Raw genomic sequence first — 114,698 nt, forward strand, 5'->3', positions numbered from 1 at the left:
AATCCGTCAGAGACCCTCGTGTGGTTGATGGCGTGCCTTTTGAAGAATGAGCCTGCGAGTCAGCGGCATGTCGCGAGGTTAACCCGTGTGGGGTAGTCGTAGCGAAAGCGAATACTAATAGTGTGTTTGAGTGGCATGTCCTGGACCCGAAGCGGGGTGATCTACCCATGGCCAGTGTGAAGCAGCTGTAAGAGGTTGTGGAGGCGCGAACCCACTTAGGTTGAAAACTGAGGGGATGAGTTGTGGGTAGGGGTGAAAGGCCAATCAAACTCCGTGATAGCTGGTTCTCCCCGAAATGCATTTAGGTGCAGCGTTGTGTTAGCTTGCCGGAGGTAGAGCTACTGGTTGGTTGAGCGGGACTATTATCTTAGCAATGTCAGCCAAACTCCGAATGCCGGTTAAGTGGTGCATGGCAGTGAGACTGTGGGGGATAAGCTTCATAGTCGAGAGGGAAACAGCCCAGATCGCCGGTTAAGGCCCCTAAGGGTGTACTAAGTGGAAAAGGATGTGGGGTCGCGAAGACAGCCAGGAGGTTGGCTTAGAAGCAGCCATCCTTGAAAGAGTGCGTAATAGCTCACTGGTCGAGTGATTCTGCGCCGACAATGTAGTGGGGCTCAAGTACACCGCCGAAGCCGCGGCAATGAACTTTTGTTTGTTGGGTAGGGGAGCGTCGTGCATGGGGTGAAGCAGTACTGTAAGGGGCTGTGGACTGTGTGCGAGTGAGAATGCAGGCATGAGTAACGAGTGATAAGTGAGAATCTTATCCGCCGAATGACTAAGGGTTCCTGGGTCAAGTTCGTCTTCCCAGGGTGAGTCGGGTCCTAAGGCGAGGCCGACAGGCGTAGTCGATGGTTAACGGGTTGATATTCCCGTACCCGTATATGTGCGACCAAGGGCGAGGCAGTGATACTAACCACCCGTGCACTGTGACTGATTGATCTTCGGATCATGTGTTGTTGTGTGTGCGTGGGGCCTGATCTGTAGTAGTTCAGTGATGGGGTGACGCAGTGAGGTAGCCGAGCCATTTATTGGATTGTGGTGTAAGCGTGTGGCACGAACCTTTGTGAAATGCGGGGTTCATTGTGTGTGAGGCGTGATGCGTAGCCCTTTTTGGGTGATGTTGGTGATCCTGTACTGTCGAGAAAAGCCTCTAGCGATGTGTGTATATGGCCCGTACCCGAAACCGACACAGGTGGTCAGGTAGAGAATACTAAGGCGGTCGGGTGAACTGTGGTTAAGGAACTCGGCAAAATGCCCCCGTAACTTCGGGAGAAGGGGGACCCTATATGGTGATCGTTTTTTCGACGTGAGCTGTGTGGGGTCGCAGAGAATAGAGGGAAGCGACTGTTTATCAAAAACACAGGTCCGTGCGAAGACGTTGAAGTTGATGTATACGGACTGACGCCTGCCCGGTGCTGGAAGGTTAAGAGGACCTGTTAGGCCACTTGTGGTCGAAGCGGAGAATTTAAGCCCCAGTAAACGGCGGTGGTAACTATAACCATCCTAAGGTAGCGAAATTCCTTGTCGGGTAAGTTCCGACCTGCACGAATGGCGTAACGACTTCCCTGCTGTCTCAACCACAGGCCCGGTGAAATTGCAGTACGAGTAAAGATGCTCGTTTCGCGCGGCAGGACGAAAAGACCCCGGGACCTTCACTATAGCTTGGTATTGGTGTTCGGTGCGGTTTGTGTAGGATAGGTGGGAGACTGTGATCATTCAACGCTAGTTGTGTGTGAGTCGTTGTTGAAATACCACTCTGACCGTAGTGGATACCTGAACCTTGGCCCATGATCTGGGTTGGGGACAGTGCCTGGTGGGTAGTTTAACTGGGGCGGTTGCCTCCTAAAGAGTAACGGAGGCGCCCAAAGGTTCCCTCAGCCTGGTTGGCAATCAGGTGGTGAGTGTAAGTGCACAAGGGAGCTTGACTGTGAGACTGACAGGTCGAGCAGGGACGAAAGTCGGGACTAGTGATCCGGCACCTACTTGTGGATGTGGTGTCGCTCAACGGATAAAAGGTACCCCGGGGATAACAGGCTGATCTTCCCCAAGAGTCCATATCGACGGGATGGTTTGGCACCTCGATGTCGGCTCGTCGCATCCTGGGGCTGGAGTAGGTCCCAAGGGTTGGGCTGTTCGCCCATTAAAGCGGCACGCGAGCTGGGTTCAGAACGTCGTGAGACAGTTCGGTCTCTATCCGCCGCGCGCGTTGAAACTTGAAGAAGGCTGTCCCTAGTACGAGAGGACCGGGACGGACGTACCTCTGGTGTGCCAGTTGTCCCGCCTGGGGCATGGCTGGTTGGCTACGTACGGGAGGGATAACCGCTGAAAGCATCTAAGCGGGAAGCCTGTTTTGAGATGAGGTTTCTTTTGAGGTTCCCTAGAGACTATGGGGTTGATAGGCCGGATCTGGAAGCACTGTGAGGTGTGGAGGTGACTGGTACTAATAGACCGACAAACACCCAACAAATTGCAACCTGTGTGGTTGTGGGTGAGCGTGTTTTGCGAAACGAAAAAATGATTATGCACCAAGGGTTTGGTGTTTGCGTCCACTGTGCAGTGTCTGACACAGCACACACGGCTACCACTATTGTGTGGTGGTGGGTGTGTCTTGTGTAAGTGAATATGTATCTTCATGTGTCTGCTAGTCGCCTAGTGACAGTGCTGGTACACCCCAAGGGTGTGTCGGTGGTTGATGGCGGCGGGGAAACGCCCGGTCCCATTCCGAACCCGGAAGCTAAGCCCGCCCGCGCTGATGGTACTGCATCCGGGAGGATGTGGGAGAGTAAGTTACCGCCGACCAAATAATTTGATAGTGGTTGAGGGAGTGTGGTTGTGAGTAGAGTCGTGTTTTGGACTCCTTGCAGTCACACTCCCTTTTCCCATTTCTATACTGGTGAAAAGAATCGCCAACAATCCAACATAGAAAGGTCTTTGAGATGAGCGACGATAGGAATCGTGGACAAGATCGACGAAGCAATAGGGGCGAGGACCGCCCAGATCGTCGTAACCCACGCTCTAATGACCGTCGCTCCAATGACCGTAACTCTTCGGGCAAGCGCTCCGACAGCCGAAGCTCCGAGCGTCGCCGCGAAGACGGTAAAATCCGCCATGATCGCTCGAATCCGCACCGCCACGGCTTCCGTGAAGACCGGATGGCCCAGAAGCTGTCTGAGCCGGATCTTCCGGGCGAGGTAGACATCCGGGACTTGGACCCGATGGTCCTTCAGGATCTGCGTCCACTGTCTAAGGACAACGCGGATCGCGTCGCGAAGCATATGATCATGGCTGCTTCCTTGATGGCAGATGATCCTCAGTTGGCACTTCGCCACGCACGCGCCGCAAAGAACCGTGCCGGCCGCGTCGGCGTGGTCCGCGAGGTCAACGGCATTGCCGCATACCATGCAGGCGAGTGGAAGGAAGCCCTCGCCGAGTTGCGTGCTGCTCGTCGTATGTCTGGTGGCCCAGGCCTATTAGCAGTGATGGCTGACTGCGAGCGCGGCCTTGGTCGCCCTGAGAAGGCCATTGAGCTCTCCAAGAGCCCGGACGCCCGTGAGCTGGATGCAGAATCGAAGATCGAGCTTGCCATTGTCGCTGCTGGTGCCCGTCGTGATCTGGGTCAAAATGAAGCTGCCGTAGCAACTCTGCAAAAGATGAATCCTTCTATGGATTCCACTGGAATCAGCCAGGTTCGCTTGTCCTATGCCTACGCCGATGCCCTGCTTGCGGCCGGCCGCAAGGATGAGGCTAAGCAGTGGTTTGAGCACGTCGTTGAGATAGATACGGACGAATCGACAGACGCTGCATTGCGTGTCGAAGAGCTAGGCTAAAGTCTTATTTATGACGCTTTCCGAACAGTATGATTCGCTGCTCCTCGACCTTGACGGAACAATCTGGGCGGGAGGTGCTGCAATTGACGGGGCCGTGGATTCTATTAAGAATTCAGGTCTGCCAGCTGTCTATGTCACCAACAACGCCTCTCGGGGTCCGCGTGAGGTGGCTGAGAAGCTCAATGGGATTGGCCTCGATGCCACTGCATCCGATGTGCTGACGTCAGCTCAAGCAGTGATCACTTTGGCAGAAAGCGTGCTTGAACCGGGTGATCCGGTCTACGTCGTGGGCGCACCGTCCTTCAAGGAACTTGTCACCGAGTCCGGCTACCGCGTTGTGGAGTCCGCAGACGAGAACCCCAAGGTCGTACTGCATGGCCACTACACCGAAACGGGTTGGCACCAGCTCTCCGAGGCAGCACTGGCAATCCAGCGCGGCGCAACCTACCTCGCCTCTAACCTGGACACCACCTTGCCCATGGAGCGCGGCCTGCACATTGGTAACGGCTCTATGGTCGCAGCAGTCACCTCGGCTACAGGCGTGAAGCCTGCATCCGCAGGAAAGCCTGGTCCCGCCATGTTCCATCAGGCAGCCGCAGCCTTGAACTCGCAGCGCCCGCTGGTTGTAGGCGATCGCCTCAATACCGATATTGCAGGTGGCGTAGCTGCAAAGATGGACGTCCTGCACGTTCTCACCGGCGTGTCCGGCCCGCTTGAGCTCGTGGAAGCACCCGAAGAACACCGTCCGACCTACATCGGCGAGGACATGCGCGCTTTGAATGAGTACGGTGCGAATCTTGTTCCTGGTCCTCAAGGTGGCTTCACTGCCCGCGTGGACGGCAATGATCTCTTGCTGCTCGCAGGCAACGAGGGAGCCACCAGCATCCAGGCGCTGCGCACAGTTCTCCACGTGGCCTGGGCCATGAATGAGCCCCCAGAGTTCATCCGCCCGATGTCCGCCCAGGCAGAGGCGGCTACCTCCGAGTGGTGGTGACAATGTCGGCACCCAAACCACAGGACCCACGCGCCACAGGCATATCACCTGAAGAGTTGACGGCAGAGTTCGAGGAGATCCTGGCGCAGTCAACGCATTCGCTTGCCGACGAGGCCCAGGTCCTTGGCCAAGCCCACGCCCTGCTCAACGATGCGTTGCAGGAGAGCTAATCACCCACTGTACAAACCGCTTAAAGGAAAGGACTCCGCTGTGGCTCCAGGACGTCGTCGCTTAGATGCCGAGCTCGTTCGTCGTAAAATAGCTCGATCACGCGAGCAAGCCGTTGACTGGATTAAAGCAGGCAAGGTTTCGGTAGGCGGATTCGTCGCAACGAAGCCCGCAACCGTAGTCGAAGCCGACGTCTCCATTAAGGTGACCGCGACCGAGGACGACGAATGGGCATCTCGGGGTGCGCACAAGCTTATTGGGGCCTTGGACGCCTTTGAACCCCTTGGTTTGAAAATTGCTGGTCGGCGAGCACTCGACGCGGGTGCATCGACGGGTGGCTTCACCGATGTGTTGCTGACCCGCGGTGTCAGTGAGGTTGTTGCCGTTGATGTGGGCTATGGCCAGCTGATTTGGCGCCTGCAAAACGATCCGCGAGTGCTGGTTTTAGATAGGACGAATATCCGTAATCTGACCCCCGAGATGATGAATGGGCCAGCTGATCTGATGGTCGGGGATCTCTCGTTTATTTCGCTGAAGCTTGTTCTGCCAGCCATTGCAGCGTGTATGACCGACGGTGCTGACCTGCTGCCCATGGTGAAGCCACAGTTCGAGGTGGGCAAGGATCGCCTCGGCCATGGCGGGGTGGTGCGCTCCAATGAACTCCGCGCCGAAGTGACTCACGATATCGCAGCGTTTGCGCTGACTTTGGGTCTCAGCTGCAAGGCCGTGGTCGCCTCTCCGCTCCCGGGTCCGAGTGGCAACGTAGAATACTTCTTATGGCTTGTGAAAGACGGTGGTCAAACGGCACCGTCTGATGAAGAACTCGTGCACATGATCGCCACCGCAGTGGAGGAAGGGCCGTAATCTATGACTCAACATCGAGGTGCTGGCGCGCAGCGTGAAATTCTTCTTGTTCCGCACACGACGCGCTCTGGAAATATTTCCGCGGCAGCGCGTGCAGCAGAATTGATCACTGGCGCGGGGATCAAGTTGCGGATCTTGGAGCAAAACGACATGCGTCCCGTCAATGCTCACCCCTCTTTGGCAAGTTTGGCCACCGTCCCACATTCGCCAACAGCAGCCGAGGGCTGCGAGCTCGTGCTTGTCCTTGGCGGAGACGGCACATTCTTGCGCGCAGCCGACCTTGCGCATGCACAAGACATTCCGGTTCTGGGCATCAACCTGGGCCATGTTGGCTTCTTGGCCGAAGGTGAGGCGGAAAGCCTCGAACTTGCCATTGGCCGCGTGATTGATAAGTCCTACCGCGTCGAGGAGCGCATGACCATCGACAGCACGGTCTTTGATGGTGACGGCAATATCATTGACACGGGTTGGGCCCTCAACGAGGTCAGCGTGGAAAACTTGAACCGTCGCGGTGTCCTTGACGCGATCCTTGAAGTCGATGAGCGTCCCGTCTCTTCCTTCGGTTGCGATGGTGTACTCATTTCTACGCCGACCGGCTCCACCGCCTACGCTTTTTCTGCCGGCGGCCCCGTGATGTGGCCGTCGTTGGACGCTATCCTTGTGGTGCCCAACAACGCCCACACCCTCTTCGCAAAACCACTGGTAGTCTCGCCAAACTCGATGGTGGCAGTGGAATCGCGCCCGACCACGTCGCCGGCAATGGTGATCATGGACGGCTTCCGCCCGATCGCCATGCCTCCAGGCTCTCGGACGGAAGTGGTGCGGGGCAAGCGCGCTGTGAAGTGGGTGCGTCTCGACGATTCAACCTTTACCGACCGCCTCGTACAAAAGTTCCGCCTTCCCGTTTCGGGCTGGCGCGGACCTGCCACGCAGAAGTAGGCTCGTAGCGTGCTTGTAGATATTTCCATTGAGAACCTCGGCGTGATTCCCAAGGCCTCTGCGGAACTCCACGAAGGCCTCACCGTCCTCACTGGTGAAACCGGCGCCGGTAAAACGATGGTAGTTACGGGTCTGCGCTTGCTCACCGGCGGGCGAGCGGATGCCTCTCGGGTGCGTACCGGCGCGGACCAAGCCGTCGTCGATGGCTCTTTTAGTACTGCACAGCTGCCGGAAGCGGACCAGGCTGAGGTCCGCAGGATCGTCGACGAGGCCGGGGGCAGCCCAGACGAGAACGGCGAGTACTTGGCCTCACGCTCGGTGAAGTCCTCGGGTCGCTCGCGGGCGCACCTGGCCGGGCGCAGCGTTCCCGCATCCACCTTGGCTGATTTTTCCTCTCGTCTGCTTACTATCCACGGCCAAAACGATCAGCTGCGTTTGCTGGCCCCCGAAGAACAGTTGGCCGCCTTGGATCGGTTCGAGCCTTCCCTCGGGGATCTGAAAGCCACCTACCGTGAGGCCTATCTGCGCTGGCGTGAGCTTGCACGGGATTTGAAGGAGCGCACGGAAAAGCGCAGAGAATTGGCCCAAGAGGTGGACCGCTTACAATTCGCTATCGACGAGATCGATGCCGTCAAACCCGAACCAGGAGAAGACGAACAGCTGCTGGCCGATATCAGGCGGCTGCAAGATGTCGATGCACTGCGCGAAGCAGCGCAAACGGCCCTCGGATCCATCGACGGCAATGACGATTACGGCGACGAACAATCGGCATCCTCGCTGGTGGGTGCAGCCGAAAGCGCGCTGACTCACTCCAGCGACAAGGAGCTCCAGGACCTAGGAACCCGCGTTTCTGAGGCATCGAGCATTCTCGCGGAAGTCGCCGGCGATCTGGGTAGTTACCTCTCGGATCTGCCGAGCGATCCGGCTGGCCTTGAGGCACTTTTGCAGCGCCAGCAGGATCTAAAGTCCCTGACGAAGAAATACGCATCGGATGCTGCGGGTGTGGTGGACTTTCGGGATAAGGCGCAGCAGCGCTTGTCCAAGATTGACACCTCGTCCGAGGCTCTTGAGGAGCTAAAGAAGCAGGCCTCGGCTGCCGAAAAAGACATGGTGGCCAAGGCTGCAACGCTGACCAAGGCGAGGAAGAAAGCGGCGAAGGCTTTGGCTGCAGCCGTGACGAAAGAGCTGCACGGTCTGGCTATGCCGAAGGCAAGGTTAGAGGTGGTCGTCGATAAGCAAAAATACGGCCGTGACGGTGCTGACGCCGTCGAGCTGCGCCTTGCCCCCAACGACGCGATGGAGGCGAAGCCGCTCGCGTCGAGTGCGTCCGGTGGTGAGCTTTCGCGCGTGATGTTGGCGCTGGAGGTGATCTTGTCGTCGACGTCGACGGGCACGACGCTGGTGTTTGATGAGGTCGATGCAGGTGTGGGCGGGCGTGCCGCGGTAGAGATTGGGCGTAGGTTGGCCAGGCTGGCCACACACAATCAGGTCATTGTGGTGACACACTTAGCACAGGTGGCGGCGTATGCCGATACACATTTGCACGTATCGAAGAATGTGGGGGACACCTCGGTGACCTCGGGGGTGTCCACGCTCGAAGGCGAAGAGCGCGTCGAAGAACTCGCGCGGATGATGGCTGGCCTCGACGATACTGATACTGGCCGTGCCCATGCGCAGGAGTTGCTCAGTCGTGCGCAGGCTGAAGTCTCAAATATGAGGCAATAATTCTCCGCGTGCCTTCGCCACTTGAGGCGAGTTACCGGCAACAATAGCGGGCATGAGTAGCATCTTCTCCCGCACTGACGACCAACCAGGTCTGCAAGGTACGTTGCGCGATTGCACGGCGGAAGCCAAAGGAAAGGGCTTCAAGCGCCTCAATGTCGGCGATATTGCCGTGATTAATTCGCCTGACCTGTCGCGCAGGGAAGCACAATTGCTTGTCGACGCACAGCCGGCCGCGGTAATTAACCTCTCGCAATTTTCCACGGGCTCGGTGCCCAATTTTGGCCCGCACATGCTGCTTGATGCGGGTATTTTGCTTATTGAGGACGTCGACGCGGAGGCGCGCGACGCCATCCGCGGTGGCAAGAAGTGCACTGTTACCGAAGACGGTGAGATCTACGTTAGCAACAAGCCTGCTGGCCGGGGCACCGTGGTTGATCGCGAGGCCGCCGACAATAATTTCGCCGAGGCGCAGACCCACCTCGTGGACCACATGGAGGCCTACTTCGGAAACACCATCGAGTTCATTCACTCCGAGGCCCCGCTGCTCATTGATGGGGTAGGCGTTCCCGATCTGGGCAACGAGATGGCGGACAAGAAAGTGCTGGTTGTCTCGCCTGCAGACGGTCATCGGGAGAGCGTGGGCAACCTGCGCAACTTCATCCGCGAGTATGACCCGATTATCATCGGTGTCTCTCAGGCGACCGATACCTTGGTGGAGATGGGGTATAAGCCGAACTATATTGTTAGCGATCCCAACGATGTCTCCAGCGACAGCCTGCGCAGCGGCGCCCGGGTGATTTTGCCAGCGGACCCTGACGGGCATGCGGTTGGCCTTGAGCGCATCCAGGACTTGGGCGTGGGCGCAATGACTTTCCCGTCGGCACTGGATTCGCCGATGGACTTGGCAGTGCTGCTGGCAGTTTTCCATGACGCGCAGATGATTGTCACCGTTGGCAACAGCGTCGACCTGGATGCGATCTTCGCCGGCCACGAGTCAGCGGGCCCAGCCTCTATGCTTACTCGCTTGAAGGGTGGTGCAAGCCTTGTCGATTCCAAGATCATCGAGGACCTCTACCACGTAAGTTCGGGCCGGGGTGTCGCGTGGGCATGGGCTCTCTTCGCCGTGCTTGTGGCAGTTGCTGCGATCATCCTCATTGTTGGTCTAGGCGGCGACGCCGCGTTCTTAGACAACCTGATTCACACGTGGAACAACATCGCCCTGGCGTTTCAGGGCTTGTTCAAATAGTTAATCGGGTTTTTCAGGAGGGAGGACAACACAATGGCTAAACGACGAGGCGCAGCCGGTAAGGGCGGCTGGGTAGTCACAGGTCTTGGATTTGGTGTGGCGGTAGGCGTAGCACTGGGCACTATGGTCATTGCCCCGGCAATGAATATTGGTGGCACACCTGCAGCTCAGCAACCCCAAGCAGTGGATCAAAGCCAAGCGCAAGCCGCGGAGGCACAAGCTAATGCAGCCGACGAGCTCGTTGCCGGTTCCAGCAACGAGATGGTCGCGAACACCCTGACCGACCGTCCGATAGTGCTAATTGCGTCCTCTTCCGCGACCCCGGGAAGCGTGGATGCTCTGACTGGCCTGCTGGATCAGGCAGGCGCGCTGAGCTCAGGGCAGATTACGTTGACCGAGAAGTTCTTTGACCAGAACTCAACCGACGAACTCATGTCGCTGATCTCGAATACGCTGCCGGCAGGCGCGCAGCTTTCGGAAAACAACCTGAACCCGGGCATTCACGCCGGCGAGTCGCTGGGCTCTGCGCTGATGTATGACCCTGCCACAGGTGAACCGCTCGCTAGCGTTGAAGATCGTGCGCTCGTGCTGCAGACCCTGCGGGAGCAGGGCTTTATTGACTATCAAGACGGCACGATCCTCCCAGCTCAGGGCGCTGTTGTGCTCACCGGCGAAGGCGAGTCGGATCATGCGGCTTCCGTCCTGGCCGATTTTGCTACCGCCTTGAGCACCCGCGGCGATGCGGTTGTGGCAGCGGGCGGGGAGTCCGCGGCAGCAGGCGAGGGCACGATTGCACGGCTGCGCGAAGCCGGCACCACAGATGTCTCCACGGTTGACTCGGTGGAGCGCACCTGGGCGCAGGTTGCCACCGTACTTGCCATGCAGGAACGATTTGATGGTGGCGTTGGTGCCTATGGTGTAGCTGAGAGTGCAACGGCAGTGATGCCCGCCCGCAATGAGTGAGCTGCATCACATCGTATGTTTTTAACTGTCAATTGATAGGCTAGTGGTTGTAGACTGAGGGTCCGTAAGTTTTTCACATACCTACTTACGGGAGGCACCTGATGGAAACCACATCAGAAACCAAATTTATCGTGGTCACCGGTGGCGTTGTGTCGTCGCTAGGCAAGGGCCTCACCGCAGCATCCTTGGGCCGATTGCTCATTTTGCGCGGGATCACCGTCACCATGCAGAAGCTGGATCCGTATCTCAACGTCGATCCGGGCACCATGAATCCTTATGAACACGGGGAAGTGTTCGTCACCGACGATGGGGCAGAGACAGATCTGGATCTCGGCCACTACGAGCGATTTCTGGATCGCAGCCTGACCCAGAACGCAAACGTCACCACCGGCCGCGTCTACTCCAGCGTGATTGCTAAGGAGCGCCACGGTGGCTTCTTGGGCAAGACAGTGCAGGTCATTCCGCACATCACCGACGAAATCAAGGCGCGCGTGCTTGCGATGGCCGACGACAAAGCCGATGTAGCTCTCATCGAGATCGGTGGCACGGTCGGCGACATCGAATCGCAGCCTTTCCTCGAGGCCGTGCGCCAGCTGCGCCGCGACATTGGCCGCGATCGCATCATGTTCCTGCACTGCTCCTTGGTTCCCTATATCGCTCCCTCCGGCGAGCTGAAGACGAAGCCAACCCAGCACTCGGTTGCCGAGCTGCGGTCCATCGGTATCCAGCCAGACGTCATCGTGTTACGCAGCGACCATCCCATTACCGCAGGTATTAAGGACAAGATCGCGAATTTCTGCGACGTTGACCTCGACGGCGTTGTTTCTTGTCCCGATGCGTCCTCGATTTACCAGATCCCTGATGTCCTCCACGCCGAGGGCCTGGATGACTTCGTCGTGAAGCGTCTTAATCTTGGTGGCGGCGAGGCCGACCTTTCGGCGTGGCACGACCTCACCGACCGCGTCGATCACCCTGAGGGCGAGCTCACCGTCGGCATTTTGGGCAAGTACGTCGAGCTGCACGACGCTTACTTGTCCGTCGCGGAGGCAATTCGTGCGGCAGGGTTCGCTTATCGACGAAACACTGTCATCGAATGGATCGCCACCGAGGAAGTGACTTCTGACAACGCCGCCGAGATGCTCGGCCACCTCGACGCGATTGTTGTTCCCGGTGGTTTCGGTGGCCGTGGCATCCACGGCAAGCTGGCCACCATCGCATACGCGCGCGAGAATCAGGTGCCTTTCTTAGGCATCTGCCTGGGCCTGCAGTGCGTGGTAATTGAGGCGGCTAAGCGCTCTGGGCTGCCGGAGGCCACCTCCACCGAATTCGACCCAGAGACCTCCACGCCCGTGATCTCCACGATGGCAGAGCAGCGCGAGGCCGTGGCCGGCACCGGAGACCTTGGTGGCACGATGCGCCTGGGCGCCTACCCGGCAGTGCTCCAGGAAGGTTCGGTTGTGGCCTCGGTCTACGGCACCACGGAAGTTTCCGAGCGCCATCGCCACCGTTTCGAGGTCAACCCTGCCTACCTTGAGCAGATCGCAGCAGGCTCGGGTCTGGTGTTCTCGGGTACCAGCCCAGATGGCTCGCTCGTGGAATTTGTTGAATACCCACGCGAGGTGCACCCGTACTTCGTGGCCACCCAGGCGCACCCCGAATATAAGTCCCGTCCTACGCGCGCGCATCCGCTTTTCGATGGCCTTGTTGGTGCAGCAGTGGCGCGTGGCCGGGAGTAGATTGTAGGGCATGACTCGCCACAACTTTGAAGTGACCAATTCCGAAATGCTCGTTGACGCACCAATTATTGCGGTGCGCGAAGACACCGTCACCATGCCAGGTGGTGGCACGGCGAAGCGCCAGATCGTCGAGCATTTCGGTGCGGTGGCTGTCATTGCTTTGGACGAGCAAAACCGCATTGCCATGGTCAAGCAGTACCGCCACAGCGTGGGCCAGCGTCTGTGGGAGCTGCCCGCCGGAATTTTGGATATCGCCGGCGAGGACCCCGTCGATTGCGCGCGCCGCGAGCTCGAGGAAGAAGCCGGCCTAGCCGCTGATTCCTGGTCGCTGCTCACCGACATTGTCTCTTCTCCGGGTTTCTGCGAGGAAACCGTGCGGATTTTCCTTGCCCAAGATCTCCGCGAAGTCCCACGCCCCGAGGCAACCGAGGAGGAGGCCGACATGGAATTTTCCTGGGTTCCCCTCCACGAAGCCGTCGACGCCGTGATGGTGGGCAAGGTCGCCAATTCGATCGCGCTGGCCGGGATTATGACTGCCTCCGAGGTTGTCGCGGGACGCCACGAAACCCGAAACGCCGACACCCCGTTCGAGCTCCGCCCGAGCTCGATGGCGGATCGTCGTCAAGCACAGGGCATTGTCCCCGACATGAAGAAGGTCCGGTGAACGCCCGGGAGATTGCCCGGGAATGGCTCAACCACCTCGCCGTCGAGCGCGGGTTGTCGGATAATACGTTAAGCAATTATCGACGAGACGTGGAACGCTACCTCACCTGGCTGGATCGCGCGGGCAAGCACGATCTTGGCCAGGTCACTACCTCTGACGTCGAGGCGTATCTGCAAGACCTGCGCCGCGGTGTCGATGGGGCGAAACCGCTGGCGAGCTCGTCGGCAAGCCGTGCTCTTGTTGTCGCCCGCGGCCTGCACAAATTTGCTGTGTCTGAGGGGCATGTTGTGGCGGATGTGGCAGCGGATGTCTCGCCGCCCTCTCCCGGCATGCACCTGCCGGACACGTTGACGGTGGCTGAGGTGACCTCGCTTCTCGACGCGACCCCCACCACCGACCCCATCGGCCTGCGCGACAAGGCACTGTTGGAGGTTCTTTACGGCACGGGCGCGCGCGTGTCGGAGGCGCTAGCATTGCTTGTCGACGACGTGACCAACAACGACGGCATCATCACTATTACGGGCAAAGGAAATAAGCAGCGTATTGTCCCGATTGGTTCGCTGGCGCGTGAGGCCGTGGATGCTTATCTGGTGCGGGGTCGTCCGATGTTTTCTAAGGGCAAGTCTCACGCCTTGTTTCTGAATTCGCGCGGGGGCTCGCTTTCGCGGCAAAGCGCGTGGACGATCATCAAAAATGCTGCTGAGCGGGCGGGGATTAAGAAGGAAATTTCGCCACACACGCTGCGCCATTCCTATGCCACGCACCTGCGAGAGGGCGGCGCCGATGTTCGTACAATTCAGGAGCTGTTGGGACATTCTTCGGTGACAACGACGCAAATTTACACGCACATCACGGCAGATAACCTCCGCGAGGGGTGGAAAATGGCTCATCCGCGGGCTTAGGCGACTTGAGGTAGGTTTTAGCACTGTAGGATTCATGGCTGAAAGTTAATACCATTACCGAAAGGCGCTGAGAGTGCGAGTCCGTTCATTGATCGCTGGTGTTGCCACTGCTGCAGCGTTGCTGGGAATGTCTGTGCCGGTGGCGTCGGGGCTCTCGGGACTGGATCCCGCGATGGTGCAATCGATGATTCCATCGACCGTGCCGGTGCCCGCGGGAACGACCACGACGGTCGACCTCGGCGTTCCCGTCGATGCTGCCTATTCCGGCGCTGGCTGGAGCGTTTCTTCTTCCGGCACCAGCGTGACGGTGACTGCCCCGAACGAGCCGGGTTCCCAGATCAGTGTCCCGGCTTCGGCCGCTGGCTACTCGGCGACGATCACGTTGGTGGCGGAGGGCTCGGCGGCTTTTGCTCCTGCGGATCCGGCTCCCGCTCGGCAAACCGCCTCTGCGGTCGACTCAAGTCAAGCGAAGAAACTTTACCTTGACGGCGTTATCGAGGGTAATGTTCTTCGAGTCCGGCTACCTCTTAATCAGGTGTCCGATGTCATGCCGCTGGTCAACGCTTCGCGCGACGGCGTGAAACTGCGCTATCTAGACAGCAATGGCCAGATAATCAAAGGCGTCGAGCGTGACATCAAGGTCGCTGAACGCTCAATTACGTTGACTTATCCGGAAGGCCAGAACCCGGACGACCCGTTCATCATGGAGGTTGTGCGCGATGATTCTGTTGCCGAGTTCTATGCCATCATCACCGCAACTAGTACGTCGGTGGCGCAGGATTCTGAAAGTGCGGCTGCCAATCAGCAATCCTCATCGGTGTGGTGGACCGTCGGAGGGGCCATTGCGTTAGTGTTGGTGCTTGCGGGCCTTCTCGTATGGCGTGGGCGGCGTTAAACTTGCGCAGTTCAAGGCTGTGTCGTTGTTTCTCTAAGCAGCAGAGTCGCTAACATAGGAAATGACACGCATGTAAGCTAAGACTCGTGGACTTTACAGGCCCCGGAGTCAAGGAAGAAGGTATGACGGTGAGCAAAGACGGACTGTTCGACGCTACCGAGGCGAAGGAAGCTCCGGATGCGCCGGTTGGCCTGACTGGGCGCCCGGTTCGCGAGCTTCCACAACCCGCACCTTTGGAGAAGCATGGTCCAGCCCGCATCATCTCCATGGTGAATCAGAAGGGCGGAGTAGGAAAGACCACCTCGTCGATCAACCTTGGAGCAGCCCTGGCAGAGCAGGGGCGTAAAGTCCTGCTCGTTGACCTGGACCCACAAGGCGCGCTGTCCGCTGGCCTTGGGGTGAATCAAGAAGAAGACGCGATCACGGTCTATGACCTAATGCTGGACAATACTGCCAGCGTGCACGGGGCTATTCGCCACACCAATGTTTCCGGGCTCGATCTCGTGCCCGCCAACATTGATCTTTCTGCCGCTGAGATTCAGTTGGTCAATGAAGTTGGCCGCGAGCAAGTTCTGGGTCGTGCGCTGCGCCCTGTCCGCGGCGATTATGACTACATCATCATTGACTGCCAGCCCTCCCTTGGCCTTCTTACTGTGAACTCGCTTGCTTGCTCCGACGGCGTGATCATTCCGATGGAGTGCGAGTATTTCTCCCTGCGTGGCCTGGCACTGCTCACCGACACAGTGGAAAAGGTTAGGGACCGAATCAACTTCGATCTTGAAATCATCGGCATCCTAGTCACCATGTTTGACCGTCGTACGACCCACGCGCGCGAAGTCATGGACCGCGTAGTCGAAGTCTTTGGCGATCGAGTCTTCGACACCGTGATCACTCGCACCGTGCGCTTCCCCGAAACGTCCGTCGCCGGCGAGCCAATCCTTACCTGGGCTCCTAACTCCCAGGGTGCCCAGCAGTATCGCAACCTAGCCCTTGAGGTCATCGAACGGACGGTGTAAGTGACACAGCCTGAGATCACCGGTTTCAATCTTGTCCTAAATAACTTCGAGGGTCCGTTTGATCTGCTTTTACAGTTGATCAGTGCCAAGAAGCTCGACGTCACGGAAGTGGCTCTGGCTGAGGTGACCGACGAATTCATTGCGTACACCCGCATGCTCGGGGACCAGGCCAAACTCGACGAGGTAACGGAGTTTCTCGTCGTCGCCGCGACCCTGCTTGACTTGAAAGCCGCACGCCTCGTCCCTCGCGGCGACGTGGAAAGTGCTGAGGACCTCGAATTGCTGGAATCGAGGGACCTGCTTTTTGCCCGGCTGCTCCAATACAAGGCCTACCAACAAGTGGCGGACCTCTTCGTGGAATGGCAGCGCAAGGCTGCCCGGCGTTATCCGCGAGCCGTATCCATCGAGCCACGTTTCGCGGATCTCTTGCCCCCGGTGCGTCTCGGCCACACTCCTGAAACGTTTGCCCACCTAGCAGCGAGCGTGTTTCGTCCGAAGGCACCAGAGCGCGTTGGCATTGATCACATCCACCAGGTGGAGGTTTCGGTGCCCCAGCAGGCGGGAAAAATCTTGGACACGCTCAAGGTTGTCGGCCCAAACAAGTGGATGTCGTTTTCCTCTTTGACCCGCGACTGCACTCGTTCGATGGAAGTCGTCGGCAGGTTCCTTGCTTTGTTGGAGCTGTACAAGGCTAGAGCAGTGGAGACTGAGCAGGAAGAAGCGCTGGGCCCACTCGAAGTCTCATGGACGGGACTTGACGTGGACCCAGCGGTAGTAGCGGCTTCTAATTGGACTTAAGGGCGGGCTCGCAGCATCGAGATTGCTGGTTCTGGGAGCTCGCGATCAGCGTAGATACGCACGTCGGGTTCATCGGGGTTGTTTTCTGTGCCAACGCGTCGGCCTTCCCAGACGCTTCTTAGCCCGAGTTTTTCAACGACGTGGCCGCTGGCCGGGTGATTCGTCGTGATGCGAGCAGTAACCGGAAGCTCTGGATGCTTCTTCGCTGCCGCCTTGATTGCCGCCTCGGCGATTTCGGTGGCGTAGCCGTGGCCCCATTGGTCCGAGCGGAGACGGTATTTCACGTCCCACACTTGGCCGTCGACCACCTCGGCACCGCCGACGCCGATGAACTCTGATGGTCGTTCTCGCAGGTAGATGCCCCATGGCCCGAGATCGAATTCCTCCCAAGACTTCTGGGTGCGCTTGATTAGGTTACGAGTAGTTTCCTCATCGGTGTGGACAGCCCATGGCCGATGTGTCCAAATGCGTGCGTCTGCGTAGACGCGAAATGCCTCCGCGGCTTGGTCCTCTGACAAAGGAATGAGGATTAGGCGGTCGGTACGTGTGATCTGTGCCATAACGGCATGTTACTGCGATCACGTTCTTGGTGGTTAGAAATTCTTTACTTTTCTTCGCAATCACACCTGAGTAATTCATGTGAGGTGTTCTTACCTTGCGAAACTTCATTTAAGAAGAAATTTTGCGGGGGTAACAAATTCTCTCGCTACACTTAGAAACCATGGATAATTTGCTCACCATCGAGGACTTCAAGAGTTTAGAAAACCCAGTCGTTTTCCATGCCTCCATGGGCCCCAACGCACCTAGCCAGGTGATTCCGGGAGCCTTCGTCGCAGACCTTGAAAAGGACTTCTCGGATCCTTCCAACCCCTTGCCGCACACCGTTCCCGCCGGAATCCAACAGGTTTTCGAGTCCTATGGAGTCAGCGACGACACCCCCGTCGTGGTCTACGATTCCGACGGCGCCACCGCCCCGCGCGTCTGGTGGCTCGCACGCGTCGCGGGCCTCGACAAGGTCGCAATCCTTGACGGCGGGCTCCGCGCCTGGGTCGCCGCTGGGGGAGAGCTCGCCTCGCCCGCCACTCCAACTTCGACCGGCACCATCACCGCTGCACCACGCTGGGATTTGCTTATCGACGCGCCCCAGGTCGCAGATACCACACGGACAGTGGTGGACGCACGGTCGCACGGCCGTTTCACGGCCGCGGAGCAAGAGCCCCGTCCAGGGTTGCGGGCAGGCCACATTCCGGGCTCGCGTAACGTTCCGTTTACCTCGCTGTACAACGAGGACGGTACCTTCAAGAGTCCCGCCGAGCTCGCTGATATCTTCCCGGAGGATCACCTCGCATTTTCCTGTGGCTCGGGAGTCACTGCTTGTGTGACTGCTTTTGCCGCGAAACGCGCAGGACGCAACGACTTAGTTGTGTATGAAGGCTCATGGTCGGATTGGGGTCGGCCGGACTCGGGTTACCCAGTTGCTGTCGGAGAAGCCTAGATGATCTCGCAGTTGCGCAGCCAGATAGAGTCGATCCTGCTGGTCATCGACACTCCCACCACGGTGAGCACTCTGGCTGCGGCGTTGGATGCAGAAGAGGGCGTCGTCGATAAGCACTTGCGTGACATTGCCACCGAGCTGACATCGCGTGGCTCCGGCATCGACCTGCGCGAGACTGAGGAGGGCTGGCGGTTGTACACGCGGCCTGAGAATGCCGCGGCAGTGGAGAAGTTTTTGCTCGATGGCACTCAATCGCGTTTGTCCCGGGCAGCCATGGAGACTCTCGCGGTGGTGGCGTATCGCCAGCCAGTGACGCGCGCGCAGGTTGCTGGTGTGCGTGGTGTCAATGTTGATGGTGTGATGCGGACGTTGACTTTGCGTGGGCTGATCAGTGAGGTTGAGCCGGACGAATCCACGGGCGCGCACAAGTACGTGACCACGGAATTATTCCTCGAACTCTTGGGCATCGACTCGCTCGAGCGGCTGCCCGACCTCGCGCCGCTGCTTCCGGATATCGATTCTATCGACGAAGACTGGTAAGATTGCGCACGTTGAAAATCGCATACTAGATTAAGGACACGTAAAGTGACCCCTCCCGCTCGCCGAGAAGGCACACCGGACCCAGAGAAGAAGCTTCCAAAGAAGGAAGACGGAATCTTTCTCTCCAACGCGAAACCGGCGCGTCACCAGAACGTTGATATCAATCAGCGTCGAGAAAATGCCGAAAAGAACCCACTCGAAGACAACTGGTGGGACGACGACAAACCCCAAGGCGTTCGCCTCCAAAAAGTACTGGCACAAGCTGGCGTCGCTTCCAGGCGCCACGCCGAGATCATGATCGAAAAAGGTCAAGTCGAGGTCAACGGCCAGATCGTTCGCAAGCAAGGCGTGCGTGTAAACCCCAACGTAGACATCATCCGCGTCGATGGCGTGCGCATTAACGTCAACGAGGAACTTGAGTACTTCGTGTTCAACAAGCCTCGTGGCGTGCACACGACAATGAGCGACGAGATGGGACGTCCTTGCGTGGGCGACTACCTCTCCGAGAAGACCTTCTCCGGTCAGCGCCTTTTCCATGTTGGTCGCCTTGACGCCGACACGGAAGGCTTGCTGCTGCTCACCAACGACGGCGAGCTGTCTAACCGCCTCATGCACCCGAAGTACGAAGTCTCGAAGACCTACCTGGCAACCGTGCTCGGCGAGGCGAAGAACAACCTCGTGCGCGAGCTGAAGAACGGCATTGAGCTCGACGACGGTACCGCAAAGGTTGACTTCGCACAGATCATTGACGTGCACCAGGGCCAGTCCCTGATTCGCCTTGAGTTGCACGAAGGCCGCAAGCACATCGTTCGTCGCATGCTCAAGGAGGCTGGCTTCCCCGTCCAGCGCCTCGTGCGAACCAAGCTCCACACTGTGCAGCTCGGCGAGCAGAAACCAGGTACCATGCGTGCGCTGAATTCATCCGAGCTGACCTCGCTGTACAAGGTGGTGGGGATGTGAGTCTGTCCAATATGCCAAACGGCGGACTGATTCTTGCCGTGGACGGACCATCCGGTACTGGCAAATCCACCACGTGCCGCGAACTGGCGAAACGCCTCGATGCCAAATACGTCGACACTGGCGCCATGTACCGCGTAGCCACTCTCGCGGTACTGCGAGCTGGAATTGACCCCTCTGATACGGCTGCGGTAATCGAAGCAACCGATAGTCTGCCACTCGAAGTTTCAGACGATCCAGATTCCACCGAGGTGCTTCTTGCCGGCGAGGATGTCTCCGCTGAAATCCGGGGTGCCGAAGTGACCCGCAACGTCTCGGCCGTATCCGCTATTCCAGAGGTTCGCGAGAACATGGTTGCGCTACAGCGCAAGCTTGCCATTGATGCGCACCGCGCGATCGTCGAAGGCCGCGACATTGGCACGGTTGTCCTTAAAGACGCACCAGCCAAGGCTTTTCTCACCGCTAGCGCTGAAATCCGCGCACAGCGTCGCTTCGACCAGGACGTGGCAGCTGGGCGTGAAGCCGATTTTGACACTGTATTGGCAGATGTCCAACGCCGTGATGAACTCGATTCCTCCCGTGCGACCTCTCCATTGCGCCCTGCGGATGACGCAGAGGTGATTGATACTTCCACAATGCCGATCGACGAAGTACTGGAACGTCTGATCGCCTTGATTGAAAAGAGCGCGAAATGACCGATAAGCACAATCATTCTGATGAAGAAACTAGCTTCGTCTATGCATTCGGCGGTGGGGAAGAAGTTGACGCCGACAAGGCCTACACCGACGAAATCGTAGAAAACCCGGGCGGTGGCTGGGCAGCCGACGACTTCGACGAAGATCAGTTTGACTTCGAATTTGACGAAGACACAGACTTCGAGGATCTCACTGAAGAACAGTGGCAGGAAGTTGACGAGCAGCTCGGTATCCTTGATCCCGGCATGGTCGAGGAGGCTTTGCCCACCGTAGCTATTGTCGGGCGACCAAATGTGGGCAAGTCCACCCTGGTTAATCGCTTCTTGGGTCGTCGTGAAGCTGTTGTCGAGGACCACCCAGGCGTAACCCGTGACCGTGTCAGCTACCTCGCGGACTGGGGCGGGCGACGCTTCTGGGTCCAGGACACCGGCGGCTGGGACCCAGATGCGAAAGGTATCCACGCAGCTATCGCGCGCCAGTCCGAGGCTGCAATGCAGACCGCGGACGTGATCATTTTCGTGGTCGACTCGCATGTGGGCATTACTGAATCCGATGCAGCGATGGCGCACGAACTGCAGCGCTCGGAAGTACCGGTCATCTTGGTGGCGAACAAGTTTGAGTCGGATAACCAGTGGGCCGATGTGGCTGAGTTCTATGGACTCGGTCTCGGCGACCCTTGGCCAGTTTCCGCATTGCACGGCCGTGGTGGCGCGGACGTTCTTGATGAGGTCCTTCGCCAATTCCCTGAGGTCCCTCGCTCCGCAAATTCGATCACTGATGGTCCACGCCGCGTGGCGCTTGTTGGCAAGCCAAACGTTGGTAAGTCCAGCCTTTTGAACAAGTTGTCTAAGTCCGATCGTTCGGTTGTGGACAATGTTGCTGGTACTACGGTTGACCCAGTCGACGAAATGATCCAGCTTGACGAGCGCGTGTGGCAATTTATTGATACCGCAGGTCTGCGCCGTAAGGTTAAGACTGCTCAGGGCCACGAGTACTATGCATCGCTGCGTACCCGCAACGTCATCGAGGCCGCAGAGGTCTGCGTTGTTGTGATCGACGCTTCGCAGGAGATCACGGAGCAGGATCAGCGAGTGTTGTCCATGGTTCTCGAAGCCGGTAAGGCACTCGTCATCGCCTTTAACAAATGGGACCTGATGGACGAGGACCGCCGATACTTCTTCGACCGAGAACTCGAGGAGCAGATCGACCGCTTGCCATGGGTTTCGAAGATCAATATTTCCGCTGAGTCCGGCCGTGCTTTGCACAAGCTTGAGCCAGCTATGATTGAGGCACTGGACAACTGGGATCGTCGCATCTCCACAGGCCAGCTGAACAACTGGCTGCGTGAAGCGATCGCTGCAAACCCTCCGCCGATGAACAACAACCGTCTTCCTCGTTTGCTGTTTGCCACGATGGCTTCGACTCGACCTCCAACAATCGTGTTGTTCACCACGGGGTTCCTCGAGGCTGGGTACCGCCGCTATCTGGAGCGTAAGTTCCGTGAGCAGTTCGGCTACCATGGCACTCCAGTTCGCATTGCGGTGCGCGTACGTGAACGCCGAGGGCGGAAGCACTAACGCTTGAAAAGCTGAGTCTTTCGAATGTCGACTTTGTTCGAGGCCTAGAGTCATGCCGGGTCACCGGCAAATTCTAGGGCATCGTCGTCGAAAGAGTTTCCAGGGAACAGGAAGTTCATAGTCTTCTTCGGACCGGCGGTTGGAGTCGCCTCACGACGAATGCGCGCTGGTTGGCGCTTGTGTGATGTATACCAACTGTCGTCGGGGAAATAGAAGTGTATGTCAGCGCCATCCTTTTCAATCCTGATTAGTCCCATAGTCACCATCGTGTGGCAGGACGAACAGAGCGCGATGAGATTGTCCATGTCAGTGGCACCACCTTCGGACCATTCCGTGAGGTGGTGAATCTCTATGAAGTTGCAGTTGTTACAACCTGGCATACCGCACTGCCTTCGAGATTGTTCGAGGGCACTGTCGGCTTGATGATCAGTTGCTATGCGCCGAGTACGACCCCTATTGACGACAATCCCGTTTTCGTCTGTTAGATCAAGTTTGAAGAACCCATTTTCAATCATTCCTACGAGAAGACGGTTCGGTGCCCCAGGCTGGAAGGGTAGGAAAGCATGGCCGTCGGTTGTCATCGTGACATTGATTTGGGCACCAGGTGCGCGTTTACATTGAATCGGTTGTGATCTAGCAATGTTCAGCAAACCGCGAAGGCCAAGCAATTTATTAGCACTAGGGGTTAGGCCGAACCGTGATGGGTCAGGATGTTCAATATCATCGTAAGCTTGGTCAACGGCTTCGTCGTCGCTGAAATCATCGTCGGATAGTCCTCCGAAGTCTTCTTTAAACGAGAGCTCCCCAATTTTTATAGCGGCGAGAAAATTCGCCCCGTCGATCGGATTGAGATTGAATGATCCGACTACTCGACCATCATCGTCTACGTGATAGGTAAACCTATCTGATTGCGGCTCCGAGTCTTCTGCGGGGTCAAGCCCGCCAAGGGCAAGCCTTAATTCTGGGAGCGTTAAACCACGTGCGAGATCAAGCAAAGACGATTCATTTTCAAGCGTCATGTACTTCAAGATCAAGCGCAATGCAGAGTAACTAATTTCCCCCGAATGGAGACTCTCTGCGGCTTCATTGAATTCAAGTAGGCCCGTACCAACGTTTATGTATTCCGAGGCCGTCTGCTTGCTGATCCCATAAACCCGCATGAGCCACGCACTTGTAGATTTTGCGCCTTTTTCTTTAGCGAGGTCTCGTTTATGAAATTGGGCAATCGAAATAAGGAGTTCAGCCTTTGCATTGCGTGCTTGGATATTTGTTCGCTCAACTTCGCGAACTATTTCGTCATCCGATTGGGTATTAAGAAAATCAATGTAAGACATGGTTGTAACGCCCCCGGTGCGCCGTGCTTGACGACGAGTTGCAAGAATGTCGGTGTTTTCCGTCTATAAACAGCTTAGAACATTTGTTCCAAGAATGGAACAGTTGTGCGAAAGAATTTTTAAAATCATTTGCCTCCATACAATCCGGATCGCGGACTTTAGCCCCCTGGGCGATATTGGGCCCCTTTGTCGATGGTAGGGCTAGTCGGTCAACTGGCTAGCGGTATACCTGTCGCCTTATAGTCCGCAGTGCGGACTTTTTCAGCGCAGGCCGACCATGCAGCACAGAAATAGCTCGGTGAGGAAACAGTGAGTAACCGGCTCCTGAGGCAACATATCTATCGCCTTATAGTCCGCCGTGCGGACTTTTTTGGTACCGGTGGTTACCGCTCGTTGTGGAGATGTGACCTAGCGAGGAACTGTCGAAAGGTTGGATCCCGAGCCGGTATACCTGTCGCCTTATAGTCCGCAGTGCGGACTTTTTGTGGGAACACTGGCCGATGACGAGCCCCTAATAGGGCACGGCAGTAAACGACCGTCAGTAGGCGGGTGCCGGTGTATCTATCGCCTTATAGTCCGCAGTGCGGACTTTTTCTGCGCAAGCCCATGAAGCCCACCAGACCGAATCAAGCCGACCCACACAACCCCACACCCCAGAGACTAATCGCGCGTGTACACAAAGGCCTCGGTGCGATACGGGATAGGTAAAAGCTGCCCGGGCTGAAACTCGAGGCGATCGAAGAGGTACCACCGCAGGTTCTCCTTCATGCGGTCGCGGACCTCGGCAGAAGCTCGCAACCAGGAGGAGCGTGTCTGGGACAGTGCATACACCTGGTCGGTGGTGAGGTGCTGGATCCAGCGCATGCGGAACTCGTCGTGAAGCACCCAAGGGGGGCTGACTTCGGGATAGAAGCCCTCACGTTGGATGTCGCCGGAGCGCATAATCCGGGCGAGGCGGAGGATCCACGGATGTGAAACGTCGAGGGTGTTCCAGACAAGCAGGAGCTTGCCGCCCGGCGCGATCACGCGGTCGGCCTCTGCGGAGGCGGCTCGAGTGTCTACCCAGTGCCAGGTCTGGGCGCAGGCCAATGCATCAACAGACGCGGTGCGCAGCGCGGTGTTTTCGGCGGTCGCACGCCAGACGTGCACGGAGGGGTAGGACTCGGCGAGGACACGGGTCATGTCGGGTGAGGGGTCGCTGGCGAAAACTGTCCGGCCGGGTCGGAGCAGGGTAGAGGTCAACTTGCCGGTGCCGGCTCCGATGTCGGCGATGCGGGAGCAATCGTCGATAAGCGATGCGACCTCGGGCGGATAGGTGGGCCGCACGTCGTCGTAGACGTCCGCTCCACGACGAAATGCTGCTGCGGAATCCGCCCGATGCGCGGCATCGCGAAATGTGGGAGCGGCCTTTTGACTCGCGGGTCGGGAGAGGCTGCCGGTAGGATTCATGGTTAGTCAATTTACCCGTATGATATGCCCACATGAGTAATTTGCCTGCCCCCGATGACCCTCGGTGGCTGATTAAAACGGTCACCTCGCGCTGGCGCAGTACGGTTCCCGCCGCGATCTTGATGGCTACCGCATTCGTGTGCAACGGGTTAACTCCAGTGATTGTTGGGCGGGCCATCGATGACGCGATTGCCAGCGGAGCGCTCGATCGGCTGATTATGTGGATTGGCGTTCTCGTGGCCACATATGTGGTCAATATTATTGTGGCGTTTTACGGGCGCAGGCTGCTGATTAGCGCGACGCTGTGGGTGGGTCACGATCTACGCATGGCTGTGACAGATCGCGTGATGCATCCGCGCGGAATCGCGGGTAAGAAGCGGACGGCGGGCGAGTTGCTGTCGATAGCTTCGTCGGATACGCAACGAGTTGCGGATGCCGTGATGATGACGGTGTTTCCCGTGGCCGAGGTCGTGTCGATTATTTACGTCGGCGTGATGATGATGGCCATCAATGTTCTCCTCGGCATCGCGGTACTGGTGGGCGGGCCAATTGTGGTGGCCATCGCGCTTTATTCGGCGACGCCCCTGCGCAAGGCATCGAGTAAACGTCAAAGGGCACTGGCCGCAACCGCTGCGATGGCGACCGATGTTGTGCAAGGCCTGCGCACTCTCAAGGGCCTCGGCGCGGTGAGCACTGTGCGCGAGCGCTATAACGCAGTGTCGAACGAGGCCTACGAGCGCACCGTTGACGCGAATGCGGCACAGGCGAAGTTAAATACTGTGACCGAGGCAACGGGTTCGCTCTATGTCGTCGCCGTTGGTATCGCCGCGGGCTTTATGGCGCTGAACGGCACGATCTCGATCGGCGAACTGATCACAGTGGTCGGATTGACGCAGTTCATCATCCAGCCAATGACCATGCTGGGCAAAAACATCGCGTCGCGCTGGGCGTCGGCGCAGGCATCGGGAGCGCGCATTCGCAAGATCCTGGGAGCAGATTATTCGCTTGACGACGAAGCTACTGCCGTTCCCGCCCTAGCCGCAGGAATCACGGTCAATACTGGAGAGGCCCCCGATGAATTACTTACGGCGCCGCGGGACAGAGTCGTTGTGTCGCCGCACTCAGCCGAGCTATTTTCGGGCACCGTGCAGGACAACGTGCACCCTGATCCTGAGATCGCCCAGCACGCGTTGTGGGTTGCCGCCGCTGAGGATATCCCCGGCGGATTAGAAAAGGAGGTCGGCGAAAATGGCGGGCAGCTCTCAGGCGGTCAGCGCCAGCGTGTTGCACTGGCAAGGGCCATCGCTTCCGACCCGGAGGTCTTAGTGCTGCAGGATCCGACAACTGCGGTTGACTCGATCACCGAGCAAATAATCACCGAACGTGTTGCCGCCGAGCGCAGTGGAAGGCCGACGGTGATTTACACAGAACAGCCGGCCTGGCTGCGAGTGGCAGAGGTGGTGGAGCAGGCATGAAGTTCCCACTAGCTACTTTTGGTGAGGTCCGCCATGAACTAGGCGAGCAGCTCAAGGTCGTGCCGAACGCGCGATCGCAGAGCATCTGGGCGCTGATTCTGCTCAGCGTCGGTGCATACGCGAACGTATTGGTGCCACAGATCCTTGGTTCGGTCGTCGATATCGTGATTAATAATGGCACGGCTCGGTCGTTGTGGGAGGCTGCGGGCTGGCTGGTCGTCGCCGCATTCGTGTCGGCCGGGGCCAGCGCATTGGGATTCTTCCTTGTCTCGCGCATTGCTGAGCGAGTGATTGCCAACCTGCGCGAGTCGATGGTGGGAACCGCCCTTGGCCTCCCCGTGCACCGCGTCGAGGAGGCGGGCTCTGGCGACTTAGTCTCGCGCTCAACCGACGACGTGGCCGAATTGTCCACGGCCGTCACCGAATCCATCCCGGTCCTGGCATCCAGCGCATTCACTCTCGTGGCAACCGCGATTGCGCTGACCAGCATGGATTGGCAATTCCTCCTTGTTCCCTTGGTGGCTGCGCCGGTGTACATCATTGCGGCACGAAGGTATCTGAACGTGGCACCGGAGCGCTACGCAGCCGAGCGGGCAAGCATGGCCGAGCGTGCCCGTCGCATCTTGGAAGCCATCCACGGACGCGCGACCGTGCGGGCGTTCCGGATGGAAGAGGAGACTCACAACCACATCGAGGAATCCTCCCTCGCCGTAGTGAAAAACGGATTCAAGGCGCGTACCACTATGATCACGCTGCAGATCTGGATCTCGGTAGGCGAGGTGCTCATGCTCAGCACCGGCCTGATTGTTGGCTTCATTACAGTCAACTCCGGAGCCCTGACCGTCGGCGCAGTGACGGCAGCAATGCTGATGTTGATCCGCGTCCGTGGCCCGATCATGGGGTTGATGCGCATCCTCGACACGTTGCAATCCGGTTACGCCTCGCTTGCCCGAATCGTCGGCGTAACTGCGCATCCGCCGGAGCAAATACCCGACATTGGCGCACCTGAAATCACCGGCCAGGTTGATCTGATCGACGTGAGCTTCGCCTATGACGAGGAAGGAAAACACCTCGCTGTCGAAGACGTCAACTTGTCCATCGCTCCAGGTGAGACCGTCGCTCTGGTCGGCGCCTCTGGCGCAGGCAAGACCACCGTCGCCTCGCTCGCTTCCGGCCTGCGCATACCCACAAAAGGCCAAGTTTTGGTCGATGGCGTCGAGGTACACAAGCTTTCCGACGACGAACGCGTGGCACGAATCGCGATGGTGTCCCAGGAGGTCTATGTCTTTTCCGGCACGCTTCGCGACGACCTCTCGCTTGCCACCCCAGATGCCACCGATGAGGAGCTGCTGCAGGCACTTGAGGAAGTCGGCGCCGACTGGTTCGAGGACCTACCCGAAGGATTAGACACTGTCGTTGGCGCGCAAGGCTTCCAACTTGAACCTTTCGAGGCCCAACAATTGGCGCTGGCTCGAATCCTGCTTCTGGATCCAGCCGTTGTGATCATGGATGAAGCAACCGCTGAGGCTGGTTCGCGAAATGCTGGAAATCTTGAGCAAGCGGCAGCCACCGTCGCCCGGGATCGCGCAGCGCTCGTCGTGGCGCACCGATTGGATCAAGCTCGCGTAGCTGATGAAGTGATTGTTATGGATAATGGACGTATTATCGAATGCGGTTCCCACGATGAGCTGGTCGAGCTCAACGGCGCATACGCCCAGATGTGGCAGGCATGGCAGGAAGGACGAAACCCGGAGTGAGTGTGCAGACCCGCATTGTCACCGCACTGGCAGCAGCAATTTCGCTAGTCGCGTCAAGCTGCAGTGCAACGGAGGAGGAGGACACAGCTCCGCCTGCAAGCGAGGTCACGCTCGAGCCTCAAGCTGCGGCCCCAACCACCGAGATGATCGGTGAGCCACGGACTAGCAACGAAACCATCCAAGTTGGCGATAAGAGCAGAAACTACTGGATATCGGCACCTCCAGCCGCGCTCAACGGGGAAGAAGTCCCCCTTATTTTCGTCTTCCATGGATTGAATGAGTACGCCAGCACAATCCGGGATTACTCGCATTTCGACAAGGCGAACGCCATCGTCGTGTATCCGAATGGTTTCGAGCAGGCTTGGGCACCTGCGCCCTACGCCAAAACCTCAGGCGAGGAAGACATTGCCTTTGTGGATGCGATCCGCAAGGACGTTGAATCGCGCTACACCGTGGATCCCGCCCGGGTCTTCGCCGCAGGATTGTCCAACGGCGGTGGCTTCGCAGCCTATTTGGGCTGCCAGCGGCCACAGCAGTTCACTGCAATCGCCACAGTCTCCGCCGCCTATTATTGGCGAGTCTCCGACGGGTGCTCTCAGATCCCGATGAAGCACATCGATATCCACGGCACCGCAGACGGAGTCATCGAGTACGACGGAGGCGTGCGCCACGAAACCGAGTACACGTCGGTGCCGGAGATGTTAAGCGAAGCTTCACGACGAAACCACTGCAGCGGCGAGGTAATTCTCTCCCAGTTTGGACCCACTGCCGTCAAGTCCACCTACCAAGATTGCGACGCCCCGCTTGAACATATCCGAGTGGGAACCGGCGGACATGTGTGGCCGGGGCACCCAAGTGACAACTCCGGTTTGGATTCGGACATGGCCACGAACGAGATCCTGAACTTCTGGGGTGTGGCCTACCGGGGGTCATAGTAGTGTAAGCAGGGTGAATAGCTCAGTACAGCGGAAGACCGCGACCGTCGTGTACAACCCAATCAAAGTAGACCGGGCAGAGTTAGAGAAGCTCGTCGCAAAGCACGGACATGGCCACACCGTGAAGTGGGAGGAAACCACCGAGGACGACCCCGGCTACTCCCAGGCGAAAAAAGGAGTCGACGCTGGCGATGACTTGGTCATCGCATGCGGTGGGGACGGCACTGTGCGAATGGTGGCCGAGGCTGTCTCCCAAACCGACACGAGCCTGGGTATCGTGCCGGCGGGAACGGGTAACCTGCTGGCTCGGAACCTTCGGATGGACTCCGGTTTTGAGGCAGCGGTGCGCACGGCCTTCGAGGAGAAAGAGCGCCTGATTGATCTGTGCCATGCAGAGGTGTTTTTCCCCAATGGAACAAGGAAGACGTATCCATTTGCGGTGATGGCTGGTGTCGGCGTTGACGCGCAGATGATTGTCAATACTGACGACGATTTAAAGAAACGCATTGGTTTCTTGGCCTATGGGGTCGCGATACTGAAGTCGCTGAAGGGCGGGAACAGAATCAAGTTGGCGCGTCGCCTCGATGGTGGGCGCTGGAAGACCTTGAACGCGCATAGCGTGATTGTGGGCAATTGCGGCGACCTAGTGAATAACTTGACGCTGCTGCCAGATGCGGTGCCCGATGACGGCAAACTTGATGTGGTCATTATGCGTCCGAAGGGGCTTTTTGGCTGGGCGATCATCGCTGGGCGTCTAGCGTTGCAGATGGCGCAGAAGTTTTGGTTCACCCTTCGCGGTCAAAGGGAACGGGCAAAAAGCCAGAAGGACGACAGCGATTCGCTGCGCTACCTGCAAGGCGAGTCAATTGAGGTCTCGTTTTCGCATCCCGAGGTCTTCGAAGTTGACGGCGATGAACTGGGGGAAGTGGAGAGATTCCACGTCCGGATCGTGCCCGGCGCGCTGAAGGTGCGCGTGCCTTAAGAAAATTGGTCGGACTGACAGGATTTGAACCTGCGACCCCCACACCCCCAGTGTGGTGCGCTACCAAACTGCGCCACAGCCCGCGTGCCACAAGTGGCAACGAAGTACAGGTTACAACACTGTGAGTTTCGAACGCTAATTGCCCTGTTGCTAGCTCACATCGCCCTCGGCATAGACCCAGCTTCCATCGTCTAACCGGCGAAAAGAGGAGCGCTCGCGTTGTGAGCCGCCGGTGTAGAAGGCTTCGAACTCGACGATTCCGGTGGAATCGAAAAGCCCGCCGCCTTGCTTATCTATGATCTCGAGGCGCTCCCATCGCACCGGTGACTCAGAAAGATCTAAAACTGCAGGGCGAGTCTCCGGCGCCCACGTTCGCAGCAAGTACTCGGAGTTGCCGGTGGCAAATGCGCTGAAACGAGAACGCATGAGCGTTTCGGCTGTGGGAGCCTTCTTGCCCGCGTGATATTTACCGCAGCATTCCTCGTAGCTAAGGCCAGTTCCGCAGTAACAGGTCACTGATGAACCGTCACGATCTTGCGCTTGGCCAGGATGTCGTCGAGCTCTGAAGAGTTGGCAGCTGCGTAAAGGGTGCGCTTTTGATCGTCGTTAAGCTGTCCGTAAAGCGTTATCTTGCGCTCGAAGGTGGCGCCGGTGATATGGGTGACCTCGACGCGGACGTCGTCGAGCTTCATGCCCTTTGCGGCCTCGCGGATGGCCTGGGAGGTCGAGGCGGCGAGCGAGCTCATGAAGAGGCCCTTGGCGGTCACACCCTGGCCACGGCCGCCGCCACTGCGTGGGCGATCGGTGGTGATTGCCTGGCCGGAAGTCCGCACGACATCGCCGAAGCGGGTGCCGCGGGCGGTGCGGGAAATCGCGTTGTCGTCGGTGGTGGGCTCCGGTGTGAACTCTGGTTCGATGTACTGCTGCACCCAGGTGCCGATGATGTCGGCGGCGCGCTGCGCGGTGCCGGTCTTGGTCAGGAGATGGTCGGCCTTGTCGAGGCTCATCAGGCTCTTGGGATAGCGGGTGGCTCGGAAGATGGTTTGGGCGTTGTCGATGCCCACCATCTGGTCGATGGGAGAGTGCACCAGCAGGAGAGCCTTGCGCAGCTTCGGAAGGTAAGTTTCCGGGTTCAGCGAGGCGAGATCCTCAAGGAATTCACGCGAGATGACCAGGTCCTTGCCACCGAGGGTGACGGTGACGGAGCCATTCTTATCTGCCTCGCTAACACTGTCGGCGTAGTGGAGAACTGAATGCGCTGGGTCAAAAGGCGCGCCCACGGTAGCAACGGCATGCAGATACGGCATCTGGTACTCGGAAGCGGCGCGCAGCACAGCGGCACCGCCGAGGGAGTGGCCGATGAGCAGCTGCGGAGCCCGGTAGTTCTCCTTCAACCACTCCGCGGCGGCGACCACATCCGCGACATTCTGAGTAAATGAAGTATCCGCGAAGTCGCCCGAAGAACCACCCAGACCTGGGAAATCGAAGCGCAAGGTGGCAATACCATGGTTGGTAAGTTGCTTAGCCATCCGCGACGCGCCCGGGGTATGGCGAGAGCCTGCGAAATTGTGCGCCAACACCGCATAAGCGTTGGCTGGTGCGTCAGGCCGATCGATAGTGCCAGCGAGTTCTACTCCCGTCGATGAAGGGAACTTGACGTTTACAGATTGCATGGCGCTAAATACCTCCGGGAGCGTGGATAAGTGTGTCCTTTAAACAATAGGTGAGCGCTTCGACGGGTGCGAAGCCAACTCACGTAAACTTGTTGGATAAAGCACATTCAACGGAAGGACTTTTGCGCATGGCTGCATTCGACTGGTTTTGGAAGGCGATGGGCGCATCGAGCGAACGCAACACCAAAAAGTCGAAAGGCATTGTCGACGAGGCTCATCAGCGCATCGACTCGCTGACGGCGCTTTCCGACGAAGAACTGGCCACCAAGGCACGCGACTTGGTCAAAGATAACGAGATCCAAGATAAGTCCGAGTTCCTCGCGATTTTGTCCATCGCCTCGGAGCGCACACTGGGCATGGTGCCCTTCAACGTGCAGAACCAGGCTGTTCTGCGCCTGCTTGAGGGCGACGTAATCCAGATGGCCACCGGTGAAGGCAAAACGCTGGTCGGCGCGATGGCTGCCACCGGATATGCATTAACCGGGCAGCGCACGCACGTGATCACCGTGAATAATTACCTTGCGGAGCGCGATGCGCAGTGGATGCGCCCGTTGGTCGAGTTCTTCGGCCTGACCGTGGGTTATGTCACCGAGCGGACGTCGCGCAAGAATCGTCGTGAAGCGTATTTAAGCGACGTGATCTACGCACCCGTCACCGAGATCGGGTTCGATCATCTCCGCGACAACCAGATCACGCATCGCGAGCAGACGGTCCAAGCCCCAGCGCAGGTTGCGCTCGTCGATGAGGCAGATTCCGTGCTTGTCGACGAAGCGCTGGTCCCACTCGTGCTTGCAGGCTCGGAGCCGGGAGTGCAAGCAACCGGCATGATCACCGATGTTGTTTCGCACTTGAGGGAGACAGAACACTACACAATCGACGACGACCAGCGCAACGTCTATCTCACCGACGAGGGTGCTGCGCGTGTGGAGAAGCGCCTCGGCATCGACTCGCTGTATTCCGACGAGCACATTGGTACGACGCTGGTGAAGGTCAACCTGGCGTTGCATGCCAAGGCACTGCTGCTGCGCGACGTGCACTACATTGTCGACGACGGCAAGGTCTCCCTGGTTGATGCCTCGAAGGGGCGCGTTGCCGAACTGCAGCGTTGGCCTGATGGCCTCCAAGCTGCTGTTGAGGCGAAGGAAGGCCTCGATGTGACCGAGGGCGGGCGCATCTTGGACTCGATTACCTTGCAGGCGCTGATGCGCAGGTATCCGCGTGTGGCCGGCATGACCGGTACCGCTGTGGAAGCCACCGATCAGCTGCGCCAATTTTATGGATTGCACGTCTCTGAAATTCCGCGGGCCAAAGAGCTGCAACGCTTCGACGAAGCCGACCGGATTTATCACACCATGGCCGACAAACAGCATGCCATTGTGGAAGAAATCGCGTTGCTGCACGAGAGCGGGCAACCTGTCTTGGTGGGTACCCACGATGTTGCAGAATCCGAGGCGCTGGCAGAGGCACTTGAGGCGCGCGGGATTAACGTCAACGTGCTGAACGCGAAAAACGATAGGGAAGAGGCCCGCATCATCGCGGAGGCCGGCGACCTGGGGCGTGTGACTGTCTCGACTCAGATGGCGGGTCGAGGCACCGATATCCGCCTGGGTGGCGCCGACGAATCCGACCACGACGAGGTCGCGGCCTTGGGGGGGCTGGCTGTGATCGGCACTGCCCGTCACCGCACCTCGCGCCTGGATAACCAGTTGCGTGGGCGTGCGGGTCGCCAAGGCGATCCCGGCCTGAGCCTGTTCTTCGTGTCCATGGAAGACGACATCGTAGTCTCCGGAGGCGCGGACAGGGAGATGACCGTCAAACCCGAACCTGATGGTCGAATCCGGGCGAAAAATGTGCAGGACTTCGTCGAGCACTGCCAGCGCGTCACGGAAGGTCAGCTGCTGGAAATCCACGCGCAGACGTGGAAGTACAACCAGCTGCTCGCAGATCAACGCGAGATTATCGACGAGCGCCGCGCGAGCCTTTTGGACACGGATAAGGCGTGGCAAGAGCTTGCAGCGCGATCACCGCAGCGGGCTGAAGAATTGCAGGGGCTGGACTCGTCGATACGCGAACAAGCCGCACGCGACATCATGCTCTACCACCTGGACAACGAATGGTCCGAGCACCTTGCGCAGATGGATGACGTGCGCGAATCCATTCACCTGCGGGCCATCGCGCGCGAGACTCCAATTGACGAATATCACAGGATTGCGGTGGCGGAGTTCAAGGATCTGGCGCAGCGTGCCGTTGATAAAGCGGTTGAGACTTTTGAGACGGTTGAGATCGACGAGGCGGGTGCTCACCTGGCTGAAGCTGGTTGGAAGCGACCGAGCGCCACGTGGACCTACATGGTGTCGGATAATCCGCTGGCAGGCAGTGGCAATTCGGTCATCTCGGGAATCTCAAATATGTTTAGATAGTAGGGTCGAAACGTGGCGCTCCGTGGCTCTTACAGCGCGAGAGAACCGATTGTCGGTATGATATCCGTTAGTTACTAAATCCTTTGGAATAGTGTCAGGAGAATAAATTGAGCGAGAACACCGGTACTCCAGAGCAGCAGGTTGAAACCACCTCGGTTTTCCGTGCAGATTTGCTGAAAGAAATGGAAAATGGTGGAAGCTCTGCGTCCACAACCCAGGGCGTAGACAACCTTCCTGAGGGTGCGGCGCTGCTGGTCGTTAAGCGCGGCCCTAACGCGGGTGCCCGCTTCTTGCTTGACCGCGACACCACCACGGCTGGTCGCCACACCGAAGCAGATATCTTCCTCGATGACGTGACGGTGTCTCGTCGCCACGCGGAGTTCCGTCGCAACGAAGGCGAGTTTGAGGTAGTTGACGTGGGCTCCCTCAACGGCACCTATGTCAACCGTGAGCCACGTAACTCGCAGGTGCTCACCAACGGCGATGAGATCCAGATTGGTAAGTTCCGTCTGGTCTTTATTACCGCAGACAACTAAGAGCTAGACCCCTGTAAGGGAGATCCCTATCCACCTCAATCTGAAGTAGAGCAAGAGACACACGTGAGCGCTGTACGCAAAACCCAGACGCACCCGACCTCGCCAAAGGCCGGGACAAAGACGGGTAAGAAGACCATGTCCATTGGTGTGGTCATCGAACGCCTGCGTGAAGAGTTTCCTGACGTTACAGTGTCGAAAATTCGTTTCTTGGAATCTGAAGGTTTGATTTCTCCGCAGCGCACTGACTCTGGCTACCGTCGCTTCACCGAGAGCGATGTGGAACGGTTGCGCTATATCTTGGTTACCCAGCGCGATAACTATTTGCCGCTGAAGGTCATCCGCGAGCAGCTAGATGCGATGGATTCGGGTCAGGTCACAGCCATTTTGGCTGGAGCTGACGCGGAGCCAATGATCTCGGCGGACAAGTTTCGTGCGCCTTTGCAGACTCGCCTGACTGATGCAGATGTGGCGCAGCAAGCAAACACAAACATTGAGGAAATCTCAGAGCTGACGCAGATTGGCGTGCTCACCCCGGATTCATCGGGTCTATATAATGCCGATGATGTGCAGACCGCGACTACCGCATTGGCGCTGAAGGGGTTTGGCTTTGATGCCCGTCACCTGAAGTCGCTGCGAAATACCGCATCGCGCCAGGCAGACATGATTGCGCAGGTCACCGGTCCGGTGGCGAAATCGCAGCGGGCTACCGCGAAGCAGCAGGCAGAAGATTTGGGCCAGCAGATGTCCGCTTTGGTGGTCTCGCTGCACGCCTCGTTGGTGAAGAAAGAACTCCGGTCCCGACTTGACTAGCTCAGGAAAGTTGGAGCTGTAGAATTAGGGACCATGAGCATGGTCCCTTTAACTTATTACGGCGTACATTCTATTGGTCCGGAAAACTACCTGTGCGCTTTGTTGCACTGGGAAGAACGTGGCCGCATCGTCCCAGTCTGGATTCCTCCCATTGAAGGTGCCCGGCTTGCTGCGCGGGATGCCATGTGGGAATCGGACCGACCAGACACATATGATTTGATGGTGTCCATCATTGAGCAATCCACTCAAGGTGTGAAGGCCATCGAAATTTCTAGTTACTACCATGGCACTTTCGTTGCCACCCTAGAGATGGAAGATGGCGAAGAGATTGATGCTCGGCTCTCCGACGCATTAGTGCTCTCGACAATTTTAGATTTGCCCATCGAGGCCGATGAGACTGTACTTGCCCAGGCTTCACTGTGGATTTCGGCAGAGGACGCGCGTGACCAGTTCGGCATTGATCTGCCGGAGGCGAAGAAGGAAGAGTCGAACTCGGCGAGTGGAGACGCTCAAGCTGATGCGGACTTTGAGTCGCTGATGCGCAGTCTCGGTGTGGATGAGTCAGACATTCGGGGCGGAGATGACAGCGACGAAATATGACCATAAACTTCAACTTGAGGGTTAGGATACGGCGTGTTTTCCGTGTTTAAGCTTGACCTACGTCTACGCTTGGCATTTAATAGCCTTAAGGCGCATTCATAAACACCATGGGAGTAATTACGTGAGTACACAACACACCGACCATACTGAACAGGCAGTACAGGAGTCGCTTTTCGATATCGGGCCATCCGATGAGGTTGGCTACCGCGTACCCATCGCTTGCCAGGTCGCAGGCATTACCTACCGTCAGCTGGATTATTGGGCACGCACCGATCTGGTCAAGCCTTCTATCCGCGGTGCACAGGGCTCTGGCTCCCAGCGCCTTTACTCCTTCAAGGACATCCTGGTTCTGAAGATTGTCAAGCGTCTGCTCGATACCGGCATCTCCCTTCAGAACATCCGCCTCGCGGTAGATAAGCTGCGCGATCGTGGTGTAAACGATATCGCGGAGATCACCTTGGTCTCTGATGGCACTTCGGTGTACGAGTGCCGCAACGCCGACGAGGTCATTGACTTGCTCAACGGTGGCCAGGGTGTGTTCTCCATCGCTGTTCCAGGTGTGATGAAGGAACTCACCGGCACCATCTCTTCCTTCCCATCCGAGCGCATCGCTTCCGAGGGTGACGAAGACAATGTGGTCACCATTGACGAGCTCGCGGCTCGTCGCCAGCGTAAAACTTCCTAATGCTTCTCCCATAAGCGCCCAAAAAGCCCGCTACCTCCCAGTTGAGGTAGCGGGCTTTTAGTGTTGGGGCTAGACGCCAGAGGCGGTGGCCACCGCTGAGGCGAACTGGTCGTTCGAGGTCACCAAAGTCTGGGTGGTAGCTAGCTGCTCGATGCCAAGGTCGATGCCAGCGGATCCCACGTGGATCACGTCAAGCTCAACACCTTCACTTAAGGTTGGGGCAAGTAGGTCTACGAAAGACTTATCGTCGTAGACATCGCTAGAACCAGCAGTGATCAACACGATGCGGTAATTTCCGCCCGTACCGGCAACAGCATTGACGGCTGCCTGGAGAGACTCGCGAGTATTAGAGCCACCGGCATTGCCAAGGCGGGAGACAGAGTTAGCCACTGCATCAGGCTCATCGGTGAACTGAATGTTCGTGCGGTAGCTCTGAGTTACTCCCGGGTTCAGTGGGGAAGAGTAGTTCCACAGGGCAACCTTGTGGCCCGCCCTGATCACAGCGTTGGCAGACTCGCCGACGGCTGCAGCTGCGGCCTCGGAGTACGGCTGCATGGCAGCGGAAGTATCTACTAGGTAGAGGGTGTCTTGCACGGTGTTGGACGATGGAGCAGCTTCGGTCGGGGAAGCTGCAGAAGCTTCAGCGGACGTGGCCGGCTGCGCAGGCGCTGACTTGACCGCCGAGGAAGCAGCCGCGAGAACTGCATCCGAGACTGTAGAAGAAGCAGGTTCGCCGGTGAAGTTTTGACCTGCGAATTCAGCAAGTGCCGTGCCGGCGCGCGCCTGGTCCTCGGAAACTGCATGCGTGGAGTTCAAGGGGAACGCATAGTAGGTTACGTCGGCGCCCTCGATAGCCTGGACGGTACCGCCGTCAGCCCGAGCGATCTGCACATTGCCGGAACCCGAAAGTGCAGCTTCAGCTGCTGCATCGTCGGGAGCTAGAGCGGTGGCAACGGCCGCGGCAGAAGCTGCATCTGGCGCGGAAGCGTAATTGACCTGGTCCGCCGTGGCAGTGGGCTCGCCGGCGAGACCGAAGGCCTCCGTGATCACTGCGGTTGGCTCCGAAGTGGATGCAGTGCGTGAAGCATCGGCTAGCGCTTGGGTGGTTTGCGCATTATTTGCGCCGATATAAACTGCCGCCTGATCGAGCGAATCAACTACGACCGGTTTCGCGCAGTAATCGCGGACGACTGGTTGAGAGCTCGCCCAATCGTCGATAAGCGACTGAGCTACTTCCTTATTGGCCGCAGCAACCGGCACCTCCAGATCACCGGAGACGCACTCTTGCGAGGCGACTTGCTCGGTAGAATTGCTGCCGCGGAAAAAGAAAAACCAGACCGCTAAGAGAACAAGGACCACGAGCAACGCGACCACTGCGAGGGCGTTGCCGGACAGAGAATAATTATTCTTCCCACTACTATGACGAGCCATACGGCTATCTTAGCTATTCCAAGGCAATCACAAGCAGTTTGACAAGCCGAGTACGCAGGTCTTTTCCGCGGGAAGCAATCTCGCGCTGGCGTGCCACGTACTCAGCCTTACCCTCGGGTGTCTCAATGGCGACGACATCGAAGCCCAAACTTCGACAGTCATAGGGCGAGGCCTCCATGTCCAGGCGGCGCGCATCGGTGGCCAGCTCAAAGCAATCAAGCAGCAAATCACCAGGCACGATGGGGCCGGTCTTGATCGCCCACTTGAATAGATCCATATTCGCGTGCACGCAACCAGCCTGCTCGGAGGCGGCTTGATTCTCGCGAGTCAAGACTGTGAGGTTGAGGGGGCGCGCGGGGGTAGTGAAGAATCGGAAAGCGTCATAATGCGTGCATTTAATACGATGCTTATCGACGACCGCCTCCGTGGCTTGCCTGCCAAGCCGCAAAGGAAGGTCGTGGCGTGGAGTATCCGTGTGGTAGACCATTGCCCACTCGTGCAGGCCAAAACAGTCGAATTGAGCCGGATTGGCGGTGGTACCGCGAAGGATATTCAGCACCTTTTCTAGCCCATCGCGACGGTGTTCAAGGAGCGAGTCCACGTCAACGCTCAGCGAACCATTCTCGGCGAGGTGGTAATCGCGCCACCCGGCCTGCGGCAGATCTTGTGCATCAAGCAGGCACGTTCCCAGGCCGGGGTTCCACCGGTAGAGGTGGGAGGCGCGCATGCTGTAGTACTCGAAAAGGAAGTCCCACACGGGATGGTTTTCGCCACGGGCGCGCCGAGCCAGGTGAGGCTCGACCCATTTGGCGGCGCGGGAGCTGTGCTCGTCGATAAGCGAGCTCCACTGCGATGAATCTAAAACGCGCACGGTGTTACTGCTGGTCCTCGTGGGTCCAGTCGGTGACCGTGCCGACATACTCCTCGATGAGGTCCTCGAGCGCGATGATGCCAATCAGCTCGCCGTCGACGCGCACCTGAGCCATGTGCGCGCTGCGGCGGTGCATGGCGGAGAGTGCCTCGTCGAGCGAACCTGTGCCATCGACGATGCTGAGCGGGCGAATGCGATCGGAGGGGATGACTGCGTCTTCTCCGGCATCGAGGAGATCAAGGACATCCTTGACGTGGATATAACCAAGCAGGGAACCGGACTCGCCGGAGACAGGGAAGCGGGAGAACCCGGTTTCTTGCACGGCGGTTTCCAGCTCGCTTATCGGGATGCCTGGGGCGCGGTAGGACACGGTGACCACGTCTTCCATCGGGATCATGACGTCTTCCAAGCTGAGCTCATCGGTCATCAGTGCCTTGCGCAGGCGGTTGGTTTCCTCGGCATCGAGGAGGCCTTCCTTGCTGGACTCCTGGATCATCGAGGCAAGCTGCGCCTCGTCGACGCTGGTGTCTAGCTCATCCTTCTGCTCAACGCCAACAAGCTTGAGCACCATGCGGGCAACCCAGTTAAGGAAGTTAATGATGGGGCCCGTGATCTTAATCCAGACATCCATCGCAGGTGTCAGCCACATTGCCAGCGATTCAGGACCCGCGATGGCGATGTTCTTCGGGATCATCTCGCCGAAGAGAATGTGCAGATAGGTGATGATGGCAAGCGCGATCACAAAGGAAAGCGGGTGAACGAGGTTGTCGGGGATACCCAAAAACTCGAAAGGCACCTCAAGGAAGTGAGCCACGGCAGGCTCCGCCACGCGGCCGAGGACCAGCGAACAGATCGTGATACCGAACTGGGCACCCGCAAGGTAAATCGAGAGATGCTCAGTAGCGTTGATGACGCGCTTTGCACCGGATTTACCCTGCGCTTCGAGTGCGTCGAGCCTATCGCGTCGCGACGAGATCAGCGCGAACTCCGCGGCGACGAAGAAACCATTGGCCGCCAGCAGCGCCACAATGAGCAGAATTGTTGCCCAAATACCCATTACTTGTACTCCTCTGCCTGCTCGTTGGTGATTGGAGTCAAAATGGCACGGTCGACGCGGCGATCATCCATCACGGTGACACGCGCGATCCACCGGCCACGGATACCGGATTCGAATTCTTCGCGGGCGTCATGCTCCGTCTCAGGCAGTAACAGCACATCACCGACCTGCGGGATGGCGCCCTTGACCGACATGATCAGCCCTCCGAGGGTTTCATAAGGACCGTCTGGGGCGGTGTAGCCAATTTTGTCTGGAAGTAGGTCGAGGCGGACAAGGCCGGCGATTTCCCAGGAGGCGCCGAAGCGCTGGAAGTCCCGCTCCGATTCGGCATCATCGTATTCGTCGTAGACCTCACCGAGGATTTCCTCGACAACGTCCTCGATGGTGACGAGGCCTTGGGTACCGCCGTATTCGTCGGCGACCATTACCACTTGGGAGCCTGCGGAGCGCACGCTATTGAGCACGGCGTCACCGTCGAGAGTGCCGGGCACATAAGGCACCGGCTTTGCCAAGCCCTCGAGGCGGGTTGTTGCCCGCTCGTCGCGTGGGACGGAGAAGGCATCCTTAATGTGGACGACACCGACCGTGTCATCGAGGTCGCCGCGGCGAACAGGGAAGCGGGAGTGACCTGTTTCGCGCGCTAGGGCGATGAGATCGGAGACAGTGTCGTCAACATCGAGGGAGTTGATCGTCGAACGTGGCGTCATGAGAACTTCAGCAGTAGTCTCGCCGAACTGCAGCGAACGATCCAACACCCGCGCCGTCGCAGCATCGAGGCCACCGACCTCAGCCGAGTTACGCACGATCGCTCCGAGCTCTTGCGAGGAGCGTGCCGACGCAGGTTCGTCGGAGGGTTCGAAGCCGAGCTTGCGAACAAACCAGTTTGCCGAGGCGTTCATTCCATTGATGAACCACTTAAACACCGTGTTGAAGGCGTTGACGGGAGGCACCACGAAGCGAGCCACCTTCAGCGGCTCAGTAATTGCCCAGTTCTTTGGCACGAGCTCGCCGAAGACCATGGACAAGAAGGTTGCCACAATTAAGGCAAGGACCAGGGCCACAGAGCTTGCGGCACTTTCGCTCAGCCCTACAAGTTTGAGCAGTGGCGTGAAGTATTTGGACAGGACAGGCTCCGCAAGGAAACCCGTGGCCAAAGTGGTGACGGTGATGCCCAGCTGGGCGCCAGAAAGTGTGAAGGAAAGGTTTTGATAGTCACGCTGCACGGCGTAAGCGCGGCGATCACCCTTTTCCTTGACATGGTTGTCAATCGTGGAGCGCTCAAGGCCTGTGAGCGCGAACTCAATTGCAACGAAAAAACCGGTGGAGGCAGTCAGCAGCACGAAGCCGACCAGCGCAAGGATAGATAAGGCTATGTCCATTAGTTATCTGACGCCACATCAGGGGAGTTAAGTCGAGCGTCCGTCTTTCCTGGGTTTGCGACGCCCGGATTTCGAGCGGCCGTAATTCCTACCACGGTTCGACCCCGACGCCTGCCTACGGGAATTCGAAGAATTCCCGCGGTTCGTGTTCTTTACTGGCTGCGCCGCCTGCCCGGGAGGAGGGAGCGGAGACCCCTTCGGTTCCCGCGCTCCCGTAATTCTAGCTAACGAGTCGGATTCTGGTGTGACCCGCACCGGTTTTGCATCCACACCGGCCTTCTTCAACAGCGTCTCAACCTCTTTTTGCTGGTCGTCGGTGACTAGCGTGACGACGACGCCCGAGGTGCCAGCACGAGCGGTTCGCCCGGCGCGGTGCAGGTAGGCCTTGTGTTCGGCAGGGGGATCGACGTGGACGACGAGGGAGACATCGTCGATGTCGATGCCGCGTGCGGCAATATCGGTGGCCACCAGGACTGGCGAAGAACCGTCAGCAAACGCCTCGAGGGCTCGGGTCCGGGCACCCTGGCCCTTATCACCGTGAATGCCCTGGGCATCAATGCCCACGCGGCGCAGCTTTTTTACCTGGCGATCAACGCCATGCTTCGTGCGCATGAACATGATCGTCTTGCCCTCGCGGGCACCAATCTTTAGCACAACCTCGCCGCGCTCGTTGCGGTCAGTGACATAGAGGCGGTAATGCTCCATGGTGTCCACAGAGGCTTCGACAGGCGCGGTGGAGTGGGTAACTGGATCGTGCATGTAGCGCTGGACCAGTTTGTCTACGTCGCCGTCAAGGGTCGCAGAAAACAGCAGTCGCTGGCCGTCGTTCGGAGTCAAGTCCAGTAGCTTGCGCACCTGGGGCAAAAAGCCCATGTCGGCCATCTGATCGGCCTCATCGATCGCGGTGATTTCCACCTGGTCGAAGAAAAGCTTCTTCTGGTTGATCAGATCCTGTGCGCGCCCAGGCGTAGCAACGAGAAGGTCCACCGGTGCGGCCAGCGCACGAATGTGGTGATTGATGTTGACGCCACCGACGATGTCAAGCAAGCGCAGCCCAAGGGCGGCGGCGGGCTCGTCGAGACGCTCGCGGATCTGTGTAGCCAATTCACGCGTAGGAGTAAGCACAATCGCGCGTGGGTGACCCGGACGCGAAGGGGCGCCCGCCAGCTGCGCGAGCATGGGAAGGCCAAAGGTAAAGGTTTTGCCCGAACCGGTCGGGCCACGTCCGAGGACGTCGCGTCCGGCGAGAGCGTCTGGGATCGCCGCCTCTTGGATGGGGAACGGCTCGGTAATGCCTTGTTTATTGAGCACGTTCACAATGGGCCGCGGGAGGCCCAGGTCGGCAAATGTAGTCATTTTCCGTAGCTTACAGCGTGGAAGAGAGCTCCATCAAAATTTCTCCGGCGGGTCTTGAACTAAATAGTATTTTCATTGGAAAGTAGTGGAGATATTCGCATGCGAAAGCGCCTCGCAGGTTGATTCCTGCGAGGCGCTTCGTCGTCAAGCGAAATGCTTTTAGGCTTCGACCTCGGTGCGGTCACCGGACCACAGCGTGTGGAAGGTGCCTTCCTTGTCGATGCGCTTGTAGGTGTGCGCACCGAAGAAGTCGCGCTGGCCCTGGACGATTGCTGCAGGCAGGCGCTCTGCACGCAGGGAATCGTAGTAAGACAACGACGAGGTGAACACTGGTGCAGGCAGGCCCAGGCGGGTCGCGTGCACGACTACGTTGCGCCAAGAATCCATCAGACCCTCCAGTTCACCGTTGAAGTAAGGATCAAGCAGCAGGGAAGCGAGATCTGGATTGTTGTCGTAGGCATCCTTGATGCGCTCGAGGAAAGCCGCGCGAATGATGCAGCCTGCGCGCCAGATCATGGCCATGTCGCCTGGGTTGATGTCCCAGTTGTACTCATCCGAGCCGGCCTTGATCTCGTCGAAGCCCTGGGCATAGGCAACTAGCTTGGATGCGTAGAGAGCCTTGCGGACCTCTTCGACGAAGTCTTCCTTGGACACGCCGAGTTCCTCGAAGGACTGCACGGTGCCGGTAGGCAGGTTGCCCTGGGCAGCCTTGCGCTGGCCGAGGGAGGAGGACAGTGCGCGAGCAAAAACAGCCTCGCCAATGCCGGTGGTTGGGACGCCAAGGTCAAGTGCTTCCTTGACCGTCCAGCGACCGGTGCCCTTCTGGCCGGCTGCATCAAGGATGACATCGACGAGAGGCTTGCCGGTTTCTGCGTCGACCTGGCGGAGAACTTCCACTGTGATCTCGATGAGGTAGGAGTTCAGGTCGCCCTTGTTCCACTCTGCGAAGATGTCAGCGATTTCTGCTGGCTCGTAGCCCGCGCCGAAACGAAGAAGCTGGTACGCCTCGCCGATGACCTGCATGTCGGCGTACTCGATGCCGTTGTGCACCATCTTGACGAAGTGGCCAGCACCATCTGGACCGACGTGGGTCACACATGGGGTGCCATCATCAGCACGTGCTGCGATGGACTCCAGCAATGGGCCAAGCGTTTCCCAGGATTCCTTCGGGCCACCAGGCATGATGGAAGGGCCCTTCAGTGCGCCCTCTTCACCACCGGAAATACCGGCGCCGACGAAGTGGCGGTTGCGCTGTGCCATTTCCTTCTCGCGACGGATGGTGTCGGTGAACAGTGCGTTTCCGCCGTCAATGATAATGTCGCCGTCTTCCATCGCATCTGCGAGCTGGTTGATCACGGCGTCGGTTGCCTTGCCGGCTTGGACCATGATGATGGCCTTGCGTGGGCGCTCGAGGGAATTGACGAAGTCCTGGATATCTTCGCTGGCAACAAAGTCACCGGTGGAGCCGAAGTCTTCCATAAATTGTTCGGTCTTAGCGTAGGTACGGTTGTAGACGGCAACTTTGTGGCCGCGGGAGGCGAAGTTTCGAGCGAGGTTGGAGCCCATGACTGCGAGGCCAACAACGCCGATTTGTGCGAGATTATCAGTGGTCATGGTTTCAATCATACGCATTAGTGAGGTGAGTGTCAGGCGGTTTTGGTAAATAATAGTACCTTTAATCTTGGTACGAATGTGTATTCTTTTCATTCATGGACTACCAAATGCTTGTGCGTGCGAAAGAAACCCCGCTCACCAGTGCGGAGCTAGATCAGCTCAATGCTGCCATTCCCGCCTTTGATAAATACGTTGGACTGTCGTTTACCCAGTTTGGCGGTGACTTAGTTGAGGCCCAGGTGAAAGTTCATGCGGGCATTTTGCAACCCACCGGGATTGTCAACGGTGGAGTCCTTGCCTCCATCGGCGAGACAGTGGGCTCCACAGCAGGTGTAATGCACGCGGGTGCCCCAGTATTCGGGGTGAATAACTCGGCAGACTTCCTCCGGTCTGTAGCCGAAGGAGTGATCACCGCACGTAGCGAACCCGTCTACCTCGGCCGGCGCACTCAATTGTGGCGCATCGAACTAACCAACAACGACAAGCTGGCCGCAGTGTGCCAGCTGCGCACCATGGTGGCGGAAACGCGCTAGCGCTGGAGGTTCGAGATTAGAGCCAGTTGTTGCGCTTGAACCACCAAAGCATGGCAAGCACGAAAGCCAGCATGAGCAGCAAGGCCATGGGGTAGCCAAACTCCCAATGCAGCTCCGGCATGTTGTCGAAGTTCATGCCGTAGATACCAGCGATAAGCGTCGGGGCCGCAACCATGCCGACAACAGCGGAAATGGTACGCATGTCGGTATTTTGCTGCATCGATACCTTGGCCACCGAAGCATCAAGGAGCGAGGAGAGCCGCTCATCGAAGCCGTGGACCTGGTCGTTGACGATCATCGCGTTATCTTGCACGTCACGGAAGTAGCTGCGGATCTGCTTTGACAACAAGTCCTTATTCGCCGAAATACCTGTGCGCAGTGCTGGTCCGAGTGGGCTGACGGCGTGGCGCATCTCCAAGATCTCTCGTTTATACATATAGATCTTGTCGATGTTGATCTTCTTCCGAGGCGTAAACACTTCGTTTTCCAGTTCGTCGACGTCCTCGGAGAGCTCGGCGGTAATGCGCGCGTAATCGTCGACAAGGTGATCGGAGATCTTCCAAGCAATCGAAGCGGGACCCAAGGCCGCGACCTCGGGTTCGGCATCAATTTCAGCCGCGAGCCGTGGAATTGAAGCGTTGTGGCGCACGGTGACAATGAAATCAGGGCCAATAAGCATCTGCACTTCACCGGTGGAAATGATCTGGCGCGTATCGGTGACATCTTCGTCATCCATGTACTTGACCGAACGAACAACTAGGAACAATTGGTCGTTGTAGCGCTCGACCTTAGGCCGCTGATGCGCGGAGACGGCATCCTCAACAATCAGCTCGTGGATACCGAAGATGTCCGCGACCTTTTGCATTTGCTGCGTGCTGGGCTCATGCAAGGACAACCAGACGTACCCAGTATCGACTTCGCGGGCCTTCTCCAGGGCAGCGCTGATCTGATACTCGCCTGCCAAACGCAAACCATCATGGAACACGCGACAATGGTCTACTGCTCGTTCGACTGGTACCGAGTAGCTATGGGAAGTTTCGGACTCATCCGATTCGTTTGTCCGTACCGGTTTATTTACACGTGGGATACGAGGTGGCATGTGTCATCCCTTCCAAAAGTTTCGGCCAGCCGAAAAGTATTCGGCCAGGCAGTGGTCAACCTGCCATAGTCTACCCCGGCATATACTGATGGCCATGCCAACATGGAAAGAAATTACCTCACAAAACCCTGAGCATTCCCAGAACTACGCGCGTCGCTGGGAAAACATGATTGCGCAGGGTCATGACATCGACGGCGAAGCCCGTTTGGTTGACGCGATCGCGCCGCATCGCGGAGCAAGGATTTTGGACGCGGGTTGCGGACAAGGTCGCCTCGGCGGCTACCTGGCGCAGCGTGGCCATGAGGTTGTAGGAACGGATATCGACGAGGTCCTGATCGGCCACGCCAAGGAGAAATACCCCGAGGCCACCTGGTACGTCGGCGACTTGAGCACAGACCCGATTGCCGAGGACAACTTTGAGGTGGCGGTTTCGGCCGGCAATGTTATGGGTTTCTTAGCCCCAGAAGGCCGCGAATCCGCCCTGCAGCACATCTTCGACGCAGTAGCACCAGGAGGACGCTTTCTGGTTGGCTTTGGCGCCGGACGAGGCTGGGGATTCGACGACTTCATGGACACTGCCAGGAAGGTGGGATTCTCAGCCGAGAACGTCTTCGAATCCTGGGACCTCCTGCCTTTCAACGAGGGCTCACAATTCCTCGTCGCATTCTTCCGCAAGCCAGCAGAGTTGACGTTCTAGCCTGAAGTTTTAGCCAGCCACCCAAGCACGATCGGCTTGGGCAAAGAACTCCACTTCGTGCCTCGAGGCTAGGTTGCAAGCGGTGGCGGCATCGTCGAGAAGCTCTGGCGATCGTGCCAACGTCTCCTCGACGCGCTGCACCGCACCGCGCGCTGATTGCTCGAAGTCGGGGCCTGAATAGGTATCGAGCCACTTGTTGTAGGGGTGGTCGGGGTGATTCTGGTCGGCAAGGCGGGTGCCCACTTCGAAATAGAGCCAGTAACAGGGCAGCACGGCAGCTTCACCGACGGCCTGCGGCTTAGAGTGCGTCTCGGCTACCAAGAAATCTGTGTACGCGCGAGTCACCGGAGACGGCGCAAGAGTGTCGGCCGGTGTGTGTGCAAGCCACGTGCGGTGCATGCCCTGCTCGACCTCAATGGCATCGTCGGCATCAACGGCCCACTCGCCGCCAAGTTTGCGCAGAGAAGTTGCGTAGCGTTTCAAATACAGCGCATCCTGCTGCACATAGAAGCTAAAATCCTGCCTACGCAGCGCGCCTGAGCCCAAATCCTGGATGAAGGGCAGGGCCATGATGTCGGTCAAGTGGGGCGCGGATTCCTGCCAAAGTCGCTCGGTGTACGAACCGACCGGCGCGATGCGCGCCTTCGTTGGGGCGGAGGGAGACGGCTGCCATGGCTTGGTACTTGCGGCAGCAGTCATTCGTCGTAAAGTGTGCGTGTGGTCGACCGGCCCGTTGCCTGCGCCGATCTCGAGGTCATCGGCGTAGCGGATCGCTTCGTGAATCCAGCGTGAGGCCCACTCGGCGGCATCTCCAGGCGACATTCCGGCGGCCAGCTTCGTCGCAAGTGCCGACGAAAGCGAGCAGCCAGTGCCGTGAGTATTCGATGTATTGAATCGGCGAACCGGGATCCGATGCACACTTCCATCCGGGCTGACCAGCGCATTATCTGCACAAGTGCCGTTGAAATGACCACCCTTCATCAACACCGCAGCGTTCAGGCGCTCGGCGAGGCGTGTTGCCTGGGAGATAGCCTCCTCGATGGATTCTGCGATCGGTTGCTGGACCAGCACCGCAAGCTCCGGGAGATTCGGAGTGATCACGTCGGCTTGCTGTGCGAGCTCCAGAACGGCGAGTTCCGCGCCTTGGTCAAGGAGGCGATCGCCGGAGGAAGCAATCATGACAGGGTCAAGGACGATAGGGCAGTCAAGCTTTGCGACGAAGCCCGAGACAATCTCCGTGACCTCCTTGGAGCCAAGCATGCCGATTTTGACGGCATCGATGGCAACGTCGCTGCTCACAGCATCAAGCTGGCTTTGCAAAGTATCGCGCGCCGGAGTGTGCACCGCGGTAACGCCTAGAGTGTTTTGGGAAACGATGGAGGTAATCACGCTATAAGCGAAGCCTCCAGCAGCCGAGATTGATTTGATATCGGCTTGGGCACCTGCACCGCCGGTGGGATCGGTGCCTGCAATCGAAAGGATGCGAGGGATCATGAGCGACCCCCGAACTTTTCGGAGCAGCAGAAAATTGTGGCCATTGTGATGGCATGGCAAAGCATCAGGACTATCCCTTCGCTAGTACGAACTAGAGCAGGTTCGACGGGTGTGATCTCAGCATCCACTTACAGGTTTGGATGCACCCCGTGTCACGTGTTGACCACCGTAGCATGACGAAACCCCGGCCGGGGACGTTTTCGTCCTTCGGCCGGGGTGACGTGTGAGATTAGTAGGTAGTTAAGCCCCTGGAGCGGAAGATATTGCGGGCATGCTCCGTTGCTTCCGGAGTTGGTGGCTTAACGTCTTCCAGCTGGTAGTCGAAGCCAATGTTGCGCCATTTGTCGGCGCCCATGTTGTGGAAGGGAAGGACTTCGACGCGTTGGACGTTGTCTTTCCACTTTTCGACGATATCGGCAACGTTGTTGATGTTCTCATCCGAGTCAGTCAAGCCTGGAACCAGGACAAATCGGATCCACACCTTCTTGCCCAGCTTGTTCAGGCGATCGCCGAAATCAATGGTGGGCTGGAGTTCTCGGCTGGTGACCTTCTTGTAGGTCTCCTCGTCACCCGACTTGACGTCGAGGAGGAACAGATCGATGTTTTCTAGGTCCTCGTCGCTAAGCCGAGCACCCAGGTAGCCGGAAGTATCAACCGTGGTGTGCACACCCGCATCGTGGACTTCCTTGAGTACTCGCCTGGTAAAGGCGATCTGGAAAAGTGGCTCACCGCCGGAAATGGTCAGCCCGCCACCGGAGGCGTTGAACACGGGACGGTACCGGAGGACCCGTTTGACTACGTCGCCGACAGTCTCGAGGGTGCCCTCCTTCATCTCCATGGTGTCCGGGTTATGGCAGTACAGGCAGCGCAGCGGACATCCAGATAAGAACATGGTCATGCGGGTTCCAGGACCGTCCACCGCGGTGACTAGCTCCCACGAATGCACAAGGCCAATGTCGCCCGTGCGCCGGGCCTCCATCAACTCGGGGCGGGTGTATTCTTCGTCGTCGAAGTCGCCGCCGATACCTGCGGCAACGCCACGGACCTTCTCGCCTTCTTCAGGGGAGAGGGTGACAATGCCCGTTACGCCGTCCTGTGCCACGGTGAATCCACTACTCCTTATCTAGACCTAACTTAATTCTTAGCCTATGCCATCTTGTGGAAGGTACGCGAGATGACGTCGCGCTGCTGCTCCTTGGTGAGCTTGACAAAGTTGACTGCGTATCCGGACACGCGAACGGTGAGGTTAGGGTAGTTCTCTGGGTGCTCCATCGCATCTTCGAGGGTGGACTCGTCGAGGACGTTGATGTTGGCGTGGTAGAGACCTGCCTCCATGTTGTTCTGGGTGCGGTTGGCCTTCATGGAAGCCATGCGCTCGTCGAAAGTTTTAGCGGACATTATGTGTTCTCCTTTTAGATAGTTTTTTTGGGGGGTTACTCGCCGGAATCCATGACGAATCCTGCATCCATGATTCCGACAAGGTTGGTGATCTGCTCATCCTTGGTACGGCCCAGACCAGATGGCGTAATGGTGTTGGTGAGCGAGATGCCGTCGAGGGCGTCGTTGTAGTCCAACTTGCCCACTGAGAGCATCGAGGCCACCATGCCGTGGCTATCGGCGCCGTTTTCTGGGTTGGCGCCTGGTGCGAATGGGGTACCTGCCTCGTGGCCGGATGGGAAGGAACCGGTGTTCTTGCCATAGACCACGTTGGAGGTAATGGTCAGAACGGACTGGGTAGGCACTGCATTGCGGTACATCGGGATGGCCTTGATCTTCTCCATCACGGTGTGCACGACAGTAGCGGCGATGTCATCGGCACGGTCGTCGTCGTTGCCGTAGAACGGGAAGTCGCCCTCGGTCTTGTAATCGACAACCAAGCCGGTCTCGTCGCGAATTGGGTAGACCTTTGCGTACTTGATGGCGGAGAGCGAATCCGCCACGATGGACAGGCCAGCGATGCCACAGCCCATGGTGCGCACAATGTCGGAATCATGCAGAGCCATCTCGATGGACTCGTACGCGTACTTGTCGTGTGAGTAGTGGATGATGTTCAAGGCCTCGACATAGGTGCCAATGACCCAGTCCAACATGAGCTCGTACTTTTCCCAGACCTCGTCGAAGTCCAACGGACCGTCGCCCTCGATAGGGGTGTGGCCCTTGGTGATCTGCTTGCCGGTCATCTCATCGCGGCCACCGTTGATGGCATAGAGCAGGGACTTCGCCGCGTTGACGCGAGCGCCGAAGAACTGCATCTGCTTGCCCACCGGCATTGGCGAGACGCAGCAGGCAATCGCAGCATCGTCGCCCCACTGCTCGCGAATCTGGCGATCAGACTCGTACTGGATCGACGAAGTCTCAATCGAGATAGCAGCACAGAACTCTTTGTAGCCAGAAGGCAGCTTAGGATCCCAGAAAATGGTGATGTTTGGCTCCGGAGCTGGGCCCAGGTTACGCAGTGTCTGCAGCAGGCGGAACGAGGTCTTCGTGACCTGGTGGCGGCCATCATCAGAGAAGCCGGCATCCGACCAGGTTGCCCAGTACGGGTCGCCGGAGAAGATCTGATCGTAGTCTTCCGTACGAAGGAAGCGCACAATACGAAGCTTAATGACGAGGGCGTCAATGATTTCCTGAGCGCCTTCCTCGTCGAGAATGCCCTTGGCCAGATCGCGCTCAAAGTAAATGTCGAAGAATGCAGACAGGCGACCAAAGGACATCGCTGCGCCGTCCTGGCTCTTCACCGATGCAAGGTAGCCGAAGTAGGTCCACTGCACGGCTTCCTGGGCGGTGGTGGCAGGGCCAGAGATATCGAAGCCGTAGCTTTCTGCCATTGTCTTCAGCTTCTTTAGAGCCTTGATCTGCTCCGAGTGTTCCTCGCGGTAGCGGGCCCAATCCTCAGAGAATGGTTGCTCAGCTACTTTATCCTTGGCGACCGTCTTTTCGTCGATAAGCGCATCGACGCCATAGAGTGCAACGCGACGGTAATCGCCGATGATTCGGCCGCGGCCGTATGCGTCGGGCAGGCCGGTAATAATGTGGGAGGAACGTGCCGCGCGGATGCGTGGGGTGTAGATGTCGAAGACGGCATCATTGTGGGTCTTGCGGTACTTGGTAAATGCGGTCTCGACTGCTGGGTTGACCTCTTTGCCGGCTTCCTTCACCGCCTGCTTGACCATGCGATAGCCACCGTTGGGCATCATGGCGCGCTTGAGCGGGGTATCTGTTTGCAGGCCGACGATGACGTTATCGTCCTCGGAAATATAGCCGGGATCGAATGCATCAATATCGGCTGGGGTATCGGTGTCTACGTCGTAGACGCGACGCTCGCGCTCGACTGAGAGGTAGTTCTTTTCTAGATGATCCCAGGTGCGCAGGGTCTTATCGGAGGCACCGGAAAGAAATGAGGCATCACCGTCATAAGGGGTGTAGTTGCGCTGGACGAAGTCACGGACGTTCACCTCGTCCGTCCATGGGCCTTCTTGGAAGCCTTCCCAAGCTTGCTGGGTGGAAGTGGTGACAACAGTCACGTCTGGGTTCCTTTCGCGTGGATGTTTAGTTTAGCTGGGGTGGAGCACACGCTCATCTATCCAAACAACGCCGAGCGCGCCCGCCTCGTTAATTACAATTATATAGGTGATACCTTTTTGTGATGGCCTTAATGGAGTGACCATAATCACTGGTAGACCTATTAACTGATATATCCCACTGTAGCCCCATGACAAAGCCCGGTCCACCGAATGAACGGTAGGCCGGGCAGTGATATTGCTTTTAGTGGCGCAGGTAACTTTTAATGTTACTTTTCGCGCTAATTACTCGCCGAACTTCTGAGTTTCGCGCAGTTCTTCAAGCTCGTGCTCAGAGTCAGCCACGGAGCGCTTCAGCTTCAAGAAACCGGTGCGGCCGTGCATCTGCTGGGAAGTAGTAGCCAGGTTGTAGCGGCGAGGCGACAATGCGTTCAGGCCCCACGTGAACATGGAGACCAAACGGTTACGGAAGCCCACCAGGAACATCACGTGAACAACCAGCCACATGATCCAGCCAAGGAAGCCGGTGACCTCAACCTTGCCCATCTTCACCACAGCGGAGAAGCGGGAGACAATTGCCATGGAGCCCTTGTCAAAGTACTTGAAAGGCTCGCGCTGATCTGGAGTCTTGTCTTCCTCGACCTGCTCCTTGATCACTTGTGCTGCATACTCGCCACCCTGGATTGCCACCTGAGCAACACCTGGAAGGCGGTCAAGGCCCATCATGTCACCGACGACGAAGACGTTGCGCTCTTCGCCAACGGAGAGGTCTGGGTTGACGGGAACGCGGCCTGCGCGGTCAACTTCAAGGCCGGTCTGGTCAGCAATGATCTTGCCAAGTGGGGAAGCGGCCACACCAGCGGACCAAATCTTGGTACGCGAGTAGATGTTGGTTTCCTCGTTGGTCTTGGTGTCCTTGAAGGTCACAGTCTCTTCGTCGACGTTGGTCACCATGGCGTTCAGGCGAACGGTCACACCAAGCTTCTCCAGCTGGCGCTGAGCATTGCGACCAAGGCGCTTACCAAACGGAGGCAGCACCTGAGGCGCGCCATCAAGGAGGATTACCTTCGCCTGGGAAGGCTCGAAGTTGGAGTAGTTGTTCTTGAAGCTGCGGGTTGCCATCTCGGCAATCTGACCAGCCATCTCAACACCGGTAGGGCCAGCACCGACGATCACGAAGGTGAGCAGACGCTCCACCTCTTCTGGAGATTCTGCAACCTCAGCACGCTCGAAAGCACCGAGGATACGAGCGCGCAGCTCGAGAGCATTGTCCAAAGTTTTCAGACCCGGAGCGAACTCTGCGAAGTGGTCATTTCCGAAGTAAGACTGACCGGCACCTGCAGCTACGATCAAGGAATCGTACTCGTACTTTTGAGCACGGGAAGGCAGATCAACTGTGACAGTCTTCGCCTTGACATCGATATCGCTGACATCGCCCTTGACTACGGAAGCGTTCTGCTGCTTAGCCAGAATCTGACGAGTCGAACCGGCAATTTCACCGGAGGACAGGATACCGGTAGCCACCTGGTAAAGCAGTGGCTGGAAAAGGTGGTGGTTGCTGCGGGAAATCAGGGTTACATCGACCTCGGCATCAGCGAGCTTTTGGGCGGCAAAAAGACCACCAAAGCCAGAACCAATGATAATAACGTGATGGCGGCTACCAGCTGGCCGGTATGGCTTGTCAGACAATGTGACACTCCTTGTTTTAATTATTGCTCCGGGTATATTCAGGCCACATGCCAGTTTAGCTATTGGTTTAAACTTGCGCTGACCCGTACAGCGGTTAATCATACGCTCATACGGTTTAATTGCGACCCACGCGCCTGCCAAAAATTATGAATCAACCGGTATATGGTAGTTGCGTGATCAACCCTCCCCATACCCGTGCTGTCGATACTGATATGTGGCCCGGCGTCGCGTCGGTCCCCGATGGTTTTGGGATGTCACTGCGAAGCCGCCTTGCAGAGGCGCGATTCGCTCGCGCCACGGCAAACGCTGGGCTCAACCTTAGCGCCGAGGAACCAAATTCCACGCCGGACCTTATTATCGAGTATCCCGAGCTTTTCAATCGGCTCGCCGACGGCGGTTGGGTTGGCTTGGCCGAGGGATATTTGGCAGGAGAGTGGCAGACGGAAACTCCTGACGATCTGGCAAGAATCCTTCAAGCTTTGCTCTCCGTGAACTACCGGCCAAAGACTACTCGAGTGCATCCCAATAACACTTTCGTCGGTGGAGAGATCCCGCCGGAGCTTGTGGCCCGCTACTCAGGCGACGGTATGAGTTCTTTCGCTGGCCGCTTCGCCACAGGTGTGCCCACAACTGAGCGCATTAAGGCCGAGTCTCACGTGAAAGGGGCTGGTCGGGGCAACGAGCCCGCCACGCACTTCATCGACGTCACCGAGATCAGCGAGCCCGTCGACGTAGAGCGCGCCGACTTAGGTGATGCCCAACAACGCAGCGTTGAAGCAATGCTGGAAACACTCTCCGTCGGTCCGGGCAGCCACGTCCTGGAGTACCCCTCTGCTGGCGGGGCATTTGCCATTTCCGCAGCTCAGCACAGTGCGACGATAGACACTGTTACCACAGATCCGGCGGTCGCAGCAGCGATCAAAGAAAGGTTCACGTTCGCCGGGGTGTCGGAGGCAGTGCACACAGAGCTTCTCGACGACTCTTCGTTGAACCCTGGCTCGTGGCATGGACGCTACGACGGGATTGCTAGCTTTGAGAAGTTGGAAACACTGCCAACCTCTCTCAGGCCTGGTTATCTAGCTGCCATCGATCGGCTACTGGCACCTGGCGGGCGCGTAGCAATGCAGTCGATCGTGGCCACGGAGCACATGAATCAGGCAGGCACAGCTTCATTAGAGTCCCTGCGGGCCTATGTGTGGCCAGCCTTGGATTATCCCACGGTAGAAGGTTTCCGGCAGCTCGTCGATAAGCGAACTGGCCTGCGCGTGATCGGGGAGGTCCACGCTCCGAAGCACCTCGAGGCGACGCTGCGGCTGCAAAAGAAGATGTTTACGGGCCAGTTACGCGAGGCTGCGGCCGATGGCTTCGACGTGGTTTATCGGCGCTTGTGGATCTGGCAGCTCTCGCTGCGCGAAGCCCTGGCTGCGCTGGGAATGATTAACGTTGTGCAGTTCACGCTGACGCACCGCCACCGAGGTGGCAGGCGCTAGCCCTTTGTAGCCGGGTTAGTTGCCAACGTTGAAGAACCAGTGGGTGCCGAATTGATCCTTCAGCATGCCGAAGGAAGCGCCCCAAGGGACCGGGCTAAAGGGCATCAAGATGTCGGACTCTGCGCTGAGTTGGTCCCACCAACCCTTAATCTGCGCGAGATCCTCGGCGCCGCCGGTAATAGCAACTGGAGTGTCGTTTCCAGGGGTGAGTTCTTGCGTGTCTGGGGAGTCGGAGGCAAAGAGGATGGGCTCGCCGTTGACATGCAGTTCTGCGTGCATGACTAGGTCAAGGTTCTCGGCGCCGCCGACTTCTTCGGCGGTATGGACTTGGTCGAACTTCATGAGTTGGAGTTCCGCACCGAAGATGGACTTGTACAGCTCCATTGCTTGGGCAGCGGTACCTGGGAAACGGCGATAAGGGGTAAATTGTGCAGTCATGCGCGCCAGTTTAGACGGACAGCTTAATTCATGTCACGTAACAATTCCTGATAGTTCGCTATTGCATCCTCGAGCATTTTGAGATCCAGCGATTCATCCACTGCATGCATCTGGGATCGCTCACCTGGGCCCCAAATGACCACCGTGGCGGTGGGGAAGCGCGTGTTCAAGACGGCCCCGTCGGTGACATAGGTCTGTGGGCCTGCATCGGTGTGAGAAGCCAAAAGGGGCAGCGTATCGTGAGGAGTGAGGGGAGGCAGATCCGCCTCTGTTTCTATGGAGAGGTGCCCATCGTCGCCACATAGCTCAACCAGCCAGTCTTTGAAAGGCTGCGCGCTACCAACGGTGCGAATATCTAGGACGAGCTCGGCGGATTCGGGAACAATGTTCGGGGAAGTTCCGCCAGAAATTTGCCCCAAGCTGATGGTGTCGGAGCCTAGGTAATCGTCGTGACGCGCTGGAAACTCCCCAAGCCTAGCGACGATCCTTTCGCACAACAGCTCAATCGCGTTGATTCCCTTCTCAGGCGTAGAGGCGTGCGCGGGGACACCGGTGGCCTTGATACGGAACCAGTTCGCTCCGCGGTGGCCCAGAGAATATTCGTTGTTGGTGGGTTCCGGGATAATGACCAGCTTCGGGTCCGAAATAGGGAGCTCTGGGGCAGCATCGGAGGCGCCCAGGATGCCGATTTCCTCGTCGGCAGTGAGCAGGAGACCGGCAGAAAATCCCTGTTCATGGGCATAAATCAGCGCTGCGATGGCCGCCGCGATGCCACCTTTCATATCCACGCTGCCACGCCCGTAGATCCTGTCCGCCTCGATGGCACCGGAGAAGGGGTCCCGCGACCAGGAGGCCACGTTGCCCGGCGGGACGACATCCACGTGGCACGCAAAGAGCACCTCTGGGTTGCGGTCAGTAGAAAGGAGAGTCCATGGGTAGGTGGTGCCGCCTTCGCGGTGCAGATAGGTGCCGCGTTCGTTTAAGAACTTCGCGACGAGGCGCTGTAGCTCTCGCTGGGCCGAAGCTTGGCCGGAGACGGTGTCGATCTGGATGAGCTCGCTCAGCAGCGGCACCACGTTATGTAAAGTACTCACGGGTACTCATTCTAGCCAGATTTTTATGAGTACCCTTGGGGCATGCCACGAAACAAAGTCGGCCGTATTGAAAACGGCGCCCTCATCATTCCGGTTGAATTTGATTATCCGCAGCAAGAGGTATGGGACTTTCTGACTACTTCAGACACGCTGGTGACTTTCTATGGGGCGTTTACGGGTGACCCGGCCTCGGGCGAGATCGAGCTGGCCATGGTTGAGGCCCCTGATCAACCGGGCAAGGTGGCGATTAATCGCTGTGAGGCTCCGGACCTTCTCGACGTATCCATCTACGATCCGAATGGCGCTCCGTGGTCGCTGGTGCTGAAGTTTGCGGCTCGCGGTGAGGATCGCACGGAACTTGAATTCATTCAGGACATTGTTGGATTCGAGTCGATGGCCGCAGATGTTGGCGCGGGTTGGGAATTCTATCTGGATCGCTGGAAGGTGGCGATGGCGGGAGGGGACGTCACCGAGATTGTCTGGGAGGAGTACGCGCCACTGGCTCAGCAATATGAGCCTGAGGTACCGCCCAAACAAAGTTAGTTGACATAATGTACATTATCGGACAACTGTTATTACAGGGCTAAGCCCCTAATTACGTCAGTGTGACGTAATTACTTGGGACTCCTGTTCGACTCTTGGTAAGCCTTATACAGCTGATATGCCGACAGCACGGCCAAAAACACGCCGATGGCAGCAATTAGCCACATTCCTTGCCAGGCGACGAAGATCGTAAACAAAATAACCACGATCAAGCGTACCCAGATGGCTGGGATCATTTTCTGAGCCAACGGAATTCTCCTTCAGGTGCTAATTTAGCCCGACGCTTGCGCCAGGTTGATGCGCAGATTAACTTCGCCTTCTTCAGCAATCTTCGCGGCAACAAATTCTGGCGACTCCACGCCGTAGTCGTTTCGATTGATTGGAATGTTTCCGGCAACGATGATGTCCCGCCCGGAACGCACCACGTCGAACGTTTGGGTGATTTCCTTGGTTGTTCCATGGATGGTGAGATCACCGGTGAGCTCCACGCTGCCGGCCGTACCATCGTCAGGAAGGTTCGACACATCCGCAGGCTTAGTCAATACGAAGGATGACTCCGGATACTGATCTGTGTGGAGGATCTTCTGGCGCACATTTACGTCACGGACATCCCTGTCTGTGACGATATTAGTCATGTCGACGACGATTTCCCCGGCCTTTACCTGGCCACCTTCGATGGTTACGTTGCCACTGACTCCAGTTGTCGAACCCGAGGTAACCTTGCGCTCTGCAGGCAGAACCTCATAAAAGGTAAACCCGGCGGAAGAAGAATTCGGCCCGGGTGCTGCACTTACATCCCATTCCCCATCAACCTCAACGGTTGCAGGCTGCGTCCTTTGAATATTGACGCCCTCAGTCTTTACACCAGTCCCCATTGCCAGCGTGTATACCATTGGGAACAACGCAAACGCGGCTAGTGCCAAGATCACGACTACGGCGAGAACCAACAAGACATTGGTTGTCTTTGATCTTTTCTGCACGCCTACCTCAATCTCTCAATCTTTCAATCTCTGTGGCCATAGTGACTAATTCATCACACAGCACGTTTATCTCATCCGGATCCGCGCCTTCTCTGGACGCTGTAGCAATATCTTCCGCGGCGCAGCGAAGTGCATAAAGATTGTCGCGGAGATCGTCTGCCTTTTCCGGGCGCATGATCACTGCATCTTGGGGAATGGGAGTTCCTGAAATGTTATTACGCTGCTCGTAGGCACGTTGCTTACAGGTGGCACTGCAGTATTTCCGACGACGGCCTCTCCCCTTTTGCTGAGCCAATTCGCGGCCGCACCACAGGCAGGTGGGGCTTTTTGGCTCAATGTGAACAGTCACGGCTTCATATACTAGTCCACCCGTGGAACAAACTAAATGTGTTGGTCGTTATAATGGGAAGAACGGTATTGGTGCCCCCCTTATAGGGCATTTTGAATTGAAGGGATGGATGCTACATGGCAGATCGCGTATTGCGCGGAAGCCGCATGGGTGCAGTCAGCTACGAAACTGACCGCGACCATGACCTCGCCCCACGCCAGATGGTGAAGTACCAGACCCCATCAGGCGAAATCTTTGATGTTCCATTCGCTGATGACGCGGAGATTCCAGAAGAATGGATGTGCAAGAACGGCCAGATGGGCACCCTCATTGAGGGTGAAGGCGTTGAGTCAAAGCCAACCAAGCCACCTCGCACCCACTGGGACATGCTGCGTGAGCGTCGCACGATCGAAGAGCTTGATGTTCTTCTTGAAGAGCGCCTTGAGAGCCTGCGTAAGCGTCGTCGCAGCGCTGCTCGCTTGGCAAAGGAACAGCAGGGCGAAAGCTAAGTAAGCGCAAAGATAAAAGTTAAGCACCCAGACTTGTCGGAGTCTGGGTGCTTAACTTTTTGTTCTGAGGACTATTTGCCTAGATAGGCAACAGCGGAGATCTCCACAAGGAATTGAGGCCGAGCCAACGCCGCAACACCAACAACCGTATGCGTTGGTAGCACGGGGCCGGTAAAATAGCGGCCCCGAGCAATGTTGACCACCGGCGCGTGAGTCACGTCGACGAGGTAGGTCGTGGTGGAGATGATGTTGTGAATGAAGCCTCCGGCTTCCTCGACCACGGCCTGTAGGTTCTGAAAGACTTGCTCCGTTTGAGCTTCGATGTCGCCTTCTCCGACGATGTTCGCGTCCTCATCGAATGCGACCATTCCGGAGATATAAAGGAAGTCACCGGCTCGAACCCCATAGGAGTACTGGGTTCGCTCGGCAGGACCTTTGGGCAACCGAGCCGGCATGATGGAACGAGGTGCTGAGTCAGTCATGGTGTCTTCCTCTCGGGTGAAAACTCAGGCTTAGACTTCGCCGCGGGCGTGCTTGACTTCGTGGTCCAGCAGCTTGGCGCCTTCGGATACTAGCCCCGTAACCTGGTTCGTGCCTTCCTTCACCTTGGTAGGAACCTCTGCCAGCTTCGAGTTCTGAATTTCGTGCTTTCCCAGCTTTCCTAGCTCAGAGACCATTCCGGTAACCTGTTCGACACCTTCGCGGAGTTTTTTCGGAGCCTCTGCCAACTTCGAATTCTTCAGCTCGTGGCCCAAGAGACTGCCGGCATAAGAGGCGGCTTCCTTGAACTGGCTCAGGCGATGTTCGACACCCCACTTGGTGACCTCGACAAGGGATTCACCCGCAAAGCTTGCGTCCAGCTTCGACTCACCCAGCTCGCGCTCGGTGAACGTGATGGGAACCTCGCGTACATCAAAATCCTGCTGGATTGCGCGGAACGCAAACTCAGTCTGGAAGATGTAGCCCTTGTTGGAGAGCTCGTGTACATCGATGGTTTCAAACACTTCGCGACGAATCGCGCGGTATCCAGCCGTCATGTCCTTAATATCGCCGGTGAGGGCGAGAGAAATGTACAGATTGCCACCCTTGGACAAAAGGTAACGCTGCTTTGGCCAGTTCACAACCTTGCCACCCTCGACGTAACGGGAGCCGATAACGAGGTCGGCGCCATCGTCGATCTGCTCAAGCAGGAGGTGAAGTTGCTCAGGAGCATGGGAGCCGTCCGCATCCATTTGAACTAGGACTTCGTAGCCCTTTTCCAGGCCCCACTCGAAGCCAGCGATGTACGCGCCAAGGAGACCGTCTTTGGTTTCACGGTGCAGCACATTGATGCTGTCATCCTGCGCGGCTAGTTCGTCTGCCTTTTCGCCCGTCCCATCGGGGGAGCTATCGTCGACCACCAAGATATCCACCTGCGGAGTGGACTTACGCACACGGCCCACGATAAGTGGGAGGTTCTCTACCTCGTTATAGGTGGGGATGATTACCAGCGTTGAGTCACTAACCTTGGACAACGTTCCGGGCTCCTTTTATTTCGGGTGGTGTGATCTACGCATGAGCTTACCTGCGCTTGCGTAAGACGACCGATGCAAACATCAATAATACGCCCATAGCAACGAGAATCCATTCAATTATTTGACCGTATCGTGCAGAAAAGGTGACAGAATCACGCAGTGGCAACGTCTCTGTCAGGGTGCCCGCCTCAAACATTCCAGTTTCCTGGGAGACTGTCCCATCTGGGTGCACGATCGCTGAGACACCAGACGTTGCCGCAACGACAACCGCCCGGTCAAGCTCGATTGCTCGCATCCGGCTCATGGCCAGCTGCTGATAAGTCATGTCTGTGAAGCCGAAAGTAGCGTTGTTCGTTGGCGTGGTCAGGATCTGCGCACCATTGAGCACAGCGTCACGGAATGCCGCATCGAAGATGACTTCGTAGCAGGTTGCAATGCCGACAACAATCCCGCGCATAGTCACAGTGCCGTTGCCGTCGCCCGGTTTGAAGTCTCCGGCAAGGTCAACGTACTCGGAGAACATTCTTAAAAAGTCACGCATCGGCATATATTCGCCGAATGGCTGCAGGTAGATCTTATTGTGGTGGTCTCCTGTGCCCGTCTCTGGGTCAAACACGACCATCGTGTTTCTGTCGCCCACTTCGTCGCGCGTAATCGTGCCTACAAGGACGGGGGCATCAATGGCGGCGACGGCGTCGTCGATAAGCGAGCGTGCTTGTGGATCTGTGAACGGATTGACGTCAGAAGAATTTTCGGGCCAGATGACAAGGTCGGGCTCTTCGCCGGACTCTGCGAGCTTATGAGTTTCGCGCGCATGGTTGGCCAGGACGGCTCGGCGCTGCGCATTGAAGTCAAGACCCATGCGCGGGACGTTGCCCTGAACTGCGGAAACAGTGACCTCGCCCGTGGTGTGATCGGGATTGTTCACGAAGAATCCGGCGCCGACTGCAAGGACGAGTGGCACTGCGATGGCGGTGATTCCCCCACGTAGTGAAGTAAAAAGGCCTACGATGCCACAGCCGATGATTGCCGTGGCGAGGGTGACCAAGGCCGGCCCGCCCCACGGAGAGAGGTCGGCGAGAGGGCCATTGATTTGGCCCCAGGCGAGGCGCACCCAGGCGAACCCGCCGAAGGGGAAGGACGAACGGGCGAATTCGACGGCCAAGTAGATGAAGGGAAAGGCGATAAAGCCCCACTTTCTGCGCGCGATCAAGACTCCGAAAGCGCCGGTAGCGAGGGCATAGAGTGCCAAGACGATCGAGAGTGCGATGTACGGCAGGTTCCCTACAAACTCTCCGATCCACGGCAGCAGGAACAGGTAAAGAACCAGAGCGTGGGTAAACCCGAGTAAAGCACCGGCCCAAGCTGAGGGACGGTGCTGTTTCCATGGAACGAGGGAGGCATAAAAGAGCGCGATCCCCAGGATGCCTCCGCCCCACCAGCCGATAGGCTCATTGGAGACGTAAACAAGGATCCCAGAAACCGCGGCTAGAAGAAGCCGGGCGAGAAGGATCATTTACCGTCCTTGAAATCGTCCGGGTCAACGCTCTTAGACCATTCTTTGATTTCCTCTTCGTCTATCACCATGTCATTGATATCACTTCGATCCATGGGGTGAGTATAACCCTGCGATGGATGTTCGCGTCGTGCGCTCGCATCGCTGAAAGAACCGTACTGCGTGTGCTGCTGAGCCATGGGAGACTGCTGATACATGCGCACGCCGAAGTCCTCGATCCCACTAGTCAATCGACGAGCAGCACTGCGACGAATGATGGCGCGAGTTGGACCAAAGACGAGCAAGAGCCCAATTATCGACGACACAAGGCCGGGAACCAAGCTAAGCACCCAACCCGCCATGATCAGAGCTGTGTCGCCTGCAATTCGACCGGAGTTCGCCTGAGGAGCGCTCGCGGACGCCAACGTGCGGCGCAGGGAGATGCTAGCGAAAAGCGAACCGAACAGCATCAATCCGACGGCGGCGAGGATGGCCCAACCATATCCAATCCATGCACCTAAAGCGATAAACGCGATCAGTTCGACGAGCACATATACAAGCACTACAGGCATGGTGCCAGACTACCTTCCCCGCTGCTTAAGTATCTACCGGGGGTTGCTGTGGGCATGTTGAGAGTTTTGGGTGTACTAGCGGGGCATTTTGCGCCAGATGGGGCGAGGAACGAGATTCATCACCCACGCCAGAAGCTGAAGCTGCCGGGGAATCCATACAGTGCGACTGCCCTTCTTAGACATCGCCGATACAACGTGCTCAGCAACGACATCGGGAGTCACCGACATGATTGCTGGTTTCATTCCTTCGGTCATCGACCCGATGACAAAGCCCGGGCGCGCCGTGATTAAGCGGAGATTTGTGCCGTGGAGGCGATCTGCTAAGCCTTGGCAGAAAGCATCGAGGCCTGCTTTCGTGGAGCCATAAACATAGTTCGCTCGCCGCGCGCGCCAGCCTGCAATCGAGGAAAACGCGATGATGTCACCGGAAGTCATTTCATCCGCTAGGACGGTAAGGACAGAGACCTGCGCGAGGTAGTCTACCGTGGCGATCTCTGCGGCGTGGTGCTCATCGACCTCGGCGCGCTGTTGGTCGCCAAGAATTCCGAAGCTGACAATGGCAGTAGTTGGCTGGGCATCGCGGATTAAGTCTCGGTGGGAGTTGAGATCGGTCGCCTCAAAAGCCACCGAGCGGACATTGGTTGCTCCGGCCGTGCGCAGCAGCTCAATGTTGGCTTCGAGCGCCTCGGGGCGACGCGCCGCCAGCACGACATCGCGCCCAGCGCACAGGAGCTGGGCGACTTCGATGCCGATATCGCTTGTGCCGCCGAGTACCAAGATTGGTCCAGAGTTCGTGCACGCAAGTGTACTGGGAGGTACTTTGCTTTAGTTTGTCGAGTTAACGGTGAAACCGGTCATCGACAGCGAACCCATGGTGCGCTGCTTGTTAAATTCGCCCACCTCGGTGTCCTTGAGCGCAGAGGCTGCACCTGCGATATAGGCCAGAGGCAAGAAGTGGTCGGGAGTGGGCACGGCGCGTTGGTAGGCCTCATGCGATTCCAAGGCGGCTAGGCGCTCTGGCTCGGTGGCCATGAGCTCAGCGGCAGCTTCATCGAAAGAGTCGGCCCAGCCGAAGCCGGTATCGCCTGCCTGCCATTGCACCATGGACAGGTTGTGTACGACGTTGCCAGAGCCAACGATGAGCACGTTGTTCTCTTCGGCCAGGCGGGCTAGCTTCTGGCCCAAGTTGATGTGGTGCTCGAGAGGTTTGGTGCCGTCGATAGAAAGCTGCACCACCGGGATGGTTGCTTCTGGGAACATGTGCTTGAGCACAGACCAAGTGCCGTGATCGAGACCCCAGTTGAAATCTTGCTCGACAATGGTCGGCTTCGCAATGTCGGAGACCAGTTCAGCGATCTCTGGGTCACCTGGCGCGTGGTATTCAACTGCGTTGAGCTCGGGTGGAAAGCCCCAGAAATCGTGGATGGTTTTCGGATCGGTCATGGCGGTGACGCCGGTGCCGCGGGTGTACCAGTGGGCGGATACAGACAGGATGGCGCGTGGCGCCATGGTCTTGCCCATTTCGGCCCACGTGCGGGTAAAGGTGTTGTCTTCGATGGCGTTCATTGGCGAGCCATGACCGACGAAGAGTGCTTGAGTGGTCATTGAAGATCCTTTGTTTGAAAGTTTAAGTTTTCTACTGCTGTAGACGTTACAACAACAATGTCCTCAATCCTTATTCCCCACTCGCCTGGCTTATAAATTCCCGGCTCGATGGAAAACGACATCCCCTCCTGAATCTCCACGTCGCTGCCCTTAATTATGAACGGGGCCTCGTGCATTGCCAGGCCGATTCCGTGGCCAAGGCGGTGAGTAAACCACTGCCCGAAACCGGCCTCAGTGATAATGTCACGTGCCACTGCATCCAGCTCACCTGCGGTAATACCTGGGCGAACCGCATCGCACGCCGCCTGCTGCGCCCGCTGCAGCACGCTATAAGCACGCAGGAACTCTTCGTTTGTTACCTCTCCCACCTGGTAGGTGCGCGTGGAATCGGAGTGATAGCCCACGCCCACGGTGCCCCCGATATCAACTACCACTGGGTCGCCTTCTTCCAGCACTCGGTCAGAAAACAAATGGTGCGGGTTGGACCCATTTGGGCCAGAGCCGACAATGACGAAATCCACCACGTCGTGCTCTTCCAAGATCAGTTGCTCCAGATCAGCAGCAACTTCGCGCTCGGTTCGGCCCGCACGCAGCAGGGACGGCACCTGCGCATGCACTCGGTCAATGGCGCGGCCTGCGAAGCGAAGCTGATCCAGCTCGGCGGCATCTTTGGACATGAACAACTCTGCGAGTACGTCCGTGGCCAGGACAGTCGAGTTTTTCGCGGTGCTTTTCTCGTCGAGAAGCGACTGCAACCTGAAGACGTGATCGGCCGTCAGCGAGGAGCCAAGCCCGACCGTACCGCTGCCCAGCGGGGCGACGGCGAGCTCGTAGACTGCGTCGCCATCTTGCCAACCGATAATGTCCACGCCCTCGAGCGTAAGTGTGCCAATATCGGTCATGGGCGCAACCAGGCGCGGACGGCCTGTGGCTGGGATTGTCAGCGCCGTGAGCCGCTCGTGGGAGGAAATCCACGAGCCAGTGAGATAGGCGAGCTCGGGGCCGGTGCCCACAATCACGCCGGCGAGCGAGCGCTGTTGGCACAGCTCCTGGGCGCGCGTGATGCGCTGCGTGTACAGGGATTGGGGAAAGGTGGTCTCGATAGATGTGCTCATAAAGATTATGGTAGACCCGTTGCCACTTCGGGGTAGTCTGGGTGGCGTGCTCACCTCAACACTTGTCCGGATTACCAATGGCAATCGCTATTGCACCGGCACCCTGATCACCCCAAATACGGTGCTCACCTGCGCGCACTTCTTCCGCGAAGAGACCTACAACACTTATGTCTGGGTCGCGGGGCGCCGACTGATTTACACCGACAAGAAGATTTTTTCGGGCACCGACGTCGCCCTTTTGACCCTGCCTACAAGCATTTCGCTTGGCGACGACTCCTACCCCGAACTCGGCCCAGCGCCCAGACTCGGTGCAGCAACGGCCACGGTGGGCTTGGGTGGCACGGAACGTCGTGACGGTACCTATCGGATCCGCGCGGGACGCTACCTCTTCCCTGTTCCCTTCTCAACCTCGCGGGATATGAAGACGACGGTGCGCCGTGGAGGGATGATCTTCAACGTTAATGCAGCAATTAAGGGCGACTCCGGCGGGCCTGTGTTTGTGGACGGCAAGATTGTGGGTGTGCAATCGATGATTACAGACCCCTTCAATCTCAACCTTCACCTAGCCACGATTGCGCTGATCGGGCACCTTAATCTCCGATAGCCACTACGCCACGGCGAATCGCACCGACCGCGGAGCGCGCTGAACGCTTGATCCCATCGGTGTAACCGGTCTTGGCAATCTGCTCGAGAAGATCGATCACCTGGCGACACCAACGCACGAAATCGCCCGGGGTGAGCTCCGCACCGGACTCTTTCGCCGCCGCGAGGCAATACCCGAGCGGTGCGCCGGCCGCCCATTGGTGGATAGCCAAGGCGAATCCAGACTCTGGTTCGCGCGTCAGTGGCAGCTGGTGGCGTTGCTCGTCGGCAATAAGCTCCTGGTAGATCCGGATCGTATCGTTCATTGCGTCAGCCATGCGATCGGTCGCGGCCTCTGCCGATCCGCCCGTTGTCTTGCGGTTTTCAAACACGCACAAAGAGGTCACACCGGCGAGCTCTGCCGGATCGAGCTCATTCCAAATGCCGCGGCGCAGGCACTGAGCCACGAATAGGTCAGAAGAGTTGTGGATCTGTGCCAGCCGCTCGCCTTCGTCTGAGATCTGTGCCTCGCCATCAACGATGTCCACGTAATTCAGCTCTGTGAGCAACCCGATAATGCGCTCGAAGTGGCGGCCGAGAGTATCGGTGGCACGATCAACGCTGGCCTCCAGCTTGTCTAGCTTGCTCTGCTCACGAACCAACTCATTGGCAACGCGGGCCAGCATCTCCCGGTCCGTCGCGGGCCAGGAATGCACCGGATGCTCGCGGATGGCTTCACGCAGCGCAACCATCTGCTTCGTCGGGCGCACGCGAGCCTGTTCTTTCAGTTTCTTCGGTGCGTTGAACTGCCCCTTGTGCAGTTGATCGACGATCCGGCGCGTATGCCTGCGCGGTTGATCACTGACGTGGCGAGGGACCTTAATATGGCCAACTACCACTGGCGGGTTCCGGAACGCAGCACTGTCGATGCGGCCCGACCAGCCCCGCTCAGTGGTAATCCACGGCCGCGGATCGTGCTGCTTACCTGCGGGGGCGACCACCGCTGCCAGCTCAGGCCGCTTCTTGGAAGGAAGGGCAATCACGTCACCGACGCGCAGGCGAGAAAGGATCTTCTCGGTTTCCTGTTGCCTGTCGTCGACGGCGAAGCGCTTCGCGTCCTTCTCTGCCTCCGAAAGTTCGCGGCGCAGCTCCATGTACTCGACTAGCTCGTCTGCGGCATCGTCGGAAGTCGGCGCGAAGGAGGAAATATCTTTGTCGAGCTGCGCGCGCAGCTTGTTCACCTTCGACTGGGCCCGCTCGATTTCTCGGACCTCACCGACGACGGAGCCGTCGGCTTGGTACTGGGCGAAAGACTTCTCAATCAGGCGTAGCGAATCGTCGTAACCGTTCATGGCCAGCAAGTTGATGGCCATGTTGTACCCAGGTGTGAAGGTAGAAATGAGCGGATACGTCCGAGTTGAGGCCAACCCCGCTACGGCCTGCGGGTCCATCGCAGGCGCCCACTGCACCACCGCGTTGCCCAACACATCGATGCCACGCCTGCCAGCACGCCCAGTCAACTGCGTGTACTGACCGGGAGTGAGATCAACATGGGCTTCCCCATCGAATTTGACCAACTTTTCCAGCACGACGGTGCGCGCCGGCATATTGATTCCCAGAGCCAGCGTCTCGGTGGCGAACACCGCGCGCACCAGCCCCTTGACGAAGAGCTCCTCGACAATATGGCGGAAGCCCGGCAGCATACCTGCGTGGTGCGCAGCAAAGCCCCGCGACCATGCAGTGCGGAGCTGACGGAAGTTCAGCACCTCAAGGTCTTCAGCGGGGATGCCTTCCACGCCCTTATCGACGATGGCCTTAATCTCTTCCGCCTCTTCAGGCGTAGTCAACTGCATCCGCGAGCGCACGCACTGGAACAAAGCACCGTCACAGCCCGCGCGAGAGAAGATGAACACAATCGCCGGCAACATGTCCTTGCTACCTAAAGCACGAATCACCTCGGGGCGGCCAGTTGGCAGGAAACGGTCCTGGGTCCGATCTGCACCGCTGCGCCTTCCTGCCGAACGGGCACGGAAGCCCTTGCCTTGCTCATAATCATCCCGGCCTTCTTCAGCGACACCGGACTCGAGGCGGGCAATCTTTCGCTCCAGTTCCCGGTTGACTCGGCCGTCTTCGCCGGGCTCGAAAAGCGGGTAGATCTGCTTGCCCACCATCATGTACTGGCTCAGCGGGACCGGACGGTGTTCCGAAACGATGACGGCGGTATCACCGCGCACGGTGGTCAGCCACTCGCCAAACTCCTCGGAGTTCGACACTGTGGCGGACAGACCGATAATGGAAACTGACTCATCAAGGTTGAGAATGACTTCTTCCCACACAGCACCGCGATCGCGGTCGGCGAGGTAGTGGATTTCATCCATGACCACATAGGCTAAACGATCTAGCGTGGGCGACTGCGCGTAAATCATATTGCGCAGCACCTCGGTGGTCATGACGACGATTTCCGCAGAACCATTGATGCTGACATCACCGGTAAGCAGCCCGACTGCTTCTTCCCCATGCTCTTCGACGAGGTCGTGGTACTTCTGGTTGCTCAAGGCCTTAATCGGCGTGGTGTAAAAGCACTTTGTCCCACGGTGCAGAGCCAGCGATACCGCGAACTCGCCGACGATAGTCTTTCCGGCACCTGTGGGGGCACACACCAAAACACCGCGGTCCTGTTCGACCGCGGTGCAGCCCTCGATTTGAAACTCATCGAGGGGAAACTTCCGACTAGCGCGGAACTCATCCAAGTGCGTAAGTGTCATGCCCCTACATTAGAGGACATCGTCAAAATAGTCGCTCGAGGGGAGGTCCTTCTTAGCGGTTGTAATAGGTGGGTTGGAAGCCGGAGTCGTTGAAATAGGCGTTGCGCGCTCCACTGGTTGTGGAGCTGAGATTCCGCCTGGCTTTTCTTCGTCGCCGAGTGCGGAAGACGCATCGTCGTCAAGGTCCATCCAATCGGGGCGCGACTTCGCCCGGCGTTTGTCGTTGATGCGACAGAACTGGAAGGCCATTTCAACCAAGATGTTGATTGCAATTGCCAGGATGACCATCGAGTAAGGGTCCTGGCCTGGTGTCATGAACGCTGCGAAGATGAAGATCACAACGATGATGATGCGGCGCTTGCCCTTGACATGCTCATATTCGAGCACACCGATGATGTTCAGCATGATGATGATCAGAGGGACCTCGAAACTGACACCAAAGATCACCGTGAGTCCGAGGACGAAACTGTAATACTTATCACCAGTCAGCCACGCTGTTTGGAACTGGTCGCCCATCGAAAGCAGGAACTCAAGACCAACATCCAAGATGAAGTACGCGAGCAGTGCGCCTGCAACGAACAGTGTGACGGCCAAAGCCACGAAGATAAAGGTGTAGCGCTTCTCTTTGCGGACCAAACCGGGAGTGATGAAGAACCAGATCTGGGACAGCCAAATCGGAGAAGACAGCACCAAGCCGGCAAGTGCACCAACCTTCAAACGAAGCATGAACATTTCGAATGGGCTTGTTGCCAGCAGGCGACATTCCTCATTCTCGCCGAAGGAGACTCGCAGATCTTGAGGCAGGTTGCAATAAGGTCGGCGAATGATTTCACCGAGTGACATCATGCCAAAAGGCGCGTTTTGATACCAGATGAAGCCGATGATGGCGCCGATGCCAATTGCCACCATGGAGATGATCAAACGACGACGAAGTTCCTCAAGGTGTTCCTTTAGGGCCATCGTGCCGGTTGGGTTCTTTTTCCTCTTCTTGCTCCTGGTTTTTTGCTCAGCCACGAAACTTAATTCTGAGGGTTCTGCTGTGGGTGCTGGTTAGGCTGCTGCTGAGGTGCCTGCGCCTGTGGGGCTTGAGGTGCCTGCGCCTGCTGGCCTGGCTGGTTTTCTGGGCGATCCCAGAAATCCTGCTCTGGCTGCTGCGTTGCTGCGATCTGGCCCTGATTTTGTACTTCGTCCTCGTTCTTCATTTCCTTGACTTCGGACTTGAAGATGCGAGCGGAGCGACCTACGGAACGCGCCAAGTCAGGCAGCTTCTTTGCACCGAAGAGAAGCAAGATAACAACGAGGATGAGGATGATTTCCGTTGCACCAAGGTTTGGCATGTGAAAGCCCTTTCAAAGTAAGTGATGCCTTGCCGTTGAGTTCTAACTTAACAGCTAAACGTCGTTGTTCGAATGATCATATCCCTCCAGCGCGCCAATTGCTCGTTTCGTTATCTCATCTGCGATCGTTTGAGGTGAGAGCACGCGAATCCGGTCAGCCTGACTCAAACAAAAGCGCACCAACCAGTCCTCGCTGCCATAAGTCATTTGCGCACTGAACCAACCTGAGTCCGTTTCCTCACCGAGTTCAATCTCCCAATATTCGCTCAGCCATGTCGCCTCTGGAGCGATCAGCAACTCGGCGAATTGGTCGTCGGAGAAGCCAAAAGGGTCGGTGTCGTCGAATTTCTGGGTGGGGGCGGTGCTTTTCTCGTCGAGAAGCGATGCTTCACTGATGCGATCGAAGCGGTAGCTCTTGCTGGTTGTGCCGTCCCATGCGTTGAGGTAGGTTTGGCCGTCGCGGTGGAAGAGGCGCTGCGGACTGACCTCGCGGACCGACGAGGTGTCGGAAGACGCTGAGCGGTAGGTGATGGATAGTTTGTGGCCTTCTGCGATGGCCTGGGCGATGACGGTTGCAACGGCGCCGTCTTGACCTGCAACGGAATCATCGATGCCGGCGTTGCCCAACACGTTGCGAAGTTTGTCTGCGGCGGAGGTGACCGCTTGCTGATCAACGAGGCCGGGCAGAGTTTCCAATGACTCCAAAGTCAGCAGCAGGGCGCTTGCTTCTGTGGGTGTTAAGCGCAGAGGCTTGTCTAGGCCTTGATCGTTGATCACGGTGACGCCGGTCCAGTCCGCGACAAGATCAATCATTTCTCCGGGACCATTGCCAATTCCGGTCAGATGGAGGCGACGGAACGCGTCCATGATGTCGGCAGGCTCTGCGTTGAGATCACGGGCAACTTCCATCACTGTGGAATTCGGATGTTGTTTCAGATATGGGATCAAGTTTAAGGAGTTGACCAAGCTTTGCATTTTGGATGGATTATCCATGAGATCCTTCCGCTTTCTTCAGCAGTGCGATAACGTCTGCGCGAACATCTTCCGGTTCGATAACCACGGCATCGGGTGCAAAACTCGCAGCAGTCCGAACAAACCAGTCACGCTCTACGTCTGTGAAAGTCACGGTGTCACCGTTGCGAGTGCCCTTATCGACGAGTTCGTGGGCCTTGCCCTCGGAGACTTTCACGGTTGCATTGACAAGCGGGCCGCGCAGCGAATCCTCCACCACTTCCTGGAGAGGACGAGTGGCCGGGACGAATTCATCGGTGCGGAGCCGCTTGACGTCGGTGACTCGCAGGGCACGGAAACTGCGCTCCGCTTGGCGCTCGACATCCCAGCCGACGACATAGGCGCGATTGTTCAGCGCGACAATTCCCCAAGGATCCATTACGCGACGCTGCTTTTCGGCAGTAGGTGTGGGCTGGTATTTAAAACTCATCCGCTGCTGATTGCGTACGCACGCCGTCACCGCTTGCACAGTTTCCGCTGGGACGCGAAGGACATCGTTATCCACCGAGGTCAGCGGGCCATCATCGAAGGTGCGGGTGGCACCGGAGGCCGCAAGCTTTGTCCAGCCCGAGCGTGCGAATGCGCCGAGACTGCCCTGTTGCCCCAGATCCCCGGCAAGACCTAAGACCGCAGCCTCAGATTCTGTGAACTCGATAGGCGGGAGTTCGTAGGTGTCCTTGTTTACCCAGACTGTCCCTCCCTCCATCCGAGCGGGAACACCAGCGCGGCGCAGCGAGGCAACATCACGAGTTAGCTTCTTGTGAAAGGTTGCCTCGGAAAGGTCACGATCGTATCCATCGACGTGGGCATGGACCCACTCATAGCTCCGAGGAGACTCGGCCCCAAGCAGGGCAAACGTGAGATTGGTCAGTCTTTCCACTGATGCGTCTTCTGCGCTCATCACTTGCCCTTTCGCTTAGGATTCGGTGCCGTCCTGAGGTTGTGAATTGTGTTTCATATACTCAATCAACTCGTCGACTCGAGGGTCCTCGGTGACGAAAGGATCCAGCATTTCAACGACCTTAGGCTCTGGGCGATCCACCTTCAGATGGACCCAGTCGACGGAGATCGAGGCGTTGTACTTTTCGGCGGCTGCCAGGAACTTGCCACGCAATGTTGCGCGGGTGGTCTCCGGGGCCGTGTCTACGGCATGTGCAATGGCCTCGTCGGTAGTCCAGCGCTTCACCGCGCCCTTGCGCTGCAACAGGTAGAACAAGCTGCGCTCGGGGTGGATATCGTGATAAGTCAGATCGATTTGCTGCAGCTTAGGGTGGTCGTACCCTTCCTCGGGTCCGAGCCCCAACTTCGTGCGGTACCTGTCTAGCAAGGTGCGCTTGATTACCCAGTCGATTTCGGTGTTCACCGAGGAGAAATCCTGCGTCTCAATTGCGTTGAGAGTGCGCTCCCACAGATCAATGACGCGGCCCATTTCCTCATTCGAAGTGCCCTCATCGGGGCGGACCTCAAGCCACTTCTTCGCAGAGGCCAAAATGGACTGCTGGACCTCAAGCGCGGTGACCGTGCCCCCGCCGACAAGGTCGAGCTGCGTGGAACCTGTGGCGTCGTCGGCAATCTCGCGAATGTGCAAGATTGGGTTTTCCATCTCGAAGTTTTCCAGGGCAAAGCCTGCCTCGAGCATCTCAATGACCAACAGGGTCGAGCCCACCTTCAACGCAAAGGTCGGCTCGGCCATGTTCGAATCCCCGACGATCACGTGCATTCGGCGGAACCGATGCGAATCACCATGAGGTTCATCTCGGGTATTAATGATCGGGCGGGTACGCGTAGTTGCTGAAGAAACACCCTCCCACACCTGGTCTGCGCGTTGTGACAACACGAAGCGACCGTCCTTGATCAGACCGGCCCCAGCGATAAGTTGGCGCGTAATCATAAAGGGCAGCAGCTGCTTGCCGAAAGACTTCAGCACCATCTCGCGGCTGATCAGGTAGTTTTCGTGGGCACCGTAGGAATTACCCTTCGAGTCCACGTTGTTTTTGAACAAGTAAACTTGCCCGCCGATTTTGTCGTCGGCAAGCGCCTGCTCTGCTTGAAGCGCAAGGTTGTGGAAGATCTTCTCCCCCGCCTTGTCGTGGTTAAGCAGCTGAGTCAGGTCGTCGCACTCGGCAGTCGCGTACTCAGGATGTGAGCCGACGTCGAGGTAGAGTCGGGCCGCAGACGGGGTGAAAATGTTAGAGCTAGAATGCTTCGCGACGATCGGGCGGAACAGGTAGCGAGCTACCTCCTCCGGCGAAAGCGCTGCTTGTCCATCACGGATGGCTGTGATACCAAACTCTGTTTCCACGCCCATGATGCGGCGGGTATGAACTGTGGACATGCGGTTTACTGTCCACCCTTTTGAACGTAGGAGCGCACAAACTCCTCTGCGTTCGTTTCTAACAGACCGTCAATCTCGTCGAGTAGGTCATCTGTACCAGTGGTGTTGATCTGTACCTGACCGGCCTGGGTTTCGTCGATCGGGTCGTCGCCGCCACCAGTGTTTCCGTGGACTTGTTGCTGTGCCATGAGTTCTCCTTCAGCTTCTTCAACTATGGTCTAAGCGTTTTGTCTTCATTCCACACTAATCGTGAACTAGTGCGAATGTGGCTTATTAATGTGATCACGCTCATGATGAGTGTGGTAGTAGGTTGGGCTCTGATTAATCTCCTCGAGGGCCGCAATGAGTTCATCTGTCGTGGCCGAGTTATTCAAAATCTCGCTCATCTCCTCGCCGGTGAACTTATCTACATCCGTGATCGCAATTTTCGCGGTGCCCTCGGAGTATTTGACAATCACGGTCTGCCAGCTCGAAGCAATGACATCGTCGCCGAACTTCTCGCTGACGCGTCCGCGGAAGTACGCGCGCGAAGATTCGGGCGCTTCGTGGGCAGCACGCTCAATCTCTTCTGCCGAGACCAAAGTTTTCATCCGGCCCGCGCGCACGAGTGCGTGATACAGGGACTTCTTCGGGTCAATGTCCGAGTATTGCAGGTCAATGAGCTTGATTTTCGGGTCAGAAATGCTGACCCCGCGGTCTAAGTAGCCCTTGATCAGGGCATATTTTGCGGTCCAGTCGAGGCGATCCGCGGTGGACAAGGGATCGCGCTCGAGGTCGTCGAGAAGCTCGGCCCAAAGCTCGATGACCTTGGTGTCCACCTCGTCGGTGGCCACAACGCGGTCGCGGTAGATGCGGAGGATGTCAATGGCGGTAAGTTCTCGACCGTCCTTGAGCTTGAGCTTGTGCGTCAACGTTGGGTCGTGGCTGATGCGCTTGAGTTCTTCAACGCTTTCGACGAGAGCGAGATCTGTGAAATCGACCTCGTTCTCAATGGCGTCAATAACAAGCTTGGTCATGCCCAACTTCATGAAATTGGAGTACTGGGACATGTTTGCGTCGCCGATAATCGTGTGCAGGCGACGGTACTTCAGCGCGTTCGCGTGAGGTTCGTCGCGGGTGTTCACGATGCCACGGTTCAGGGTGGTCTCCAGCGAGATTTCCTGCACAAAGTAGTCAGCGCGCTGGGACACCTGGAAGCCGTCTTGCTCGCCTTCAGGACCAATGCCGACGCGGCCGGCGCCAATGATGACCTGACGGGTGACGAAGAATGGAATGAGCGCCTTGGTCAACTCCTCAAAATTGGTGGCACGAGAGTACTGATAGTTCTCATGCGAGCCGTAGGATGCGCCCTTGCCGTCGACGTTATTCTTGTATATCTTCAGCGGAGGACAAGGCTCGTGGCCCTTCAACACAGAGACACCCTGATCGTAGAGCGTCTGGATATTCTCTACAGCGGTGTTCAAAATGTGGTCGCCTGCGGCATCGTAAATCATGGCCTGCCAAGCATCAGGTACCTCTGGCGAGGCGTACTCGGGGTGCGCGTGGTCGACGTAGAAGCGGGCGCCGTTGGTGGTGACTACATTGGCAACACCAACGGCGTCCGGCTCCACAACTGGGACCGTGTGGTAGCGCTTGAGGTTGAATCCGCGGGCATCTTGCAACGGAGCCTCATCTTCGTAATCCCAGCGCGAGCGGGCACCGGTATTCATCGCTGCATAAGCCACCACCGCATGGGTCGAGGTGACTATCGGACTCACCTCGGGTTGACTCGGTGTTGCAATTCCGTACTCAGTCTCAGTTCCCATGAAGCGTGTCATGGATTACACACTAGCCGATCAGCCCCGATTAGCCGACGACTTCCACCGAAATTACGCGCTTGCCCTGGCGCCCCGTAATCCGCGACCACTCATCGGGGCTGGCGGTGTTGGGAAGGTCTTCGCTCTCGTCTTGCTCAGCGGTCACGGCGGCGCGAAGATGGCCGGCATTCAGACCCATTTCGCTAACTCCCGCGATGTGGTCCTTGATGGCCAACTTCTTTGCGCGATCGACAATATTGGCAATCATGGCACCAGAAACGAACTCTGAATAATTCAGGACTTCAGCGGAACCGTCGATCATTTCCAGGCGTACATATGGCCGCGGCGCGAACAAAGCACTCACGCCTGCGTCGATAAGCTCTTCGATCGTGCTCTCATGCGGGACATCTTCGGTGAGGTGGCGGGAGAAGATATCGGCGGATTCTTCTCTGCCAGGACGATCGATACGCACCTTGATATCCAGGCGGCCGGGGCGCAGAATTGCCGGATCAATGAGCTCTTCGCGGTTCGTTGCGCCGATGACGATGACATTGGAGATGCCTTCAACGCCATCGATTTCGGTGAGCAACTGCGGCACGACGGTGGTTTCCATATCGGAGGAAACACCGGAACCGCGGGTGCGGAAGATGGATTCCATCTCGTCGAAGAAGATGATCACAGGACGACCGTCGCTGGCGAGCTCTCGCGAGCGCTCGAAGATCAGACGGATGCGTCGCTCGGTCTCGCCGACGAACTTGTTCAAGAGCTCTGGCCCCTTGACGTTGAGGAAGTAGGCCTTGCCTCCGTCACCGATCCGTTGCGAAAGCGAGTTCGCCACGGCCTTGGCAATCAGCGTCTTGCCACATCCCGGAGGACCGTAGAGCAACAACCCTTTCGGGGGGTGCAGGTCGTACTTGCGGTACAAATCCGGGTGAGAAAATGGGAGCTCGACGGAGTCCTTGATCGTTTCAATCTGGGGGCCAAGGCCACCGATGTCATCGTAGGTAATGTCCGGAATCTGCTCCAAGGAAAGCTGCGCCACTTCGGTCTTGTCTACGCGCTCAACGGCGAATCCTGCCTTCGCGTCGATGAGGACTGTATCGCCTGCCCGAGAGGTGGCACGCATCGGGTGGGTCAGATGCACCAGCGACTCGTTGCCCAACTGATCGGCCACGATCGCGCGATCGGTACCCACTTTTTCAATCAGGGTGGCAAGCGTGCCAGTATCGCTAAAACCGCAGGCCTCGACCACGACAGACCCCTCTCCCAAGCGGACCAGTGCGCCTGGCTCCAAGGTTCCTGGTTCAACATTCGGCGAGACTAGAAGGCGCATCTGGCGGCCACTGGTAAAAACCTCTGCTTCCCTGCCCCGGTTAGAGCCAGAGAGGTAAATGCCGTAGGTCGATGCCGGTTCACCCAGCGCATCAACCTGGGCGTGCAAATCCTTTAATTGATCGCGCGACTGCTTCAGCAGCTGCGCAAGCTTCGCATTTCGCGAACTTAAGGATTGAACCTGACGCTGCAGGTCACGGTTTTCATTCAGCGCTTCCTCGGAACTCATGGTTCAAGCTTAGCGACGTGCCTTTCGCTGCGGGCGAGGGGGCGTGACTCCGTCTGCAAGACGCCTAGTCCACACCAAGAAAGCCGTATGCGCATTCATCCGGTGCTCCGGGCGAGTAGCCAAGCCCTCGACCTTCCACTCGCGCAGCAAGGTTTCCCATGCACGAGGTTCCGTAAAGCACTTGGCCTCGCGAATACCTTCCATGACGTTCATCAGCTGAGGAACGGTGGCCACATAGGTCATGAATACGCCGCCAGGAATGAGCACGTCTTTGACCGTGTCAATGAAGTGCCAGGGCTCAACCATATCCAGGATCACGCGATCGACAGGTCCGCCCAGATCTTCTTGGGTGACCTCGCCGAAGTCCCCTAGGCGAGGAGTCCACCACTTCGGATGCTCACCGAAATAGTCTTCGACGTTGTCTTTGGCATATTGCAGGTGATCGTCGCGAATCTCGTAGGAAAACACGTGGCCTTCAGGGCCAACGGCACGCAACAGGGACATGGTCAGGGCACCAGATCCGGCACCAGCTTCGAGCACTCGGGCGCCCATGAAAATGTCGCCCTCAACAAGGATCTGGGCCGCATCCTTTGGGTAAATCACTGCGGCACCACGTGGCATGGACAGGACATGGTCGACCAAAAGATGGCGGAAGCAGAGATAATCCGAGCCCATCGCTGATTTGACCACCGAGCCCTCGTCGGCGCCAATGATGTCGTCGTGCTCGATGTGTCCCTTGTGGGTGTGGTACTTCGCTCCGGGCACCAGCTCAATGGTGAAGTGGCGACGCTTGGCATCGGTGAGCTGGACCTTGTCGCCAGCTTGAAATGGGCCTGAGTACATAAAAGCGAAAGACCTCCGTAAAGAGTGCGCGTGTGAGACGAATTTAGTGTCCGGTCAAGTATGCCGTAAGAGCTTGCTTAAACCATATTTGGTCTTGGACCCCAGCGAGCTCACGCGCTGAGTGCATGGACAACAGCGGAACCCCGACATCGACGGTGGGAATTCCCAGGCGCGTCGCAGAAATCGGACCAATGGTGGAACCACACGGCACTGCGTTGTTGCCCACGAACGTCTGCACCGGCACATTGGCGCTGCGGCACGCATTGATCCACATGGCTTCGGTGACCGCATTCGATGCATAGCGCTGATTCGCGTTGACCTTCAATACCGGGCCGTGGTTGATCAGCGGATGGTGCGTGGGGTCGTGTTTGCCCGCATAATTTGGATGCACCGAGTGCGCCGCATCCGCAGAGACGAGCGAGCTCGCAGCAAACATATCCATTGGATCGCCCCACTCCCTGGCAATTTTCATCAAGATGCGCTCAAGTAAAGGGCCACCTGCGCCTGTGGTTGTTTGCGAGCCCACCTCTTCATGGTTAAAAGCCGCCATAACCAGGATGTCTTGTGCATCATCCTTGGCATCAATCAACGCCTGCATCGAGGCGTAGACGCTGGACAAATTATCCAGGCGCCCCGCAGCCAAGAACTCATTAAAGACTTCCCCTTCGGCCGCATCTGCGCTGATCAGCTCGTGGGAAACAATATAGTGTTTGTCCACGTCAGCGGCCTCAGCGACGATGTCCATGATCGATTCGGGGTTGCCCTCCCCCTGGCCAGCCCCCTTACCGGCCACCGACAAAATCGGCTGCATGTGCACCTGGCGATCAGGATTAAACTCAGAGGATCGCTCCAGATGAATGGCCAGGTGCGGAATCCGCGCCACGGCACCGGTGTTCACCAATCGCTGTGAGCCATCGGCTAGCACAATCCTTCCCGCAAAGGTCAGCTCGCGGTCAAACCAGCTAGCCAGAATCGGCCCACCATAGACCTCCACCGCCAGCTGGTGAAAACCATGCGCGCTAAAGTCTGGCTGCGGCTTGAGCATGAAACCAGGTGAATCCGTGTGCGAACCGATAATCCGGAACGAGGGATTGGGCTCGTCCGGAATCCACCAGGCAATCACTGCCCCACCGTCAACATAGACGTGCCCACCGGGTGAGGCCGTGAGGTCCTCCACAAACCCATGGCTCACCAGGGTGTCAGCTACTTCCCTTGCCGCGTGAAACGCCGAGGGCGAAGCCGAGATGAATTCGATCATGTCGCGTATGTGGTCCATGTCTGTCCACTTTATGCACCCTCTATGATGGAATCCATCATGACACCACGACCAATTGCGCTCTCCCCTTCCCGTGCCTCCGACTACAATCAGTGCCCGCTGCTCTACCGGCTCCGCGCCATTGACCGCATCCCCGAGGAAAAAACGCTTGCCCAAATCCGCGGCACGCTTGTCCACGCGGTCTTGGAGGACGTGCACAGCTGGTCGCGGGAGGAGCGCACCTATCCGGCCGCGGTGAAGCGGATCAAGCCGAATTGGTCGAAGATGCTTGCAGATGATCCAGAGATAGCATCGCTTGTCGACGACGAGACAGCGTTTTTCGTTGAGGCTCGCTCACTTGTCCGTGGCTATTTTGAGATGGAAAACCCCCAAGGTTTTGACTCGTCGGAACAGGAACTTTACGTAAGTACAGTCCTGCCCAACGGTGTGCCTGTGCGCGGGTTCATCGACCGAGTAGATGTTGCGCCTTCTGGGGAGGTACGCGTTGTGGACTATAAAACGGGTAAGAAACCACTTCCCCGTTACTCACAGGACGCGCAATTTCAGATGCGCTTCTACGCGCTTGTCTACTGGCGCTTGTTTAAGACGGTGCCCTCGCAGCTGCGTCTGATGTATCTCAAGGTGTTAGATTCGATGATTCTTACCCCATCGAAAGAAGAACTTGAGTACTTCGAGCGCGACTTAGGCGACTTGTGGTCAAAGATCGAGGCCGATGGTAAGTCCGGCTCCTTCCGCACCAAGAAATCCAAGCTCTGCGGGTGGTGTTCTTTCCAGGACATGTGCCCTGAATTTGGTGGCACGCCACCGCCGTATCCCGGATGGCCGGGATCGACGGCAGACACGTCAGAATAGACCGGTGATCTTGCCGTCGACCACGTCGATGCCCATGGCGGCAGGCTTCTTCCCCAACCCCGGCATCGTCGTCACGTTCCCTGTCATTGCCACGATGAACCCTGCACCTGTGCGCGGCCGTAACTCACGCACATGCAATGTGTGACCCTCTGGTGCACCGAGCAGTGAGGCATCGTCGGAGAATGAGTACTGCGTCTTGGAGATACACACGGGCATGGCATACCAGCTGTTGCGTTTAATGGTCTCCAAATCTTGCAGTGCTTTTGGAGAGTATTCGACGCGGTCGGCGTGATAAATTTCGCGGGCAATTGTCTCGATGGCGGCCTCGACGCCCTTGTCGCTGTCGTAGAGCTGATGCGAGGAATCAACAAGGTTGTCTAAGAGGGTTTCGGCTAGCTCGATGGCACCCGCACCGCCCTGTGCCCAGACATCGGCTTCGGCAAGAGCGACGCCAAATTCCTTCGCCCACGCCCGCATGAAGTCTCGCTCTGCCTGCGTATCGCTGGAGAAGAGGTTGACTGCCACGACAGGCTTGACGCCGAACTTGCGCATGTTGTCCACGTGTCGCTCGACGTTGACAATGCCTGCCTTGAGAGCCTCAAGGTTTTCCTCAGTGAGCTTATCTCGCTCGACGCCGCCGTTGTATTTCATGGAGCGGATCGTGGTGACTACGACGGCGCCCGCGACATCGAGGTCACCGTAGTGCGCCTTGATATCGAAGAATTTCTCGGCACCGAGATCGGAGCCGAAGCCAGCCTCGGTGAGGACGATATCGGCGTACTGCTGCGCGGTGGTGGTAGCGATCAGCGTGTTGCAGCCGTGAGCGATGTTAGCGAATGGGCCACCGTGGATCAGCGCCGGGGTGCCACCGAGAGTTTGCACCAGGTTGGGGTTCACGGCTTCTTTGAGCAGGGCCGTCATGGCACCTTGAGCTTGAAGATCCGCTGCTGTAACTGGTACGTCATCGTAGGTGAAACCGATGGTAATCTCGCCGAGGCGACGCTTGAGATCATCGAGGTCGGTGGCCAGGCCTAGAACGGCCATGATCTCGGAGGCTGCGGTGATGGTGAAGTTGGTTTCGGTAGGAACGCCCTGTTTTGGGCCACCAAGGCCGGTGACAACGTGGCGCAGGGAACGATCGTTGACATCGAGGCAGCGCTGCCAGGTCACCTTCCTCGGATCGATACCAAGCGCGTTACCTTGCTGGATGTGGTTGTCAATCATCGCGGCAAGTGTGTTGTTGGCCGAGGTAATCGCATGGAAGTCACCGGTGAAGTGCAGGTTGATGTTCTCCATCGGCACAACCTGGGAATAGCCGCCACCAGCGGCGCCTCCCTTGATACCCATCACTGGGCCGAGTGACGGTTCGCGCAGTGCCACCATTGCCTTGTGCCCAAGGGATGCCAATGCGTCAGTCAGTCCAATCAATGTGGTGGACTTTCCCTCCCCCGCTGGTGTGGGTGATACGCCGGTAACCAAAACAATCTTGCCGGGTTTTTCTGCGGGCGTGACCTGATTCAGGTCAACCTTGGCCATGTACTTGCCATAAGGAATCAGCGCGTCCTGGCTGATTCCTGCCTTCTCGGCAATGTCCGTGATGGGTTCAAGGTGATGGGCTTGGGCGATATCAACGTCTGACAGCATGTTCCTAGATTATTACGGAGCCGAAGAGATAGGCGAGTAATACAGAAAGTGCAATGCACAACACCCCCGGGATCAAGAATGGGTGGTTGAACACGTACTTGCCAATGCGGGTCGAGCCAGTGTCGTCCATTTCAACTGCGGCCAGCAATGTTGGATACGTCGGGAGGACGAAGAGAGCAGAGACTGCAGGGAAGGCCGCAACCGCGGTCAGCGGGCTGACCCCCATCGCGAGGGCTGCCGGCATCAAGGCGCGAGTCGTTGCGGCCTGGGAGTACAACAGGGACGCCGCGAAGAAAAGGATGACAGCGAGTAGCCACGGGTGCGCCTGGAGGACATTTCCGGCGATGACCTGGATGTCTTCGAGGTAGTGATTGATAAAAGTCGTGCCCAGCCATGCAACACCGAGGACGCACACCGCAGCAGACATGCCCGACTTGAACACTTGGGTGTTCAAGATTTCGCCAGCTGGGATCTTAGTGATTATGACGATGATCGCCGCCGCGGAAAGCATGATCGCCATAATGGCTTCGTTGCGAGGAATCGTCGGGTCGCTGACCAACCCCAGCTGCTCAGAGATCAAGGTGGCATAGATCATCACGGAGATAATCGCAATAAGGAAGACGACCACGGACGCTTTCGCTCCACGAGGTGCACGGTACTCGGCCGCGGGCTGGGGCTTGCGGACGAGTCCCTTCTCGAGCCGCTCTTGATACACGGGGTCGTCGTTAAGATCTTTGCCCAAACGATTGGCCAGCCATGCCGTTGGGAAAATCGCGAGGAAGGTCGACGGGATCATTACACCCAGCAGCTGAAGGTAACTTACGCCAAGTGGCTCGATCAGTGAGGCCATGTAAACAACTGCGGCTGAAAGTGGCGATGCGACGATGGCCATTTGGGAGGCCACTACGGCTACAGATAGCGGGCGCGAAGGCCGGACATTGCCTTCCTTGGCTACCTCAACGATGACGGGCAGCGTGGAGAAGGCAGTGTGGCCGGTGCCTGCGAAAACAGTCATCAACCAGGTGACAATTGGTGCGTAGACGGTGATCTGCTTTGGGTTGCGGCGCAAGAATCGCTCGGCGATGTGAACGAGATAATCCATGCCGCCGGCGCGCTGCATTGCTGAGATCGCCGCGATGACGCACATGATGATGCCGATGACATCAAAGGCAATGTCATCGGCCGTGACGTGCATACCGGTGATGCCAAGCAGAATAACGCCGAGACCGCCAGCAAAGCCGATCGCGATGGAACCGAGGCGAGCGCCGAGAATGATGGCACCGAAGAGAATAGCAATGTGAAGAACAAGCATGCGTGAGTGTCCTTGTCCGGGAAGGGATATTCCGCAGACAATTATCAAACAAAAGTACGATCAACAATTGGATTTTGAATGGATCGTGATCAACCCCACGCATGCAAGAGGCTAGCTATTACTTCATCTCATCCAGGTAAATCTTGCCCCGGTACTGCGGGTGCATCAGATTTTCTTTGGAAAGCACGTTGTTGAGCGTTTCTTCGTCGAGAAGCCCCTTCTCTAGGATGATCTCACGCACACTGCGACCCGTCTCTGCGGCCTCCTTGCCCACCAAATCCCCGTTGTGGTGACCGATGAACGGGTTGAGGTAAGTGATAATCCCGATGGAATTGTCCACGTAGCCTTGGCACACTTCGGGGTTGGCGGTGATGCCCGCGACGCACTTCTCGCGCAGTGTCTTGGCAGCGTTGCGCATCATGGTGATGGACTGGAACAGCGACTCTGCGATGACGGGTTCCATCACGTTGAGCTGCAGCTGGCCCGCCTCGGCGGCCATGGAGACGGTCAAGTCATTACCGAAGATCTTAAAGCAGACCTGGTTGACTACCTCGGGGATGACGGGGTTGACCTTGGCAGGCATTATCGACGAGCCGGCCTGGCGCTCTGGCAGGTTGATCTCGTTGAAGCCCGCGCGCGGACCCGAGGAGAGCAGGCGTAAATCGTTACAGATCTTGGACAGTTTCATCGCGGCGCGTTTGACTGCGCCGTGCGCCATGACATAGCCACCGGTGTCGCTGGTGGCCTCGATCAAGTCCGGGGATGAGGAAACGGGAAGATCGGTGATCTCGCGCAGCGCCTCGAGGACAGCTTCGCGGTAGCCCGCAGGAGTGTTCACACCGGTACCGATCGCGGTGGCGCCGAGGTTGAGCTCAAGGAGCATCTCGGAAGCGTTGACCAGGGTTTTCTGCTCCTCAGCGAGGTTTGCGCCGAAAGCGCGGAACTCAGAGCCCAAAGTCATGGGTACAGCATCTTGGAGCTGCGTGCGGCCCATCTTCAAGATGTCACCGAACTCGTCGCCTTTGGAGCGGAAGGCCTTTTGCAACTTGTCGAACTCTTCGATGAGTTCTGCCATAGCGTAATGCAGACCCAGGCGCAGACCAGTTGGGTAGGCATCGTTGGTGGATTGAGCAAGGTTAACGTGATCATTCGGGTTGATTACGTCGTAGGAGCCCTTTGGAAGGCCCAGTTTTTCCAGCGCCAGGTTGGCCACTACCTCGTTGGCGTTCATGTTTGTGGAGGTACCGGCTCCACCTTGGAAAGCATCGATCGGGAACTGATCCATGCAGCGGCCTTCCTCGAGGATCTGGTCACAGGCCCAGATAATCGCATCGGCTTTATCCTTTTGCAGGGTGTGTAAGCGCCGGTTTGCAGTAGCCGCCGCCTTCTTCACCTGGACCAAGCCGCGGATGAAATATGGCATGTTGTTGATCGTGGTGCGCGAGATTTGAAAGTTATCCATCGCGCGCATCGTGTGAACCCCGTAATACACGTCGTTGGGTACTTCGACGGTGCCTAGGAGATCCTCTTCAGTACGTGTTTGCACTGCTTCCCTTTCGCTTGACTGTGGCCTTTGTTGGAGCCTTAGTTAGAGCCTTCCTCCCACAGCCTAGCGAAATTAGAGGCGCGCGATACGAAGGTCAGAGGCCAAAATTGCCTCGCCGCCAATAGCAGCAAGCTGATCCATCACGGCGTTCGCGCGCTTGCGCGGAACCATTGCGCGCACCGCTACCCAGCCCTCGCGGGAAAGCGGAGAAACCGTCGGGCCGGTCACGCCCGGGGTGATTGCCGATGCTGCAGGCAAGTTGTCTCGATCAATGTTGTAGTCGAGCATGAGATAGTGGCGCGCGTGCAAGATGCCCTGAATACGAGAGAGCAGAACCTGCATTTCAGGAGTGGTTTCTGCGCCCTTGCGCTTGACCACTACCGCCTCACTGGAGACAATGGGATCGCCGAAAGGCGCGAGGCCTTGCTGGCGCAGCGTTGCTCCGGTGGACACAACGTCGGCGATGGCATCTGCGACACCGAGACGAATGGAAATCTCCACAGCGCCATCGAGGCGGATCACGTTTGCAGTGATGCCACGCTCAGCCAAGTAATCCTCCACCAAATGTGGGTACGAGGTGGCAATACGCTTGTCTTGCAGGTCTTCTACTGACCAGTCTTCCCCAGCGCGTGCTGCAAAACGAAAGGTGGAGTCACCGAAACCAAGTGCAAGAGCCTCATCCACGTTCGCGCGGGAATCCATGGCAAGATCACGGCCGGTGATACCCAGATCGAGGTGGCCTGCGGCAACATAAATTGCGATGTCCTTGGGGCGCAGGAAGAAAAACTCAACCTGGTTTTCTTTATCCAGAATATTCAAAGCCTTGGTGTACCCACGGCTTTTGTAGCCGGCTTCTTTCAGAATTTCCGATGCGGCTTCCGACAGGGATCCCTTATTGGGAACGGCGATCTTGATCATGAACGTCCTTTGATGCGGGGTGTGGTGTGAGTTTTTAAAGGAACTTGTAAATATCTTCAGGCTTCAGGCCACGCGCGACCATCATCACCTGGGTCCAGTACAAAAGCTGGCTCATTTCCTCAGCCAATTCTTCATCGGTTTGGTACTCGGCTGCGATCCACACTTCACCGGCTTCTTCGATGATCTTCTTGCCAATCGTATGTACGCCCTTATCTAATGCCTCCACTGTGGAGGAGCCTTCTGGGCGCTCCGTCGCGCGTGCGGTCAATTCAGCAAAAAGCTCATCAAAATTTTTCACGGGTTCAACATTAGCTCATGGCCTTAAACCACGTCGCGACATCCTCGGCTGTAGCACCAACGAAGCGCGACGAGTCGAATTGGACGACTCCTGCGGGAACCTTTTCGGCCAAGCCAAGTACTTTGCAGCCGGCCGCAGCGGCCGCGCTCATGCCTGCCCAGGAGTCCTCGAATACGAGGCACTCAGATGGGTCTTCACCAACGCGTCGGGCCGCCTCCACATACATTTCCGGATCCGGTTTTCCGTTTGTGACTTCATCACCAGTAATCGAATCCACGAAGTACTCGCGCCCAACAGCGTCAATGCAATAATTTGCCAGGTAACGCTCCGTATTCGTAGTCACCAGCATGCGCATCCCCGAATCCTTCAGCGAGCTAAGCAGCTGCGGAATGCCCGGGTTCGGTTCAAGTTCCTCAGACAGAAGCTGACCCATGCGCTGATACATCCAGGCTTTATGCGCGGCAGCCTCATCGTCGTTAAGCTGCACCCCTGCCCACTGCGCACAAAGACCCAGCGTGTGAGCGAAACTCCCACCGACCGTCTGTTCACGGATTTCAGGTGTGATCCGTCGCCCAAGGCGTTCGGAGAGCTCATAGGTGGCAATCCCCCAGAGCGGTTCCGAGTCGATCAAGGTGCCATCCATATCCCAGAAAATAGCCTTGGGCATAGTGCGTGTATTACTCCAGATCAGGTAGTTGGTTGAGCGCTTCTTCTTCAGCGCCGGTTGCCGCAGAAGCATTGTAAATGAGCTGCTGAAGCTCTTCCTTTTCCTCCGGCTCAAGCACAGCGTTGGCGTGCTGCTCGTTGAAGGCAGAGATATTCGCGTGGAAATTCTCCACTACCGCCACTAGTTCCTCGCTGCCTGGATCATCGTCCAAGGTTTCCAACGCGTCGAGGAACATTTCAATGAGCTTCTGCAAATCTGGCAAGACCTTAGGATCAAAAGGTTGCTCCCAATATTCCTTATCTTCGTCACGAAGGTAAGAGCCAGAAGCGAATGTGTGCAGGTCTGCGATGAATTCGTCGACGTCAGTCTGAAACTGTTCACGGATGGTCATGCTGCCCATTGTCTCCCAAAATTCTCAGAGGCGCACGCCGAGAAGGCCATGCACTGCGGTTTTAATCAAATCATCGTGGTCGCCGGCAGCATTATCGACGATGCGCAGCGCCGACGGCGTATCAAGGTCGTTCGAAAGCGCTTCGCGCAGCTTTACGACGATTGCCTCCGCCTCCTCTTGGGAGACATCCTTCGACAAGTTCTCGCGCCACTGGCTCAAGCGTGTCTCCGCCTGGGCGAGGATCTCATCGGAAAAGTCCCGGTCATCGCGGTAATGGCTGGAGAACAACGCCAAACGGATCGCCCCGGGTTCGTGGCCCTGCTCGGTGAGTTTGTGCACGAATACCAGGTTACCCAGCGACTTAGACATCTTCACACCGTCGAGCCCGATCATGCCCGAATGCACGTAATGGCCCGCCATCCGATCGATCTCGTGGGTGGCCTCGGCGTGGGCTGCCGAAAACTCGTGGTGCGGGAATGCGAGGTCGCTGCCACCACCTTGGATAGCAAAATGCGCCCCGAGGCGGTTGGTAGCAATGGCCGAGCACTCAACGTGCCAGCCAGGACGACCCGGGCCGAAGGGAGAGGACCACGCGGGTTCGCCCTCGCGGTGGCCGCGCCACACCAGCGCGTCAAGTGGATTGCGTTTGCCTTCGCGGTCAGGGTCTCCCCCGCGCTCAGCGAAAGCTTCTTCCATCTCGGTGTGGGAATAGTTGGATTCGTAACCGAATTGTTCAGTGGCATCGACCGAAGCATAAACATCGCCTTGGTCGAGCTTGTAGGCCGCGCCCTTTTCTAGAAGTGCGGAAACCATATCAATTACTTCATCTACCGATTCCATCGCGCCGATATAATCGCGCGGTGGAATGATGTCTAGGACATCCATGTCGGAGCGGAATAAATCAATCTGGCTTTTGCCTAATTCCCGCCAATCAACCCCGTCGCGCGCTGCGCGCTCGAACAGTGGGTCATCGACATCGGTGATGTTTTGCACGTAATGGACTTTATGTCCGTTGGCCAAAAGAATGCGGTACACGAGGTCAAAGGTGAGATAGGTGGCCGCATGCCCCAAGTGAGTTGAATCATAAGGGGTGATCCCGCAGACATACATACCAACTTCCGCCGTGGAATTTGTGTTGGAGTCGGAGGCGTTGACCTCCACCGGGCGGATCTTTTGGTCCGCCGTGTCATAGAGATTAAGTGGTACAGCTACTCCCGCAACTTCGGGTACTTCAGGTTTTGGCCAAGATTGCATGACCCTTACCTTACATCGGCGACATGACACCAGCCGCAAGCAAGACCATCACAATGATGCCAGTTGGGATGCGGTAAGCCGCAAACCAGGCGAAGGAGTGGTTGGACACAAACTTCAGCAACCAGGCGATCGAGATATAACCAAGCACAAAACAGATGGCCGTGCCAACTGCCAACTGTGCGCCAGTTGCTGCCATACCTGCCTGAGGGGCGAAGGCATCTGGCAGGGAGAACAGGCCGGAAGCCAACACCGCGGGGATGGCCAGCAAGAAGGAGAACCTCGTTGCAACCGCACGGTCGAGGTTCAAGAACAGACCAGCGGAGATGGTGCCACCCGAACGGGAAACTCCCGGAATGAGTGCAAGACTCTGCGCCAGACCCATGATGATGGCATCTTTCATAGTCAAGTCCTCGAAACCGCGATTCTTCTTGCCCACTCGCTCAGCCCAGATGAACACGAAGGAGAACAAGACCAGCACTGTGGCGGTGATCCACAGGTTGCGCAGGTTCTCACGGATGATGTCTTTACCAAAGTATCCAAGGACTGCGACGGGGATGGTGCCAACGATGACCATCCATCCCATCCTGTAGTCCTGTCCGCGGCGATCCTTTTTGAACAGACCTGCGAACCAGGCTGTCAGGATGCGCCAGATATCTTTGGCGAAGAAAACCAGCACGGCGGCCTCGGTGCCGAGCTGGACAACAGCAGTAAACGATGCACCTGCGTCTTCACCCCAGAACAACTGAGAAATGATACGCAAGTGGCCAGACGAGGACACCGGGAGGAATTCGGTGAGACCTTGAACGACCGAGAGCACAATAACTTGTACCCATGACATATGATCCGCAACTTGAGCTACTTCATTCACGTCGAATCACACTACCGCTAATGTTGGGCGGGTGAAGAAACGAAACGTCGGACACAGCGGGCTCAAAATTTCTCCGATTGGGCTCTCCAGCGCCTCGTGGAACGCCGAGTCAACGCCCGCACTTTTGGCGGCTTTTGTGGAAGCGGGCGGAAACTTAATCACTGTGACTGCGGACATGCTTCCACTGATTGCCCCCGCGATTGCGCAGGTCGGGCGAGAAAATTTGATTATCTCGCTCACGGCCGGAGTTGATATGAGACTTCCAGTGGGCCAACGCGTGGATTGTTCACGCACGGCTTTGAGGCGCAGTCTTACCACCGCACTGGCGAAATCCAACATCGATTTCGTAGATATTTTCTCAGCGGCTTATTGGGATCCCCGAACTCCGGCACATGAAGTTTCTAGCACGCTGAAAGAACTCGTACAGGAAGGTCACGCAATGTATGCAGGTGCAGCGGGCTACGGAGGGTGGCAATTAGCCGTTACCCCGGGGCTGACTGTCGCGCACAACGAGTACTCACTCTTGCGCCGTGAGGTAGAAGAAGAAGTACTCCCCGCCGCAGAGCACCTCGGCATTGGGATGATCGCCGCCGCACCTTTAGCCCGGGGCCTGCTTTCTAGTGGTTACACGGCTAATACGCCTGCCGTGCACCCTTATCGCGGGGACAAAGCACGCACGATTGTCGAAGCCGTGGCCACTGCCGCCGAAGGCTTGTCCATGACTCCCGCTGCCACTGCATTGGCCTGGGTACTCGACCAACCAGGAATCAGCGGAGCCGTTGTCGGTGCGCAAAACGCCGAGGAGCTCGCCCAGTTACTTCCTGCGGCCCAAAGCCCCCTTCCCCGGCCGATCTTGTCTGCTCTCGACGACGTTTCAAAATAGAGATCGCAAAATAGGGGTTCACCTCGCTACCTTGCTAGGCTTAACCTCTGTGAAGAACCTCAGAACCATCGCCCTCATTTCAACTTTGGCACTCGGACTTACTGCGTGTAGTCAAAATGCTGCAACAGAATCCGGACAAGCCATGGGTGATGCAAAGCCGCAGGCCTCGCCACAAGATGCGCAGCCTGTCGGCGATGTTCATCAGTTCGACCCGATCATCGATATGGACCAGACCGGCGACGTGCTCGGTGTCCGGACAGCCTCGGCTCTGACTGTGGGCACCATCGACGAAATCACCGCCGGCAGCGCGAACGAAATTCAGCTCGACGATACCTGCACCGATGTCTCCGCCAACGACGGGAAATTCGTCATCTCGTGTGGCACAACAGTGCGTGTTTTCGACTCTGCCACCGATTCCGAGTCATCGATTACAACGGAGAAGCCGGTTCAATCGTCGACAATCGTGCGCTCTGGTGAGATCATTGCCGCATCCGGCGAAGAAAATAAGGCGTATGTCTACCGCGATGGCACGCGTGTCGACGATTTCATGGTCCAGGACCCCACGGACGAAATCATCGCCGTGCAACACGACGACGGGCAGCCTGATTCCGTTGTCCGCATCAACCGCCTCAATACCACGATCCAGGACTTGGACTGGGAAAACGGTCGTGCTGGCGGCACGCTGCGCGTCGGAATTGGTGTGGGTCAGGCAGTCCCTGGCAATGACGGCCTAGTTATCGTCTCTGATGCTTTGGCCCCTCAGCTGGCCATCTACACCACTGGTGAGGTGATTCGCCTGCAGCAAACAGCACCCGTTCCCGAGGGTCCTTGGGGCGTGGCGTGGGATAACAACCGCCACCTCGCGTGGATTGCTTCGACTTCGACGAACACTGCTTCTGGCTACGACATTTCCAACGGCGTGCCACTACAAAAGGCTACAGTAAATACGGTCCCGGATGCACTAGATATGGCGGTTCTAGCAGACGGAACTCTCGTGTTCGCATCCGCGAGCGGAGCAGGCATTCAAGTTGTCCCACCAACCTCTGTGTCAGAAGAAGGAAAGTAATCTATGGGCCTTTATGATCTCGCACTCAAGACAATGTTTCTGATTCCGCCGGAGCGGATTCACGGAATTATTAACGTCGGATTAAAAACTCTCCACTCCGTGCCTGTGGTCAACCGGGCGATGGAATCCGGAGTGCGAGTCAAAGACCCCGTGCTTTCGCAGGATCTCTTGGGCACCACCTTCTCTGCTCCTTTGGGGCTTGCGGCAGGCTTTGACAAGAATGCGGCCTCGATTGACGCGTGGGGTGCGATCGGTTTTGGATATGCGGAGCTTGGCACTGTCACCCCGAAGCCTCAGCCGGGCAATCCTGCGCCACGCCTGTTCCGTCTGCCAAAGGATAGAGCAATCCTGAACCGGATGGGCTTTAACAATAAGGGTGCGCTCGTAGTATCTGAGGGGCTAAAGAGGCGGAAGTCCTCTGACGTTGTTGGCATCAACATTGGCAAGAATAAGACCTCAACGGATGCCGTAGCTGACTTCCGCCAGTGCGCAGCTGCATTGGGTTCGCTTGCCGATTACGTTGCTGTCAACGTCTCTTCTCCAAACACGCCTGGCCTGCGCGACCTGCAAGCCGTCGAAGAACTTCGACCAATCCTGCTCGCCGTTACCGAGGCGACCGACTCCCCCGTGTTGGTCAAGATCGCACCAGACTTAGCTGACGACGATATCCTGCAGATCGCAGACCTCGCCATCGAACTTGGTCTTGCCGGCATCATTGCAACCAACACGACGATTTCGCGCGATGGCCTAAATACTGACCCAGAAGAGGTCGCAGCAATGGGCCCAGGCGGCATCTCAGGCGACCCGCTCAACGAGCGCTCCCTCGAAGTGCTCAAGCTGCTGCGCAAGCACGTAGGAGAGAAACTGCTACTGATCAGCGTCGGAGGAATTTCTACTCCTGAGCGCGCATGGGAGCGTATCACTTCAGGCGCAAACCTGCTGCAGGGATACACGCCATTTATCTACGGTGGCCTCGGGTGGATTCACTCGGTACACACCGGACTAGCCAAGCAAGTCCGAGCTCACGGCCTGAGCAATATCAGCGAGGCCGTGGGCAGCGGACTTACATGGCTGAACGACGCAAAATAAGCGCACAGAACACGGCGACACCGGCGTAGAGGGCTAACCAGTAAGTAGCCATGACGCCGAGCTTAATCGTTGGAATAAACACGCTGGCAAGAATCAACACCACTGCAATGGCAAGCGCTGCGACCTGAAGCTTTGATGCTGGCTGGTCACGGCGCATCGTCGCAAAGCCTCCGAAAAGCAAAGCGCCGACCCAGATAAAGACGCTGCCGAGCGTGATTTCGAAAACGCCTCCTCCACGGATGAAGGAGATAATTGCTTGGATGATCATAACGATGGCGAGCGCCATGAAGGCGCCGCCTACGCGAATTTGAATTGGAATCATTTAAGACTTGTTCTCGTAGTATCCCCACAGCACTGTCCGCGCAATGGAATGGAAGTAAAGGTTAAAGCCGAGGACAGTCGCAGTGGAATCTGGATCAATGTCCAATTCCTCTACATCGACAGCATGTACAGCATACAGGTACCGGTGTGGGGCATGACCTGCTGGAGGTGCTGCGCCGTAGTGCTTCCGCAGCCCCGAGTCACCCTTCAAGGTGACCACTCCATCAAGCCCGCCAAGAGTTGCGTCCGAGCCTGCACCGGTGGGAAGTTCTGTGACCGAGACAGGGATGTTAAATACTGCCCAGTGCCAAAAACCGGATGCGGTTGGCGCATCTGGGTCAAAGCACGTAATTGCTAGCGACTTTGTGCCTTCCGGCAAGCCCGACCATGACAGTTGTGGCGAGGTGGACTCCGGTGCGCGGAGCTTCTCCTGCAATTCCTGACCATTTTCCAAGTCTGTAGACGTCAAAGTAAACGACGGCAGATCCTTCAATGGTGCATAGGGATCAGGGCCAGGAAATCGGTCTTGTACATAATCTGGTGTGTTTGTAGCCATAGTTCTTTTCTACCTGAATCGAGCAAGCGATGTGACCGAAAGCCGGCAGATTACATCGATGCAATTTAGATGGCTGGATTGTGTCGTTAACGTGGCGATTTGTGTCTAGTTAGTAGTTCGGGATAAAGTACTTCAAGTGCCCAGCCGAGAGGTTGAAAACAATACCCAGCCCGGGTGGCGGAATGGCAGACGCGCTAGCTTGAGGTGCTAGTGTCCTATTAACGGACGTGGGGGTTCAAGTCCCCCTCCGGGCACAGATTGTGTGTAAGGTCCCAGACAGTGAATGTCTGGGACCTTTTAGCTTTTCATTGAATCTTCAAATAGGTGCACTTCGCAAGATATCACCATTATTTCACCTGGGCTTTTATTTTTCGCCAGGCGTTAGGTACGGCGCAGGGATTCGTCGTGAAGCGAAAACCGGACCTGACGCACTGCGAAATCGAAAACCGCAGGTCGCAGAAAACAAAGTCTTGCGAAGTGCACCTTTTTTAAGTCCACGCGAAGATAACCCAAGAAACTGCAGAAATAATATTGGTGTTTCCTTTGTTGGAGGCGTTAGACTGCTTGTACCGAGCGGTCCACAGCACTAGACTGACCGGTACATCTAATGAAGGAGACACCATGGCACTGACAAACGAAGACTTAATCACCCGCACTGAGATCCACGACGCACTAGTTAGTTATTCCCAAGGCCTTGATCAACGCAACTGGGACCTCTACGACCAGGCGTGGACCGAGGAAGCAACCTTCGAGGCTCCCGATGAGGGAATCGAGCCGATCAAGGCATCGGACCTGAAGAAGTTGCTGCAAAGCTCCAACGATTCGACGCGCCTTTCGGGACAGCATCTCCTGAACAACACTCACTACCACATTGATGGTGACTCGGCTCGGACGATCACCGAGGTGTCCTGGGTTACGCTGCAGACCACTGACAAGCCAAATATCGTCTTCGAGGTCCGTGCTGGCGGCATGTATGTCGATGATCTGGAGAAGACCGAGGCAGGCTGGCGCATTGCTAAGCGCATTCTGGTGACCAAGAACAAGAGCACACGTGGCGTGTTCTACACCGATGAGCGCATCGAGAACATCCGTAAGTACTCGCTGAACGCAAATTGGTACAAGTAAATACTCACACTGCTAGCGGCGATCTTCCGGAGCACAAGCACGCTTCGGTGGGTCGTCGTTAATTCTTGATAGAAGGATAAATAGTGTCCACCACACCGTCTCACACAGCCGATGAACAGTCTAAGAAGGTCCTGGGCATTCCTAGGAACCAGCTGGCTGGTGTGGCTGTAGGCCAGGTCGTTGAGTGGTTCGATTGGACCGCCTATGCCCTGCTTGCGGTCTACTTCTCCCACCTCTTCTTCCCTAAAGATGCCGACCCGCTCACGTCCTTGCTGGGCACCTTCGGCATCATGGCCGTCGGATTTATCGTCCGCCCACTGTCTGGCCTGGTTGTCAGTACAATCGCCGACCGCTTCGGACGACGTCCCGCACTGCTGTTCACCATCTGGGGCATGGGCATTGCCAGCCTGATCATTGGTATCGCGCCTACCTACGAGCAAGTCGGTGTCCTCGCACCGATTATCCTGCTGCTGGCTAGGATCGTCCAAGGCGTGGCCATCGGTGGTGAATTCTCCTCCACCGCCGCCCTTGCAATGGAGTCGGCTGGCGAAGGCCGTCGAGGCTGGGTAGCTGCGCAATTTACTTGTTTTGGCTACATTGGCCAAATCGCCGTGATTGTCATGGTTGCAGCGTTCAGCTTCATTCTGAGTCCAGAAGCCATGGGTACCTGGGGTTGGCGCGTGATCTTCATCTTCGGTGCTTTGCTGTCAGTCTTGGGTGTCTTCCTGCGCCGCCACATGCAGGACACCGTGGATACCTCGGCTACCCAAAAGACCTTCAGCTGGGCAGCGATTTTCGAGCCGATGCGCAAGCACCCGAAGCAGACAATTCAGGTGGTTGGCCTCACCGTTGGCTTTACCGCAATGGTCTACGCTTGGGGCTCCTACTTCCCCACCTACGCTCACACCTATCATGGGCTCGATCTGAGCTGGGGCAACCTCTCCCTGCTGATTGCGAACTTCGTGAACATCGTAGCTGTTTTGATCGCTGGAAAGTTCTCCGATCGATACGGGCGCAAACCAGTCATGATTACTGCAGGTGTTCTGCTCACCCTGATCACCGTGCCAGCCCTCGGCCTGCTCAACGACAGCATTCTGCGCCTGATTCTGGTCCAGTCGGTGGGCAACGCTCTGGTGGCTTCCCTTCAAGCAGCGGTTGTTCCGCTCTATAGCGAACTGTTCCCGAAGAAGTTCCGAGCAGCAGGATTCGGATTCCCTTATGCGTTCACCGTTGGCGTGATCGGCGGTACTGTTCCGCTCATTGGTACCCAGTTGGCCAGTATGGGGTTGGAAAACGTCTTCCCGTGGTACCTGGTTGTCCTGATGGCCATTTCCACGATGTTCTACATCGGAGCGAAGGAAACAGCATTCAAGCCGCTTCCTGAATAGGCCCGGAGACATGCACAAGAAAAGCACTGCCCCGGCACCACCTACATAGGTGGTGCCGGGGCAGTGCTTCGTCGTAAAGCGAATTAAGCTAGACGCCCGCCATCGACTGCGATGTCTGCGCCGTTGATGTACGAAGCCGCGTCGGAAGCGAGGAAGACCACGACGTTCGCGATCTCGTCTGGGCGAGCATAACGGCCCATCACGGTGCCGGCCTCGAAGGTCTCCTTCGCCTTTTCTGGATGCTCGGCGTCCCAGGCCTTCTCCACGTTGCGCATCAGGTTCGTGTCCACCTGGCTCGGCAAAATGCCGTTGACGCGCACGCCCTTGGACACACCCTCGCGGGCCGCTTGGTGAGTCAGGCCGCGGATACCGAACTTCGATGAAGTGTAGGGAGACATCGGCGAAGCGCCCACGATCGCGCCATTGATAGACACGGTGTTCACGATGGAACCCTTGCCCTGCTCGTACATGATGGGCAGCACGTTCTGCATCGCGATAAACGCAGCGCGGAGGTTGACGTTCATGACCTGATCGAACTGCTCAAGGGTGAGGTTTTCGATGCGATCAACGGTGCCAGAGATACCTGCATTGTTGAAAAGAACGTCAACGGTGCCGAAGCGCTGAACTGTTTCGTTCACGTAGTTCTTCGCCTGCTCCGGATCGGTGACATCGGCAGCGACGGTGAGCACGCGCTCCGGCGCAGCAAGCTTGTCTGCGAGCTCGGCGAGGGCCTGCGCGTTCAGGTCGATGAGGGCAACGTTTGCGCCATTATCGACGAATGCCTCTGCCGTTGCAGCACCGATGCCTCCGGAAGCGCCCGTGATGAGCACGGTCTTTCCCGTGAAATCGAAGTAATCAGTTAAGCGAGACAAAGCAGTCTCCTTTCCCTAGGGTTATCTGTCTAGACAGTATATCCCCAGTGAGCGTACCTAAATACTTAGTCCTGCTCGTTTGGATCTTTATCGGCATCCGCCTTGGTCTGGTGGAAAGTGCCCTTGACGTGATCGGGAGCGGCGTAGATGGAGTACAGCTTCACTGGCTCGTCGCCATTGTTGACCATGTTGTGCCACTTGCCAGCAGGAACGAACACTGCGAAGTCGGCTTCTACTTCTTGGTCGACATCGAGATCGTCAGGGGAATTGCCGATCATGAAACGGCCTTTTCCTCCCTCGAGGCGCAAGAACTGATCGTGATCGGTGTGGACTTCCGCACCGATTTCGCCACCGGCTGGAATCGACATCACGGTCATCTGCAGGAACTGACCGGTCCAAAGGGTGTCGCGGAAAGCATCATTTTCCAACGTGGCGTTCTCAATATTGAGGACGTATGGGTTTGGACCATGGTCATTGCGCAAATCGCTCATTGAAATCTCCTAGTTCTGAATCTTTTAAATCTTCTGAACATCTGCTGTGCTCCCCAGTGTAGGAGGAATCGAACAGGCGCGCCTACACTATTGATTTATGACCTCGAGACGATTAAGAATTCTGATTCTCACCGTAGCGTTGGTCCTTTTTATCGCTTTATGGGCGGCCATTGATGTTCCGCCACTATCAGTTTTGCGCGATTGGGCAGACAGAACCGGGCCGTGGTTCCCCATCTTGTTTTGGCTGATGTACGTGTTGATCACACAGGTGCCAATTCCTCGTACGGTGATGACGCTTTCGGCCGGCGTTCTCTTCGGCACCGGCTGGGGTATCGTGATCGCCTTGTCCGCCACGACGGTCTCCGCCGCACTCTCTCTCCTGATTGTCCGCGGATTATTGCGCGATTGGATTGCCCCGCGACTTACCCACCCCACAGTGGACAAAATAAATACCCACCTCGAGCAACGGGGGTGGGTCGCAGTTATCAGCCTGCGCATGATCGCCGCGATCCCGTTTTCGGTGCTGAACTATGTTGCGGCGCTGACCAAAATTCGGGTGGTCCCGTTTACCATCGCCACGCTGATCGGTTCGGCCCCTGGGACCCTGGTCACAGTGCTATTTGGCGATACCTTGACAGGCCAGGCCAATCCGGTCATCGTCCTGGCTACTGTGGTACTGGCCGTGATCGGTATCACTGGTTTGATACTTGATGCCCGATCGGCAAAGCGTCAAGGCCAGAAGGTAGACTAGAGGCATGATTGCCGTCCATGCTCGCTACCGGGGCCGAGAAACCCGCCGCGCAGACCTCGTCCGCCGTTCCGCCGAGGCTCTTTCTACCCTTCCAGGGGTAGGAACCTTTGAAGAGGTCGGAGTTGAAGACATCCGCGCGCACGTCAGCGGCCCTGTTGAAACCGTAGATCTGATTATGGCTTTGCTTTCCGATGGGAATTGGGCCATTGGGTTGGGCATTACCCAACACGGTCCAGCCGTCTATGCCTCAACTGATGCCGTGGGCACCCGCCCGGCTCAAGTCCGCGTGATCGTAGACAAGTCTGACGTAGCAACAGAGGCAAGCGATATCGAAGCCACCTTCGCGCTCATTGCACACGTTCTAGCAAAGCGCACCGTTGAGGGCCGCGAGGCCACTTCGCTCGTACGACGAGGCTTGAACCAAAATGAAGCCGCCCTGGAGCTGGGCATCTCCAAACAGGCGATGAGCCAGCGCCTTCAGGCGGCCGGGTGGCAGGCTGAGCAAGCTGGCTGGAAGCTTGCAGTCAACCTAATTAGTTGGGCTAGTTCTGATCAGTCTCGCTAGGCGGTTGCTCTTGTTCTGCAGGCTCTGAAACTGAGACAGGAACAGATGCAGCAGCATTTGCAACACTTGCGGCGCTGACGGAGTTGCGCTCGAGTTGCTCGATCTCTGCGGCAATCGGCGCGTCTGCAGGCTTGTTCGCCACCGCGCGAGCCTCGGCTACCGCGCGGGCAATCTCAGGATCCGAGGAGGTATCGAACCAGGTGTCCGTGTCGTCGACACCTGCCATGTCCTTGGTCTCTTGATCTGCCTTTGGTGGCTCGTAGCGGAACACCCCGTCGTCGTCCTTCTTTGCAAACGCCTTTGCAAACTGCTCGAGCGAGTCGCCGAACTGCGAAGGAATCATGAACATGGTAGACGCATCGCCCTGTGCCATCTGCGGAAGCTTGTCCAGGTACTGGTAGGTCAGAACCTCCGGGGTCAGCTCCGAGGCCTTAATCGCGGCATTGACCTTCTGAATTGCGCGCGCCTCACCTTGAGCGTTGAGGAATTTAGCGGCACGCTCACCCTCAGCACGCAGGATGGTCGCCTGGCGCTCCGCCTCGGCTTGAAGGATGGAGGCGTGCTTCTCGCCCTCGGCCGAGAGAATTCGCGCCTGCTTCTCGCCTTCTGCGGTCTTAATGTCCGACTCGCGCTGACCCTCAGCCTGGAGAATCATCGCGCGCTTTTCGCGGTCTGCCTTCATCTGCATCTCCATCGACTGCTGGATCGATGGTGGCGGATCAATCGCCTTCAGCTCAACGCGGCTGATGCGCAAGCCCCACTTTGCGGTGGCAGCATCGAGCTCGCCGCGCAGCCTGCGGTTAATGGTCTCACGCGAAGTCAGCGTTTCTTCCAGTGTCATGCCGCCCACGACGTCACGCAGGGTTGCCACGGAAATCTGCTCAACACCAACGAGGTAGTTGTCCACGCCGTAGATCGCGCGAGCAGGATCGTTAATCTGGAATGTCACCACGATGTCAATGGCCACTGTCAGGTTGTCTTGGGTAATAACAGCCTGGGGCGGGAAAGAGACGACGCGCTCACGAGTATCCACACGCGCGCGCACTCGGTCAATGAACGGCACCAGCAGGGTAAGGCCACCAGAAACAGTGCGGGTGTAGGAACCCAGGCGCTCAATCACCGCCGCTTCGCCTTGGGGAATCAGCGCAATGGACTTGAACACCACCGCGACGACGAGCGCCAGGATCAAGATGACGACGATTGTTGCAATCATAATTTAAGAATCCTTCCAAACAATGGCAGTCGGCCCGTCGATCTCAGCGACCGTGACGTGCTCTCCTACCTGGATGTTTTGGGATGGGTCGATGGACTTGGCGGACCAAATAGATCCATCGAGGCGAATCTGGCCGCCGGAAGCGGTGATGGTTTCAATTACCTCAGCCTTGGTGCCAACCAAAGCCTTCGTCGACGTATCCAACACTCGAGGCTGGTAGTACCTGCGCTTCAAAAACGGACGCAAGAACAGCAGCAAGGCCGCGGAGGCACCGGCGAATACAAGAACTTCAGCCCAGAGAGGGACCCCCAGCAAGGCCACACCAGTGGCCGCGAGCGCGCCTCCAGCGAGCATGAGCAGGGTAAATTCGCCCACGGCCAGCTCGAGGCCAGCGAGGACAAGTGTTGCGATTAACCAGATTAAGGGGCCCACAACTCAAACATTACAGATCTTCTTTGCTTAAACCAGGGGTAGTTACGAAATCAACGAGACGTTCAACCGCTCCGATCAAGGTCGAGTCCAGATCCCGGAAAGAATTCACAGCGGAGTAGACGCGGTTCCACCCCTCCTTGGGGTCGCTCCACCCGAGCCGATTACACACCCCCGTCTTCCAATCCTCGCCGTAGGGCACCTCGGGCCAGGCACGGATTCCGAGTCTCTCCGGCTTCACCGCAGCCCAGATATCAATGTATGGGTGCCCTGTGACAAGCACGTGCGGGCCGACGCCTTGGACCAGCCGAGTCTCCTTCGAGCCTTCCACGAGGTGGTCGGCCAGCACACCAATCCGCCGACCTTCTTCAGGCCCAAATTCAGCAAGGCGCTCGGTCAGATTATCCAAGCCCTCCAGGTACTCCACGACGACGCCTTCCACACGCAAATCGTGGCCCCAGACCTTTTCTACAATTGCAGCATCGTGGATACCTTCCACCCAGATCCGCGAAGGCGCCGCCACTTTAGCTTTGACGTTTTCTACTCTGCGGGAGCCCGAGTTTGAACGGGCAGGAGCTCGCTTCGCGACGAATTGCGTCAGCGTCACCCTCTGTCCTTCATAAAGAAATGCGCCGGGGAGCAACTGGAATAATCGTTGGGTGCCGTAGCGGTCCTCGAGGCGGACAAAATGGCCCTGGTACGTCTTTTCAAAGTTGATCACCGCACCCACAAAGTCGTCGCCGAAAACCTCGACTACGATGCCAGGTTTGGCCGGGACTTCCGGGTAGGTGCGGGCTTTGTTTCGGGCATGGCCGGAAAGAATGTCGCCACGGTAACGATCATCAGACTTCATAATCGCTACAGTCTATCGACTAGGATGCCTCAAGTGGATATGCGCGCCGAAGTCTATTCTCCCCTCCAAAATACCGCCGTGTGGCTGGCCGCTTGGTTGTACGGGGATGAGTCCACCGACGAACTTTTAAGCGCGCTGACCTCCCTGGGAGGCAAGCACTCTTGGGACGGTGGCCCGGTTTCCGACATTTTGCGCGAAATTCGCAGCGTGGCAGACGTGGAAAACGAAGATCCGGTGATCCGACTGGTTTTGTGGGGCCCCGGCCAAGCCGCAGGGATTCCGGCTGCCTCCCCTGCAGCTGAGGCGCTGACGCGGGCGGGGGCAATCGTCGTCAAGCAATCTGGTGGTCTTTCGCACATCCTTGTTCCTGCCTATACCGCTGAAGGCGTGCACTGGCGCTGGTTTGAGGAGGAGGCTCGCCTGCCGGAGCCGGCATGGTTATCGCCGGGAGAGGCGGATCAGTTGCTCTCGCAGGCGACGGAGCAGGCGGCGCAATTGATTGAGGCGCTGGGATATCGCACGTCAGAACTGCGCAATCCGCGGCTGACCGTGGGTTCGCTGGCGGATTTCTATGACACACCGGGCCTGCCCAATGGTGTGACCCCACGCGCGGCGAAGCTCTTTGCTCGCGCGGATAAGGTGGCTGCGATCATCGAGACGGTGACCGACCGCATTGGCGATCACAGCCTCGATCCGCAATTATTTGCGCTGTGGCGACACATCCGCACCGCCCGGATGGCGGGCGTAGCAGATGCGGTGCATGATTATTGGCGCGAAAGCTGACAACACCCAGGTGCACATGGTGCGCCGTTGACCGTGCACCCCTGGACCGTGATGCTCGACAGGGTGGGCACTTCCTCTTCCTGGCTGACGGCTTCGGCAATATCGACGACCATCTGCGCGAATTCTGGAGTGTGGCCGACCGTGGGAGTGCGTGTGAGCGTGATGGATCGCTCGTCGCAGGCTTCCTTCAGCTCTGAATCAAGGTCCCAGATTACTTCCATGTGATCAGAAATGAACCCGACTGGCACGCAAATCAGGTGCTTAAACGTCTCATCTTCGGCGGCAAGTTCTACGGTCCTATCCACGACATCGGGCTCCAGCCACGGTGTCGCCGGATTACCGGAGCGCGACTGCCACACGACCTCGTAGTTGGCGACCCCTGCTTTTTCGGCAATGAGGCGAGAAGCCTCTTCGACCTGACGGGAGTAGAGGTGCGCGTCGTCGGGGCCACCCGCAACCTTGTCTGCTGCCGTGGGCACCGAGTGAGCCGTAAACAGGACCTTCGTCTCAGCCTGGTCCGCGCCCTCCCACGCCTGCTTCAAATCCTTCGCCATGAGGTTGATGAAGGTGGGGTGAGCGTAGAACTGCCAGAGCTTAGTGAAGTCAACCTGAGGGGTAACTTCGCGCATGCCGACGATATCCTCGTCATACTGGCGACACGCCGAATATCCACCCCACGCGGAAGTAGCAAACACGAGGACTTTCTTGTGCCCGTCTGCGGCGATCTGCTGGGCAGTGTCGTTGGCAAACGGGTACCAGTTACGGTTGCCGAAGTAAACAGGAAGATCGTGTCCGCGGGAGGCTAGTTCATGCTCCACGTTGGCGATGATTTCGCGGTTGAGTCCGTTGAGCGGGCTCACTCCTCCGAAATTGAAATAGTGTTCTCCGACTTGCTCTAGTCGCTCGCGCGGAATTCCGCGACCGCGAGTGACGTTCTCTAGAAAAGGCACAACCTCGTCGTTTCCTTCCGGACCGCCGAAAGAAAGGACGAGGAGTGCATCATAATCGCTCAATGACATACGTGTGAGCCTATCAAACTTTCGTTCTAGATTAGATTAGGCGAACAGCGTACTCAGACATGCCGGACCAACGCACGGGAGACTTCTTCACCACGGAACCGGACTGCGGAGCCTCGATCATCATGCCGTCACCCAAATAGATGGCAACGTGGCTGTTTCCCTGCGGGCCCCAGAAAAGCAGGTCACCCCTCTGGGCTTGACTTGGCGAGACCTTGGTACCGCGCTGGTACTGGTAGCCCGTGTAGTGTGGCAGCGAAATACCCGCACCGGAAAACGCGTACAGGGTAAGCCCCGAGCAGTCGAAGCCGACCCGGTTATAGTCACCGTAGCTATCGGCCACACCGCCGTCACGGATGCCAAGGGTTGGACCGTTAGCGTTGCCGCCACCCCACGCGTACGACGTTCCCAACTGCGATTCGGCGCGTGCAATCACGGTTTCAATCTGCGCCTCGCGCGAGGAGTTCTTCGTCAGCTGCTGCGCCTGGTCGCTCACATCTTGAGTGGTCGGTACCTTCGGCAGCACCGCCTCCAACCCGGACTCACCCGATCCAATTTGACCAGCGGTTGGCGGGATCGTTCCGGTTGTATGGCTTCCAGTATCGCTTGTCGACGAGTCCGTGGTCGGCGTCGCAGAATGCGTCGTGCTCGGGGCTGCCTGTGTGGTTGTGGGGGTTGCCTCGGCACTGGTTGTAGTGCTAGTTGTTGGGCTCGTAGTTGCAGTCGGAGCGCTCGTCGCCGTGGTACTCGTGGTAGCCGGAGCACTTGTTGCTGGGGCGCTGGAAGCCGCCGAGGTTTCAGCGGCAGATGTCACAGATGGTGTCAGCGTTGAGAAGTCGTTTTCCCCCTGCGATGCGACAACTATCAAAGCAGCTGCCACTAGACCTGCCGCCGCAGCGAGATCTTCAGAATTGCTCTCGTTAAATGAGCCCGCGCTCATTTCGATGCTGTTGACAGCCTCGGATACTCGGTCAGTAGATGGCTGCGAGATTTCCAAATCCGGTGCGGATTGTGTAGCTTGCTCGACTGCCTGCTCTGAGATCGTGCTGACAGTCTGCTCTGAAACTTCGACCTTCGTGGAAGGACTTTCGGTAGGAGTAGAAGCTGTGTCACCCGTAGAATCCTGGACCGTTTCACTCAGTGCGTCAGGAGCCGGTACTTGTGGAGCGGGAGTGTGGTCTGGAGTGCCTGCGGAACCTGGCCGAACTGTCTCGAGTTCAGCTTGCGCCTGTTGGAGCTGCCCCTGTGCTTCGGAGCGTTGTTCAAGAGTGGATTTTAGCGTCTCCTGATTTTGGGCTAAAAGCTCTTGAGCGTGTGCCTCAGCGGCGGTTGCCTCATCGGCCCTGTCGCTAGCAAGCTGGCTAGCTTGACGCAGCAGAGACTCGTTATTGGCATCTACAGTTCGCTGATGCTCAAGACCAGTCAAGGTATCTTGCTTGTCTTGCTTGTCTCGCTGCAGGTAGGCGCTTCGCTCTAGCGCATCCTTTTGCGCGTCAGCGCTGGGCGCTTGGCTCGCTGGACTTGCCGTTCCTGCAGCACGATACGTCGACCGAGACAACTCGTTGAGCTCGTTTTGAGCCTCTGCCACTGCTTCTTGAGAATCAGTGAGCTGCCTACGAGCTTCTTCAGCACCTAATTGTGCTTGCTCTGCAGCTGAACGGGCATCACCTAAGTCGACAATTGCTTGATTGACAGACTCTCGCAGGTCGCCAATAGACAAGTTCAATTGGTCAATTTCGGATTGAGCGCTAGAAATCTCCGACACCAAGTCACTTACCGAGGCGCCCTGCTCCTGCGCCAAGGCAGGCGACGACAAAGTGACGAGTGAAAGGGACGTTGAACTGGCGACGACTGCAAGCCAGGTTTTGGCTCGCAGTCGTCGCACAGGTGCATTTGTGTAAGCCACGCGGGTGCTCCTCACGCCGCACGCCAAGGTGGACATCTGTTCGCCCGCTTAAAGCAAAAAGAAGAACATAGCCCAAAAGGGTCAAGGTGATCACCTTGACGTGTGGTTGTTGCTGATCGACTACAGGAGAGGGCGCGCAAGCCGTGCAATACACAAAATCCCTGCAGGATCATCGTTCGGAACTTGGCGTGCTTCCCCACATGCCCGGACCGACTATTCGATACTGGAGTGATTCAGATGTAGTAACAACGACTCGCGAGCCGACACAAGAACCATAAGTCACTTAATCACTCTGTTGCAGAACCTTTATCATCTTTCACATCAGTCAAGTCATTTAACATGACCAAATTGGTCCCATCGCCTGCAAAAACAGCGACACGCATAAAAAATGTGATCTTCACCACAGGTGAGATCACATTGCTGTAAATCTTCAACAACGGTTCGATTGGTCAAGTTATATTTCTTGACCGGCCGATCATCGTCAAGCTGAAATCTTTTAACGACGCCGAGCAAAATATGCCGTCGCAACAATCACGACTGCGATCGCCAGCACTGCCACGAGCGAGACTGCTGCCCACGGAATGTTGAATCCGGCAACGCTCTCGGCAAATGCATACAAACCCGTTGCGTAATCGGGTTCCCCCATCAGCGCCTGCTGCGCATTCTCAATCTCGGCGCGGTTTAAAGTATCGCTCGCAACGGCTACGGAATTTGGTGTACGAACAACCACGGTGTCAATCCCGGTAGCTAGATTCATGTCCTGAGCTAAGTCGCGTAACTGGGCAGACGATTGCGACACATCCTCAAGAACGACTACCCCGATATCGGGGAGGTTCAATCCAGCCATCTGATCAAGGGTGCCGAAAAGCGATTCTTCTAGCGCCCAGTTATTTATGTTGTCAGACCCGAACGCAACCCCATCCTGTCGGAGCTGTTCAGCGAGGGATTGTGGGTCATAGTTCATGGAGAGGCGCACTTTCTACGGAGCTAGAAGTTTTGGGTGAAAACCTAAGGGAAACTGCTTGAATTTCTCGAGCGTAGCCCGAACGGGGGTAAATGGGCGCTTTGAAACGCACGTACTCAACCGAATTACATGCCAACAAAACGCTCGTACTGTTAGAGTGGCAGAAGACTGTGGTTACTTTGCCTACAATTGGCTGTTGACCGCATGTGCTGGCGCTGATCTGCTGCGAATCTTATTCGAAGAAGATCGACGTAAGTTCCCAATTACGGGTCATTCTTAGTTTTAAAACGGACCAACAACGAGAAATGGAGCTACCTGTGGCTGAAAGCAAGAACTCCTTCAATGCCAAGAAGACGCTCAACGTCGGTGACAAGTCTTATGACTACTTCGCACTTGACGCAGTCGAGGGCATGGAGAAGCTTCCCTACTCCCTGAAGGTTCTCGGCGAGAACCTTCTGCGTACCGAAGATGGCAAGAACGTAACCGAGGATCACATCAAGGCAATTGCCAACTGGGATCCAAAGGCAGAGCCTTCCATCGAGATCCAGTTCACCCCTGCACGCGTTTTGATGCAGGACTTCACCGGCGTTCCTTGTGTCGTCGACCTGGCTACTATGCGCGAGGCTGTTTCCACTCTGGGCGGTAACCCAGACCAGGTGAACCCACTCGCTCCTGCAGAAATGGTCATCGACCACTCCGTTATCATCGAGGCATTCGGTAGCTCCGACGCTGTCGAGAAGAACGTTGCCATCGAGTACCAGCGCAACGAAGAGCGCTACCAGTTCCTGCGTTGGGGTGCTGAGAACTTCTCCAACTTCCGCGTTGTTCCTCCAGGAACCGGCATCGTCCACCAGGTCAACATCGAGTACCTGTCCCGCGTTGTCTTCGACAACGATGGCCTGGCATACCCAGATACCTGTATCGGCACTGACTCCCACACCACCATGGAAAACGGCCTGGGCATCCTGGGCTGGGGCGTTGGCGGCATCGAGGCTGAGGCAGCAATGCTCGGCCAGCCAGTGTCCATGCTGATCCCTCGCGTTGTTGGCTTCAAGCTGACCGGCGAGATCCCAGTAGGCGTTACCGCAACCGACGTCGTTCTGACCATCACCGAGATGCTCCGCGAGCACGGCGTTGTGCAGAAGTTCGTTGAGTTCTACGGCAACGGCGTGAAGTCCATCCCACTGGCTAACCGCGCAACCATCGGCAACATGTCGCCTGAGTTCGGCTCCACCGCAGCGATCTTCCCGATCGACGAGGAGACCATCAACTATCTGAACCTGACCGGCCGTAGCCAGGAGCAGATCGACCGCGTCGAGGCTTACGCAAAGGCTCAGGGCATGTGGCTGGAGCAGGACGCTCCTGAGGCTGAGTACTCCGAGTACCTCGAGTTGGACCTGTCCACCGTTGTTCCTTCCATCGCTGGTCCAAAGCGTCCACAGGACCGCATCCTGCTGTCCGAGTCCAAGACCACCTTCCGTAACCAGCTGCCTGATTACAACACCGCTGGCAACGACACCACCGAGCCAGTTCGCGCTGAAGCTGTTGAGTCCGTTGAGTACAACGTTTCTTGGCCAGCAAACGGTGAGTCCGCTGCTGCAGGCGCCGAGGGCCGTGCATCCAAGCCAGTCATCGTGGAGTCTCCACAGGGCGGCGAGTACACCCTCGACCACGGTGCAGTTGCAATTGCTGCAATCACCTCGTGCACCAACACCTCCAACCCTTCCGTCATGGTCGGCGCTGGTCTGCTGGCACGTAAGGCTTCTGAAAAGGGCCTGAAGTCCAAGCCATGGGTCAAGACCATCATGGCTCCTGGTTCCCAGGTCGTCGACGGTTACTACAACCGTGCAGACCTCTGGAAGGACCTCGAGGCTGTCGGTTTCTACCTGACCGGCTTCGGCTGCGCATCCTGCATCGGTAACTCTGGCCCGCTGCCAACCGAGGTTTCTGACGCGATCAACGAGTACGACCTGACTGCTACGGCTGTTCTTTCCGGCAACCGAAACTTCGAAGGCCGCATCTCCCCAGACGTGAAGATGAACTACCTGGCTTCCCCATTGCTCGTTATTGCTTACGCAATTGCTGGCACCATGGACTTCGACTTCGATACCCAGCCACTGGGCCAGGACCAAGAGGGCAACGACGTCTTCCTGAAGGACGTTTGGCCTTCCTCCGAGGAGATCGAGTCCACCATCGCAGGCACCATCTCCCGCGAAATGTACGTCGACGATTACGCTGACGTATTTAAGGGCGACGAAGCATGGCAGAACCTGGACGTTCCAGAGGGCAAGACCTTCAAGTGGAACGAGGATTCTACCTACATCCGCAAGGCTCCTTACTTCGATGGCATGCCTACCGAGCCAGAACCAGTTCAGGACATCAAGGGCGCTCGCGTTTTGGCGAAGCTCGGCGATTCGGTCACCACTGACCACATCTCCCCTGCTTCTTCCATCAAGCCAGGCACCCCAGCTGCTAACTACTTGGATGAGCACGGCGTCGAGCGCAAGGACTACAACTCCTTCGGCTCCCGCCGCGGTAACCACGAGGTTATGGTTCGCGGTACCTTCGCGAACATCCGCTTGGCTAACGAGCTCGTCGATGTCAAGGGTGGCTACACCCGCGACTTCACCCAGGAAGGCGCACCACAGGCGTTCATCTACGATGCAGCTCAGAACTACGCTGCACAGAACACCCCACTGGTTGTCCTTGCTGGTAAGGAATACGGCACCGGTTCTTCCCGTGACTGGGCTGCAAAGGGCACCAACCTGCTCGGCGTGAAGGCTGTTATCACCGAGTCCTTCGAGCGTATCCACCGCTCGAACCTCATCGGCATGGGCGTCATTCCTCTGCAGTTCCCTGAGGGCGAGTCCCACGGCTCCCTCGGCCTGGACGGCACCGAGACCTTCGATATCTCCGGTATCACGGCACTCAACGATGGCACGACCATCCCAGAGACCGTCAAGGTCACCGCTACCAAGGCAGACGGCTCCACCGTTGAGTTCGACGCGAAGGTTCGCATCGATACACCGGGTGAGGCTGACTACTTCCGCCACGGCGGTATTCTGCAGTACGTGCTGCGCCAGATGGTCAAGAGCTAGTCCTACACAGACTGACCTCTGATTGACTGGAACTAGGGGCCGTGCCTGCATCGACAGGCCGGCCCCTTCCCGTATCCCAATCCTTAGGAGCGCCCTATGCCAATTATCAGTGAAGACGAATTGATCCGCCGCCGACAAGAAATCCTTGACGGTGCCCGAAAATGCTTTGCTGAATATGGCTATGAGGGCGCTACCGTACGATTGCTGGAAGAAGCTACGGGCAAGTCCCGTGGGGCCATCTTCCACCACTTCGGCGACAAGGAATCTCTGTTCCTCGAAATCGCCCGAGAGGACGCACAGCGCCAAGCTGATGTGGTCTCGGAGGGCGGTCTTGTCGAAGTCATGCGCGATATGTTGCGCCACCCCGAGCGCTACGACTGGCTAGCAACCCGCATTGAGATCGTCCGAAAACTGCGCTCGGATCCGGAGTTCAAGGAACGCTGGCACAAGCACCAGGAAGTCCTCGACCAGGCGGTGGCGAATCGCCTGCGCGAAAACGCCAGCAATCACCGGATGCGCACAGACGTGCCCATGGAAACCCTGCACCTCTATCTGACAACATTCATGGATGGGTTCATCACTCGTCTCGCCTCTGGTGAGTCGACCGAGAACATGGAAGCCGTCCTCGACATTGTGGAACAGTCTGTACGCGCCCTGAGTTATACCAAGTAGACTAAGCGGTATAGAATAGTGGGTTATGTCGAAGATTTTGTTGCTGTCGCTCCGCGACGGCCCACTAGGAAATAGCATCGCAGCGGCGGAAGCCCGCGACGTCATGGCCGCAACCGGGCTCAGCAACGATACGATGGTGCACCGCATCATGGGTACCACCGATCACCTCATCGGCAGCCTCGACGGCATCAGTGGCGTCATCGTCGGCGGTAGCTCCCTCAACATTTTGAATGATTCGTGGTCACCGTGGCAGCATCACGTCCATGCACAGTTAGATTCGCTTATCGACGATTCCCTGCCCGTCTTTTTGATCTGCTACGGAGCAAGCTGGCTCACCAACCACACCGGCGGTTCAGTCTCACAGTCTCATGCGGAGGAATCGGGTCCAAGTCATGTCCACCTCACCGCTGCCGGCCGGAAGGATCTGCTGCTCCAAGGGTTCCCGTCAAGTTTTACTTCGCTGACTGGGCACACAGAAAACGCCGAACAGGTCTCCGATCGCCTCACCGTGCTAGCGAGTGGACCGACCTGTCCAGTGCAGCTAGTGCGCTATCGCTCACAAGTGTGGGCCAGCCAATTCCATGCCGAAATGGATGCGGACGCGATGAAGACCCGCATGGACTTTTATTTCGACTATGGATACTTCTCTCCGGGCAACTACGACAAGATCGTCGCTTCGCTGCCCACCATTGACACCAAATGGTCTAATAAGCTGCTGCGCCGATTCGTGGATTACAGCTTGGACTACAGCCTCGCGGCTTAAATCACTTGGCTTAAATCACTTGGGACAACTCGTCGTCGCCGTCGATGAAAGCCAACGAATTACCCTCGGGGAGTTGCTCGCGCAGAGCTACATCGGCAATCACCTCTGCGACCAGCTCACGCGAGGTATGACCGTTTTCAACGGCCCCACGCTTGTTTTCAATCACCTTGATTCCCGATGCGGGCTCGTCGCTAAGTGTTGCTGGTGCAAGGATAAGGAATTCCAGATCTGTCTCTAGCAAGTGCTTGTCAGCGGCCTTTTTGGATTCTACGTAGGCGTACCACGTGCCTCCGTCATCTTGGGCCTCATTTTCAAGCGACCCGAGGTAGGAGACCATGATAAACCGTGGTGGCAGGTCCAGGTCGGTCAGTGCGTCAATGACGGCAATGGCGCCGTCGCGGTCCACAGCGTAGGTAACATCTGCTCCCCCACGGCCACCGTTGCCGGCGCTCCAGATGACTACATCGAATCGGCCGAGGATGTCTTTCCATTCGTCGTGGCTAATTTCGGTGAGGTCGCGCACGAGGGCCGTTGCACCCAACGCCTCTACTTCGGCAACTGAGTCTTGGTTGCGAACTAGGGAGGTTACCGAGCTATTTGCTTCGACCAACATCGTGGTTGCCAGTTTGGCAATCCTGCCGCGACCACCAATGATGAGGATTTGTTGTGCATTCTGAGTCATATGCCCACGCTACATAAATGTGGCGGATTTGTCCCCGGCCTGGGGATCCCTCTTGGGGCTCCCCAGTGAGAAAGTTGATTCTCTGGTGGTTAAACTAATTGCCATGTATGCCATCATCACCGTAACCGGCGCGGATCACACCGGAATTATTGCAGCTGTAACTACGGCCCTAGCTGAAAAAGACATCAACATTCTGGATGTGTCCCAGACTCTGATGGACAAATGGTTCACCATGATCCTTCGTGTTGAGCTTGGAGGCGCCTCCTCCGATATTGCAGGCCTGCAGAAGCATATGGATGAAGTTGGCAAACGCGAATCATTGGTCATTCGTATTCAGTCCGAGGCGCTCTTCACCGCCGTTAACGAGATCTAGAGGCGACGGCGATTATGGATCTGAAATTTGCCAGCAGCAATATTCTCGACACGATTGACATGATCGAGAAGTATCGCCTCGATATTCGTACGGTCACCATGGGTATTTCCCTTTTGGAATGCTCGCGGTCCACGATGGAAGAAACTGCGCAGGCAGTCTACGACCGCGTGAGTACCCAAGCTGCACGTTTGGTGGAGGTCTGCGAAGGCATCGAGACGGAATTGGGTATCCCCATCGTTAATAAGCGCGTCTCGGTGACCCCGATTTCCCTCGTTACTGCAGGCTGCGAGGGGGATCCCGTCATCGTCGCAAAGGCGCTTGATCGGGCTGCTCACGAAGTCGGTGTTAACTTCATTGGCGGCTACTCGGCACTCGTCGAAAAGGGCGCCACAACTTCTGAGAAGAAGCTGATCGATTCCATTCCTGAGGCCTTGGCCACTACTGACTTGGTGTGTGGTTCGGTAAATATCGCGACCTCTCGTGCCGGCATCAATATGAATGCTGTGGCCCGGATGGGCGAGATCATCAAGGAAGCTGCCGAACTGACCAAGGATCAGTCCTCAATCGCTTGCGCGAAATTCGTTGTGTTCGCCAACGCTGTGGGCGACAACCCGTTCATGGCGGGCGCTTTCCACGGTGTCGAGGAGCCGGACTGCGTGATTTCTGTGGGTGTCTCCGGCCCAGGTGTTGTTGACCGGGCGCTTGGATCCCTTCAAGGTGCTTCGCTGAATGAGGTGGCTGAGGAAATCAAGAAGGCCGCTTTCAAGATCACTCGAACCGGCGAGTTGGTCGGCAAAATGGCGGCGGAACGTCTGGGAGTGCCATTCGGCATCGTCGACCTGTCGCTGGCGCCCACCGCTGAGATGGGCGATTCCGTGGCTCATATCCTTGAGCACATGGGCCTTGATCAAGTGGGCACGCATGGAACCACTGCCGCACTGGCACTGCTCAACGACGCGGTGAAGAAGGGCGGAATGATGGCGTGTTCTCGCGTCGGTGGCCTTTCTGGCTCCTTCATCCCCGTTTCTGAGGACAAAGGCATGATCGACGCCGTGCGCTCGGGATCGATCACGATGGACAAGCTTGAAGCCATGACCTCTATCTGCTCTGTTGGTTTCGACATGATTGCAATCCCAGGCGATACGCCTGCGACGACGATCGCCGGAATGATTGCCGACGAAGCCGCGATCGGTGTGATGAACCACAAGACGACTGCGGCCAGGCTGATCCCCGTACCTGGTACTAAGCCAGGCGACGAGGTCAACTTCGGTGGATTGCTCGGATATGCACCGGTCATCCCAGTAAATGAAGTGGGTAACTCCGATTTCATTAACCGTGGTGGTTTTATCCCAGCGCCTGTGCACGGATTCCGTAACTAAAAGAGCGTCAAATCCAAGAAGGGGTTAGAAATCTCACCTTCTGGATTTGAATAGACGGAGCCTAGTAGACTAAATCTTTCGCTAATGTGGGTGAGTAGAACCTATTCGCCACTCGGAAGTGAACTACATTGAGCGCCCCGGCCACAATCCCGCACTCCCCGCACGCACACGATACTGACGCTGTACTTGCGCAACTGGATGTGACCGCCGACGGATTAAGCACTTCCTCGGCGGCGCAGCTACAGGAAAGTTACGGCCCAAACTCTCTGCCGCAGGCAAAGAAAGAAACGGCCTTCCAAAGGCTGCTCCGGCAGTTTAACGATCCGCTGATTTACGTACTTATCGCCGCTGGCATCCTCACTGCCTTTCTAGGCCAGGTGGTGGACACCATCGTCATCGCAGCAGTGGTGATTATCAACGCGCTTGTCGGCTTCATCCAGGAAGGCAAGGCGGCAGACGCCCTCGAGTCGATCCGCAATATGCTGTCCCCGGAATCGGAGGTCTTGCGCGACGGTGTTTGGACTAAAATTCCCGCAGAAGACATCGTTCCCGGTGACATCATTAAGTTGCGCGCTGGTGACAAAGTTCCTGCGGATGCCCGCTTGCTGGAAGCTACCAGTTTGCGCGTGGAAGAATCGGCGCTGACCGGAGAATCAGTCCCCGCCGACAAATCCATCAGCCCCGTCGACGAGGACGCGGATCTGGGCGATCGCCACTCCATGGTGTTCTCGGGCACCACCATTGCTGCAGGAAGTGGTGTCGCGGTTGTTACCGCCACCGGCAAGGCCACGGAAATCGGCCATATTACGACGATGCTCGAAGAGGTCGAATCCGTCGATACGCCTCTGACCAAAGCGATGAGCAAGCTCTCGTCGATAATTGCGGTTGTAGCAGTAATCCTTGCTGTGCTGATGATCGTCGTTGCGTACTTCTTGTATGACTACTCCTGGTTCGACTTGATTATGGCGGCCATCGGCTTCGCTGTTGCCGCGATTCCAGAGGGCCTGCCTGCCGTCATGGCGATCACCCTCGCGTTGGGCGTGCAGAAGATGGCGGAACGTAATTCGATTACCCGTCGGATGAACTCGGTGGAAACTCTCGGTTCTGTTACCACCATTTGCTCCGATAAAACGGGCACTCTGACGAAGAATGAGATGACCGTTCGCGAAGTGGTCACCAACCAGCACAGCTTCGATGTCACGGGAACTGGCTACGCTCCTAAAGGCGAGATCACTCTCAACGATGAGAAAATCGACGTAGCCGATTACCCCGACCTACGCCATGTGGCCGAAGTAGCCGCATACACCAACGATGCCTCCGTGCTCCAGCAGGAAGACGGTACCTGGACGCTGAACGGCGAGCCAACCGATGGCGGCATTCGCACCTTCTCGCTCAAAGCTGGTTTCAAAGAGCCGAATCATTCCCACCGCATCGCGTCCGTGCCATTCGATTCGCAATATAAGTACATGGCCACCGTGGACGAGCTCGACTCTGGCACCGTGGTGCACCTCAAGGGTGCCCCGGATCGCCTGCTCAATCGCTGCGACACCCAGCTAGCCGCCGACGGAACCACCGAGCCGATTGACACGCTGCGGTGGGAGCACATTATCGACGAGCTCGGCGCCAAAGGTCACCGCGTGCTCGCAGCAGCTTCGCGACGAGCCACTGCCGAAGATTCCCACATCACTACAGATATCGTCGACGCCGGAGGATTCACTCTTCTCGGGCTCTACGGCATCATCGACCCGCCTCGCGAAGAAGCCATCGAAGCAGTCGACACAGTACAAAAGGCCGGTATTCGCGTACGCATGATCACCGGCGACCACGCATCAACTGCAACCGCGATTGCCAAGGAAATCGGTATCGCAAACGCCGACCACACGATCACGGGTTCCGACATTGAAGCCGCATCAGATGAGGAACTGCGCGAGATCGTGAAAGATACCTCCGTGTTTGCTCGTACCTCTCCCGAGCACAAGCTGCGTCTCGTGCAGGCTCTCCAGGCGAATGGCGAGGTCGTGTCCATGACCGGTGACGGCGTCAACGATGCCCCATCACTGAAGCAAGCCGACGTTGGCGTGGCCATGGGCATCAAGGGCACCGAGGCCACTAAGGATGCCGCAGATGTTGTTCTGGCCGACGATAACTTCGCTACCATCGCGCACGCTGTGAAGATGGGGCGCACGATTTATGACAATCTGCGCAAAGCAATCGTCTTCATGCTTCCGACCAACGGTGCCCAGGGCCTAGTCATCTTCGTGGCCATGCTCTTCGGGATGACCTTGCCGATTACTCCCCTGCAGGTTCTCTGGGTCAACCTGATCACTGCGGTGACGCTGTCTCTCGCACTCTCCTTTGAGCCGCCCGAGCCAGGCATCATGCAGCGCAAGCCACGCGATCCGAAGGAATCCTTCCTCAATAGCGAGGCGGTCATCCGTATTTCTTACGTGTCCATCCTCATCGGTGGCATAACCATCCTGGTATTTAATTGGCTGACTTCTGAGGGTGTTGCGCTTGAGGTCGCTCGTACCATCGCCGTAAATACGCTCGTCGTCGCGCAGATCTTCTATCTATTTACTTCCCGCTTCTCTCGCGTGAGTGCGCTGCGCAAGGAACTGTTCACCACGAACCCGATCTCATGGATCTGCGTAGGCATCATGATTCTGCTGCAAATTGGCTTTGTCTATCTGCCGTTTATGCAAGTGGCGTTCAATACCACAGCGGTTAGCCTAAATAGTTGGGTAATCCCGCTGATCGCGGGCATCATTGTGTTCGCGGCCGTGGAGATTGAAAAGGCTATTCGTCGGGCACTAGCTTAGCGACGACGCGCTTCACCGTCGGGGTCACCCAACCCACGACGGTGCCGATCATGAAGGCAGCGATCACAGTGCCCTCGCGGATGCCCTGAATATTTCCGAAAAGAATCAGCGACAGGAGCACGGCGAGCACGACCAAAGATATGTCGTTACCGATTTTGACCTTGGAAAAATCCCAGCCCGTTACCGTGCTCACTGCTACAACGAGGCCCTCGCCTGGCATAAAGAGCAGTTTCGGGACAACGGAGATGGAAACACCAAGAGCAAGCATGAAAATGCCGACAAACAAGGTGACAAGCTGAAGCAC

Annotated in this window: 110 protein-coding genes, 2 tRNA genes, 2 rRNA genes and 1 riboswitch (2 of these 115 cut by a window edge); of the genes, 52 read left to right on the forward strand and 62 right to left on the reverse strand. The window is 57.3% G+C overall.

All coding sequences use genetic code 11. The features are described 5' to 3' along the window. From ACXZ66_RS07130 to ACXZ66_RS07205, 16 genes are all read left to right on the forward strand, one after another. Positions 1-2,464, forward strand: a 23S ribosomal RNA gene (locus tag ACXZ66_RS07130) (it extends 610 nt beyond the left edge of the window). Between the two features lie 217 nt (positions 2,465-2,681). Further along, positions 2,682-2,799: ribosomal RNA gene (gene rrf / locus ACXZ66_RS07135) — 5S ribosomal RNA — on the forward strand. A 137-nt stretch (positions 2,800-2,936) separates the two neighbouring features. Continuing rightward, the gene (locus tag ACXZ66_RS07140; RefSeq protein ID WP_458747731.1) at positions 2,937-3,827 is read left to right on the forward strand and encodes a hypothetical protein; all 891 of its coding nucleotides are present in this window, start codon (positions 2,937-2,939) and stop codon (positions 3,825-3,827) included. 10 nt (positions 3,828-3,837) lie between these two features. Then, positions 3,838-4,821, forward strand: coding sequence for an HAD-IIA family hydrolase (locus tag ACXZ66_RS07145; protein WP_458747732.1), 984 nt, complete (start codon positions 3,838-3,840; stop codon positions 4,819-4,821). A gap of 2 nt (positions 4,822-4,823) precedes the next feature. Next, complete coding sequence (locus ACXZ66_RS07150) at positions 4,824-4,991, forward strand: hypothetical protein (protein ID WP_458747733.1); 168 nt, start codon at positions 4,824-4,826, stop codon at positions 4,989-4,991. A gap of 40 nt (positions 4,992-5,031) precedes the next feature. Next, positions 5,032-5,853, forward strand: a complete 822-nt coding sequence (locus ACXZ66_RS07155) for a TlyA family RNA methyltransferase (RefSeq protein ID WP_458747735.1) — start codon at positions 5,032-5,034, stop codon at positions 5,851-5,853. A gap of 3 nt (positions 5,854-5,856) precedes the next feature. Beyond that, positions 5,857-6,792: an NAD kinase gene (locus ACXZ66_RS07160; RefSeq protein WP_458747737.1), complete on the forward strand. Its 936-nt coding sequence runs from the start codon at positions 5,857-5,859 to the stop codon at positions 6,790-6,792. A 9-nt stretch (positions 6,793-6,801) separates the two neighbouring features. Beyond that, positions 6,802-8,517 (forward strand): DNA repair protein RecN, encoded by a 1,716-nt coding sequence (gene recN, locus ACXZ66_RS07165; protein WP_458747739.1) that lies wholly within the window; start codon positions 6,802-6,804, stop codon positions 8,515-8,517. Between the two features lie 52 nt (positions 8,518-8,569). Further along, positions 8,570-9,763, forward strand: coding sequence for a putative cytokinetic ring protein SteA (gene steA, locus ACXZ66_RS07170; RefSeq protein WP_458747740.1), 1,194 nt, complete (start codon positions 8,570-8,572; stop codon positions 9,761-9,763). 33 nt (positions 9,764-9,796) lie between these two features. Beyond that, the gene (locus tag ACXZ66_RS07175; protein WP_458747741.1) at positions 9,797-10,726 is read left to right on the forward strand and encodes a copper transporter; all 930 of its coding nucleotides are present in this window, start codon (positions 9,797-9,799) and stop codon (positions 10,724-10,726) included. A gap of 101 nt (positions 10,727-10,827) precedes the next feature. Further along, positions 10,828-12,462, forward strand: coding sequence for a CTP synthase (locus tag ACXZ66_RS07180; RefSeq protein ID WP_458747742.1), 1,635 nt, complete (start codon positions 10,828-10,830; stop codon positions 12,460-12,462). Positions 12,463-12,472: 10 nt separating this feature from the next. Then, complete coding sequence (locus ACXZ66_RS07185; RefSeq protein ID WP_458747744.1) at positions 12,473-13,126, forward strand: NUDIX domain-containing protein; 654 nt, start codon at positions 12,473-12,475, stop codon at positions 13,124-13,126. Further along, positions 13,123-14,028, forward strand: coding sequence for a site-specific tyrosine recombinase XerD (gene xerD, locus ACXZ66_RS07190; protein ID WP_458747746.1), 906 nt, complete (start codon positions 13,123-13,125; stop codon positions 14,026-14,028). The genes ACXZ66_RS07185 and xerD overlap by 4 nt, the downstream gene beginning before the upstream one ends. 73 nt (positions 14,029-14,101) lie before the next feature. Next, positions 14,102-14,923 (forward strand): hypothetical protein, encoded by an 822-nt coding sequence (locus tag ACXZ66_RS07195; protein WP_458747747.1) that lies wholly within the window; start codon positions 14,102-14,104, stop codon positions 14,921-14,923. A gap of 128 nt (positions 14,924-15,051) precedes the next feature. Further along, a complete protein-coding gene (locus ACXZ66_RS07200) occupies positions 15,052-15,939 on the forward strand; it encodes a ParA family protein (protein ID WP_458751317.1) in 888 nt (295 codons plus the stop codon). Beyond that, entirely contained in the window at positions 15,940-16,737 is a 798-nt protein-coding gene (locus ACXZ66_RS07205) for a segregation and condensation protein A (RefSeq protein WP_458747749.1), read from the forward strand. Here the strand turns inward: ACXZ66_RS07205 and ACXZ66_RS07210 are convergent. Continuing rightward, positions 16,734-17,297, reverse strand: coding sequence for a GNAT family N-acetyltransferase (locus tag ACXZ66_RS07210; protein WP_458747750.1), 564 nt, complete (start codon positions 17,295-17,297; stop codon positions 16,734-16,736). The two genes, ACXZ66_RS07205 and ACXZ66_RS07210, sit on opposite strands and share 4 nt — an antisense overlap. A 161-nt stretch (positions 17,298-17,458) precedes the next feature. On the opposite strand from ACXZ66_RS07210, the gene ACXZ66_RS07215 reads away from it, so the two are divergent. From ACXZ66_RS07215 to der, 5 genes are read left to right on the forward strand one after another with little or no spacing between them, the layout of a single operon-like run. Beyond that, positions 17,459-18,232, forward strand: a complete 774-nt coding sequence (locus ACXZ66_RS07215; RefSeq protein WP_458747751.1) for a sulfurtransferase — start codon at positions 17,459-17,461, stop codon at positions 18,230-18,232. Next, complete coding sequence (scpB, locus tag ACXZ66_RS07220) at positions 18,233-18,772, forward strand: SMC-Scp complex subunit ScpB (protein WP_458747752.1); 540 nt, start codon at positions 18,233-18,235, stop codon at positions 18,770-18,772. A 45-nt stretch (positions 18,773-18,817) separates the two neighbouring features. Then, positions 18,818-19,732 carry a pseudouridine synthase gene (locus tag ACXZ66_RS07225; protein WP_458747753.1) on the forward strand — a complete coding sequence of 305 codons (915 nt, stop codon included), beginning with the start codon at positions 18,818-18,820 and terminating at the stop codon, positions 19,730-19,732. Next, positions 19,729-20,424, forward strand: coding sequence for a (d)CMP kinase (gene cmk / locus ACXZ66_RS07230; RefSeq protein ID WP_458747754.1), 696 nt, complete (start codon positions 19,729-19,731; stop codon positions 20,422-20,424). Before ACXZ66_RS07225 ends, cmk begins: the two co-directional genes overlap by 4 nt. After that, a complete protein-coding gene (der, locus tag ACXZ66_RS07235) occupies positions 20,421-22,001 on the forward strand; it encodes a ribosome biogenesis GTPase Der (RefSeq protein WP_458747755.1) in 1,581 nt (526 codons plus the stop codon). The genes cmk and der overlap by 4 nt, the downstream gene beginning before the upstream one ends. Before the next feature lie 50 nt (positions 22,002-22,051). Here the strand turns inward: der and ACXZ66_RS07240 are convergent, their stop codons facing one another. Both ACXZ66_RS07240 and ACXZ66_RS07245 read right to left on the reverse strand, forming a co-directional pair. Beyond that, positions 22,052-23,335 (reverse strand): HNH endonuclease signature motif containing protein, encoded by a 1,284-nt coding sequence (locus ACXZ66_RS07240; protein ID WP_458747757.1) that lies wholly within the window; start codon positions 23,333-23,335, stop codon positions 22,052-22,054. A gap of 660 nt (positions 23,336-23,995) precedes the next feature. Further along, positions 23,996-24,784 carry a class I SAM-dependent methyltransferase gene (locus ACXZ66_RS07245; RefSeq protein WP_458747758.1) on the reverse strand — a complete coding sequence of 263 codons (789 nt, stop codon included), beginning with the start codon at positions 24,782-24,784 and terminating at the stop codon, positions 23,996-23,998. A 32-nt stretch (positions 24,785-24,816) separates the two neighbouring features. On the opposite strand from ACXZ66_RS07245, the gene ACXZ66_RS07250 reads away from it, so the two are divergent. The 4 genes from ACXZ66_RS07250 to ACXZ66_RS07265 are packed head-to-tail and all read left to right on the forward strand — an operon-like array spanning position 24,817 to position 29,933. Then, the gene (locus ACXZ66_RS07250) at positions 24,817-26,259 is read left to right on the forward strand and encodes an ABC transporter transmembrane domain-containing protein (RefSeq protein WP_458747759.1); all 1,443 of its coding nucleotides are present in this window, start codon (positions 24,817-24,819) and stop codon (positions 26,257-26,259) included. Beyond that, positions 26,256-28,016, forward strand: a complete 1,761-nt coding sequence (locus ACXZ66_RS07255; RefSeq protein WP_458747760.1) for an ABC transporter ATP-binding protein — start codon at positions 26,256-26,258, stop codon at positions 28,014-28,016. Before ACXZ66_RS07250 ends, ACXZ66_RS07255 begins: the two co-directional genes overlap by 4 nt. Further along, positions 28,013-28,951 carry a CE1 family esterase gene (locus tag ACXZ66_RS07260; protein WP_458747761.1) on the forward strand — a complete coding sequence of 313 codons (939 nt, stop codon included), beginning with the start codon at positions 28,013-28,015 and terminating at the stop codon, positions 28,949-28,951. Before ACXZ66_RS07255 ends, ACXZ66_RS07260 begins: the two co-directional genes overlap by 4 nt. A 13-nt stretch (positions 28,952-28,964) precedes the next feature. Further along, positions 28,965-29,933, forward strand: a complete 969-nt coding sequence (locus ACXZ66_RS07265) for a diacylglycerol/lipid kinase family protein (protein WP_458747763.1) — start codon at positions 28,965-28,967, stop codon at positions 29,931-29,933. A gap of 6 nt (positions 29,934-29,939) precedes the next feature. On the opposite strand, the gene ACXZ66_RS07270 is transcribed toward ACXZ66_RS07265, so the two are convergent. From ACXZ66_RS07270 to ACXZ66_RS07280, 3 genes are all read right to left on the reverse strand, one after another. Further along, a tRNA-Pro gene (locus ACXZ66_RS07270) sits at positions 29,940-30,016 on the reverse strand. Positions 30,017-30,083: 67 nt separating this feature from the next. After that, on the reverse strand, positions 30,084-30,449 hold the full coding sequence (locus ACXZ66_RS07275) for a YchJ family protein (RefSeq protein ID WP_458747764.1): 366 nt from the start codon (positions 30,447-30,449) through the stop codon (positions 30,084-30,086). Continuing rightward, positions 30,446-31,606, reverse strand: coding sequence for a bifunctional alpha/beta hydrolase/OsmC family protein (locus ACXZ66_RS07280; protein ID WP_458747766.1), 1,161 nt, complete (start codon positions 31,604-31,606; stop codon positions 30,446-30,448). The genes ACXZ66_RS07275 and ACXZ66_RS07280 overlap by 4 nt, the downstream gene beginning before the upstream one ends. A gap of 128 nt (positions 31,607-31,734) precedes the next feature. On the opposite strand from ACXZ66_RS07280, the gene secA2 reads away from it, so the two are divergent. From secA2 to ACXZ66_RS07305, 5 genes are all read left to right on the forward strand, one after another. Next, positions 31,735-34,026, forward strand: a complete 2,292-nt coding sequence (gene secA2, locus ACXZ66_RS07285) for an accessory Sec system translocase SecA2 (protein WP_458747767.1) — start codon at positions 31,735-31,737, stop codon at positions 34,024-34,026. Positions 34,027-34,133: 107 nt separating this feature from the next. Further along, positions 34,134-34,562, forward strand: coding sequence for an oxoglutarate dehydrogenase inhibitor Odhl (gene odhI, locus ACXZ66_RS07290; protein WP_458747769.1), 429 nt, complete (start codon positions 34,134-34,136; stop codon positions 34,560-34,562). Positions 34,563-34,625: 63 nt separating this feature from the next. Then, on the forward strand, positions 34,626-35,372 hold the full coding sequence (gene ftsR / locus ACXZ66_RS07295) for a transcriptional regulator FtsR (RefSeq protein ID WP_458747771.1): 747 nt from the start codon (positions 34,626-34,628) through the stop codon (positions 35,370-35,372). Between the two features lie 33 nt (positions 35,373-35,405). Beyond that, positions 35,406-35,972, forward strand: a complete 567-nt coding sequence (locus tag ACXZ66_RS07300; protein WP_458747773.1) for a bifunctional nuclease family protein — start codon at positions 35,406-35,408, stop codon at positions 35,970-35,972. A 121-nt stretch (positions 35,973-36,093) separates the two neighbouring features. Next, a complete protein-coding gene (locus ACXZ66_RS07305; RefSeq protein ID WP_458747775.1) occupies positions 36,094-36,657 on the forward strand; it encodes a MerR family transcriptional regulator in 564 nt (187 codons plus the stop codon). A gap of 69 nt (positions 36,658-36,726) precedes the next feature. Here the strand turns inward: ACXZ66_RS07305 and ACXZ66_RS07310 are convergent, their stop codons facing one another. From ACXZ66_RS07310 to gndA, 6 genes are all read right to left on the reverse strand, one after another. Beyond that, the gene (locus tag ACXZ66_RS07310) at positions 36,727-38,088 is read right to left on the reverse strand and encodes a VWA domain-containing protein (RefSeq protein WP_458747777.1); all 1,362 of its coding nucleotides are present in this window, start codon (positions 38,086-38,088) and stop codon (positions 36,727-36,729) included. A 13-nt stretch (positions 38,089-38,101) separates the two neighbouring features. After that, on the reverse strand, positions 38,102-38,959 hold the full coding sequence (locus tag ACXZ66_RS07315; protein ID WP_458747779.1) for a 3-methyladenine DNA glycosylase: 858 nt from the start codon (positions 38,957-38,959) through the stop codon (positions 38,102-38,104). A gap of 4 nt (positions 38,960-38,963) precedes the next feature. Further along, the gene (locus ACXZ66_RS07320) at positions 38,964-40,016 is read right to left on the reverse strand and encodes a hemolysin family protein (RefSeq protein ID WP_458747781.1); all 1,053 of its coding nucleotides are present in this window, start codon (positions 40,014-40,016) and stop codon (positions 38,964-38,966) included. Then, entirely contained in the window at positions 40,016-41,395 is a 1,380-nt protein-coding gene (locus tag ACXZ66_RS07325; RefSeq protein WP_458747782.1) for a hemolysin family protein, read from the reverse strand. The genes ACXZ66_RS07320 and ACXZ66_RS07325 overlap by 1 nt, the downstream gene beginning before the upstream one ends. A gap of 27 nt (positions 41,396-41,422) precedes the next feature. Further along, positions 41,423-42,751 (reverse strand): DEAD/DEAH box helicase, encoded by a 1,329-nt coding sequence (locus ACXZ66_RS07330; RefSeq protein ID WP_458747783.1) that lies wholly within the window; start codon positions 42,749-42,751, stop codon positions 41,423-41,425. 159 nt (positions 42,752-42,910) lie between these two features. Beyond that, positions 42,911-44,365: an NADP-dependent phosphogluconate dehydrogenase gene (gene gndA, locus ACXZ66_RS07335; protein ID WP_458747785.1), complete on the reverse strand. Its 1,455-nt coding sequence runs from the start codon at positions 44,363-44,365 to the stop codon at positions 42,911-42,913. A gap of 95 nt (positions 44,366-44,460) precedes the next feature. Here gndA and ACXZ66_RS07340 point away from each other — a divergent pair, with 95 nt between their 5' ends. Then, the gene (locus ACXZ66_RS07340; protein ID WP_458747787.1) at positions 44,461-44,898 is read left to right on the forward strand and encodes a PaaI family thioesterase; all 438 of its coding nucleotides are present in this window, start codon (positions 44,461-44,463) and stop codon (positions 44,896-44,898) included. A gap of 16 nt (positions 44,899-44,914) precedes the next feature. Here the strand turns inward: ACXZ66_RS07340 and corA are convergent, their stop codons facing one another. Then, positions 44,915-45,997 (reverse strand): magnesium/cobalt transporter CorA, encoded by a 1,083-nt coding sequence (corA, locus tag ACXZ66_RS07345; protein ID WP_458747789.1) that lies wholly within the window; start codon positions 45,995-45,997, stop codon positions 44,915-44,917. A gap of 94 nt (positions 45,998-46,091) precedes the next feature. On the opposite strand from corA, the gene ACXZ66_RS07350 reads away from it, so the two are divergent. Next, the gene (locus ACXZ66_RS07350; RefSeq protein WP_458747791.1) at positions 46,092-46,694 is read left to right on the forward strand and encodes a class I SAM-dependent methyltransferase; all 603 of its coding nucleotides are present in this window, start codon (positions 46,092-46,094) and stop codon (positions 46,692-46,694) included. A 9-nt stretch (positions 46,695-46,703) separates the two neighbouring features. Here the strand turns inward: ACXZ66_RS07350 and ACXZ66_RS07355 are convergent, their stop codons facing one another. From ACXZ66_RS07355 to ACXZ66_RS07375, 5 genes are all read right to left on the reverse strand, one after another. Continuing rightward, positions 46,704-48,188 carry a bifunctional hydroxymethylpyrimidine kinase/phosphomethylpyrimidine kinase gene (locus ACXZ66_RS07355; protein WP_458747793.1) on the reverse strand — a complete coding sequence of 495 codons (1,485 nt, stop codon included), beginning with the start codon at positions 48,186-48,188 and terminating at the stop codon, positions 46,704-46,706. A gap of 55 nt (positions 48,189-48,243) precedes the next feature. Beyond that, a riboswitch (TPP riboswitch) is annotated at positions 48,244-48,348 on the reverse strand. Between the two features lie 69 nt (positions 48,349-48,417). Continuing rightward, a complete protein-coding gene (gene pflA / locus ACXZ66_RS07360) occupies positions 48,418-49,290 on the reverse strand; it encodes a pyruvate formate-lyase-activating protein (RefSeq protein WP_458747794.1) in 873 nt (290 codons plus the stop codon). 44 nt (positions 49,291-49,334) lie between these two features. Further along, complete coding sequence (gene grcA2, locus ACXZ66_RS07365) at positions 49,335-49,586, reverse strand: autonomous glycyl radical cofactor GrcA2 (RefSeq protein WP_458747795.1); 252 nt, start codon at positions 49,584-49,586, stop codon at positions 49,335-49,337. 35 nt (positions 49,587-49,621) lie between these two features. Next, a complete protein-coding gene (locus ACXZ66_RS07370) occupies positions 49,622-51,712 on the reverse strand; it encodes a pyruvate formate lyase family protein (protein ID WP_458747796.1) in 2,091 nt (696 codons plus the stop codon). 282 nt (positions 51,713-51,994) lie between these two features. Beyond that, complete coding sequence (locus ACXZ66_RS07375) at positions 51,995-53,398, reverse strand: NAD(P)/FAD-dependent oxidoreductase (protein ID WP_458747797.1); 1,404 nt, start codon at positions 53,396-53,398, stop codon at positions 51,995-51,997. Between the two features lie 146 nt (positions 53,399-53,544). On the opposite strand from ACXZ66_RS07375, the gene ACXZ66_RS07380 reads away from it, so the two are divergent. Continuing rightward, positions 53,545-54,888, forward strand: coding sequence for an SAM-dependent methyltransferase (locus tag ACXZ66_RS07380; protein WP_458747798.1), 1,344 nt, complete (start codon positions 53,545-53,547; stop codon positions 54,886-54,888). A 15-nt stretch (positions 54,889-54,903) separates the two neighbouring features. On the opposite strand, the gene ACXZ66_RS07385 is transcribed toward ACXZ66_RS07380, so the two are convergent. Then, positions 54,904-55,326, reverse strand: coding sequence for a VOC family protein (locus tag ACXZ66_RS07385; protein ID WP_458747799.1), 423 nt, complete (start codon positions 55,324-55,326; stop codon positions 54,904-54,906). 23 nt (positions 55,327-55,349) lie between these two features. After that, complete coding sequence (locus ACXZ66_RS07390) at positions 55,350-56,420, reverse strand: M20 family metallopeptidase (protein WP_458747800.1); 1,071 nt, start codon at positions 56,418-56,420, stop codon at positions 55,350-55,352. A gap of 42 nt (positions 56,421-56,462) precedes the next feature. On the opposite strand from ACXZ66_RS07390, the gene ACXZ66_RS07395 reads away from it, so the two are divergent. After that, positions 56,463-56,963 (forward strand): SRPBCC family protein, encoded by a 501-nt coding sequence (locus ACXZ66_RS07395; protein ID WP_458747801.1) that lies wholly within the window; start codon positions 56,463-56,465, stop codon positions 56,961-56,963. 71 nt (positions 56,964-57,034) lie between these two features. Here ACXZ66_RS07395 and ACXZ66_RS07400 read toward each other — a convergent pair whose 3' ends face one another. From ACXZ66_RS07400 to ACXZ66_RS07410, 3 genes are read right to left on the reverse strand one after another with little or no spacing between them, the layout of a single operon-like run. Continuing rightward, complete coding sequence (locus ACXZ66_RS07400; protein ID WP_458747803.1) at positions 57,035-57,211, reverse strand: hypothetical protein; 177 nt, start codon at positions 57,209-57,211, stop codon at positions 57,035-57,037. A gap of 24 nt (positions 57,212-57,235) precedes the next feature. Beyond that, complete coding sequence (locus tag ACXZ66_RS07405; protein WP_458747804.1) at positions 57,236-57,943, reverse strand: YceI family protein; 708 nt, start codon at positions 57,941-57,943, stop codon at positions 57,236-57,238. A 7-nt stretch (positions 57,944-57,950) separates the two neighbouring features. After that, on the reverse strand, positions 57,951-58,292 hold the full coding sequence (locus ACXZ66_RS07410; protein ID WP_458747805.1) for a hypothetical protein: 342 nt from the start codon (positions 58,290-58,292) through the stop codon (positions 57,951-57,953). A 116-nt stretch (positions 58,293-58,408) separates the two neighbouring features. On the opposite strand from ACXZ66_RS07410, the gene ACXZ66_RS07415 reads away from it, so the two are divergent. Beyond that, a complete protein-coding gene (locus ACXZ66_RS07415) occupies positions 58,409-58,780 on the forward strand; it encodes an RNA polymerase-binding protein RbpA (protein ID WP_458747806.1) in 372 nt (123 codons plus the stop codon). Between the two features lie 71 nt (positions 58,781-58,851). Here the strand turns inward: ACXZ66_RS07415 and ACXZ66_RS07420 are convergent, their stop codons facing one another. From ACXZ66_RS07420 to ACXZ66_RS07450, 7 genes are all read right to left on the reverse strand, one after another. After that, positions 58,852-59,262 carry a RidA family protein gene (locus tag ACXZ66_RS07420; RefSeq protein ID WP_458747807.1) on the reverse strand — a complete coding sequence of 137 codons (411 nt, stop codon included), beginning with the start codon at positions 59,260-59,262 and terminating at the stop codon, positions 58,852-58,854. A gap of 30 nt (positions 59,263-59,292) precedes the next feature. Next, positions 59,293-60,294 (reverse strand): polyprenol monophosphomannose synthase, encoded by a 1,002-nt coding sequence (locus ACXZ66_RS07425; RefSeq protein WP_458747809.1) that lies wholly within the window; start codon positions 60,292-60,294, stop codon positions 59,293-59,295. Between the two features lie 46 nt (positions 60,295-60,340). Next, positions 60,341-61,810 carry an apolipoprotein N-acyltransferase gene (lnt, locus tag ACXZ66_RS07430; protein ID WP_458747811.1) on the reverse strand — a complete coding sequence of 490 codons (1,470 nt, stop codon included), beginning with the start codon at positions 61,808-61,810 and terminating at the stop codon, positions 60,341-60,343. Further along, the gene (locus tag ACXZ66_RS07435; protein ID WP_458747813.1) at positions 61,807-62,361 is read right to left on the reverse strand and encodes an FxsA family protein; all 555 of its coding nucleotides are present in this window, start codon (positions 62,359-62,361) and stop codon (positions 61,807-61,809) included. Before ACXZ66_RS07435 ends, lnt begins: the two co-directional genes overlap by 4 nt. A 75-nt stretch (positions 62,362-62,436) precedes the next feature. Continuing rightward, complete coding sequence (locus tag ACXZ66_RS07440) at positions 62,437-63,141, reverse strand: SDR family oxidoreductase (protein WP_458751318.1); 705 nt, start codon at positions 63,139-63,141, stop codon at positions 62,437-62,439. Positions 63,142-63,186: 45 nt separating this feature from the next. Continuing rightward, positions 63,187-63,966, reverse strand: coding sequence for a 4,5-DOPA-extradiol-dioxygenase (gene ygiD / locus ACXZ66_RS07445; protein ID WP_458747815.1), 780 nt, complete (start codon positions 63,964-63,966; stop codon positions 63,187-63,189). Next, positions 63,963-65,081, reverse strand: a complete 1,119-nt coding sequence (locus ACXZ66_RS07450; RefSeq protein WP_458747817.1) for a M24 family metallopeptidase — start codon at positions 65,079-65,081, stop codon at positions 63,963-63,965. Before ACXZ66_RS07450 ends, ygiD begins: the two co-directional genes overlap by 4 nt. Before the next feature lie 46 nt (positions 65,082-65,127). On the opposite strand from ACXZ66_RS07450, the gene ACXZ66_RS07455 reads away from it, so the two are divergent. Beyond that, the gene (locus ACXZ66_RS07455) at positions 65,128-65,685 is read left to right on the forward strand and encodes a trypsin-like serine protease (RefSeq protein WP_458747819.1); all 558 of its coding nucleotides are present in this window, start codon (positions 65,128-65,130) and stop codon (positions 65,683-65,685) included. Here ACXZ66_RS07455 and ACXZ66_RS07460 read toward each other — a convergent pair. The 11 genes from ACXZ66_RS07460 to ACXZ66_RS07510 form a co-directional block, all read right to left on the reverse strand. Beyond that, entirely contained in the window at positions 65,672-68,428 is a 2,757-nt protein-coding gene (locus tag ACXZ66_RS07460) for a DEAD/DEAH box helicase (protein WP_458747821.1), read from the reverse strand. The genes ACXZ66_RS07455 and ACXZ66_RS07460 overlap by 14 nt on opposite strands. Positions 68,429-68,437: 9 nt before the next feature. Further along, complete coding sequence (tatC, locus tag ACXZ66_RS07465) at positions 68,438-69,388, reverse strand: twin-arginine translocase subunit TatC (protein WP_458751320.1); 951 nt, start codon at positions 69,386-69,388, stop codon at positions 68,438-68,440. 59 nt (positions 69,389-69,447) lie between these two features. Then, the gene (tatA, locus tag ACXZ66_RS07470) at positions 69,448-69,765 is read right to left on the reverse strand and encodes a Sec-independent protein translocase subunit TatA (protein WP_458747823.1); all 318 of its coding nucleotides are present in this window, start codon (positions 69,763-69,765) and stop codon (positions 69,448-69,450) included. 54 nt (positions 69,766-69,819) lie between these two features. Further along, positions 69,820-70,758, reverse strand: coding sequence for a helix-turn-helix transcriptional regulator (locus ACXZ66_RS07475; protein WP_458747824.1), 939 nt, complete (start codon positions 70,756-70,758; stop codon positions 69,820-69,822). Continuing rightward, complete coding sequence (locus ACXZ66_RS07480) at positions 70,751-71,677, reverse strand: helix-turn-helix transcriptional regulator (RefSeq protein ID WP_458747826.1); 927 nt, start codon at positions 71,675-71,677, stop codon at positions 70,751-70,753. The genes ACXZ66_RS07475 and ACXZ66_RS07480 overlap by 8 nt, the downstream gene beginning before the upstream one ends. A 15-nt stretch (positions 71,678-71,692) precedes the next feature. Continuing rightward, positions 71,693-73,111 (reverse strand): Pup--protein ligase, encoded by a 1,419-nt coding sequence (gene pafA, locus ACXZ66_RS07485; protein WP_458747827.1) that lies wholly within the window; start codon positions 73,109-73,111, stop codon positions 71,693-71,695. Between the two features lie 5 nt (positions 73,112-73,116). Beyond that, on the reverse strand, positions 73,117-73,299 hold the full coding sequence (locus ACXZ66_RS07490) for a ubiquitin-like protein Pup (RefSeq protein WP_458747828.1): 183 nt from the start codon (positions 73,297-73,299) through the stop codon (positions 73,117-73,119). 66 nt (positions 73,300-73,365) lie between these two features. Continuing rightward, on the reverse strand, positions 73,366-74,928 hold the full coding sequence (gene dop, locus ACXZ66_RS07495; RefSeq protein ID WP_458747830.1) for a depupylase/deamidase Dop: 1,563 nt from the start codon (positions 74,926-74,928) through the stop codon (positions 73,366-73,368). Positions 74,929-74,956: 28 nt separating this feature from the next. After that, positions 74,957-76,468 (reverse strand): proteasome ATPase, encoded by a 1,512-nt coding sequence (gene arc / locus ACXZ66_RS07500; RefSeq protein WP_458747831.1) that lies wholly within the window; start codon positions 76,466-76,468, stop codon positions 74,957-74,959. A 9-nt stretch (positions 76,469-76,477) separates the two neighbouring features. Further along, entirely contained in the window at positions 76,478-77,311 is an 834-nt protein-coding gene (locus tag ACXZ66_RS07505) for a tRNA (adenine-N1)-methyltransferase (protein WP_458747832.1), read from the reverse strand. A 43-nt stretch (positions 77,312-77,354) separates the two neighbouring features. Beyond that, positions 77,355-78,587 (reverse strand): M18 family aminopeptidase, encoded by a 1,233-nt coding sequence (locus ACXZ66_RS07510; protein ID WP_458747834.1) that lies wholly within the window; start codon positions 78,585-78,587, stop codon positions 77,355-77,357. Between the two features lie 39 nt (positions 78,588-78,626). On the opposite strand from ACXZ66_RS07510, the gene ACXZ66_RS07515 reads away from it, so the two are divergent. Continuing rightward, complete coding sequence (locus ACXZ66_RS07515) at positions 78,627-79,439, forward strand: RecB family exonuclease (protein ID WP_458747836.1); 813 nt, start codon at positions 78,627-78,629, stop codon at positions 79,437-79,439. Here the strand turns inward: ACXZ66_RS07515 and ACXZ66_RS07520 are convergent. The 9 genes from ACXZ66_RS07520 to ACXZ66_RS07560 form a co-directional block, all read right to left on the reverse strand. Beyond that, the gene (locus ACXZ66_RS07520; RefSeq protein ID WP_458747837.1) at positions 79,431-81,083 is read right to left on the reverse strand and encodes a formate--tetrahydrofolate ligase; all 1,653 of its coding nucleotides are present in this window, start codon (positions 81,081-81,083) and stop codon (positions 79,431-79,433) included. The two genes, ACXZ66_RS07515 and ACXZ66_RS07520, sit on opposite strands and share 9 nt — an antisense overlap. Before the next feature lie 4 nt (positions 81,084-81,087). Next, complete coding sequence (locus ACXZ66_RS07525) at positions 81,088-82,395, reverse strand: anaerobic C4-dicarboxylate transporter (protein WP_458747839.1); 1,308 nt, start codon at positions 82,393-82,395, stop codon at positions 81,088-81,090. A gap of 118 nt (positions 82,396-82,513) precedes the next feature. After that, positions 82,514-83,941, reverse strand: coding sequence for an aspartate ammonia-lyase (aspA, locus tag ACXZ66_RS07530; RefSeq protein ID WP_458747841.1), 1,428 nt, complete (start codon positions 83,939-83,941; stop codon positions 82,514-82,516). A gap of 72 nt (positions 83,942-84,013) precedes the next feature. Beyond that, a complete protein-coding gene (gene hisG / locus ACXZ66_RS07535) occupies positions 84,014-84,859 on the reverse strand; it encodes an ATP phosphoribosyltransferase (RefSeq protein ID WP_458747843.1) in 846 nt (281 codons plus the stop codon). A gap of 34 nt (positions 84,860-84,893) precedes the next feature. Beyond that, complete coding sequence (locus ACXZ66_RS07540) at positions 84,894-85,157, reverse strand: phosphoribosyl-ATP diphosphatase (protein ID WP_458747844.1); 264 nt, start codon at positions 85,155-85,157, stop codon at positions 84,894-84,896. 10 nt (positions 85,158-85,167) lie between these two features. Then, positions 85,168-85,824 carry an HAD family hydrolase gene (locus tag ACXZ66_RS07545; protein ID WP_458751322.1) on the reverse strand — a complete coding sequence of 219 codons (657 nt, stop codon included), beginning with the start codon at positions 85,822-85,824 and terminating at the stop codon, positions 85,168-85,170. Between the two features lie 10 nt (positions 85,825-85,834). After that, a complete protein-coding gene (locus ACXZ66_RS07550; RefSeq protein ID WP_458747846.1) occupies positions 85,835-86,215 on the reverse strand; it encodes a hypothetical protein in 381 nt (126 codons plus the stop codon). Positions 86,216-86,239: 24 nt separating this feature from the next. After that, positions 86,240-87,469: a cysteine--1-D-myo-inosityl 2-amino-2-deoxy-alpha-D-glucopyranoside ligase gene (gene mshC, locus ACXZ66_RS07555; protein WP_458747848.1), complete on the reverse strand. Its 1,230-nt coding sequence runs from the start codon at positions 87,467-87,469 to the stop codon at positions 86,240-86,242. Positions 87,470-87,479: 10 nt separating this feature from the next. Continuing rightward, positions 87,480-88,307, reverse strand: a complete 828-nt coding sequence (locus ACXZ66_RS07560) for an undecaprenyl-diphosphate phosphatase (RefSeq protein ID WP_458751324.1) — start codon at positions 88,305-88,307, stop codon at positions 87,480-87,482. A gap of 61 nt (positions 88,308-88,368) precedes the next feature. Here ACXZ66_RS07560 and ACXZ66_RS07565 point away from each other — a divergent pair, with 61 nt between their 5' ends. From ACXZ66_RS07565 to ACXZ66_RS07575, 3 genes are read left to right on the forward strand one after another with little or no spacing between them, the layout of a single operon-like run. Beyond that, entirely contained in the window at positions 88,369-89,220 is an 852-nt protein-coding gene (locus tag ACXZ66_RS07565) for an aldo/keto reductase (protein ID WP_458747850.1), read from the forward strand. Between the two features lie 49 nt (positions 89,221-89,269). Further along, the gene (locus ACXZ66_RS07570) at positions 89,270-90,286 is read left to right on the forward strand and encodes a YncE family protein (protein WP_458747851.1); all 1,017 of its coding nucleotides are present in this window, start codon (positions 89,270-89,272) and stop codon (positions 90,284-90,286) included. A 3-nt stretch (positions 90,287-90,289) separates the two neighbouring features. Then, positions 90,290-91,375: a quinone-dependent dihydroorotate dehydrogenase gene (locus ACXZ66_RS07575; protein WP_458747853.1), complete on the forward strand. Its 1,086-nt coding sequence runs from the start codon at positions 90,290-90,292 to the stop codon at positions 91,373-91,375. On the opposite strand, the gene ACXZ66_RS07580 is transcribed toward ACXZ66_RS07575, so the two are convergent. After that, positions 91,350-91,697, reverse strand: coding sequence for a hypothetical protein (locus ACXZ66_RS07580; RefSeq protein WP_458747855.1), 348 nt, complete (start codon positions 91,695-91,697; stop codon positions 91,350-91,352). The two genes, ACXZ66_RS07575 and ACXZ66_RS07580, sit on opposite strands and share 26 nt — an antisense overlap. Beyond that, a complete protein-coding gene (locus ACXZ66_RS07585; RefSeq protein WP_458747857.1) occupies positions 91,698-92,252 on the reverse strand; it encodes a YbhB/YbcL family Raf kinase inhibitor-like protein in 555 nt (184 codons plus the stop codon). 168 nt (positions 92,253-92,420) lie between these two features. Between ACXZ66_RS07585 and ACXZ66_RS07590 the strand changes: the two genes are divergently transcribed. The 3 genes from ACXZ66_RS07590 to ACXZ66_RS07600 all read left to right on the forward strand — a co-directional run bounded on the left by ACXZ66_RS07590 (position 92,421) and on the right by ACXZ66_RS07600 (position 94,765). Continuing rightward, positions 92,421-92,506, forward strand: a tRNA-Leu gene (locus ACXZ66_RS07590). A 367-nt stretch (positions 92,507-92,873) separates the two neighbouring features. Then, entirely contained in the window at positions 92,874-93,377 is a 504-nt protein-coding gene (locus ACXZ66_RS07595) for a nuclear transport factor 2 family protein (RefSeq protein ID WP_458747859.1), read from the forward strand. A gap of 83 nt (positions 93,378-93,460) precedes the next feature. Further along, positions 93,461-94,765, forward strand: coding sequence for an MFS transporter (locus ACXZ66_RS07600; RefSeq protein WP_458747860.1), 1,305 nt, complete (start codon positions 93,461-93,463; stop codon positions 94,763-94,765). An 83-nt stretch (positions 94,766-94,848) separates the two neighbouring features. Here the strand turns inward: ACXZ66_RS07600 and ACXZ66_RS07605 are convergent, their stop codons facing one another. Further along, positions 94,849-95,637 carry an SDR family NAD(P)-dependent oxidoreductase gene (locus ACXZ66_RS07605; protein WP_458747861.1) on the reverse strand — a complete coding sequence of 263 codons (789 nt, stop codon included), beginning with the start codon at positions 95,635-95,637 and terminating at the stop codon, positions 94,849-94,851. A gap of 65 nt (positions 95,638-95,702) precedes the next feature. After that, on the reverse strand, positions 95,703-96,128 hold the full coding sequence (locus ACXZ66_RS07610; RefSeq protein ID WP_458747863.1) for a cupin domain-containing protein: 426 nt from the start codon (positions 96,126-96,128) through the stop codon (positions 95,703-95,705). Between the two features lie 97 nt (positions 96,129-96,225). Here ACXZ66_RS07610 and ACXZ66_RS07615 point away from each other — a divergent pair, with 97 nt between their 5' ends. Continuing rightward, entirely contained in the window at positions 96,226-96,879 is a 654-nt protein-coding gene (locus tag ACXZ66_RS07615; RefSeq protein ID WP_458747865.1) for a TVP38/TMEM64 family protein, read from the forward strand. A gap of 4 nt (positions 96,880-96,883) precedes the next feature. Further along, positions 96,884-97,444 (forward strand): MarR family transcriptional regulator, encoded by a 561-nt coding sequence (locus ACXZ66_RS07620; protein WP_458747866.1) that lies wholly within the window; start codon positions 96,884-96,886, stop codon positions 97,442-97,444. Here ACXZ66_RS07620 and ACXZ66_RS07625 read toward each other — a convergent pair. From ACXZ66_RS07625 to ACXZ66_RS07635, 3 genes are read right to left on the reverse strand one after another with little or no spacing between them, the layout of a single operon-like run. Continuing rightward, a complete protein-coding gene (locus ACXZ66_RS07625) occupies positions 97,422-98,657 on the reverse strand; it encodes an SPFH domain-containing protein (RefSeq protein ID WP_458747868.1) in 1,236 nt (411 codons plus the stop codon). The two genes, ACXZ66_RS07620 and ACXZ66_RS07625, sit on opposite strands and share 23 nt — an antisense overlap. A 3-nt stretch (positions 98,658-98,660) precedes the next feature. After that, positions 98,661-99,089 carry an NfeD family protein gene (locus tag ACXZ66_RS07630; protein WP_458747869.1) on the reverse strand — a complete coding sequence of 143 codons (429 nt, stop codon included), beginning with the start codon at positions 99,087-99,089 and terminating at the stop codon, positions 98,661-98,663. A 10-nt stretch (positions 99,090-99,099) separates the two neighbouring features. After that, positions 99,100-99,939: a DUF3097 domain-containing protein gene (locus ACXZ66_RS07635; RefSeq protein ID WP_458747870.1), complete on the reverse strand. Its 840-nt coding sequence runs from the start codon at positions 99,937-99,939 to the stop codon at positions 99,100-99,102. Between the two features lie 33 nt (positions 99,940-99,972). On the opposite strand from ACXZ66_RS07635, the gene ACXZ66_RS07640 reads away from it, so the two are divergent. Further along, positions 99,973-100,722, forward strand: coding sequence for a hypothetical protein (locus ACXZ66_RS07640; RefSeq protein WP_458751325.1), 750 nt, complete (start codon positions 99,973-99,975; stop codon positions 100,720-100,722). On the opposite strand, the gene ACXZ66_RS07645 is transcribed toward ACXZ66_RS07640, so the two are convergent. The 3 genes from ACXZ66_RS07645 to ACXZ66_RS07655 all read right to left on the reverse strand — a co-directional run bounded on the left by ACXZ66_RS07645 (position 100,704) and on the right by ACXZ66_RS07655 (position 104,608). Then, positions 100,704-101,741, reverse strand: a complete 1,038-nt coding sequence (locus ACXZ66_RS07645; RefSeq protein WP_458747872.1) for a ferrochelatase — start codon at positions 101,739-101,741, stop codon at positions 100,704-100,706. The two genes, ACXZ66_RS07640 and ACXZ66_RS07645, sit on opposite strands and share 19 nt — an antisense overlap. Positions 101,742-101,772: 31 nt before the next feature. Beyond that, positions 101,773-103,644, reverse strand: coding sequence for a DIP1281 family NlpC/P60 protein (locus ACXZ66_RS07650; protein ID WP_458747873.1), 1,872 nt, complete (start codon positions 103,642-103,644; stop codon positions 101,773-101,775). Positions 103,645-104,140: 496 nt separating this feature from the next. Further along, on the reverse strand, positions 104,141-104,608 hold the full coding sequence (locus ACXZ66_RS07655) for an Rv1476 family membrane protein (protein ID WP_458747874.1): 468 nt from the start codon (positions 104,606-104,608) through the stop codon (positions 104,141-104,143). Positions 104,609-104,925: 317 nt separating this feature from the next. Here ACXZ66_RS07655 and acnA point away from each other — a divergent pair, with 317 nt between their 5' ends. The 3 genes from acnA (at position 104,926) to ACXZ66_RS07670 (ending at position 109,141) form a co-directional block, all read left to right on the forward strand. After that, entirely contained in the window at positions 104,926-107,706 is a 2,781-nt protein-coding gene (acnA, locus tag ACXZ66_RS07660; RefSeq protein WP_458747876.1) for an aconitate hydratase AcnA, read from the forward strand. 96 nt (positions 107,707-107,802) lie between these two features. Next, positions 107,803-108,378: a TetR/AcrR family transcriptional regulator gene (locus ACXZ66_RS07665; protein WP_458747877.1), complete on the forward strand. Its 576-nt coding sequence runs from the start codon at positions 107,803-107,805 to the stop codon at positions 108,376-108,378. Positions 108,379-108,403: 25 nt separating this feature from the next. Then, a complete protein-coding gene (locus ACXZ66_RS07670; RefSeq protein ID WP_458747878.1) occupies positions 108,404-109,141 on the forward strand; it encodes a glutamine amidotransferase-related protein in 738 nt (245 codons plus the stop codon). A gap of 10 nt (positions 109,142-109,151) precedes the next feature. Here ACXZ66_RS07670 and ACXZ66_RS07675 read toward each other — a convergent pair whose 3' ends face one another. Continuing rightward, the gene (locus ACXZ66_RS07675; RefSeq protein ID WP_458747879.1) at positions 109,152-109,823 is read right to left on the reverse strand and encodes an NAD(P)H-binding protein; all 672 of its coding nucleotides are present in this window, start codon (positions 109,821-109,823) and stop codon (positions 109,152-109,154) included. Between the two features lie 103 nt (positions 109,824-109,926). On the opposite strand from ACXZ66_RS07675, the gene ACXZ66_RS07680 reads away from it, so the two are divergent. From ACXZ66_RS07680 to ACXZ66_RS07690, 3 genes are all read left to right on the forward strand, one after another. After that, positions 109,927-110,196 (forward strand): ACT domain-containing protein, encoded by a 270-nt coding sequence (locus ACXZ66_RS07680; protein WP_458747880.1) that lies wholly within the window; start codon positions 109,927-109,929, stop codon positions 110,194-110,196. Positions 110,197-110,210: 14 nt separating this feature from the next. Continuing rightward, positions 110,211-111,575, forward strand: a complete 1,365-nt coding sequence (locus ACXZ66_RS07685) for a DUF711 family protein (protein ID WP_458747881.1) — start codon at positions 110,211-110,213, stop codon at positions 111,573-111,575. 128 nt (positions 111,576-111,703) lie between these two features. Continuing rightward, entirely contained in the window at positions 111,704-114,394 is a 2,691-nt protein-coding gene (locus ACXZ66_RS07690; protein ID WP_458747882.1) for a cation-transporting P-type ATPase, read from the forward strand. Here the strand turns inward: ACXZ66_RS07690 and ACXZ66_RS07695 are convergent. Next, positions 114,372-114,698, reverse strand: the final stretch of a protein-coding gene (locus ACXZ66_RS07695; protein WP_458747883.1) for a YczE/YyaS/YitT family protein. 345 nt of this gene lie beyond the right edge of the window; only the last 327 of its 672 coding nucleotides appear in the window; its start codon lies beyond the right edge, outside the window; its stop codon occupies positions 114,372-114,374. The genes ACXZ66_RS07690 and ACXZ66_RS07695 overlap by 23 nt on opposite strands.

The sequence above is a fragment of the Corynebacterium sp. S7 genome (genome assembly GCF_054401105.1).

What these genes read in the sequence shown, in the direction of transcription:
- ACXZ66_RS07435 (WP_458747813.1), bottom strand. Translation starts at nt 62,361, where the DNA reads ATGCCTGTAGTGCTTGTATATGTGCTCGTCGAACTGATCGCGTTTATC.
- ACXZ66_RS07665 (WP_458747877.1), top strand. Translation starts at nt 107,803, where the DNA reads ATGCCAATTATCAGTGAAGACGAATTGATCCGCCGCCGACAAGAAATC.
- ACXZ66_RS07150 (WP_458747733.1), top strand. Translation starts at nt 4,824, where the DNA reads ATGTCGGCACCCAAACCACAGGACCCACGCGCCACAGGCATATCACCT.
- gndA (WP_458747785.1), bottom strand. Translation starts at nt 44,365, where the DNA reads ATGACCACTGATAATCTCGCACAAATCGGCGTTGTTGGCCTCGCAGTC.
- ACXZ66_RS07610 (WP_458747863.1), bottom strand. Translation starts at nt 96,128, where the DNA reads ATGAGCGATTTGCGCAATGACCATGGTCCAAACCCATACGTCCTCAAT.
- ACXZ66_RS07450 (WP_458747817.1), bottom strand. Translation starts at nt 65,081, where the DNA reads ATGAGCACATCTATCGAGACCACCTTTCCCCAATCCCTGTACACGCAG.
- ACXZ66_RS07325 (WP_458747782.1), bottom strand. Translation starts at nt 41,395, where the DNA reads ATGGACATAGCCTTATCTATCCTTGCGCTGGTCGGCTTCGTGCTGCTG.
- ACXZ66_RS07515 (WP_458747836.1), top strand. Translation starts at nt 78,627, where the DNA reads ATGACACCACGACCAATTGCGCTCTCCCCTTCCCGTGCCTCCGACTAC.
- ACXZ66_RS07340 (WP_458747787.1), top strand. Translation starts at nt 44,461, where the DNA reads ATGGACTACCAAATGCTTGTGCGTGCGAAAGAAACCCCGCTCACCAGT.
- ACXZ66_RS07240 (WP_458747757.1), bottom strand. Translation starts at nt 23,335, where the DNA reads ATGTCTTACATTGATTTTCTTAATACCCAATCGGATGACGAAATAGTT.
- ACXZ66_RS07160 (WP_458747737.1), top strand. Translation starts at nt 5,857, where the DNA reads ATGACTCAACATCGAGGTGCTGGCGCGCAGCGTGAAATTCTTCTTGTT.
- secA2 (WP_458747767.1), top strand. Translation starts at nt 31,735, where the DNA reads ATGGCTGCATTCGACTGGTTTTGGAAGGCGATGGGCGCATCGAGCGAA.
- ACXZ66_RS07525 (WP_458747839.1), bottom strand. Translation starts at nt 82,395, where the DNA reads ATGCTTGTTCTTCACATTGCTATTCTCTTCGGTGCCATCATTCTCGGC.
- ACXZ66_RS07625 (WP_458747868.1), bottom strand. Translation starts at nt 98,657, where the DNA reads ATGATTGCAACAATCGTCGTCATCTTGATCCTGGCGCTCGTCGTCGCG.
- ACXZ66_RS07510 (WP_458747834.1), bottom strand. Translation starts at nt 78,587, where the DNA reads ATGGACCACATACGCGACATGATCGAATTCATCTCGGCTTCGCCCTCG.
- ygiD (WP_458747815.1), bottom strand. Translation starts at nt 63,966, where the DNA reads ATGACCACTCAAGCACTCTTCGTCGGTCATGGCTCGCCAATGAACGCC.
- ACXZ66_RS07505 (WP_458747832.1), bottom strand. Translation starts at nt 77,311, where the DNA reads ATGTACTCAGGCCCATTTCAAGCTGGCGACAAGGTCCAGCTCACCGAT.
- ACXZ66_RS07595 (WP_458747859.1), top strand. Translation starts at nt 92,874, where the DNA reads ATGGCACTGACAAACGAAGACTTAATCACCCGCACTGAGATCCACGAC.
- ACXZ66_RS07380 (WP_458747798.1), top strand. Translation starts at nt 53,545, where the DNA reads ATGAATCAACCGGTATATGGTAGTTGCGTGATCAACCCTCCCCATACC.
- ACXZ66_RS07350 (WP_458747791.1), top strand. Translation starts at nt 46,092, where the DNA reads ATGCCAACATGGAAAGAAATTACCTCACAAAACCCTGAGCATTCCCAG.
- ACXZ66_RS07280 (WP_458747766.1), bottom strand. Translation starts at nt 31,606, where the DNA reads ATGCAATCTGTAAACGTCAAGTTCCCTTCATCGACGGGAGTAGAACTC.
- ACXZ66_RS07420 (WP_458747807.1), bottom strand. Translation starts at nt 59,262, where the DNA reads ATGACTGACTCAGCACCTCGTTCCATCATGCCGGCTCGGTTGCCCAAA.
- ACXZ66_RS07585 (WP_458747857.1), bottom strand. Translation starts at nt 92,252, where the DNA reads ATGGCTACAAACACACCAGATTATGTACAAGACCGATTTCCTGGCCCT.
- ACXZ66_RS07545 (WP_458751322.1), bottom strand. Translation starts at nt 85,824, where the DNA reads ATGCCCAAGGCTATTTTCTGGGATATGGATGGCACCTTGATCGACTCG.
- ACXZ66_RS07550 (WP_458747846.1), bottom strand. Translation starts at nt 86,215, where the DNA reads ATGACCATCCGTGAACAGTTTCAGACTGACGTCGACGAATTCATCGCA.
- ACXZ66_RS07670 (WP_458747878.1), top strand. Translation starts at nt 108,404, where the DNA reads ATGTCGAAGATTTTGTTGCTGTCGCTCCGCGACGGCCCACTAGGAAAT.
- ACXZ66_RS07655 (WP_458747874.1), bottom strand. Translation starts at nt 104,608, where the DNA reads ATGAACTATGACCCACAATCCCTCGCTGAACAGCTCCGACAGGATGGG.
- ACXZ66_RS07580 (WP_458747855.1), bottom strand. Translation starts at nt 91,697, where the DNA reads ATGATTCCAATTCAAATTCGCGTAGGCGGCGCCTTCATGGCGCTCGCC.
- ACXZ66_RS07300 (WP_458747773.1), top strand. Translation starts at nt 35,406, where the DNA reads ATGAGCATGGTCCCTTTAACTTATTACGGCGTACATTCTATTGGTCCG.
- ACXZ66_RS07330 (WP_458747783.1), bottom strand. Translation starts at nt 42,751, where the DNA reads ATGACTACATTTGCCGACCTGGGCCTCCCGCGGCCCATTGTGAACGTG.
- steA (WP_458747740.1), top strand. Translation starts at nt 8,570, where the DNA reads ATGAGTAGCATCTTCTCCCGCACTGACGACCAACCAGGTCTGCAAGGT.
- ACXZ66_RS07395 (WP_458747801.1), top strand. Translation starts at nt 56,463, where the DNA reads ATGCCACGAAACAAAGTCGGCCGTATTGAAAACGGCGCCCTCATCATT.
- ACXZ66_RS07255 (WP_458747760.1), top strand. Translation starts at nt 26,256, where the DNA reads ATGAAGTTCCCACTAGCTACTTTTGGTGAGGTCCGCCATGAACTAGGC.
- ACXZ66_RS07140 (WP_458747731.1), top strand. Translation starts at nt 2,937, where the DNA reads ATGAGCGACGATAGGAATCGTGGACAAGATCGACGAAGCAATAGGGGC.
- ACXZ66_RS07180 (WP_458747742.1), top strand. Translation starts at nt 10,828, where the DNA reads ATGGAAACCACATCAGAAACCAAATTTATCGTGGTCACCGGTGGCGTT.
- ACXZ66_RS07680 (WP_458747880.1), top strand. Translation starts at nt 109,927, where the DNA reads ATGTATGCCATCATCACCGTAACCGGCGCGGATCACACCGGAATTATT.
- ACXZ66_RS07320 (WP_458747781.1), bottom strand. Translation starts at nt 40,016, where the DNA reads ATGGGTATTTGGGCAACAATTCTGCTCATTGTGGCGCTGCTGGCGGCC.
- ACXZ66_RS07645 (WP_458747872.1), bottom strand. Translation starts at nt 101,741, where the DNA reads ATGTCATTGAGCGATTATGATGCACTCCTCGTCCTTTCTTTCGGCGGT.
- corA (WP_458747789.1), bottom strand. Translation starts at nt 45,997, where the DNA reads ATGCCACCTCGTATCCCACGTGTAAATAAACCGGTACGGACAAACGAA.
- ACXZ66_RS07475 (WP_458747824.1), bottom strand. Translation starts at nt 70,758, where the DNA reads ATGGATAATCCATCCAAAATGCAAAGCTTGGTCAACTCCTTAAACTTG.
- ACXZ66_RS07355 (WP_458747793.1), bottom strand. Translation starts at nt 48,188, where the DNA reads ATGATCCCTCGCATCCTTTCGATTGCAGGCACCGATCCCACCGGCGGT.
- ACXZ66_RS07245 (WP_458747758.1), bottom strand. Translation starts at nt 24,784, where the DNA reads ATGAATCCTACCGGCAGCCTCTCCCGACCCGCGAGTCAAAAGGCCGCT.
- ACXZ66_RS07460 (WP_458747821.1), bottom strand. Translation starts at nt 68,428, where the DNA reads ATGACACTTACGCACTTGGATGAGTTCCGCGCTAGTCGGAAGTTTCCC.
- ACXZ66_RS07145 (WP_458747732.1), top strand. Translation starts at nt 3,838, where the DNA reads ATGACGCTTTCCGAACAGTATGATTCGCTGCTCCTCGACCTTGACGGA.
- ACXZ66_RS07520 (WP_458747837.1), bottom strand. Translation starts at nt 81,083, where the DNA reads ATGCTGTCAGACGTTGATATCGCCCAAGCCCATCACCTTGAACCCATC.
- ACXZ66_RS07310 (WP_458747777.1), bottom strand. Translation starts at nt 38,088, where the DNA reads ATGGCTCGTCATAGTAGTGGGAAGAATAATTATTCTCTGTCCGGCAAC.
- arc (WP_458747831.1), bottom strand. Translation starts at nt 76,468, where the DNA reads ATGAGTTCCGAGGAAGCGCTGAATGAAAACCGTGACCTGCAGCGTCAG.
- ACXZ66_RS07675 (WP_458747879.1), bottom strand. Translation starts at nt 109,823, where the DNA reads ATGACTCAGAATGCACAACAAATCCTCATCATTGGTGGTCGCGGCAGG.
- der (WP_458747755.1), top strand. Translation starts at nt 20,421, where the DNA reads ATGACCGATAAGCACAATCATTCTGATGAAGAAACTAGCTTCGTCTAT.
- tatA (WP_458747823.1), bottom strand. Translation starts at nt 69,765, where the DNA reads ATGCCAAACCTTGGTGCAACGGAAATCATCCTCATCCTCGTTGTTATC.
- ACXZ66_RS07215 (WP_458747751.1), top strand. Translation starts at nt 17,459, where the DNA reads ATGGATAATTTGCTCACCATCGAGGACTTCAAGAGTTTAGAAAACCCA.
- ACXZ66_RS07210 (WP_458747750.1), bottom strand. Translation starts at nt 17,297, where the DNA reads ATGGCACAGATCACACGTACCGACCGCCTAATCCTCATTCCTTTGTCA.
- ACXZ66_RS07175 (WP_458747741.1), top strand. Translation starts at nt 9,797, where the DNA reads ATGGCTAAACGACGAGGCGCAGCCGGTAAGGGCGGCTGGGTAGTCACA.
- dop (WP_458747830.1), bottom strand. Translation starts at nt 74,928, where the DNA reads ATGACACGCTTCATGGGAACTGAGACTGAGTACGGAATTGCAACACCG.
- lnt (WP_458747811.1), bottom strand. Translation starts at nt 61,810, where the DNA reads ATGATCCTTCTCGCCCGGCTTCTTCTAGCCGCGGTTTCTGGGATCCTT.
- mshC (WP_458747848.1), bottom strand. Translation starts at nt 87,469, where the DNA reads ATGCAATCTTGGCCAAAACCTGAAGTACCCGAAGTTGCGGGAGTAGCT.
- ACXZ66_RS07415 (WP_458747806.1), top strand. Translation starts at nt 58,409, where the DNA reads ATGGCAGATCGCGTATTGCGCGGAAGCCGCATGGGTGCAGTCAGCTAC.
- grcA2 (WP_458747795.1), bottom strand. Translation starts at nt 49,586, where the DNA reads ATGTCCGCTAAAACTTTCGACGAGCGCATGGCTTCCATGAAGGCCAAC.
- pafA (WP_458747827.1), bottom strand. Translation starts at nt 73,111, where the DNA reads ATGTCCACAGTTCATACCCGCCGCATCATGGGCGTGGAAACAGAGTTT.
- tatC (WP_458751320.1), bottom strand. Translation starts at nt 69,388, where the DNA reads ATGGCCCTAAAGGAACACCTTGAGGAACTTCGTCGTCGTTTGATCATC.
- hisG (WP_458747843.1), bottom strand. Translation starts at nt 84,859, where the DNA reads ATGATCAAGATCGCCGTTCCCAATAAGGGATCCCTGTCGGAAGCCGCA.
- ACXZ66_RS07385 (WP_458747799.1), bottom strand. Translation starts at nt 55,326, where the DNA reads ATGACTGCACAATTTACCCCTTATCGCCGTTTCCCAGGTACCGCTGCC.
- ACXZ66_RS07490 (WP_458747828.1), bottom strand. Translation starts at nt 73,299, where the DNA reads ATGGCACAGCAACAAGTCCACGGAAACACTGGTGGCGGCGACGACCCG.
- ACXZ66_RS07480 (WP_458747826.1), bottom strand. Translation starts at nt 71,677, where the DNA reads ATGAGCGCAGAAGACGCATCAGTGGAAAGACTGACCAATCTCACGTTT.
- ACXZ66_RS07685 (WP_458747881.1), top strand. Translation starts at nt 110,211, where the DNA reads ATGGATCTGAAATTTGCCAGCAGCAATATTCTCGACACGATTGACATG.
- ACXZ66_RS07575 (WP_458747853.1), top strand. Translation starts at nt 90,290, where the DNA reads ATGGGCCTTTATGATCTCGCACTCAAGACAATGTTTCTGATTCCGCCG.
- ACXZ66_RS07560 (WP_458751324.1), bottom strand. Translation starts at nt 88,307, where the DNA reads ATGTCATGGGTACAAGTTATTGTGCTCTCGGTCGTTCAAGGTCTCACC.
- scpB (WP_458747752.1), top strand. Translation starts at nt 18,233, where the DNA reads ATGATCTCGCAGTTGCGCAGCCAGATAGAGTCGATCCTGCTGGTCATC.
- ACXZ66_RS07250 (WP_458747759.1), top strand. Translation starts at nt 24,817, where the DNA reads ATGAGTAATTTGCCTGCCCCCGATGACCCTCGGTGGCTGATTAAAACG.
- ACXZ66_RS07615 (WP_458747865.1), top strand. Translation starts at nt 96,226, where the DNA reads ATGACCTCGAGACGATTAAGAATTCTGATTCTCACCGTAGCGTTGGTC.
- ACXZ66_RS07185 (WP_458747744.1), top strand. Translation starts at nt 12,473, where the DNA reads ATGACTCGCCACAACTTTGAAGTGACCAATTCCGAAATGCTCGTTGAC.
- ACXZ66_RS07620 (WP_458747866.1), top strand. Translation starts at nt 96,884, where the DNA reads ATGATTGCCGTCCATGCTCGCTACCGGGGCCGAGAAACCCGCCGCGCA.
- ACXZ66_RS07635 (WP_458747870.1), bottom strand. Translation starts at nt 99,939, where the DNA reads ATGAAGTCTGATGATCGTTACCGTGGCGACATTCTTTCCGGCCATGCC.